79 protein-coding genes, 2 tRNA genes and 1 pseudogene (2 of these 82 running past the window's edge) are annotated in these 115,343 nt (G+C 34.1%); 38 read left to right on the top strand and 44 right to left on the bottom strand.

The window, feature by feature from the left end:
- The 3 genes from AC2DZ0_RS12350 to AC2DZ0_RS12340 all read left to right on the top strand — a co-directional run.
- Positions 1-3, top strand: the 3' end of a protein-coding gene (locus tag AC2DZ0_RS12350; RefSeq protein ID WP_484490362.1) for a response regulator. The gene continues 660 nt to the left of window position 1, outside the view; only the last 3 of its 663 coding nucleotides appear in the window; the start codon falls outside the window, past its left edge; the stop codon is at positions 1-3.
- Between the two features lie 202 nt (positions 4-205).
- Complete coding sequence (locus tag AC2DZ0_RS12345) at positions 206-3,736, top strand: molybdopterin-dependent oxidoreductase (RefSeq protein WP_484642099.1); 3,531 nt, start codon at positions 206-208, stop codon at positions 3,734-3,736.
- A gap of 20 nt (positions 3,737-3,756) precedes the next feature.
- Complete coding sequence (locus tag AC2DZ0_RS12340; protein ID WP_484490360.1) at positions 3,757-5,187, top strand: rubredoxin; 1,431 nt, start codon at positions 3,757-3,759, stop codon at positions 5,185-5,187.
- Between the two features lie 6 nt (positions 5,188-5,193).
- Here the strand turns inward: AC2DZ0_RS12340 and AC2DZ0_RS12335 are convergent, their stop codons facing one another.
- A complete protein-coding gene (locus AC2DZ0_RS12335; protein ID WP_484642097.1) occupies positions 5,194-6,225 on the bottom strand; it encodes a substrate-binding domain-containing protein in 1,032 nt (343 codons plus the stop codon).
- 96 nt (positions 6,226-6,321) lie between these two features.
- Positions 6,322-6,495 carry a hypothetical protein gene (locus tag AC2DZ0_RS12330; protein ID WP_484642096.1) on the bottom strand — a complete coding sequence of 58 codons (174 nt, stop codon included), beginning with the start codon at positions 6,493-6,495 and terminating at the stop codon, positions 6,322-6,324.
- On the opposite strand from AC2DZ0_RS12330, the gene AC2DZ0_RS12325 reads away from it, so the two are divergent.
- The 6 genes from AC2DZ0_RS12325 (at position 6,495) to AC2DZ0_RS12300 (ending at position 13,363) form a co-directional block, all read left to right on the top strand.
- Positions 6,495-7,979: a xylulokinase gene (locus tag AC2DZ0_RS12325; RefSeq protein ID WP_484642094.1), complete on the top strand. Its 1,485-nt coding sequence runs from the start codon at positions 6,495-6,497 to the stop codon at positions 7,977-7,979. The genes AC2DZ0_RS12330 and AC2DZ0_RS12325 overlap by 1 nt on opposite strands.
- 18 nt (positions 7,980-7,997) lie before the next feature.
- Positions 7,998-9,329 (top strand): xylose isomerase, encoded by a 1,332-nt coding sequence (gene xylA, locus AC2DZ0_RS12320; protein WP_484490356.1) that lies wholly within the window; start codon positions 7,998-8,000, stop codon positions 9,327-9,329.
- A 78-nt stretch (positions 9,330-9,407) separates the two neighbouring features.
- Complete coding sequence (gene xylE, locus AC2DZ0_RS12315) at positions 9,408-10,832, top strand: D-xylose transporter XylE (protein ID WP_484490355.1); 1,425 nt, start codon at positions 9,408-9,410, stop codon at positions 10,830-10,832.
- 49 nt (positions 10,833-10,881) lie between these two features.
- Complete coding sequence (gene fsa / locus AC2DZ0_RS12310) at positions 10,882-11,535, top strand: fructose-6-phosphate aldolase (protein ID WP_484642092.1); 654 nt, start codon at positions 10,882-10,884, stop codon at positions 11,533-11,535.
- A gap of 1 nt (position 11,536) precedes the next feature.
- Complete coding sequence (locus AC2DZ0_RS12305) at positions 11,537-12,382, top strand: transketolase (RefSeq protein WP_484642090.1); 846 nt, start codon at positions 11,537-11,539, stop codon at positions 12,380-12,382.
- A gap of 9 nt (positions 12,383-12,391) precedes the next feature.
- A complete protein-coding gene (locus AC2DZ0_RS12300) occupies positions 12,392-13,363 on the top strand; it encodes a transketolase family protein (protein WP_484642088.1) in 972 nt (323 codons plus the stop codon).
- Positions 13,364-13,465: 102 nt separating this feature from the next.
- On the opposite strand, the gene AC2DZ0_RS12295 is transcribed toward AC2DZ0_RS12300, so the two are convergent.
- Positions 13,466-14,500 (bottom strand): LacI family DNA-binding transcriptional regulator, encoded by a 1,035-nt coding sequence (locus AC2DZ0_RS12295; RefSeq protein WP_484642086.1) that lies wholly within the window; start codon positions 14,498-14,500, stop codon positions 13,466-13,468.
- A 207-nt stretch (positions 14,501-14,707) separates the two neighbouring features.
- On the opposite strand from AC2DZ0_RS12295, the gene AC2DZ0_RS12290 reads away from it, so the two are divergent.
- A complete protein-coding gene (locus AC2DZ0_RS12290; protein WP_484490350.1) occupies positions 14,708-16,246 on the top strand; it encodes a YifB family Mg chelatase-like AAA ATPase in 1,539 nt (512 codons plus the stop codon).
- Here the strand turns inward: AC2DZ0_RS12290 and AC2DZ0_RS12285 are convergent.
- The 8 genes from AC2DZ0_RS12285 to AC2DZ0_RS12250 all read right to left on the bottom strand — a co-directional run bounded on the left by AC2DZ0_RS12285 (position 16,243) and on the right by AC2DZ0_RS12250 (position 23,382).
- The gene (locus AC2DZ0_RS12285) at positions 16,243-17,085 is read right to left on the bottom strand and encodes a DMT family transporter (RefSeq protein ID WP_484642084.1); all 843 of its coding nucleotides are present in this window, start codon (positions 17,083-17,085) and stop codon (positions 16,243-16,245) included. The two genes, AC2DZ0_RS12290 and AC2DZ0_RS12285, sit on opposite strands and share 4 nt — an antisense overlap.
- A 109-nt stretch (positions 17,086-17,194) precedes the next feature.
- Positions 17,195-18,433 carry an FAD-dependent oxidoreductase gene (locus AC2DZ0_RS12280; RefSeq protein ID WP_484642082.1) on the bottom strand — a complete coding sequence of 413 codons (1,239 nt, stop codon included), beginning with the start codon at positions 18,431-18,433 and terminating at the stop codon, positions 17,195-17,197.
- A gap of 42 nt (positions 18,434-18,475) precedes the next feature.
- Positions 18,476-18,898: a hypothetical protein gene (locus tag AC2DZ0_RS12275; protein ID WP_484490347.1), complete on the bottom strand. Its 423-nt coding sequence runs from the start codon at positions 18,896-18,898 to the stop codon at positions 18,476-18,478.
- A gap of 6 nt (positions 18,899-18,904) precedes the next feature.
- The gene (locus AC2DZ0_RS12270; protein WP_484642080.1) at positions 18,905-20,389 is read right to left on the bottom strand and encodes a cryptochrome/photolyase family protein; all 1,485 of its coding nucleotides are present in this window, start codon (positions 20,387-20,389) and stop codon (positions 18,905-18,907) included.
- The gene (locus AC2DZ0_RS12265) at positions 20,386-20,520 is read right to left on the bottom strand and encodes a DUF2256 domain-containing protein (RefSeq protein ID WP_484490345.1); all 135 of its coding nucleotides are present in this window, start codon (positions 20,518-20,520) and stop codon (positions 20,386-20,388) included. The genes AC2DZ0_RS12270 and AC2DZ0_RS12265 overlap by 4 nt, the downstream gene beginning before the upstream one ends.
- A complete protein-coding gene (locus AC2DZ0_RS12260; protein ID WP_484642078.1) occupies positions 20,517-21,977 on the bottom strand; it encodes a cryptochrome/deoxyribodipyrimidine photo-lyase family protein in 1,461 nt (486 codons plus the stop codon). The genes AC2DZ0_RS12265 and AC2DZ0_RS12260 overlap by 4 nt, the downstream gene beginning before the upstream one ends.
- Positions 21,974-23,089 carry an FAD-binding domain-containing protein gene (locus AC2DZ0_RS12255; protein WP_484642077.1) on the bottom strand — a complete coding sequence of 372 codons (1,116 nt, stop codon included), beginning with the start codon at positions 23,087-23,089 and terminating at the stop codon, positions 21,974-21,976. The genes AC2DZ0_RS12260 and AC2DZ0_RS12255 overlap by 4 nt, the downstream gene beginning before the upstream one ends.
- The gene (locus tag AC2DZ0_RS12250) at positions 23,086-23,382 is read right to left on the bottom strand and encodes a TIGR03643 family protein (RefSeq protein WP_484642076.1); all 297 of its coding nucleotides are present in this window, start codon (positions 23,380-23,382) and stop codon (positions 23,086-23,088) included. The genes AC2DZ0_RS12255 and AC2DZ0_RS12250 overlap by 4 nt, the downstream gene beginning before the upstream one ends.
- Positions 23,383-23,595: 213 nt before the next feature.
- Here AC2DZ0_RS12250 and AC2DZ0_RS12245 point away from each other — a divergent pair, with 213 nt between their 5' ends.
- On the top strand, positions 23,596-23,862 hold the full coding sequence (locus tag AC2DZ0_RS12245) for a hypothetical protein (RefSeq protein ID WP_484642074.1): 267 nt from the start codon (positions 23,596-23,598) through the stop codon (positions 23,860-23,862).
- 56 nt (positions 23,863-23,918) lie between these two features.
- Here the strand turns inward: AC2DZ0_RS12245 and AC2DZ0_RS12240 are convergent, their stop codons facing one another.
- From AC2DZ0_RS12240 to ahcY, 4 genes are all read right to left on the bottom strand, one after another.
- Positions 23,919-25,709: an OmpA family protein gene (locus AC2DZ0_RS12240; RefSeq protein ID WP_484642073.1), complete on the bottom strand. Its 1,791-nt coding sequence runs from the start codon at positions 25,707-25,709 to the stop codon at positions 23,919-23,921.
- Positions 25,710-25,720: 11 nt separating this feature from the next.
- Positions 25,721-26,626, bottom strand: a complete 906-nt coding sequence (locus AC2DZ0_RS12235; RefSeq protein WP_484490339.1) for a PorP/SprF family type IX secretion system membrane protein — start codon at positions 26,624-26,626, stop codon at positions 25,721-25,723.
- A gap of 6 nt (positions 26,627-26,632) precedes the next feature.
- Complete coding sequence (locus AC2DZ0_RS12230) at positions 26,633-40,672, bottom strand: PKD domain-containing protein (protein WP_484642071.1); 14,040 nt, start codon at positions 40,670-40,672, stop codon at positions 26,633-26,635.
- A gap of 239 nt (positions 40,673-40,911) precedes the next feature.
- Entirely contained in the window at positions 40,912-42,228 is a 1,317-nt protein-coding gene (ahcY, locus tag AC2DZ0_RS12225) for an adenosylhomocysteinase (RefSeq protein WP_484642069.1), read from the bottom strand.
- Positions 42,229-42,284: 56 nt separating this feature from the next.
- Between ahcY and AC2DZ0_RS12220 the strand changes: the two genes are divergently transcribed.
- From AC2DZ0_RS12220 to arfB, 3 genes are read left to right on the top strand one after another with little or no spacing between them, the layout of a single operon-like run.
- The gene (locus tag AC2DZ0_RS12220; protein ID WP_484642068.1) at positions 42,285-42,908 is read left to right on the top strand and encodes a 4'-phosphopantetheinyl transferase family protein; all 624 of its coding nucleotides are present in this window, start codon (positions 42,285-42,287) and stop codon (positions 42,906-42,908) included.
- A 4-nt stretch (positions 42,909-42,912) separates the two neighbouring features.
- On the top strand, positions 42,913-43,641 hold the full coding sequence (locus AC2DZ0_RS12215) for a phosphoglycerol geranylgeranyltransferase (protein ID WP_484642067.1): 729 nt from the start codon (positions 42,913-42,915) through the stop codon (positions 43,639-43,641).
- A 1-nt stretch (position 43,642) separates the two neighbouring features.
- A complete protein-coding gene (gene arfB, locus AC2DZ0_RS12210) occupies positions 43,643-44,044 on the top strand; it encodes an alternative ribosome rescue aminoacyl-tRNA hydrolase ArfB (RefSeq protein ID WP_484642065.1) in 402 nt (133 codons plus the stop codon).
- On the opposite strand, the gene AC2DZ0_RS12205 is transcribed toward arfB, so the two are convergent.
- From AC2DZ0_RS12205 to AC2DZ0_RS12190, 4 genes and pseudogenes are all read right to left on the bottom strand, one after another.
- Positions 44,041-44,742 (bottom strand): DNA alkylation repair protein, encoded by a 702-nt coding sequence (locus AC2DZ0_RS12205; RefSeq protein ID WP_484642064.1) that lies wholly within the window; start codon positions 44,740-44,742, stop codon positions 44,041-44,043. The two genes, arfB and AC2DZ0_RS12205, sit on opposite strands and share 4 nt — an antisense overlap.
- Positions 44,743-44,744: 2 nt before the next feature.
- A complete protein-coding gene (gene cydB, locus AC2DZ0_RS12200; RefSeq protein ID WP_484642062.1) occupies positions 44,745-45,821 on the bottom strand; it encodes a cytochrome d ubiquinol oxidase subunit II in 1,077 nt (358 codons plus the stop codon).
- A gap of 3 nt (positions 45,822-45,824) precedes the next feature.
- Complete coding sequence (locus AC2DZ0_RS12195) at positions 45,825-47,156, bottom strand: cytochrome ubiquinol oxidase subunit I (RefSeq protein WP_484642061.1); 1,332 nt, start codon at positions 47,154-47,156, stop codon at positions 45,825-45,827.
- Between the two features lie 83 nt (positions 47,157-47,239).
- Positions 47,240-47,910: pseudogene (locus AC2DZ0_RS12190) on the bottom strand (SDR family NAD(P)-dependent oxidoreductase).
- A 200-nt stretch (positions 47,911-48,110) separates the two neighbouring features.
- On the opposite strand from AC2DZ0_RS12190, the gene AC2DZ0_RS12185 reads away from it, so the two are divergent.
- Positions 48,111-48,464, top strand: coding sequence for a winged helix-turn-helix transcriptional regulator (locus AC2DZ0_RS12185; protein ID WP_484642060.1), 354 nt, complete (start codon positions 48,111-48,113; stop codon positions 48,462-48,464).
- 10 nt (positions 48,465-48,474) lie between these two features.
- Here the strand turns inward: AC2DZ0_RS12185 and AC2DZ0_RS12180 are convergent, their stop codons facing one another.
- From AC2DZ0_RS12180 to AC2DZ0_RS12165, 4 genes are all read right to left on the bottom strand, one after another.
- The gene (locus AC2DZ0_RS12180; protein WP_484490328.1) at positions 48,475-49,029 is read right to left on the bottom strand and encodes an HNH endonuclease; all 555 of its coding nucleotides are present in this window, start codon (positions 49,027-49,029) and stop codon (positions 48,475-48,477) included.
- Positions 49,030-49,273: 244 nt separating this feature from the next.
- Positions 49,274-51,376, bottom strand: a complete 2,103-nt coding sequence (feoB, locus tag AC2DZ0_RS12175) for a ferrous iron transport protein B (RefSeq protein ID WP_484642058.1) — start codon at positions 51,374-51,376, stop codon at positions 49,274-49,276.
- A complete protein-coding gene (locus AC2DZ0_RS12170) occupies positions 51,366-51,608 on the bottom strand; it encodes a FeoA family protein (protein ID WP_484642057.1) in 243 nt (80 codons plus the stop codon). The genes feoB and AC2DZ0_RS12170 overlap by 11 nt, the downstream gene beginning before the upstream one ends.
- A 112-nt stretch (positions 51,609-51,720) precedes the next feature.
- Complete coding sequence (locus tag AC2DZ0_RS12165) at positions 51,721-52,389, bottom strand: SCO family protein (RefSeq protein WP_484642055.1); 669 nt, start codon at positions 52,387-52,389, stop codon at positions 51,721-51,723.
- A 171-nt stretch (positions 52,390-52,560) separates the two neighbouring features.
- Between AC2DZ0_RS12165 and rseP the strand changes: the two genes are divergently transcribed.
- A complete protein-coding gene (rseP, locus tag AC2DZ0_RS12160; protein ID WP_484490324.1) occupies positions 52,561-53,907 on the top strand; it encodes an RIP metalloprotease RseP in 1,347 nt (448 codons plus the stop codon).
- A 118-nt stretch (positions 53,908-54,025) separates the two neighbouring features.
- On the opposite strand, the gene bioB is transcribed toward rseP, so the two are convergent.
- The 5 genes from bioB to AC2DZ0_RS12135 all read right to left on the bottom strand — a co-directional run bounded on the left by bioB (position 54,026) and on the right by AC2DZ0_RS12135 (position 59,612).
- The gene (gene bioB, locus AC2DZ0_RS12155; RefSeq protein WP_484490323.1) at positions 54,026-55,132 is read right to left on the bottom strand and encodes a biotin synthase BioB; all 1,107 of its coding nucleotides are present in this window, start codon (positions 55,130-55,132) and stop codon (positions 54,026-54,028) included.
- Between the two features lie 82 nt (positions 55,133-55,214).
- Positions 55,215-56,378, bottom strand: coding sequence for a beta-ketoacyl synthase N-terminal-like domain-containing protein (locus tag AC2DZ0_RS12150; protein ID WP_484642054.1), 1,164 nt, complete (start codon positions 56,376-56,378; stop codon positions 55,215-55,217).
- Positions 56,379-56,408: 30 nt separating this feature from the next.
- Positions 56,409-57,383: a CorA family divalent cation transporter gene (locus AC2DZ0_RS12145; RefSeq protein WP_484642053.1), complete on the bottom strand. Its 975-nt coding sequence runs from the start codon at positions 57,381-57,383 to the stop codon at positions 56,409-56,411.
- Positions 57,384-57,452: 69 nt separating this feature from the next.
- A complete protein-coding gene (locus AC2DZ0_RS12140; protein WP_484642051.1) occupies positions 57,453-58,556 on the bottom strand; it encodes a glycoside hydrolase family 88/105 protein in 1,104 nt (367 codons plus the stop codon).
- A 207-nt stretch (positions 58,557-58,763) separates the two neighbouring features.
- Complete coding sequence (locus AC2DZ0_RS12135; protein ID WP_484642050.1) at positions 58,764-59,612, bottom strand: T9SS type A sorting domain-containing protein; 849 nt, start codon at positions 59,610-59,612, stop codon at positions 58,764-58,766.
- 205 nt (positions 59,613-59,817) lie between these two features.
- On the opposite strand from AC2DZ0_RS12135, the gene AC2DZ0_RS12130 reads away from it, so the two are divergent.
- The 3 genes from AC2DZ0_RS12130 to AC2DZ0_RS12120 all read left to right on the top strand — a co-directional run bounded on the left by AC2DZ0_RS12130 (position 59,818) and on the right by AC2DZ0_RS12120 (position 66,625).
- Positions 59,818-61,722 carry a right-handed parallel beta-helix repeat-containing protein gene (locus AC2DZ0_RS12130; RefSeq protein ID WP_484642048.1) on the top strand — a complete coding sequence of 635 codons (1,905 nt, stop codon included), beginning with the start codon at positions 59,818-59,820 and terminating at the stop codon, positions 61,720-61,722.
- Positions 61,723-61,834: 112 nt separating this feature from the next.
- A complete protein-coding gene (locus AC2DZ0_RS12125) occupies positions 61,835-65,917 on the top strand; it encodes a hybrid sensor histidine kinase/response regulator transcription factor (protein WP_484642046.1) in 4,083 nt (1,360 codons plus the stop codon).
- A gap of 123 nt (positions 65,918-66,040) precedes the next feature.
- A complete protein-coding gene (locus AC2DZ0_RS12120; protein ID WP_484642044.1) occupies positions 66,041-66,625 on the top strand; it encodes a hypothetical protein in 585 nt (194 codons plus the stop codon).
- Between the two features lie 75 nt (positions 66,626-66,700).
- Here the strand turns inward: AC2DZ0_RS12120 and AC2DZ0_RS12115 are convergent, their stop codons facing one another.
- Entirely contained in the window at positions 66,701-69,520 is a 2,820-nt protein-coding gene (locus AC2DZ0_RS12115; RefSeq protein ID WP_484642042.1) for a hypothetical protein, read from the bottom strand.
- A gap of 198 nt (positions 69,521-69,718) precedes the next feature.
- On the opposite strand from AC2DZ0_RS12115, the gene AC2DZ0_RS12110 reads away from it, so the two are divergent.
- Complete coding sequence (locus AC2DZ0_RS12110) at positions 69,719-72,706, top strand: T9SS type A sorting domain-containing protein (protein WP_484642041.1); 2,988 nt, start codon at positions 69,719-69,721, stop codon at positions 72,704-72,706.
- Between the two features lie 4 nt (positions 72,707-72,710).
- On the top strand, positions 72,711-75,248 hold the full coding sequence (locus AC2DZ0_RS12105) for a hypothetical protein (protein WP_484642039.1): 2,538 nt from the start codon (positions 72,711-72,713) through the stop codon (positions 75,246-75,248).
- Positions 75,249-75,349: 101 nt separating this feature from the next.
- Here the strand turns inward: AC2DZ0_RS12105 and AC2DZ0_RS12100 are convergent.
- Positions 75,350-75,423, bottom strand: a tRNA-Asn gene (locus AC2DZ0_RS12100).
- Between the two features lie 445 nt (positions 75,424-75,868).
- A tRNA-Asn gene (locus tag AC2DZ0_RS12095) sits at positions 75,869-75,942 on the bottom strand.
- A 255-nt stretch (positions 75,943-76,197) separates the two neighbouring features.
- Between AC2DZ0_RS12095 and AC2DZ0_RS12090 the strand changes: the two genes are divergently transcribed.
- The 5 genes from AC2DZ0_RS12090 (at position 76,198) to AC2DZ0_RS12070 (ending at position 84,526) form a co-directional block, all read left to right on the top strand.
- Complete coding sequence (locus tag AC2DZ0_RS12090; protein ID WP_484642037.1) at positions 76,198-78,450, top strand: DUF7133 domain-containing protein; 2,253 nt, start codon at positions 76,198-76,200, stop codon at positions 78,448-78,450.
- Positions 78,451-78,676: 226 nt separating this feature from the next.
- Positions 78,677-81,421: a 2-oxoglutarate dehydrogenase E1 component gene (locus AC2DZ0_RS12085; RefSeq protein WP_484642035.1), complete on the top strand. Its 2,745-nt coding sequence runs from the start codon at positions 78,677-78,679 to the stop codon at positions 81,419-81,421.
- Between the two features lie 150 nt (positions 81,422-81,571).
- On the top strand, positions 81,572-82,792 hold the full coding sequence (gene odhB, locus AC2DZ0_RS12080) for a 2-oxoglutarate dehydrogenase complex dihydrolipoyllysine-residue succinyltransferase (RefSeq protein ID WP_484642034.1): 1,221 nt from the start codon (positions 81,572-81,574) through the stop codon (positions 82,790-82,792).
- Positions 82,793-82,949: 157 nt separating this feature from the next.
- Complete coding sequence (locus AC2DZ0_RS12075; RefSeq protein ID WP_484642032.1) at positions 82,950-83,801, top strand: hypothetical protein; 852 nt, start codon at positions 82,950-82,952, stop codon at positions 83,799-83,801.
- Between the two features lie 86 nt (positions 83,802-83,887).
- On the top strand, positions 83,888-84,526 hold the full coding sequence (locus AC2DZ0_RS12070; RefSeq protein WP_484642030.1) for a peroxiredoxin: 639 nt from the start codon (positions 83,888-83,890) through the stop codon (positions 84,524-84,526).
- Between the two features lie 29 nt (positions 84,527-84,555).
- On the opposite strand, the gene AC2DZ0_RS12065 is transcribed toward AC2DZ0_RS12070, so the two are convergent.
- Entirely contained in the window at positions 84,556-84,924 is a 369-nt protein-coding gene (locus AC2DZ0_RS12065; protein WP_484642028.1) for a redoxin domain-containing protein, read from the bottom strand.
- Positions 84,905-85,159, bottom strand: coding sequence for a redoxin domain-containing protein (locus tag AC2DZ0_RS12060; protein ID WP_484642026.1), 255 nt, complete (start codon positions 85,157-85,159; stop codon positions 84,905-84,907). The genes AC2DZ0_RS12065 and AC2DZ0_RS12060 overlap by 20 nt, the downstream gene beginning before the upstream one ends.
- A gap of 268 nt (positions 85,160-85,427) precedes the next feature.
- On the opposite strand from AC2DZ0_RS12060, the gene AC2DZ0_RS12055 reads away from it, so the two are divergent.
- The gene (locus AC2DZ0_RS12055) at positions 85,428-86,705 is read left to right on the top strand and encodes a voltage-gated chloride channel family protein (protein WP_484490306.1); all 1,278 of its coding nucleotides are present in this window, start codon (positions 85,428-85,430) and stop codon (positions 86,703-86,705) included.
- Between the two features lie 2 nt (positions 86,706-86,707).
- On the opposite strand, the gene AC2DZ0_RS12050 is transcribed toward AC2DZ0_RS12055, so the two are convergent.
- Positions 86,708-87,148 (bottom strand): retropepsin-like aspartic protease, encoded by a 441-nt coding sequence (locus tag AC2DZ0_RS12050; protein ID WP_484642024.1) that lies wholly within the window; start codon positions 87,146-87,148, stop codon positions 86,708-86,710.
- 92 nt (positions 87,149-87,240) lie between these two features.
- Between AC2DZ0_RS12050 and AC2DZ0_RS12045 the strand changes: the two genes are divergently transcribed.
- Both AC2DZ0_RS12045 and AC2DZ0_RS12040 read left to right on the top strand, forming a co-directional pair.
- On the top strand, positions 87,241-88,008 hold the full coding sequence (locus tag AC2DZ0_RS12045) for a TatD family hydrolase (protein ID WP_484642022.1): 768 nt from the start codon (positions 87,241-87,243) through the stop codon (positions 88,006-88,008).
- 9 nt (positions 88,009-88,017) lie between these two features.
- Positions 88,018-88,497 carry a methylated-DNA--[protein]-cysteine S-methyltransferase gene (locus AC2DZ0_RS12040; RefSeq protein WP_484642020.1) on the top strand — a complete coding sequence of 160 codons (480 nt, stop codon included), beginning with the start codon at positions 88,018-88,020 and terminating at the stop codon, positions 88,495-88,497.
- Positions 88,498-88,556: 59 nt separating this feature from the next.
- On the opposite strand, the gene AC2DZ0_RS12035 is transcribed toward AC2DZ0_RS12040, so the two are convergent.
- On the bottom strand, positions 88,557-91,409 hold the full coding sequence (locus AC2DZ0_RS12035) for a polysaccharide lyase family 7 protein (protein ID WP_484642018.1): 2,853 nt from the start codon (positions 91,407-91,409) through the stop codon (positions 88,557-88,559).
- A 314-nt stretch (positions 91,410-91,723) separates the two neighbouring features.
- Between AC2DZ0_RS12035 and AC2DZ0_RS12030 the strand changes: the two genes are divergently transcribed.
- Positions 91,724-95,059 (top strand): hypothetical protein, encoded by a 3,336-nt coding sequence (locus tag AC2DZ0_RS12030; RefSeq protein ID WP_484642017.1) that lies wholly within the window; start codon positions 91,724-91,726, stop codon positions 95,057-95,059.
- A gap of 89 nt (positions 95,060-95,148) precedes the next feature.
- Positions 95,149-95,655 carry a DUF3575 domain-containing protein gene (locus AC2DZ0_RS12025; protein ID WP_484490301.1) on the top strand — a complete coding sequence of 169 codons (507 nt, stop codon included), beginning with the start codon at positions 95,149-95,151 and terminating at the stop codon, positions 95,653-95,655.
- Positions 95,656-95,721: 66 nt separating this feature from the next.
- Here the strand turns inward: AC2DZ0_RS12025 and AC2DZ0_RS12020 are convergent, their stop codons facing one another.
- Positions 95,722-96,135 (bottom strand): BrxA/BrxB family bacilliredoxin, encoded by a 414-nt coding sequence (locus AC2DZ0_RS12020; protein ID WP_484490300.1) that lies wholly within the window; start codon positions 96,133-96,135, stop codon positions 95,722-95,724.
- A gap of 206 nt (positions 96,136-96,341) precedes the next feature.
- Between AC2DZ0_RS12020 and AC2DZ0_RS12015 the strand changes: the two genes are divergently transcribed.
- The gene (locus AC2DZ0_RS12015) at positions 96,342-97,088 is read left to right on the top strand and encodes a TerB family tellurite resistance protein (protein WP_484642016.1); all 747 of its coding nucleotides are present in this window, start codon (positions 96,342-96,344) and stop codon (positions 97,086-97,088) included.
- Positions 97,089-97,153: 65 nt separating this feature from the next.
- On the opposite strand, the gene AC2DZ0_RS12010 is transcribed toward AC2DZ0_RS12015, so the two are convergent.
- Positions 97,154-100,675 carry a carbohydrate-binding protein gene (locus tag AC2DZ0_RS12010; RefSeq protein ID WP_484642014.1) on the bottom strand — a complete coding sequence of 1,174 codons (3,522 nt, stop codon included), beginning with the start codon at positions 100,673-100,675 and terminating at the stop codon, positions 97,154-97,156.
- A gap of 453 nt (positions 100,676-101,128) precedes the next feature.
- Here AC2DZ0_RS12010 and AC2DZ0_RS12005 point away from each other — a divergent pair, with 453 nt between their 5' ends.
- Positions 101,129-101,518, top strand: a complete 390-nt coding sequence (locus AC2DZ0_RS12005) for a hypothetical protein (protein WP_484490297.1) — start codon at positions 101,129-101,131, stop codon at positions 101,516-101,518.
- Positions 101,519-101,573: 55 nt separating this feature from the next.
- Here the strand turns inward: AC2DZ0_RS12005 and gdhA are convergent, their stop codons facing one another.
- Complete coding sequence (gdhA, locus tag AC2DZ0_RS12000; protein ID WP_484642013.1) at positions 101,574-102,917, bottom strand: NADP-specific glutamate dehydrogenase; 1,344 nt, start codon at positions 102,915-102,917, stop codon at positions 101,574-101,576.
- Between the two features lie 147 nt (positions 102,918-103,064).
- On the opposite strand from gdhA, the gene AC2DZ0_RS11995 reads away from it, so the two are divergent.
- The 4 genes from AC2DZ0_RS11995 to AC2DZ0_RS11980 all read left to right on the top strand — a co-directional run bounded on the left by AC2DZ0_RS11995 (position 103,065) and on the right by AC2DZ0_RS11980 (position 107,267).
- Complete coding sequence (locus AC2DZ0_RS11995; protein WP_484642012.1) at positions 103,065-104,603, top strand: glycosyltransferase family 39 protein; 1,539 nt, start codon at positions 103,065-103,067, stop codon at positions 104,601-104,603.
- A 47-nt stretch (positions 104,604-104,650) separates the two neighbouring features.
- A complete protein-coding gene (pheS, locus tag AC2DZ0_RS11990; protein ID WP_484642011.1) occupies positions 104,651-105,670 on the top strand; it encodes a phenylalanine--tRNA ligase subunit alpha in 1,020 nt (339 codons plus the stop codon).
- Positions 105,670-106,071 carry a hypothetical protein gene (locus tag AC2DZ0_RS11985; RefSeq protein ID WP_484642009.1) on the top strand — a complete coding sequence of 134 codons (402 nt, stop codon included), beginning with the start codon at positions 105,670-105,672 and terminating at the stop codon, positions 106,069-106,071. Before pheS ends, AC2DZ0_RS11985 begins: the two co-directional genes overlap by 1 nt.
- 101 nt (positions 106,072-106,172) lie before the next feature.
- A complete protein-coding gene (locus AC2DZ0_RS11980; RefSeq protein ID WP_484642008.1) occupies positions 106,173-107,267 on the top strand; it encodes a lactonase family protein in 1,095 nt (364 codons plus the stop codon).
- Here the strand turns inward: AC2DZ0_RS11980 and AC2DZ0_RS11975 are convergent, their stop codons facing one another.
- Positions 107,268-108,263 (bottom strand): NAD(P)H-dependent glycerol-3-phosphate dehydrogenase, encoded by a 996-nt coding sequence (locus AC2DZ0_RS11975; protein ID WP_484642007.1) that lies wholly within the window; start codon positions 108,261-108,263, stop codon positions 107,268-107,270.
- 131 nt (positions 108,264-108,394) lie between these two features.
- On the opposite strand from AC2DZ0_RS11975, the gene AC2DZ0_RS11970 reads away from it, so the two are divergent.
- Positions 108,395-109,843 carry an MATE family efflux transporter gene (locus AC2DZ0_RS11970; RefSeq protein ID WP_484642005.1) on the top strand — a complete coding sequence of 483 codons (1,449 nt, stop codon included), beginning with the start codon at positions 108,395-108,397 and terminating at the stop codon, positions 109,841-109,843.
- Between the two features lie 2 nt (positions 109,844-109,845).
- On the opposite strand, the gene AC2DZ0_RS11965 is transcribed toward AC2DZ0_RS11970, so the two are convergent.
- The 5 genes in view from AC2DZ0_RS11965 to AC2DZ0_RS11945 are tightly spaced (at most 22 nt apart) and all read right to left on the bottom strand, a layout consistent with a single transcriptional unit that may run on beyond the window.
- Entirely contained in the window at positions 109,846-110,838 is a 993-nt protein-coding gene (locus tag AC2DZ0_RS11965) for a DUF4837 family protein (protein WP_484642004.1), read from the bottom strand.
- A 22-nt stretch (positions 110,839-110,860) separates the two neighbouring features.
- A complete protein-coding gene (locus tag AC2DZ0_RS11960) occupies positions 110,861-112,405 on the bottom strand; it encodes a lytic transglycosylase domain-containing protein (protein WP_484642003.1) in 1,545 nt (514 codons plus the stop codon).
- Between the two features lie 19 nt (positions 112,406-112,424).
- The gene (locus AC2DZ0_RS11955) at positions 112,425-113,375 is read right to left on the bottom strand and encodes an OmpA family protein (RefSeq protein WP_484642002.1); all 951 of its coding nucleotides are present in this window, start codon (positions 113,373-113,375) and stop codon (positions 112,425-112,427) included.
- Positions 113,376-113,380: 5 nt separating this feature from the next.
- Entirely contained in the window at positions 113,381-114,142 is a 762-nt protein-coding gene (locus AC2DZ0_RS11950; protein WP_484490287.1) for an exodeoxyribonuclease III, read from the bottom strand.
- 1 nt (position 114,143) lies between these two features.
- A protein-coding gene (locus AC2DZ0_RS11945) for an AMP-binding protein (RefSeq protein WP_484642001.1) crosses the window boundary here: on the bottom strand, positions 114,144-115,343 show its 3' portion. It continues 609 nt past the right edge of the window; only the last 1,200 of its 1,809 coding nucleotides appear in the window; its start codon lies beyond the right edge, outside the window; its stop codon occupies positions 114,144-114,146.

The raw sequence follows: 115,343 nt of genomic DNA, 5'->3' as shown, positions 1-115,343 counted from the left end.
TAATAAACCTGCCAATTATCATAAAATTAGCAAGGATTTTATCAGATATTCCTATTTAGATAAAAATTACGTATTCAGCTACGTATTTCTACGTAATTTTGTAACTTTGCATAAGTAAGTATTTCAAAGCTTTTAAGACTTTAAACAATACTGATGCAAATTCTACTTTGGTAGAATGTTATAAACTGAGAAAAAACATATATATATGTCAATATCAAAATCCTATAAAACTACCTGTTCATATTGCGGTGTAAGCTGTGGTATAATTGTAGATAAAAACCATGATGGAACCTTAAAAGTTAAAGGAGATCCTGATCATCCTACAAACAAAGGAATGCTTTGTTCAAAAGGTATGAATTTACATTATGTTGCACAGGACATGTCTGACAGAATCAAATATCCTGAAATGAGATGGAGCAAGGACCATCCAATGAAAAAGGTTAGTTGGGATACAGGGCTTGATAGAGCTGCCTCTGTTTTCAAAAGCATCATAAAAAAACACGGACCTGATAGCGTTGGTTTTTATGTATCAGGCCAATGTTTAACTGAAGAATACTACCTCGTAAATAAACTTACCAAAGGATTTATTGGGACAAACAATATAGACACAAACTCACGTTTATGTATGAGTTCTGCTGTTGTTGGATATAAAAAGACAATCGGAGACGATAATGTGCCTATTGCCTATGATGATATTGAGATTGCTGATACTTTTTTAATTACCGGGGCTAACCCAGCTTGGTGTCATCCTATTCTTTTTAGAAGACTCGAAAAGCATAAAGAAGAAAACCCAAACACGAAAATAATAGTTGTAGATCCAAGAAAAACACAAACTTGTGCTATTGCAGATTTACATTTACAAATTTTACCAGGTACTGATGTTGTTTTAAATAATGCCATCGCAAAAAGGTTAATTGATAAAAAAAGAGTAGACTCTAAATTTATAAAAGAACATACAAACAACTATGAAGCTCTGAAAAAAGCAGTTTCAGAAACATCATTGGCAGATGCTGCCAAAATTTGCGGTATCTCTTTGTCTGATCTAAAATTAGCGGCTCAATATATTGGAAACGCTAAAGGATTCATTTCCATGTGGACCATGGGATTAAACCAAAGCGTTATTGGTGTTGATAAAAATGTATCGCTTTTAAACATCTCTCTTTTAACCGGGCATATCGGAAAACCAGGTTCTGGACCTTTCTCTTTAACTGGACAACCGAATGCAATGGGAGGTCGAGAAGTTGGAGGAATGGCAAACCTTTTGGCTGCTCATAAAAACCTAGCAAGTGCTAAGGACAGACAAGATGTAGCTGAGTTTTGGGGTTCAAAACCTATATCAGAAAAACCAGGTCTTACAGCAACCGAAATGTTCGATGCTCTTGATAGCGGAAAGCTTAAGGCTATTTGGATTATCTGTACAAATCCAGTAGTTAGTTTGCCTGATTCAAACAAAGTTGAACGCGCTTTGAAAAAAGCAAAATTTGTGGTAGTTCAAGATATATCTCACAACTCTGAAACCGCAGAATTTGCAGATCTTCTTCTACCAGCTGCTGGTTGGTTAGAAAAAGAAGGAACCATGACCAACTCAGAAAGACGTGTAAGCTATTTACCTAAAGGAATAGATGCACCAGGAGAAGCACTTCCCGATGCAGAAATACTTTGGAGATTCGCTCAAAAAATGGACTTCCCAGGTTTTAACTACAAAACAGTAAGTGAAGTTTATGATGAACATTGTCTTTTAACAAAAGGAACAAATATTGATGTATCTGGACTTTCTCATGCCAGGCTTATTGAAGAAGGAACCATGCAATGGCCTGTTCCGCATAGCACACATAAAGGAACTGCTAGATTGTATACAGACCATAAATTTGACACACCAACAGAAAGAGCTGCATTTAACATCCCTACAAATACGGAAAACAAATCAGAACAAACCAGTACTAATTACCCACTTATCCTAAACACCGGAAGAATTAGAGATCAGTGGCACACAAGAACCAAAACAGGTAAAGTACAACGTTTGTTGACACATATAGAAAAGCCTTATCTTGAGATGAATGGTGTGGATGCCCACAACAGAAACCTTAAGGAAGGAGATATTGTAGTTGTTAAAAACACCAGAGGTGAAGTTAGAGTTACCGTTCAAATCAACTATGATATCAGAACTGGTGTTGTGTTTATGCCAATGCATTTCGGTAAACTATTAAACAGTGACCACGGTAGAGCAAACAACCTAACCAATAATTTAATTGATCCTATATCTAAGGAACCTGACTTTAAATATTGTGCGGTTCAGGTATCTAAATACAAAAAAGAAAAACAGAAAATATGCGTTATTGGTGGTGGTGCGGCCGCGTATAGATTCGTTCAAACTTATAGAGAAAATAATGAAACTGATGATCTAGAAGTTTTCTCTATGGAACCAACTCCTTTTTACAACAGGGTACTTTTACCAGAGTATGTGAGTGAGGAAATGACCTGGGAAGAGCTTCAAAAAATCAAAAAAGGAGAACTTGACAAATTAAAAGTAAAATTACACGCCAGCACTTCAATTACTGCTATTGACAGAGAAAACAAAACCATTACTGATAGCAATGATAAGACCCACAACTATGACGTACTGATCATGGCTACTGGAAGTAGAGCCTTTGTACCTAAAGATGCACAATTGGATTTACCTGGTAGATTCACCATGCGTAACAAAGCAGACGCTGATGGTCTTAAAAACTACTTAGATCAAACAGGATTGCCTTTCAACCAACAACATGTTGTTATTGTTGGAGGTGGTTTATTAGGTCTTGAATTAGCTGCAGCCTTGAATAAAAGAGGTGTTAACATCACTATCGTTCAAAGAGCCTCAAGATTAATGGAACGTCAATTAGATAGAGTTGCCAGTAGACTACTAGCGCAAGACGTACAAGAAAGAGGTATTCAAACTTATTTTGATAACGAAGTAAACACGGTGTTTGAAGATGATGAAATCAACTCTTTATCAATCAATTTAAAAACAGGAAAAACGATTACTGCTAATGCTATAGTATATGCAATTGGTACAATTCCAAATATTGAATTAGCAAGATCATGTAAACTTACCTCTCAGAGAGGTGTTGTGGTAAATCAATATTTACAAACTAGCGACCCTAATATTTTTGCAATGGGAGAAATCGCACAATTCAACAACAATCTATTTGGAATTACGTCTGCCGCTGAGCAACAAGCCGACATCGCAGCCAAATTTATTTTAGGAGACCTAAATAGTACTTACAAAGGTTCCGTTTTAATGAATATTTTAAAATTTGAAGACCTTGATCTTTGTAGTATTGGAAATATTGAATATCCTGAAAACGACCCTAGCTATCAAGAAATATTATTGATGGATGTGAGTAAAAGTTTCTACAAAAGATGTATCGTTAAAGACGATAAATTGGTTGGAGCCGTAATGATGGGTGACAAAAGTGAATTTGCAGAATTCAAAAGTTTAATTGAAGATCGTACAGAATTATCTGACAAAAGAGAAGAGCTTTTAAGAGGACAAAGTAACTCGGTCCCTGTAATCGGAAAACTTATTTGTTCTTGTAGTCAAGTTGGTGAAGGAAACTTAGAAGAAGCTATTAAAGGTGGTTGCACTGAATTTACAGCTCTTTGCAAATCTACTGGAGCAGGACTAGGTTGTGGAAGCTGTAAACCTGAAGTTAGAGATATTTTAAAAGAAGTAACACAAACACAATTGGCATAAGCCACTTAAAAGATAAAATCATGACAAACGAATTACAACGTATTTTCATTAAAGGTGGTGTTTTATCACCTGGTGAACTGAAAAGAGTAATTGAACTTGCAGAAGCATTAGGTTTAGACGACATATCTTTTGGTTCACGTCAAGACATTAACTTTCCTGTAACGGAAACAAACAAGTCTATTTTAGATCAGTTTCCTGACCTGACTATGGCTTCTGTTACCGATGCACAAAATCAAAACATAGTTTGTTCTTATGTTTCTTCAGATATTTTTAAAAATACACCTTGGTTAAACGGGGTAAAGTATCTTTACATATTAGAGAATTTTCGATACAATCCAAAACTAAAAATCAATATTACAGACCCTAAACAACAGCTTGTTCCTTTGTTTAGCGGTGAATTGAATTTTATTGCTTCTGAACATGAGGACTATTGGTACCTAAATTTAAAATTACCGCACTGGGAAGAAGCTGTATTTTACCCAGTTCTCATTTTCACTTTTGACATACATAAAATCTCCAAAGAGATTGAAGAAATACACACAGATGCCGATGATGTTGAAGAATTATTTGATCTTGTAAATGCAAATCTCGAGACTAACAATAGAACCATAGAAAAGGATTTAGAAATTCCTTACGAACCATTTCCTTATTATGAAGGAATGAACAAAATGGGGATCAACAGATATTGGTTGGGTCTATATTGGAGAAATAATAAATATGATTTAAAATTCCTCAAGGACTTCTCTGATTTCTGTTTAGATCATAAAGTTGGAAAAATATGTATTACTTCATGGAAATCTTTTATTGTAAAGGGTATTTACAAAGAAGATAAACTAACACTTGAAAAATTTCTTGGGAAAAGAGGTATCAACGTTAGACACTCATCTTTGGAAATGAATTGGCATATCCCAGTTGCAGATGAAACTGCCCTTGATTTAAAAAAATTCATTGTAAAGAGTTTTGATCAAAATGACATTAGCACCTACGGGATGACCTTTGGTATAAGTAATTTTGGTGAGAACAAAGCCTACTTTACGACGGCAATGGTAGAAAAAAACAAAACACCGTCTATTGTAAAAAACTTCCAAGTTCGCCCAACGTTCAACGTCTTGTACTCAAAAAACTTTAATCCAAATACCCAAGACTATATTGTCTATGCTCAAGATGTAGATAAAATAGAACTTCCAGGGTTATTAATGGAGTTGAGTAAAATGTATTTTGACCAATTAGGAGACACGCCTCAAGAAAAAGAAGACAAAAAGGCAAAGAAAATTGTATCTCAAAAAACAGCAGTACACCAATGCCCAGATTGCATGACTATATATGATAGCAAACTTGGAGACACTAGTGTAAACATAACTCCTAACACAGCTTTCGAAGACCTACCAGACAGCTATGTTTGTAGTGTTTGCGAGACGGCTAAGGAAAAATTTGAAGTAGCCTACATCTAATAAATCTTATATATTCTCCTTGGTGATTATCTCTAAAGGAGAATATATTTTTTTTACAGGAATTTTATGCTGTAACAAAAAATCAGACATCACTGCTATAGCGTCATATCCCTGATTGAAAGACTTCTGAGAAATCAAGAACGAAACCTTGTCCTCATTTAATGCCGCTAAATTTTGTTCAGTAGTATCATGCCCAATTACAGAAAGTTGATTCAACTTTTCATTTGAAAAACAAGCTACCAAAGAAGCAATCTGACTAGAAGGCATATACACCCCTCTTATTTTGGAGTTCATTCTAAAAAATGCACCTATCTCCTTTGTCAACAATTCTCTATCCTCTAAAGAATTAAAAGTCAAACTATGAATCGTAGTCGTAGAGTTAATCTCTTTAAAATAACCTGAAAAACCTGAAATCCTTTCCGATATCGCTGTGTAATTATTGATGTTCTTTCTAACTTTTACTATTAAAAACTCATCTTCTTCTCGAGAACATAAATCCATTAATTTGGCCGCTAGCTTACCACTTTTGATTGAATTTTGCCCAATGTAACTCAAATTATTATGCCCCTCAATATCTATGTTTAAAAAAATATAAGGTATATCCTCCTTGTCCATTTTCGCAACTATTCTTTCCGTTTCGTTTTTAAAAATAGGTGCCACTATAACAGCATCTGGTTTACTTTCAATTAACGCATCAAATTGAGCTAAATAGGAAGCTGCGTCGAATTGATCGAACTGAAAATTTGAGGTCTGAATACCATAAAAACCTACCTCTTCTTTTCCCTTCAAGACCCCCATATAAGGTGATTTCCAAAAGGCATTTTGTGCATCAAATTTAGGCAGTAAAGTAGCTAATTGAAATTTTTTTCTGTTAGCCAATTTACTTGCAACATCATTTAATTTAAACTGATGCTCCTTCAATAAGCTTTTAATACGCTCTGCTGTTTTTTTTGACACACCTGGCCTATTATGAATAACCCTATCTACCGTTCCGGGCGAGACTTGGGCTAAAGCTGCTATTTCTTTAATTGTTATCATAGAACCATAAAAGTATTTAACGCAAATCTATTCATTTTTATCGACAATGCTATTTTACACAGTAAAGCCAATACCTTAGCACAACCATTATTCTACTTAAAGGTTTAAGTAAAACTCGAAACAACCTAAAACACCAATAAAAAAGAGGGTTATATACACATTAATATTTCTTACAGGAACATCACCAAACCTATCAATTCCAGCTTCTTTATTGAATAAAACTTCGGTATGCTCTAATTTTGACTCACTAACTTTTAAAAATAACAGCATTGTATTATATAGGATTTGACATAGGAAGTTCTTCTGTAAAAGTTGCGATTGTAAACGCTAATACCGGAGAAAATCTAGCAGCAGTTCACGAACCAAAAAGCGAAATGGAAATTAATGCTATTCATGCAGATTGGGCAGAACAAAACCCGGATACTTGGTGGAAGTATGCATGTATCGCTTCAAAAAGAGCAATTAAGGAATCTAAAATTGATGCTAGCAAAATAACTGGAATCGGTATTTCTTACCAAATGCATGGTTTAGTTGTTGTTGATAAAAACGGAGCTCCATTAAGAGACTCAATTATTTGGTGTGATAGTCGTGCCATAGAAATTGGGAATAAAGCTTTTGAAACAATCGGTGAAGATGTTTGTGCTACAAAACTATTGAACTCGCCTGGAAATTTCACCGCATCCAAATTAAAGTGGGTTCTTGACAACGAGAAAGAAACCTATGACAAGATCTACAAGTACATGTTACCTGGAGATTATATCGCCTACAAATTAACAGGAGTTTTTAATACTACAAAAAATGGTTTATCCGAAGGGATACTATGGGATTATGAAGCAGATTCGGTAGCTAATTTTCTTCTAGAAAACTATGGTATTGATCCATCATTAACGCCTGATATTGTTGAAAATTTTAGCAATCAAGGAGCTGTTAACCAAAAAGGAGCTGAGGAATCTGGTATACCTGTTGGCGCTACAGTAAATTATCGAGCAGGAGACCAACCTAACAATGCACTTTCATTAAATGTATTTAACCATGGAGAGGTAGCTGCAACAGGAGGTACTTCCGGAGTTATTTATGCGGTGACAAATTCTAAAAAATCGAAAGAATCTTCTAGAATAAACAATTTCGCACATGTAAATTACTCTAAAGACAATCAAATCTTAGGGAAACTAATGTGTATCAATGGTTCTGGAATACAATACCGCTGGATGAAAGATAACCTTGCGGCAGAAACGTATGAAGAAATGAACAATAAGGCAGGTGAAGTACCTGTTGGTTCTGAGGGACTTGTAGTAATACCTTTCGGAAATGGAGCTGAAAGAATTTTAAATAATAAAAATGTAGGTTCTCACTACTGCAACTTAAATTTCAATAAACATTCAGATGGTCATATGTATCGTGCAGCACTAGAAGGTATTGCATTCTCTTTTGTTTATGGTATGGATATATTGAAAAATGACAACGCAGTAATCAATGTTATTAGAGCTGGAAATGACAACCTTTTCCGTTCTGAAATATTCTCGAACACGGTAGCCACTCTAATAGGCCATGAAATTGAAATCTATAATACAACAGGATCTGTTGGAGCAGCAAGAGCGGCAGGATTGACAGATGGAGATTTCAAAAAATTTGGGGATAACATTACACAAAATGACCATGTTATGACTTACATGCCATTAAAAAACAAAACTCCATATGTAGAAGCCTACAATGCTTGGAAAGAAGAATTAGAAAATTTACTTAAAAAAAAATAACAAAATAAATTATATCATATGTCTAAGTTAACAATCGGAAGTAAAGAGTACTTCAAAGGAATTGGAGAAATTAAATTTGAAGGGAAAGATTCAAAAAACCCTTTAGCTTACAAATACTACAATCCAGACCAAATTATTGCTGGTAAAACAATGAGAGAACACTTTAAGTTTTCTATCGCATACTGGCATACTTTCTGCGGGCAAGGTTCTGATCCATTTGGACCTGGTACGCAAAGCTTTGAATGGGATCAAAATGCAGACCCTGTACAAGCAGCAAAAGACAAAGCAGATGCAGCTTTTGAGTTTATTACAAAGATGGGATTTGACTACTACTGTTTCCATGATTTTGATTTAATTCAAGAAGGGGCAACTTTTGAAGAGTCTGAAGCACGATTAAAAGAAATTGTTGCTTACTTAAAAGAAAAACAAGCAGCTTCTGGTGTTAAATTATTATGGGGAACTGCAAACTGTTTCTCTAACCCAAGATACATGAATGGTGCTTCTACAAATCCAAATTTTGATGTTGTAGCACGAGCAGGTGGTCAAATAAAATTAGCTTTAGACGCTACCATGGAATTAGGTGGTGAAAACTACGTATTCTGGGGTGGACGTGAAGGATATATGTCTTTATTAAATACGGACATGGGACGTGAATTAAACCATATGGGACAATTTTTAGGTTTGGCCAAAGATTATGCTAGAGGAAAAGGATTTAAAGGAAATTTCTTTATCGAACCTAAACCTATGGAACCTACAAAACACCAATATGATTTTGATGCTGCAACCGTAGTTGGATTCTTAAACAAGCACAACTTACAAGATGACTTTAAAATCAACTTAGAAGTAAACCATGCAACTTTAGCGAGCCATACAATGCAACACGAAATGGATGTAGCTGCTCAAGCAGGTATGTTAGGTAGTATTGATGCGAACAGAGGTGATTACCAAAATGGTTGGGATACAGATCAATTCCCAAACAACATTCAAGAAACTGCTGAGGCAATGTTGGTATTCTTACAAGCTGGTGGATTACAAGGAGGAGGAGTTAATTTTGATGCCAAAATCAGAAGAAACTCAACAGACTTAGAGGATGTTTTCTTAGCTCACATTGGTGGAGCAGACACTTTTGCTAGAGGATTAATTATTGCTGACAAAATCATGAGAGAATCGAAATACAATGATTTAAGAGAAAATCGTTACAGTTCATTCGACTCAGGAAAAGGAAAAGAATTCGAAGAAGGGAAATTATCTTTCGAAGATCTTTATTCAATAGCAAAAGAAAATGGTGAATTACCAAGCATCAGTGGTAAACAAGAACTATTTGAAAATATTGTAAACGAAAACATTTAACAACTATACAACAGGGTGTTCGAATTATCAAACACCCTGTTTTTTTATACTTTACTTATAACTTAAACTTCAAAACACATGGATAAAGCAAATTCTAGCTATCTTTTAAAACTAACATTAGTAGCCACTTTGGGTGGTCTTTTATTTGGTTATGACACGGGTGTAATCTCTGGAACGGTAGGTTCATTAGATCACTTTTTCGTAATCCCAAAAGGATTAAGTGAAACAGCCGCAAGTGCCTTTAAGGGATTTTTAGTTTCTAGTGCCTTAATTGGTTGCGTAATCGGTGGTGTTTTTGGTGGTGTTATCAGTAAAAAACTAGGAAGAAAAAAGGGATTGATCCTTGCTGCAGTTTTGTTTTTAATTTCTGCTTTAGGTTCTGCAATGCCAGAAATGTTAATCTCTCCTATTGGAGAAGGAGATCATACTTTGTCTACTGTTTTTATCATTTATAGAATTATTGGAGGAATTGGAGTAGGACTTGCCTCTATGCTTTCACCATTGTACATTGCAGAAATTGCACCTGCCGACAGTAGAGGTAAATTGGTTTCTTTTAACCAACTTGCTATCGTTGGAGGTTTTATGGTAGTATACTTTGTAAACTATTTCATATCTAGAGCAGGTGGTTCTGATGAGTGGTTGAATGCGATTGGTTGGAGATGGATGTTTGCTTCAGAGGTAATTCCAGCAGGTTTGTTTCTTGGATTTTTATTCTTAGTTCCGGATACCCCAAGATCTTTAATGCTACGCAACAAACCTGAAGAAGCTTTGGATGTACTAATTAAAGTTAATGGAGAAAAAGAAGGGAACTCAATTCTTGAAGAAATAAAAATCTCAATGAACGAAAAGACAAGCGGACATATATTGTCTTTCGGTTGGTTGGTTATTATTATTGGAGTTTTGATATCTGTTTTTCAACAATTTGTTGGAATCAATGTGGTTCTTTATTATGCACCAGAAATTTTTAAAACAATCTCATCAGGAACTGATAGTGCTTTGTTAATGACAATAATCGTAGGAATTGTTAATTTCTTATTTACAATTATTGCAGTAAAAACGGTTGACAAATACGGTAGAAAGCCTCTTATGATTATTGGAGCTGTAGGTATGGCAGTCGCAATGCTTTCTTTAGGATTTGTTTTCTTCGCTGAAGCATCTGGATACATTGCTCTTTTTTGCATGATGTTATATGTTGCAAGTTTTGCAGTAAGTTGGGGACCTGTTGCTTGGGTATTATTGGCAGAAATCTTCCCAAATAAAATTAGAGGTAGAGCTTTGGCTGTTGCCGTGGCGGCTCAATGGATTTCTAATTATTTAGTATCCTTAACCTTCCCTATGATGAATGATAATTCTTACCTAACAGAAAAATTCAATCATGGATTTGCCTACTGGATTTATGGAATTATGAGTGTTTTAGCAGCATTGTTCATTTTAAAATATGTACCAGAAACTAAAGGTAAAACTCTGGAAGAAATGGAAAGTCTTTGGGACAAAAAACAATAAATTAAATCATCGGTTTGAAAACAAACCAAAACAATTAAATAGAATTACAATGAAATTTTTTATCGATACAGCAAATCTTGAACAAATTAAAGAAGCACAAGATTTAGGAGTTTTAGACGGAGTAACTACAAATCCATCATTGATGGCTAAGGAAGGGATTACAGGTCAAGAAAACCAATTACAACACTATTTAGATATATGTGAAGCCGTAGACGGAGATGTTTCTGCTGAAGTTATTTCAACAGACTTTGAAGGTATGGTTAAAGAAGGAGAAGCACTTGCTGCCTTACACCCTCAGATTGTAGTTAAATTACCAATGATCAAAGACGGTGTAAAAGCTTGTAAATATTTTTCTTCAAAAGGAATAAGAACTAACGTTACTTTAGTTTTCTCTGCCGGACAAGCATTATTAGCGGCAAAAGCTGGAGCAACTTATGTATCTCCGTTTATCGGGAGATTAGATGATATCTCTACAGACGGAATGGGATTGATTGAAGAAATCAGACACATCTATGACAACTATGGTTTCCAAACAGAAATTTTAGCGGCTTCTGTAAGACATACAATGCACATTATGAATTGTGCAAAATTAGGAGCTGATGTTATGACGGGGCCTTTATCTGCAATTGAAGGATTATTAAAACACCCTTTAACAGATAGTGGGTTGGCAAAATTCTTAGAAGATTACGCCAAAGGAAACTAATATGGAAATTCAAGAATTAAACGATATTGTTTCTCAAACTCGTAGAGATATTTTGAGAATGGTTCATAAAGTAAATTCTGGACACCCAGGAGGATCTTTAGGATGTACAGAGTTTTTAGTTGCTTTGTACAACGAAATTATGGAACTAAAGGAAGGTGAATTCGACATGGATGGAATCAACGAAGATGTTTTTTTCTTATCTAATGGTCACATATCTCCTGTATTTTATAGTGTTCTCGCTCACAGAGGCTATTTTCCAGTTTCAGAATTGGCTACATTTAGACTATTAAACTCACGTCTTCAAGGGCATCCTACAACTCATGAAGGATTGCCTGGAGTGAGAATTGCATCTGGTTCATTAGGTCAAGGATTGTCAAATGCTCTTGGAGCTGCTCAAGCTAAAAAGGTAAACAATGACCCGCATTTAGTATATACCTTACATGGTGATGGAGAACTACAAGAAGGGCAAAACTGGGAAGCTATTATGTATGCAGCTGCTAAAAACGTTGATAATTTAATTGCAACTATCGATTTTAACGGTCAACAAATTGATGGATCTACCGATCATGTTTTAAACATGGGAGATTTAGGTGCAAAATTCACAGCATTTGGTTGGGATGTTTTACACGTAGAAAAAGGAAATGACGTCGCTGCAATTATAGAAGGTCTTAAAGACGCCAAGTCCAGAACAGGTAAAGGAAAACCAGTATGTATATTGCTGCATACCATTATGGGTAACGGAGTTGATTTTATGATGCATACGCATGCTTGGCATGGGAAAGCCCCAAATGATGAACAATTAGCTAATGGACTTTCTCAAAACCCTGAAACTTTAGGAGATTATTAATATTCGATTATGAAAAAATACACATATACAGAATCAAAAGACACTCGTTCTGGATTTGGAGCAGGATTAGCAGAATTAGGAAGAACGAATCCAAACGTGGTAGCCTTATGTGCTGATTTGATCGGTTCACTAAAAATGAATCAATTCATTGAAGAGAACCCTAACAGATTTTTCCAAATAGGAATTGCTGAAGCAAATATGATTGGTATTGCTGCAGGACTTACCATTGGAGGAAAAATTCCATTTACAGGTACTTTTGCAAACTTCTCTACTGGTAGAGTTTATGATCAAATTCGTCAATCTGTTGCTTACTCAGATAAAAATGTCAAAATATGTGCATCACATGCAGGATTGACCTTGGGTGAAGATGGTGCAACACACCAAATTTTAGAAGATATTGGTTTGATGAAAATGTTGCCAGGTATGACCGTTATCAATACCTGTGACTACAACCAAACGGAAGCAGCTACTATTGCAATTGCTGAACATGAAGGACCTGTTTATTTACGTTTTGGTCGTCCAGTTGTACCTATTTACATGCCTAAGTATACTGAAACCTCTCATGAAAATAAATTTGTGATTGGTAAGGCTATCAAGTTAACAGAAGGTGCAGATGTAACTATTGTTGCAACAGGTCATTTGGTTTGGGAGGCTTTACAAGCTTCTGAAAAACTGGAAGAATTAGGTATTTCTGCTGAAGTTTTAAACATGCACACGATTAAACCTTTAGATGCTAATGCAGTATTGGAATCTGTAGCAAAAACAGGTTGTATTGTTACCGCTGAAGAACACAATTACATTGGTGGTTTAGGAGAAAGCATATCTGGTGTTTTAGCTAAAAACAATCCAATTCCACAAGAATTTGTTGCTGTTAAGGATAGCTTTGGTGAATCTGGTACACCTGCACAATTGATGGAAAAATATGGCTTAAATGACAAAGCTATCGTAGAGGCTGTTCAAAAGGTTATAAAAAGAAAATAACATAGCCTTTATTTTTTACACAAAAGCATTAATCCTATGTAAATCACATAAGGTTAATGCTTTTTTATGCTTAAAACTTTAATAATGCCAAAGGCAATTATTTTAATCAATTCGCATGGTTGACTCCCTTTCCATAATATTCGTTTTTATGGTTTTAATTCTCGGATGTTTCACCTCATCATCATCTTCTTCTTTAGTCAATCTATCAATTAAAAAACGCATCGCTTGTTCTCCCATATATACACCATGCTGACTAACCGTGGTAACCCTAGGTGTAGCATGTTGTGCTAACTCCCCATTAGTGAACCCTACAATGGAAATATCTTTCGGAACTCCATAACCACTTTTCTTTAATATTTCCAAAGTGTCAATAGTTGCAGATTCCTCTAAGCACAATATGGCATCTACTTTTCTACTTCCAAGCACAATTTTTAAAAGCGTCTCTAAATCGTCATTTTTTCCAATTCTTAAAATCAAGTTCTCATCGACCAAAATATTTGCTTCTTTTAAAGCATCTTTATAGCCCTGAATTCTGAGTTTCCCAACACTGGTATGACTAATTATAGAGACAATAACTATATGTTTTCTTCCATTTTCAATAAAAAAAGAAGTAGCTTCATGGGCCGCTTTTAAATCATCCACAATTACTTTATCACATAAAATTTCATCTGTCACCCTATCCATCATAACCATGTCTACCCCATATTTTTTTGCTCCTTTAAAATGATCATATTGTTGTAATTTTTGAGTCTCTTCTGCAAGAGAAACAATAAAACCATCTACGGTACCTTTTAAAAAATAATTTGTGGCTTCAACCTCTTTAGCATAACTGTCATGTGAAATAGAAATAATTACATTATAACCATACTCATTTGCCACCCGTTCAACCCCACTAAACACTTTTGCAAAATATCTATTTAAAATATTAGGAAGAATGAGTCCAATAGTTTTAGTCTTTGACTTTTTTAATCCTAAAGCATAAATATTGGGCATATAGCCTTTTTCATTAGCGTATTCTTGAATTTTAATACGCATTGCAATACTAATGTCATGACTGTCTTTTAAGGCCTTTGACACCGTTGCAATGGAGACTTTGAATTCTTTGGCAATTTCTTTAAGAGTTATTCTCTTATTCATGAATATGCTTTTTGGGATAATTTAATTCTGTGGCTAAGTTAGTTTTTTATTACGATTTATGTTTTCTAAAAAACCTAATCCTTATGAGTAATTCTAATTTTCATTCTATTATTTGACTTAAAAATTCGCTATCTTTAATAGAAAAGGGCTTTTAAGTGATAAGTGTTATGCTACTTAAGAGCAAACAAAATTGCTAAATAATACACTATGCTAACAAAAGTTTTTGGCTCTGCCGTTTTCGGTATTGAAGCAACCACAATCACTGTAGAAGTAAATATTGACAAAGGAATTGGATACCATTTAGTAGGGCTCCCTGACAACGCGGTTAGAGAAAGTAGTTATCGGATATCTGCTGCTTTAAACAACATAGGCTACAAGTTGCCTGGCAAAAAAATAACCATTAATATGGCTCCAGCCGATTTGAGAAAAGAAGGTTCTTCATATGACTTAACGTTAGCTATTGGGATTTTAGCTGCCTCTAATCAAATTAGCTCAAATTTTTTAGAAGAATTTATCATCATGGGAGAACTTTCTCTTGATGGAAGCTTGCAACCGATTAAAGGGGCTTTGCCGATTGCGATTCAAGCACAAAAAGAAGGTTTCAAAGGCTTTATATTACCAAAACAAAATGCCAAAGAAGCAGCAATCGTTTCTGGACTTAAAGTTTATGGTATCGAAAATATAACAGAATTAATTTCATTTATTGATGGTAAGACAAACCTTAAAGAGACTAGCATAAATTTAGAAGAAGAAATAAACAAAACCTTAGACAATCCTGAGTTTGATTTTTCCGACGTAAAAGGACAAGAATCTATCAAAAGATGTATGGAAATAGCTGCTGCGGGAGGACATAATATTATTTTAATTGGTCCACCTGGATCAGGAAAGACAATGCTAGCAAAACGATTACCTAGCATACTACCACCTATGACTATGGAAGAGGCCCTTGAAACCACAAAAATTCATTCTGTAACAGGAAAAACAAAAGACAACTTTGGCTTGATGAACGAAAGGCCATTCCGTTCTCCTCATCACACCATTTCAGACGTCGCCTTAGTCGGTGGAGGTCAATATCCTCAACCTGGGGAAATTTCCCTATCCCATAATGGCGTTCTATTTTTAGATGAACTACCAGAGTTTAAAAGAACTGTTCTTGAAGTAATGAGACAGCCCTTAGAAGACCGAGAAGTTACCATTTCAAGAGCAAGATTTACCGTAACTTACCCAAGTAGCTTTATGTTAGTTGCGAGTATGAATCCGAGTCCAAGTGGATTTTTTAATGATCCAGATAGTCCAATGAGTTCCTCACCTCATGAGATGCAACGGTACCTTGGAAAAATATCTGGTCCTCTTTTAGACAGAATTGACATTCATGTAGAGGTTACACCTGTACCCTTTGAAAAACTAACAGAACTTAGAACTGGAGAACCTAGCATTACTATTAGAGAGCGAGTGATACGGGCAAGAATTACACAAACTAAAAGATTTGTAGAATTAAAGAATACTCATTACAATGCACAAATGTCTGTGAAGCAAATTCGAACATATTGTGCTCTAGATAACAAATCAAAAGAGCTTTTAAAAAACGCCATGGAAAAATTAAATTTATCAGCAAGAGCCTATGATAGAATCTTAAAAGTAAGTAGAACTATTGCAGATTTAGAAGGAGCAACCAATATCCAATCTCACCATATATCTGAAGCGATTCAATACCGAAGTTTAGATAGAGAAGGCTGGTTAAGTTAGGCCCTACTCTTTTTTAAATATACGTTATAGATTAGTCCGACCATAATCATTACAACCCCTAACAGAGTCCATAAATTATAAATTTCACCAAACCATAAAGCACCAATGGCGATCATAAACACAACTTCCAAATATTTTAATGGAGCAATCACACTGGTCTCATCAGACTGAAATGCTTTTGTTAAATACAACTGTCCAACATAACCAAACACACCTAAACTCAAAAGCATTACCCATTCCTGATAGGATGGACTTTTCCAGATATTTATAGACATTAGCCCTCCAAACGTAAAAGCCATTACCATAAAATAATTGATAATTACTAAAGGGTGTTCGGAATTTCCCATTTTTCTAATTAAAACAAAAATCAACCCAAGAGAAATAGCCGACATTAAAATAAACATTAGACCAATGGTATTAACATTGCCTCCAAAACCTTTGATCACCAAAACTCCAGAAAATGCAACCAAAAACAAAAACCATTGGATCGGTTTTATTTTCTCCTTTAAAAACAAAAAAGCAAAAATTGCTGCAAATATAGGCGACGTGTATCTTAAAGATACAGCAGTACCTAACGCTAAATAATTTAATGACTGAAAAAAACATGTGAGGGAAATCACACCTGCCAAACCTCTTGAGAGTAATAAAATTTTATGATTCCCTAAAATAGACACTTTTGATTTTAACAAAAGAGGAATTGTAAAAAAAAGAGTTCCAATAGATCTGAAAAAAAGTAATTGGTATGCACTAAAATCATTTAAATACTTTACTACTGTATTCATTAATGAAAATGCAATTACACTAAATATCATATATAGAATCGACTTTGTACTCTTCATCAAGGAAACTTTTGAAATTTAATTCTATCAAAAGTCAAAAATAGTACTAAAAACCGACGTATCTATCCTGAAAGTTAGATTATTAAAAAATCATCACATATAAATTATATTAACTTTTTTCAATTGCCTCTATAACTCCTAATGCAGCCTTTTCACCAGAGATAATAGCAGCATTTAATGAACCGTTTAACAATGTATCTCCCGCTAAAAACACATCTTTTGTCAGCCTAGTGTTTTCCGGCTTAATCGTGTATTTTATCCTCTTTAAATCGGGTAATGCATGTTCAATAAAATAATGTTTTAAAAATTTTAAAGAAGAAATATTACAATATTCATCAAGTTCCTTTTTTACTTTTTCGATTAATTCTGAAACTGATAAATTATGTTTTTTAACAATGGTAACAGATAATAATTCTTTTCCTCCAATGGCAGTTTGCAACTGACTCGTTGGATAAAATACATTATTCACCAAACAAGATTCTTCGGCCACCAAACCGATCAATGGTTTTTTAATGCTTCTCTTATCTGCTTCAAAATATAACGTATCGCAAGATTTCCATTTTTTGGGCTGTTTGTTCAGGCTTTGCATTATTCTACCTGGATCTGCTGCAATTATTGTATAATCCGTTTCAATTATTCCTCCATTTGAAAGTGTTATTTTACCTGAATCAATAGATGTAACCATTGTTTTGAATAAAAACTCTGTATCCTTCAACCTAGAGAACAACTGTTTAGGAATCGCTTCTATTCCCGACTTAGGCAACGCAGCATTTCCTTCTGCAAACATTTTATAGACAAACTCAAACATTCTACTAGAAGTATGTAATTCCGTTTCTAAAAAAATTCCACGAAAGAATGGTTTAAAAAAATCAAAAATAATTTGATCAGAAAACCCGAAATCCTTTAAATATTGTAAAGTTGTTTTTTCCTCTTTTAAAAAAATATCATTGATAGATATCTTTTTCAAAATGTTGTTTAATTTTAATATTTTCAATTTATCAGAAACAGAGCCAATCCCTGAAAAAAGAGTTGGTAGTAACAAGCTAAAATTCCTAAATGGATCTCCAATAATTTTTTTTGACTTGCCCTTAAAAATTGCGGAACCGGGAATAAAATGTTGTAAATCTAAATCATCATAATCCAAATATTTTTTTGCTGCGGGATAAGCTGTTAACAATACCTGAAATCCGCGATCTAATTGATAACCTTTGACTTTATCTGTTTTAATTCTTCCACCAGGACGATCACTAGACTCAATTAAAACAGGATGATATCCATGATTTTCTAAAACTAAGGCAGCAATAAGTCCACTTATTCCACCTCCAATAATGTGAATTTTCTTTTTCATAAGCATCAATAAGTTACAAAATTTCTCAACACACTAAAAAGATTACCCATAATATTCTAATTTCAGCGACAAAATTTTTAAGTTCATCATTTTAGAAATAAATTTTCTATTCGCTTTATAATTATTATTTTTTAAAAACTTTACAAAATTTCCATCGGCATGAATACTAAAATTACTTGTACTGTAAACAACTAATTTATAATAAGGAACTACCCAACTAAATCGCTCCAATTTTCTTGAATAATGCACAATAATTCCATTAGGACGTAATTCTATATTTCCATAATCTATTTCAGAGAATTGAAGTTTTCCTAAATCTAAATTTGAACTTAAAGAAGCTATCATAAATCTTGAAGAACCAATCCCTCCCATTTTTACTCTCTGTAAAAAGGAGAAAGGTTTGCCTACCAAACGCACGCTTTCCTCGTCAAATTCGTCATTTCTATAAGTTGTGTCAAAAACCATCTCTCTTTATTCTTTTAAGGTTCCTAAATATTCTCCTGCAATTTTTAAATGCTCATTTCTTTTCTCCTCAGGCATTTTATCAAACATCGCCACTAGCATCCGTAACCTTGGATTTTTAACAAAAAATGCTCGATGCGTATCCATAAACCTCCAAAAAAGTCCATCCCATATTTTTTGCCATGGTCCTTTTTTATAATTGCTCATTTTCATCAAATAGTTACTTCCACTTATATATGGCTTTGTAGACATTAAACCTCCATCAGCAAACTGACTCATCCCATATATATTTGGCACCATAACCCAGTCATAGCTATCAATAAATAATTCCATAAACCATTTATAAACTTCATCAGGATCAAATTCACACAAGAGCATAAAATTCCCCAAAACCATGAGCCGCTCAATATGATGACAATAGCCTGTTTTTAAAAGTTTTTTAATCGTTTGATCTACAGGTGGAATCCCGGTATTTCCACTATAAAACGAATCGGGAATTTTTTTATTAAAATTCCAAAAATTTCTCGTTCGTTCTTCAGTTCCTTTGGCAATATAAATTCCTCTAATGAACTCCCTCCATCCTATAATTTGTCTTACAAACCCCTCTATAGAATTAATTGGTATATCATTTTTTATCCCAAAAGAAACGCTTTGTTCAATAATTTTTTTGGGGCTCAACAAGCCTGTATTTAACATAGGGCTTAATACACTGTGATTTAAAATGGAATTATCTGAAACAATAGCATCTTCATAGGGGCCAAACTCTAAAAATCTGTTTTCCAAAAATTGCTGAAACCAGATCTCAGATTCCTTATAACTTGTAGGATAAGCTACATACTCTGTTAATTCGCCTAAGTTTGAAGAAAAATTATCTTCCACATAGTTAGTTGCCTCCTTATGAAAACGATTACTATCTGGATACATGACTATTGGAGGTGTTTTTTTTGCAGGGTATTTCTTTCTATTATCACTATCAAAAGTCCATTTACCACCCATTGGCTTTCCAATGGAATCCAATAAAATATTCATTTTCTTTCTTTGCTGTGTGTAAAAAGTAGTTTGGTGGAATTTTTTCTTATCTTTTTTAAAGAATAACTTCAATTCTTCATCTGTATTTATAAACAAAGGAGAATCATATACTTTACGTTCAATTTTATAATACTCACATTGATTAATCAATCTTTTTTGAAGCCAATCATCTGTAGGATCTATGTAGTTAATTAAAGAAATCCCTTCTTGCTTTATAGCCTCAATCAAATTTCGAACATCTGCATTTCTATCACTAGATTCTATATAGGTAACCTTACAGTTTTTTGATTTCAAAAACACCTGATATTGTTTCATTGAAGCTCTGTGAAATGCAATTTTTTGTTTGTGAAATGAGTACTGATTAAAAAACAAAAACTCTTCTACAAGGTAGAATTGAGCTTGATTATTTATCAAAACAGAATCTTCAAATAATTGATGCGGAAATACTAAATTTATTTCTTTCATTTCTTTTTATTTCGTTTACAACGCTCACTGCAATAAAGAACATCATCCCAGTGTTTTGACCATTTTTTTCTCCATGAGAAAGGACGATTACAAACCTTACATATCTTTGATGGCAAATGATGTTTTTTCATATTCTTTTATTCACATGAACCTCCAAAATCTTAACTCTCTCAGATTGAACCATTGGATGTTTTTTATGGTTCCATATTTTTTCTCTAGCAGCATTTGAACTTACTTTTAAGTCAACTATTGGCATCGGATAATCTGCTCCAATACGAACCTCACAAAACATTTGTTCCATCATGCTCATATTCCATGGTTCATGAATATAGGCCTCTGGGATATTTTTTAATTCTGGCACCCACTTTTTTATAAAAACACCTTTAGGATCTAGCTCTTTGGAGTTTTTTACCGGATTATACAGCCTAACCGTGTTAACACCTGTGGTTCCCGCTTGCATCTGAAATTGAGGGTAATGAATACCAGGCTCGTAATCTAAAAACAATCTCGCCAAATAATAAACACCTAACCTCCAATCTTGGTCTAAATTCATAGTCAAAAAAGAAACCACCATGGCTCGCATCCTAAAATTTATCCAACCCGTTTTTTTTAATGCTCGCATACAAGCATCTACTAATGGATATCCTGTCGTTCCATCTTCCCATGATTTTACATAAAAATCATTTTTTTTATGTTCTAATAATTCATAGCCAATATTTATGCAATGTGTTTCATAAAAACAAGCAACTTCAAATTTTTGCATAAAATGACAATGCCAATGCAACCTGGTTAACATACCTGAGAAAGCCCTGTCATTTGCGGTTCCATTTGGATGTGTCCCTACAAATTGAAAAACTTGTTTTACACTTATATTACCCCATGCTAAATAGGGAGATAGTCTGCTGCAAGAGACTCTACTTTCTGTTGGTTTAGATATATTTTTATGATAATCAAACCCTCGTTTGGCAACAAAAGAATAAAGATACTTCCATGCAAAATCTTCTCCAGCTGGTTGCAAATCCTTTGAATAATTTTTCAATTCAGAAAGTAACTTTGGTGATAAAGGAAAAGGATGCTCAAGCAATTTCAATACCGAAATTGAATATTTATTCACCTTTATGGGAGCGTGCATGGTAGCATGCCATTTCTCTGTCCATTGATTTCTGTTTTTTATTCCCCTAATAATTCCATCTCGCTGAAACTCCTTCCATAAAATATGTTGAATATCACAAAAAACTTTCACATTCTTATCTCTATTCCAAGTAAACTGAGTACCACTTTCTTGGTAACTAAAAATTTGATGAATAGCATACTTAGAATTTAAAAATTCAAATACTTGCAACGCCTCTGCTTCAAACACCTCAACTCTCCTTCCATACTCTTTAAACTTATCATTTAAGGTTAAAATAGAATGATACTGAAATTGTAGATGTCTAAGACTTGTATCTTGCTGTCTCATACAACTCGGTTCAAAAACAAAAATTACCAAATAAGGGATCTTTTGTTCTTCCGCCGCATACAACGCATCATGATCTTGATGTCTAAGATCCCGCTTTAACCATACTATATTTATCTTTTGCTTTTTCAATAGCTTAATTCCTTTTTACATTTTTTCCAAAAAGCAAAAAATGATGGATAATAGCCTTTCACAGAAAACATCCAATCTCTTTCTTCTTTGATTCCTTTATAATGTTTATTTAGAGGATGTTCTTTAAATCTTATTTTTTCCAAATTATATTCTGTTACAAGAGCATCAAACTCTCCTACATAAATTTGTATTCCAGAAATATTCTGAGCTAAAGACAACACAAAATCTAAAGTTTTCTGAGATATTGGGTATTTTTTAAACACTGATGGTTCTAGGAGTAAAATCCTATTTAAGGTCAATTCTTTTTTCCAAAGAGGATCTAAATTGTAAAAATTATAGATCAGAGTTGGCAACTTAGGATTTAAAACAATTTTTTTATTTTCTGGTAAGGGAGTCCTTAACCTTAAAATAGTACTTGTAAGTAACACTTCAGGTATTGATAAGTTGTCAAAATCTTCATAGGATACATCTAAAAAACTTTGTTTTTGATCATCAAAGCAAAAAGTATTAATATTCTCCTGATTCGCAAAATATTTCTTTTTACTATTCGAACCTGCCACCCATTGCCAACTTAAAGCATTACTTGCCCAATCCGCGTCTAATAAATGATAATACATCCATTGTGCCGGTTTTTTCCAATAATTTTTTCCAACATTACAAGCAATCGATGCAATATACATACGTACATGATTATGCAAATATCCCGTTTTATATAAATCTGAAATAGCCTTATCAATCACATTTATACCCGTTTTAGCTGTATGTAGTGCCGATGAAATACCATATGAAACTACATCTGTTTGTGGAGTCTTCATATCATAGTTGATACCATCTTCTTTATCTTTCCAAACCTGTTGCCAATAATCTCTCCACGCCAATTCTTGGATAAATTTCATAACCCTTTCAACCGGAAGTTCACGCTTCAACAACTCTTGATAAACAAATTTCGTTGAAATTACTCCTCGAGAAATATACGGTGAAATATAACTAACTGCTCCGTTTACATAGTTTCGCGTTTCACCATAGGAAATAGGATCGATCGCTTCTACTCTATCTAAAATAGACTTAAAATCGGTAGGGAAAATTATTTTTTTTACGCCACTTTTTTTCATGATCGCTTGGATATTTTATTACTCGAAATAAAACGTTGTCTTGAACATTTAAACCGCTTCATTTCTGAAGACCTTTTCTTTAAATGTTTACTACTAACACCACTATGCACTCTCTTTCTCCATCTTTTAAAACTGCTTTCTTTTAAATAAGAACGCATTATTTTAACAACCTCTTTTTCTTGAAGTTTGAACTGAAAATAAATAGCTTCAAAAGGAGTTCTATCCTCCCATGCCATTTCTATAATTCTATCAAATTCTCTGTCGCTCAATTTATGTTCATCTTGTAAATTCATATCTCTCTTGAATTATATTATAAAGATAAATATTTTTGTTTAATTAAATAACATTTTTGATAAACAAAAAAACAGCTGTTATTAATTTATAAAAAGACAGGAACCTCAGAAGAACAAAAAAAAGTAACACTTGTAATTTTTAATCAAAAATCTTAACTTAGAACAGTTGCAGAATTGTAACAAATAGTATGAACCTCTTAAATTTATTTGCTTATGTTACCATATAGATCAGAAATCAGAAATTCTCCCAAAGAACAAACTATAAAAATATATTTAAGTGATATTTCTCTTGACGCGCAACTTAAAACCTTATTAGAAAAAATAAAAGGAGTACGGATTGTAGAAGTTCAAGAAAGTATGAGTAGAAATCGAGTTAAAGAAAATTTAACCATCTTTAGGGATGAAGATATCTCTATCAATATCTTAAAAGAAAAGGTTGACGACTTTTTAGAAAGTTATTTTGAACGTGTAGATATTTAATCACAAAAAAACTCCTAGATTTCTCTAGGAGTTTTTTATTTATACTAAATAACTTGTTATTTCTCTTTGCTTACTTCAATATCTAAATTCTTAGAATCTTCTAGCATCATTTCTTCAACGGTTTGCTTTTCATGCTCATCCGGATTTGTAATTACAAATTCGATTCGTCTATTTTGTTGATGTTCTTCCTCGGTACATTTTACTCCATCAGAACAGGCATTGATTGGCTGAGTTTCTCCATACCCTTTAGAACTAATTCTACTTGCATCAATTCCACTTTGAATAATACCAACTCTTAAAACAGCTGCTCTTCTCTCAGACAAACTTAAATTATATTCTGCACGTCCTCTACTATCAGTATGCGCTTTAATATGTACTTTTATATGAGGGTACTTACGCATCAATAACACTACGCGTTTCGCAGCATTAAAAGACTCTGCTCGTATATTTGTTTTATCAAAATCATAATAAATAGGATCAACTCTCAGCATCATCTCACCCCTAGTCAAAATTATATCGGAAGGCGTTAAAAATAAATCAGCTGTTATCGTATCTAAATTATTTTCTGTTGTCTTCACAGATAACTCTGTACCTTCATACTGATCTTTTTCTGCTACTAACCTATAATTTGTGCTGCAATCCACGGCAAACTGAAATTCACCTTTCGCATTCGTTACTACACTATCTAATTTAAAATTATTCTCGTCCAACAAAAACACTCTTGCACTATCTAAAACAACACTAGATATTTGAGATTTATAAATACTATCTTTTTCCTTCCCTACTACAAGAGTACTATCCAAAGAAGCCTCATCTCCCTTACTATAAACAATCGTTTCATCTAGCTGTTTATTATCTTTTGTGAATAACCTAACCGTTGTAATAGTATCAACTTCGGTTTCAAATTCATGTGCAATACCTTTAATAATCTGACTGCAAGCAAATTTAAAAGTATATATATCATCATCCCCTTTACCACCTGGTCTATTAGAAGAAAAATAACCTTTGTTCTTGGTTTTATTAAAAGCAATGCCAAAATCATCACTATAACTATTCAAGGGTCTGGCAAGATTAACAACTGATTTTGTTGGCAGATGATCAACAAGATCAACCATAAAAACATCTAAACCTCCTTGTCCAATTTGATAACCATCGCTTGAAAAATACAATTCATTTTTCCACACATAAGGAAACATTTCTTTTCCTTCGGTATTCACATTTGGTCCTAAATTTTTCGGAATGCCATAACTTCCATCAGGGTTTATATCTACAACATATAAATCTGTTTTCCCATAACCTCCTGGCATATCAGAAACAAAATATAATTTTGTCTCATCATCACTAAGGGATGGGTGTCCCGTTTGATAATTTCTATTGTTAAATGGCATTTCAAAAATCTCCCACTCTCCTACCGAATCCTTTTCAGCACGATACAGTTCGATTAAATTTCTTCCTAAAGTATCCGTAACATATTTCTTTTTGTAGTAATTACTTCGAGAAAAATAAATTGTATTTTCATCCTTTGTAAATACCAAATCAGCATCATGATATTTGGTATTTACCTTTTCCGAAAATCTAGCAACAGAATCAAACGTTCCATCTTTTGTTAATTTTGCTTTATACAACTCAAGATAAGGCTGATGGTTTCCACTCCATTTTCTTTGCTTAATCGACCTGTCTCTTCTCGAGGAAGAAAACAACACTAAAGAATCTGAAAAATGAATCATACCAAAATCCTGATTTTTGGAATTGATATTAATATTTTTCACCACACATTCCTGTTCCTGTCCAAAAGAAGTAACAGAAACCAAGATGATCAATAAAAAGAATATATTTTTTTTAAACATAAATATCAGTATTAAAAGAATCTAGGACTTTTCATGTTACGTCGGCTAAAGCTATAAGTCAATATCAATTCATGTGATCCCGAATTATAGACACCAAAACTACTTGTTGAGTAATCATAAGCATACCCTAATCTCAATTTTTCAGAAGCCTGAATTCCTATCATGGCAGAAATAGAATCATCTATTCTATATGACAATCCTAACTCTAACACAGATTGAACCATCGCGTTTATTGACAGATCAACAGAGATTGGTGCACCAGACGTTCCTTTAATCATAGTAGATGGTTTTAACTTAAACTCATCCGTTACATCAAATACATATCCTGAAGTTAAAAATATTGGCATTTTTTCAGAAGCAACACTAGCCACTCCACTATCGTCTCCTAAATGTTTCGTTTCTAAAAAATTTGGTGCAGACAAACCGGCATAAAACTTATCTGTGTAATAATAAATTCCTGCCCCAAAATTTGGTGAAATTTGATTTACAGGAACATTCAAAGGATCGCCAGGAGTTACGGTTGATAATAAACCAATATCTAAAAATGTTGCACCCGCTTTTATACCAAAAGCCAACCTTCCTTCTTCTCCTGTAAACACAGTAAAAGAAAAATCACCATATACATTATTTTCTTTCACAGGCCCGATCTCATCATGAATCACTGAAAAACCTAGTCCTACTGCCCTTCCAACTGGCGCATCTAATGATAAGGTGGCAGTTCTAGCTCCGCCTTTTACACCTACCCACTGTGTACGCCCTAATAAAGTAAGTACCGGAATACCTCTAGATCCAGCATATGCAGGATTCACCACAGTCATATTATACATATACTGGGTATAATGAGGATCTTGCTGCGCTATAGAATCTAGAGCACTTAATAGCAGAACACTTATGATTAAAATTCTAAACTTTCCCATATATGATTATCTTCTTAAATACACCCATCCTGTTTGTGGTGCTCTATCATTATTATTAAATTCAATCGTGTAGAAATATGTTCCATCTGGTACATCTCCAGAGCCTAAGTTTACTCCACCATCAGAATAACCATTCCAACACTTAGCCTCAGCATTTGGATCTCCAGAATGCTCATAAGCAAATACTTTGTTACCCCAACGATTAACAATTACTATCTTAAAGTTTGGATATAATACAGACAAATTGGTAATTTCAAAAGTATCGTTTAACCCATCTCCATTTGGAGTAAACTCTTCTGGGATAAAGAAATCAATATCTACATCAACTTCCACAGTATCCTGATCGTCTTCATCAGGATTGTCATTTCCTGGTGTTGAGTCAACATCTTGTTCGTTACAAGTTTCTACCTGAGCTGTATTATCCCATGTTCCGGTAGATTTAACTTTAACCATAATTGTCAAATCTTCTTCTACTGAAACTTGAAGTGTACCTACATTCCAAATACCCGCAGATGCATCGTAAGTTCCTAGAGATGCACTTGACGATATATATTCATAACCAGTTGGTAATACATCCTCTACAGTAACACCTGTTGCAATGCTTGGTCCTTTATTAATCAATCGGACTAAAAACTCAATTTCATCTCCTGCTGTCGGTTTGTTATCACTTACCTGTTTTACCAATTCTAGATCTACCAAAGAAACTGGAGTAACGGTGATACAACTCACATCATCTGCCGGATTAGTGTCAATATTAGACGACCCAATAATCGTAGCGCAGTTTTCATAATCACCTACTGCGTTTACTGTTGCAGCTACTGTTAAGATTTCGCTACTACCTTTAGACAATGTATTGATCGTCCAAACCCCTGTACCAGCATCATACACACCTGTAGAAGACTTGTATGCCAAGTACGTAAATCCTGAAGGTAAAACATCCATTAACTGAACTGTTAGAGCATCTAATTGACCATAATTGTTTATCTGAATTTTAAATGTAACCTCATCTCCAACAAAAGGTGTCAGATTATTATTTAACACTGTTTTTTCCACTCCTAAGTTCAATGAAGTGATATAAGATATATCTACACAAGAATAATCGTCTTCAGATGGATCTCCATTCCCAGGAGTAGAATCTAAATCCGTTTCATTCATAGCTGTTATTTCAGCACAGTTTTCATGATCACCTGTACCCAAAATTAAAACATCCATCGTCAAAATAACAGTAGCACCTGGTAATACTTGTCCAACATCCCAAATTCCTGAATTATAATCGTAAACACCCGTTGTAGAGTTATACCTGATAAATTTATACCCAGAAGGTAAAATATCCGTCACTTGAACACCCGTTGCAATCGACTTCCCTTCATTTGTTACATGAATTTCAAAAGTTTTTTGATTTCCAACAGACGCTACGTCCGTACCATTACTAAAAGATTTTGTTAGTTTTAGATCCACATCCCTCACTGGAACTACCGTTACACTACCAATATTATTTGAAGCATTTAGATCATTCTGATCTGCTGTCAAATTACTTGTTGTGTTAACAATAACATTCCCAACAGTATTTATTCTCACGATAGCGGAAATAACCAACGTTTTTGTTTCACCATTTGCTAGGGTTCCTATTGACCATAAACCAGAACCGCTATTATACATCCCAGAACTATCATCCGATAGGTATCTTAAATCCGCAGGAATAACGTCCGTTATACTAACTCCTGTCGCATCATTAGGTCCATCATTTGTAACAGAAATTGTGTAGTTAATAGTACTTAATTCTACTGGGCTTGCATTATCTACCGTTTTAGAAACTCTTAAATCGGATGCTGTAACAACAATAGTTTCTTCCAAATCATCAGGAGTATTGTTATTATCTAACTGATCTTGAGTATTTGAAATTGTATTTGTAAAACTATTTCCTGATGCACCTGGCTCAACCAATACTCTAAGCAATAAAGTATAGGTATCTCCGGCTGCTAAATTTCCTACAAACCAATTTGGAGCTGTCCATATTCCTTCAGTTGGAATTCCAGACACGTAAGAAAGACCTGCAGGCAATACATCTTCAATTACTAAATTAGTTGCATCAATAGTACCATTGTTAGTAACCCTGATCGTATAAATAACATGCTCTCCCTCATTTGGTGTAGCATTATTAACAACCTTTGAAAGTACAATATCGGTTTCATTATCAACGTAAATCGCAGACTCTAAAATATCACCAGTACTCGTAGGATCCGCCTGATCACCATTCGCAGCAGTTGTTTTATTTAAAATAGTAGAACCAGCAGTACCAACATCAACTGTAGCTGCTATACTAAGAGTCTTTGTCTCTCCATTTAACACATCCCCTATCATCCAAACACCTGACCCAGCATTATAATCTCCTCCTCCAGTATCACTTGAGTAAGTAACCCCATTCGGAAGATTATCTACCAGCATAACACCAGTAGCATCGCTCACTCCATTATTCGTTACAGCAATAGTATAATTCACTGTATCCCCCTCATCAGGAGTAGAATTATCCACAGTTTTTACAGTAACCAAATCTGTTGAAGAAACAGTTACGGAAACAGATGGCTGATCTGGTGTTGCATTGGTATCAAACTGATCTTGTGTGTTGCTGACCGTGTTTGTGATCGTTTGGCCAGCAGTACCAGATCCAACATTAACCTGCAGTATTAAGGTTTCTGTAGCTCCTGCATCCAATTCGTTAATTGACCAATTAGGATAATTCCAATTACCTGCAGAAGCTGTACCTGCAACATAGATTAAACCGGTAGGCAACATATCTGTAACAACCATATTTGTAGCACGTACTGTTCCGTTATTTGATACTTTCACACTGTACAAAATGGTATCACCTTCGTCCGGAGAAACGTTATCTACATTTTTCTCTAAAACTATGTCAGTCTCATTATCCACATGAATAACCGCTTGCAATTGATCGCCAACCGTGGTAACATCCGTTTGGTCTCCTATAGCCGCCGTTGTGGTATTGATAATAGTTGTACCGGCAGATCCTATTGAAACTACCGCTTCAATATTCAAACTAACGGACGCTCCATTTGCAATGGAACCTATGTTCCATATTCCAGATCCAAAGTTAAAGCTACCTCCGCTATCATCAGAATGATAAACAACTCCTTGAGGTAAATGATCTATCAAACTTACCCCAGTTGCATCACTTAAACCATTATTGGTAACATTTATGGTATAGGTAATAACCTCTCCTTCATCTGGTGAAGGGTTATCAACCGATTTAACGGTAACAAGATCCGCAGAAGCTACAATCACTGTTTCATCTAAATCATCTGGACTTGCATTAATATCTAATTGATCTTGGGTATTAGAAATTGTATTTGTCAATGATTGACCTGCAGTTCCTTGCCCAACATTTGCTTTTAGAGATAAATACTCTATCGCACCTGGTGCTAATGCAGTTAAGGTCCATGTTGGAGAATTCCAGCTTCCCGCCGTTGGAGTACCCGAAACATAATTTAAACCTGTCGGTAAAACATCCGTTATCTCAACATTTGTAGCTGTGATCGAGCCTTTATTTTCAACGATAATAGTATACACGACATCTTCACCTTCATTTGGCGTACTGTTATTGACAGATTTACTTAATACAATGTCAGTTTCATTGTCAACATAAACTGCGGCCTCTAAGATATCTCCATTAGAAGATGGGTCTGCCTGATCCGCTTTGGCTGCAGAAGTCGTATTAATAATGGTCGTTCCTGCAGTTCCTGTTTGAACTATAGCCTGTATCAATAATGTGGTCGTATCACCATTTGCTAATGCTCCAATATCCCATACTCCAGTTGCATTATTATATTGACCACTACTATTATCTCCTGAATAAGTAACCGTATTTGGTAATACATCTATAAGACTAACCCCTGTTGCATCACTAGTTCCGTTATTCGTTACCGAAATAGAATATGTGATCGTTTCTCCTTCTGCTGGAGTTGTATTATCAACAGATTTCACTGTGATCAAATCAGCAGCGGTTACAACAATCGTTTCTTCTAAATCATCTAAACTTGCATTATTATCTAATTGATCTTGAGTATTGCTTACAGAGTTTGTCAAAATCTGACCCGCTGTTCCTGGATCAACTGTTACCGTTATAAATAATCTTTCGGAACCACCGGCTATCAATTTATTTATAGTCCAAAAGGAAGCATTCCAGTTTCCTGATGTAGGAACTGCAGAAACATAAGTCAATCCAGAAGGAAGGATGTCCCTAATAACAAGATTAGTAGCATCAATAAGTCCCTTATTTTCAACTTCAATTGTATAAATGACGGTATCTCCTTCATTTGGTGTTAAATTATTGGCAATTTTAGTCAATAAAATATCTGTTTCATTCTCAATAAAAATAGAAACCTCCAAAGAGTCGCCTGTAGTTATAGGATCTGCTTGATCTGCAAGTGCTTTTGTTGTGCTATTCGTGATCGTTTTACCAGCAGTACCAACATCTACAGTAGTTTGAATATTTAATACCTTAACCTCTCCATTTATTATGTTACCGATATTCCAAATCCCAGATACTGCATCAAAGGTTCCGTTACTATCGTCACTGACAAAAGTTACCCCATTTGGTAAATGATCAACAATTGAAACATTCGTTGCATTTGATGGACCATTGTTTGAAACACTTATCGTGTAAGTAACGGTATCACCAACATCTGGTGTAGGATTATCCACAGTTTTAACAGTTACCAAGTCAGAATAAGCAACAATAATCTCTTCTTCTAAATCATCTAGCGTTGCATTGGTATCTAACTGGTCCTGAGTATTACTAATCGTATTTAAAATACTTTGACCAGCAGTCCCGGCATCAACTTTAACAGATAAGAAAAGTGTTTCTGTTTCTCCTGGATCTAATGAATTTAAATTCCAAGAAGGGTTGTTCCAAATACCAGAGGTTGGTGTTCCTGTAATATAAGTTACTCCTACAGGTAAAATATCTTCCACTACTAAATTCGTTGCTTTAATAGTACCATTATTAGAAACTTTAATCGTATAAATTATTGTATCCCCCTCATTTGGAGTAGAATTATTAACAACCTTACTCAGCGCAATATCTGTTTTATTCTCAATAAAAATTGTTGCAGATAATACATCCCCCACGTTTGTAGGGTCTGCTTGATCTCCTTTAGCAGCAGTAGTATTATTTTCAATAGAAGTTCCTGCCGTACCAGCATTAACTGTCGCAACTATATTCAAACTTGCAGAACTTCCAAAAGGAATATCACCTATAAACCAAACACTGGTTGCATCTGAATAAGATCCTCCTCCATCATCACTAACATAAGTCACCCCAAAAGGTAGATGATCTACCAAACTTACACCTGTAGCATCACTCAACCCATTATTAGTTACCGTCAAATTGTAGGTAATCGTATCTCCTTCATCTGGAGCTGCGTTGTCTACAGTTTTAACAGTTACCAAATCCGATGCTCCAATGATTATGGTTTCGTCCAAATCATCTGGTGTAACGTTTGTATCCAATTGATCCTGTGTATTGCTAATTGTATTTGTTAAATTTTGTCCAGCTGTACCTTGATCTACTTTGGCATCGATAATTAATACTTCCGAAGCTCCAGCAGGCAAAGAATTAACTGTCCATATAGGAGAATTCCAAATTCCTGTTGAAGGAATTCCAGAAAGATAAGTCAATCCAGCTGGCAAAATATCGGTAACAGATACATTCGTTGCAGTAATGAGCCCGTTGTTAGAAATGGTAATACTATATCTTATCGTTTCTCCTTCATTCGGAGTACTGTTATTCACAACTTTTGTAAGTGCTATATCTGTTTCATTATCCACAAAAATAGAAGCTTCAAGTACATCTCCTGTTGTTGATAAATCAGCTTGATCTGCAGAAGCCGCAGTTGTAAAATTAATGATGGTACTTCCTGCCGTACCAGGATCTACCGTTGCTTGGATATTTAAGTCCACCGACATTCCATTCCCTAAAGCACCAATATTCCATATACCTGAACCAGAATTATAATCCCCTCCTGAATCATCTGCTACATACGACACTCCGTTTGGTAAAAGATCTACTAAATTCACATTCGTAGCATCGAAAGGACCGTTGTTCGCAACATTGATCGTATAGGTAACAGTATCTCCTTCTCCTGGTGATGGGTTATCCACCATTTTAGTAGTAACTAAATCTGAAGAAGCAATAACGATAGACTCTTCTAAATCATCTGGAGTCGCATTTGTGTCCAATTGATTTTGAGTATTTTTCACAAAATTTGTAATAACACTACCTGCCGTACCTTGGTTTACTTTGGCGGTTAAAAGCATTGTTGCAGAGGCTCCATTTGCTAAAGTTCCAATATTCCAAATCGGACTATTCCAAACCCCTTCATTTGGAACTCCCGATATCAATGTAAGTCCTCTAGGAATAATATCTGTCAACTTTAAGCCAGTAACTTCAATTGGTCCATTATTTTGAACTTCAATTGTAAATACAACTAGATCCCCTTCATTCGGATTCGCATTATTAACCACTTTGCTCACAGCAATATCTGCTTCATTATTTACATAAATCACAGCATTCAGTCTATCCCCAATAGTTGAAGAGCTTGTTTGATCACCTACTGCAGCAGTGGTAGTATTCGTTATAGTTGTTCCACCCGTGCCCGCATTAACGGTAGCTTTAATGTTTAATGTTTCAATAGCACCATTGCCAATTGAAGAAACAGTCCAAATACCCGTATTAGCATCATAAGCTCCAGCCGCATCATCACTTACATAAGTAACTCCTAAAGGCAAATGATCAATCAAACTCACATTCGTTGCTGCATCTGGTCCTATATTCCTAATTGTTATGGTATAATTTACCTCATCTCCAACTTCTGGTGTGGCATTATCAACAGTCTTTTGTGTTACCAAATCTGCTGAGGCAACCACAATAGTCTCATCTAAATCATCTATGGTATTATTGTTATCAAACTGATCTTGAGAATTACTGATAGTGTTAGTCAACACTTGTCCATCTGCAGTATCACTAACCAAAACCTCTAGATTTAAGGTCTCCTGCTCTCCTACAGATAAAGTACTTATCCTCCAATCTGGGTTGTTATAAACACCTGAACTTGGTGTACTTGAAATCATAGTTAAACCAGTAGGTAATAAATCAGTAATAACAACATTGGTTGCTTCAATTGGACCTTTGTTCTCAACTACAATTGTGTAATTAATTTTATCACCACCATTTGGATTTGCATTATCTACTACTTTAGACAATACTAAATCCGTCTCATTATCAACATAGATAACTGCTTTTAATTGATCGCCTACATTACTTGTATCTGTTTGGTCTGCAATAGCAGCGATAGCAATATTTTCAATTGAACTTCCGGCTGTTCCTGAATCTACAGTAGCACTAATATTTAAAGTTGTAGTAGCTCCATTTGCTAAATCTCCGATAAACCATACCCCTGTAGATGGATCATAAAACGCACCTCTATCATCACTAATATATGTCAATCCATTTGGTAACTTATCAACAACAGTAACATTGGTTGCATCACTTGGTCCATTGTTGGTGACTACTAAAGAATAGGTCACAACATCACCTTCCTGTGGTGTTGCAGTATTTACTGTTTTCACAGTTACAAGATCCGCTGCAGTCACCAAAATTGATTCAGAATCATCATCTAAAGTTGCATTATTATCCAATTGATCTTGTGTGTTACTTATAGTATTCGTCAATGTTTGTCCTGATGTACCTGAAGCAACAATTACTTGTACCAATAGTGTCTCTGTCACACCGGCACCTAAAGTATTTAATGTCCAAGTTGGAAAATTCCAAACCCCCTCAGAAGCAACTCCGGACACATAAACAAGTCCCGGATCTAACACATCTGTAATCACCAAGTTTGTTGCATCTATAATTCCATTATTTGTAACCTCTATGTTATAAATAATTGCATCTCCTTCATTTGGATTTGAATTATTTACAACTTTAGACAATACAATATCCGTTGCGTTATCAACATGGATATCCGCAGAAAGAATATCTCCAACATTTGTTGGATCTGTTTGATCTCCAATAGCCGCTGTTGTAGTATTTGTTACTACCGAACCTGCAGTACCAACATTTACCGAAGCCTTAATATTTAAAGTACTTGAAGTACCATTTGTCAAATTCCCAAGATTCCAAATACCAGAACCACTATTATACGCTCCACTAGAATCATCTGAAATGTAAGTAACTCCAGATGGCAAATTGTCTACTAAACCTACTCCAGTGGCGTCACTCCCTCCATTATTGGTAACTTTGATAGAAAAAGTAACAACATCTCCTTCACTTGGAGCATTATTGTCTACGGTTTTTACTGTAACTAGATCGGATGAAGTTACCACTACGGTTTCCTCCATATCATCAGGAGTAACGTTAGAATCGAATTGATCTTGAACATTTGTAACTGTGTTTGTTAACGATTGTCCAGCAGTACTTGCTCCAACTTGAACTTGTAACGTTAACTCTTCTGTTCCACCCGGAACAATTTCTGCCATAGACCATTCTGGAGTAATCCATGTCCCCTCTGAAGGGTTCCCTGAAATATGCGTCAATCCGTTTGGTAAGAAATCCGTTACTACAATATTTGTCACTTTTACAAGCCCTTTATTTTCCGCTCTAATTGTATATGTAATAATATCCCCTTCATTTGGCGTTGCATTATCAACCGTTTTGGTAATAACAACATCTGTTTCACTATCTACAATTATTTCAGCTTCTAAATCATCTCCATCAGTAGATGGATCCGCTTGATCACCTGTTGCAGCGGTGGTAAAATTGGTTATTTTCTGACCTTGTGTTCCTGCATCAACTTTTACAAATATTTTTAACTCTGCAGACTTTCCATTTTCTATATCACCTATTGTCCAGAGTCCATTACCAGCATTATAAAAACCACCTGAATTATCACTCAAATAAGTTACACCAGCAGGAAGAACATCAACCAATGATACATTTGTCGCCAAATCGGGTCCTTTGTTCTCAACGTTTACAGTATACCAGATAGTTTCTCCTTCAACTACCAAAGTTTTATTTACGTTCTTTTTGGTTACTAAATCTGAACTAGATACAATGATCGTTGCAGAATCGTCATCCAAAGTAATATTTTGATCCACCTGATCTTGCGTATTACTAATCGTATTTGTAAGTGTTTGACCTGAAGTTCCTGCATCAACTTGTACTTCTAAAATCAATTCTTCCGTTGCTCCTGGTAACATCGTTCCAATATCCCATGTTGGTGGAGTCCATACAGAAACGGTTCCTATTCCATTTATATAAGTCAAACCAGTAGGTAAATTATCTGTTACCACTACATTGGTAATCTCACTGATAGAATTATTTGTTATTTTAATAGTATAGAATATAATATCCCCTTCATTAGGATTTGCATTTGAAACCTCTTTCGACAAAACAACATCCGCTATTACAGAAGGAGTAATTGTAACAGAATCTATATTATTACTTGGATCTGCATCAATTTCATTAAGACTCTCAAGACTGGCGGTATTTTTATATTCATCTACAGATCCATTAGGATTGTTTACAATACCTTTATAATTCAATACTAAGGTCTTTCCTGGGTCTAACAACAGGTTGCTCCATAAAATAGAATTACCACCAGAGTTAAACACCCCTCCGTTATCGACAGAACCTGGAACCAAACTCACTCCTGATGGGAGTAAATCTTTTATTTCTATTCCGGTTGCAGTATTAATCCCTTTATTCGTTAAAGTAATAGCATAAGAAACTGTAGATCCCACTACTGGACTAGGAATATCAACAGTTTTATCCACTGCAACATCCGTAACCCCCACAACTGTTATTAAAACAGCATCTTCTTTTTGAGGACAAATACCCAATCGTACAGTCCAATTAAACTCATATACCCCAGGAACCACTCCTGTAATTTGAGTTTTCGGGTCATTTACATCAATGATAATAGGTGTTGAAGGACCACTTTTAAATTGCCACTCTCCTACTGCTGGAGACACATCATTGGCATCCATAAATATATTATCAAATTGAGGAACAATTTGATCAGGACCTGCATCTAATACTCCAACAACCGTATCATCATAAATAATAATTTCTACAGTGTCTGTAGTACTACAACCTCCACTTGTTATTGTCCATCTGAACACATACGTTCCAGCTATCAATCCAGAAACCCCTGTTTCAGAACTAAATTGATTGGCTATTACTGCTGTATTCGGACCTGAATCTTGAGTCCATTGTCCAGTACCAAAACTAATAGAATTTCCGAATAAAGTTGTCGCATTTACATCACATAATTCTTGATCAGAACCTGCATTTGCATCCGTTGCAGGCGGTGCAGTAAACTCAAGAGTCACTTGATCCGAAATATCTGTACAAACAGGATTTCCGTTTGAAACAGTCCAGGTAAATACATAATTCCCAATCGGTAAATTAAAGGGATCATTAATTGTTAAGGTAGATTTTGGGTCATTTGGACTATCGATAATGATACCAGTTCCCAAAGAAGGATCCGTTGTCAGTGTCCAAGTACCAATACCATTAGTCGGATTTTCGGCATCTAATTGAGGTAATACTTGACAAGCTGCGGTACCACCCGTTTGATCCGGCCCAGCATCAGCTCCTAAAGGAGGATCATATACATTGATACGCACAACATCTTTCAATTCTAAACATGGTGTACTACCCACGTTCCATTCATAAATATACAAACCTTCAATTAAATTAGAGATCACTGCATCCTTATCTGTAGTACTTGAAATAGTTGGTGTATTCGGTCCACTTACCAAGATCCACTCTCCAGGTTCTCCAGTTGCTGCCATGGTAACCGTTGTTCCCATATCCGTACAAATACTTTGATCAGGACCTGCATTTGGAGCATCTGGTAGCTTGGTGTTTTTTATTTCTAATTCATCAGAACTTGTACAGCTTACTCCAGAAGCATTGGCTGTAAAAGTAAACACATAAGTATCTGTTATATTTGGGTCTAACTCAGCAATCGCAGTTTGGTCCGAAGTAGTATTTAAGGAAATTACCGGTGTATTTATTGGAGCAGTTTGTGTCCATACTCCTTGAGCACCAGGATTCGCCTCCAGCAATACTGTTGTTGCGGCACATAAATCTTGATCCTTTCCATCTAAATTCACCTCTTTTGCAACCGTAAAACTTGTAGTTGCTTCAGAATTCGGACAATTAATACCATTACTACTTGTCCATTTAAAAGTATATGCTCCTGATATTAAATTTGAAACTGCAGAAACTGGATCGTTTATATCTGCAATATTTGGGTTATTTGGACCGGATACTACTGACCATGTACCAACTCCCTCTGTAATCACATTCCCTGTTAAGGTAGTTGAAGTTCCATTACAAATATCAGCAATTGGACCAGCAGTTGCTACTGTAGGCCCTGTACTAATGGAGAATTTCATTTCATCATCCGCAGTTTCACAAGTTCCTTTAGACACCACCCAATTAAAAGCATAGTTACCATCTACAAAATTGGTAAATATTGCTGTTGGACTTGTAATATCATCTACTGTCCAGCCAGCATTTCCAGAGGTTTGTTCCCATTTCCCTGTAAGACCAGTTGCTGGAGTATTTGCCGCCATTACCACCTGATCACCGCATATTGTTTGATCAGGGCCAGCATCGATATTTAAACTAGCATCAGGTGCAACCGTAATTATTGAAGTATCTGAAGTTTCAGCTGAACAAATCAATGTACTTACCGTCCATTTAAATTCATAATCGCCATCTTGTGTCATTCCTGTTACATTCGCCGTAAAATCCCCCGTAGAAGTAATGACAGGCGTAGTCGGTCCAGAAACAAAAGTCCACACCCCTGTTCCACTAAAAGGTGTCTCCGTTTCAATTGCTGTTAGAACACCTGATGTACTTCCAGATGACAAACATTGGTCTACTCCAGCATCCGCGACAGAAGGAGAGTTTAACACATCGGTTGTAAGTACTACATCATCAGAATCGTCACCACACTTCAATGTAGAAATTGTCCAAGTGAAAGTATACGTTTCATTCTTTGCCAAACCGGTAACAATAGCCTCAGGAATTGTATCATCAATTATAGTTACGCCTGCACTAGGAGTGACTGTCCATTTTCCTGTTTGCCCAGACTCTAAAGCATTCCCTTGAAGAACATGTGTCCCAGCACAAATGGATTCATCAACACCTGCATTTGCTACTGGTGGAATTGCATAGGTTACATTGGTATCAGAAAAAGAATCTTGAGAGTTTGGCCCTCCGGTAACTAAATACCTAAATACGTATTCTCCAGGGATCAACCCCGTTACTTCTGGATTAGGGATATTAACATCTGAAAAAACAGCTGTATTTGGTCCACTAACCTGCGACCAAGTTGCCGTCCCAACTGTTATCGGATTCCCTGCCAATGTTGTTGAGGTCTGTCCACAGTTCAATACCGAATCAGAACCAGCATTTCCATCGGTCGGTGTTAACGAAACAACGATATTAATTTGATCTGAAGCAACATTACAATCCGTTAAAACTTCCCCTGAAGAATCTCTAACCAATCTTAAGGTATATACTCCTTCTCCTGCCAGTAAATCAAGCGTTAAAGGAGAACTCCCAGCACCTTTTAACGATACCAAACCAGACGGATCTGGAGCTGCAATAATTTCGTATCGTGTCCTATTTCCTCCTGATTGCGTAAAAGGGACTACCGCTCTAGTTTGATCCATGGAAAGTACCATATCACTACCACCATTTACCTCAATAGAAACATCAGGTGCATTAAAATGTATTTTACCTTCCGCTTCCGAACTACAATTAGGGTTTACAGGGCCACCCATTATTTTGTATTCAAATGTATATGTTTTTCTTAGCGAACCATCTAAATTAATCACTTCGGTAGTTGGGCTATTTGGACTAACAATTGAGCCGGCAGGTAAGGTAGGTCCTCCTACTTGTGTCCACTGCACAGTTTCCCCTGCGTAGGAAGGTTGCTCACCTCTCAAAACAGCACTTGTAATATTTGGATCACAAAAACGCTGATTTCCATTCAAAACTTTTGCATCCGTTATGTCTTGTGTAGCTGCAGGAACTATGATTGTAACTTCATCTTTACCTGTCGCACAAGGACCTATTACACTCCAACGAAAAACATAAGTTCCTTCTATCAAACCAGAAACATGAGTTTTTGCATCATTTTCATCAGCTATATTTGGGACATTAGGTCCAGAAACAAAGGACCATACACCAATTTGAGATCCCGTACCATCTCCTCCTATCGATCCATCTAAATTAGTTCCAGTGCTCGTTGTGTAACACTGAGATAAAGTTTTATCATTTCCAGCAATAGCAATAGGCTCACCACCAAAGTTTGTTACTTGAATATCGTCAAATGTACTACAAAGAGTAGTGGTATTTTCAACTGTCCACCTTAATACAGTAGTACCAATAGAAGTATTGGACAAGGTTATTTGTGACGTTGCTGAAGAAGCATCTGTCAAAGTGATCCCAGCATTATTGGCACCTTCAATTGTCCATTTCCCAGACACATCAACAATATTAGGATCTGTTGGTGTAGCATTTAAAGTATAGGTTCCTGGACAACCTTCCACGTCTGTACCAGCAACCGCATCTTGAATTGCATTTACTGTAATCGTAACAGATTGTGGATTCGCATCAACCGTATCTCCACAAACTGCAGTAAGCATAAAAGTATAGACATTCCCTCCTAAAGTTCCGATTACATCCGTAACCTCATTCGTAGGGTTTTCAATAATCACGGAAGGACCCCCTGTTTGAACCCATAAAGAGGAGTCAATAGCTCCCCCAAGAACTCCCTCTAAGGTAAGAGTTTCTGTTTCACAAATTGTTTTATCGATACCCGCATTCACAGTACAATTCTGCCCATAAACACCTGAATAAAAACTAGTTGATATAAAAAATATAAAGAAAAACAAAAACGTCAGTCCCTTGACATTTTTGAAATGGTGTTCGGAAACTCCTTCCATAAAACTCTTTTAGTTGATCAATTTTAAAACGAAGATAGGGGTTTCAATAAAAATTAACAAGTTATTAACAATTTTACCTCCATTTTACTAGGAATCACAACTATTTGGTAACATTTGTTAAAAAAAATAAAATCCATAACACAATAAACAAAAATAAAATAAAAAAACGCTCTGAGGATATACCCCAGAGCGTTTAAAACTTTTTAGAAGAAACTTCTTAATCTAAGAAATCTAATCTATTAATACCTATAATATTCAGGCTTGAAAGGCCCTTCAACTTTTACATCAATATAATCAGCTTGCTCTTGGCTTAACTCATCCAATTCAACACCAATTTTAGATAAATGCAAACGCGCCACTTTTTCATCTAAATGCTTTGGCAACATATAAACATCATTCTTATAGCTTTCACCATTCAACCACAACTCTAACTGAGCTAATGTTTGATTTGTAAATGAATTACTCATTACAAAACTAGGATGTCCTGTTGCACAACCTAAATTCACTAAACGACCTTCCGCCAAGACTAAGAACTCTTTACCATCAATAGTATATTGATCTACCTGAGGTTTGATTTCTACTTTTGAAGCTCCATGATTACCGTTTAACCACGCCATATCAATTTCATTATCAAAATGTCCAATATTACAAACGATTGCCTTGTCTTTTAATGCCTCAAAATGACGACCAACAATAATATCTTTATTACCTGTAGTAGTAATTACAATATCTGCACGAGAAATAGCATTATCCATTTTACGCACTTCAAACCCGTCCATTGCTGCTTGTAAAGCACATATTGGATCAATTTCAGTTACGATAACTCTTGCTCCTGCTCCTGCTAACGAAGCTGCAGTACCTTTACCTACATCTCCATATCCTGCAACAACAGCAACTTTTCCTGCCATCATTACATCAGTTGCTCTACGAATTGCATCCACTGCAGATTCTTTACAACCATATTTATTATCAAATTTAGACTTAGTTACCGAGTCATTAACATTAATAGCAGGCATAGGCAATGTTCCAGCCTTTACTCTATCATATAATCTATGAACTCCTGTTGTAGTTTCTTCTGATAATCCTTTGATTCCAGGAACTAACTCAGGATAACGATCTAAAACCATGTTTGTTAAATCCCCACCATCATCTAAAATTAAATTCAAAGGTTTTTTATCTTCACCAAAGAACAATGTTTGTTCGATACACCAATCAAACTCTTCTTCTGACAATCCTTTCCATGCATATACAGAAATTCCTGCAGCAGCGATTGCAGCAGCAGCTTGATCTTGTGTAGAAAAGATATTACAAGAACTCCAAGTTACCTCAGCCCCTAAATCAACTAATGTTTCAATTAACACAGCTGTTTGAATAGTCATATGCAAACATCCAGCGATACGAGCACCCGCCAAAGGTTTTTGACCTTTATATTCTTCTCTTAAACTCATCAAACCAGGCATCTCTGCTTCCGCTAAATGAATCTCTTTACGACCCCAGTCTGCTAGACTAATGTCTTTTACCTTAAATTTTGTGTATGTTGACGTTTCTGAACTCATAGTTCTTATATTTGTGAATTAGGATGCAAAATTACGAAATACCTCTGACAATATAAATGCCTTTAGTAAAAACAATTACAGTTGACGAAAATACCACGGTTTTAGTCTGGAAAATTACCGAGACCTTACAAGAACTGCAAACTATTTTTTTAGCGGAAGAAAGTATCGATCGCATAAATAACATGAGATCAGAAATGCATCAAAAAGGCTTCCTAAGCGTGCGACATCTTCTAAAAACAGCGGGTTTTTCTGATGATGATCTTTTTTATTCTGAAAATGGGAAACCCAATTTAAAAAACGGTCAACATATCTCCATAAGTCATTCTTTTATTTATGCAACCATCATAATCAGCAATCAGTCTGTTGGAATTGATATTGAAAAAAACAGAGATAAAATCAAACGTATTTCACATAAGTTTGTAGGAACTGAAACTAGTTTCCTAACAGAAAAGAACATCATTGAACAATTGACAGTACTGTGGGGAGCCAAAGAAAGTCTATTTAAAATCCATCCTAAAGGTGGTTTACTTTTTAAAGAACATTTACCTATCGATGCTTTTGATATAAAAGACGGAAAGACAACAGGCTGGATCAAAAAAGAACCTTGGAACAAGCAGTATACTATCAAGTTTGATTTTATTGATGGATTCACTTTGGTTTTTGCAACTCCTTTAAATTAATCCCATGGAAAGTCCAATCATCAATGACATCCTTACAGCAAAACAAAACAAGAAAAAACTAATTACTGTTTTATTGGATCCAGATAAGCTAGATTTTAAAACTCTTGATAACACAATTCAAAATATAGATATCGCCAAAGTTGACTATATTTTTGTTGGAGGAAGCATGGTAGCACCGAACCTTACAGATCTATTTGTGCAACAAATAAAGGAATCCACCAACATTCCAATCGTGCTTTTTCCTGGAGATCACAAGCAACTTACGAACAAAGCAGACGCAGTTCTATTTTTATCATTGCTCTCTGGAAGAAACCCTGAATATCTGATTGAACAACAGATTAGGTCGGTCCCATTCTTCAAGAAAAACGTTATTGAAATCATACCAACAGGATATATTTTGATTGATGGTAATACCCAAACGAGTACACAAAAAGTTAGCAAAACAGAACCTATTTGTCAAACAGCTGTTCAACTCATCACAGATACTTCCTTAGCAGCAGAATATCTAGGTAAACAACTAATTTATTTAGAAGCTGGAAGTGGAGCAAAAACTCCTGTTAGCGAAGAAATTATTCAATCGGTTTCAGAAAACTCTAAGCTTCCTATAATTGTGGGTGGCGGATTACGCACAAAAGAGTCTATTCAAAAAGCTTTTAAGAACGGAGCTGATATGGTAGTTATTGGAACTGCTTTTGAAGAAAATCAAGATATTTTAAACTCTTTATTTTCTTAAAATGAACAGCAAACTCATACTTTCGGAAATAAAACTAAAAGGCATACGTAGTAGTGGCCCAGGAGGACAGAATGTTAATAAAGTTGCTACCAAAGTTGAACTAATTTTTGACCTAAATGCCTCCAACGCTCTTTCAGATTCAGAAAAAAGTAGACTTGAAACTTCTATCAAACATCGACTCACAAAGGAAAAAATCCTTTTACTTCAATGTGAAGAAAGTAGAAGTCAGTTTAAAAACAAGAGTATTATAATTAAAAGATTTTTTGAGATTCTTTTAGAAGGACTGAAAAAGGAAAAAGTTAGAAAAGCATCAAAACCAACAAGGGCTTCTATCGCCAAACGATTAAACAATAAAAAAAATCACAGTCAAAAAAAAGCAAATAGACGTAAACCCGATTATTAAGGCCTATAAATTGCCCTTGGATAATCCAATACATTTAACTTTTCTCCCTTTAATTCTTTCAACGCATCTTTGGCAATCCATTGCGCTGAAGGATTTTCTATTAGGGCAATTTCTTCTGCTAGTGCGATTGCAGATTTTCTTAAATCTTGATTTCTTTTTCCTATTTGCCGAACAGCCCAATTCACAGCTTTTTTTACAAAATTTCTAGGATCGCTAGCTTCTCTTAACAACACCGGATAAAAAGATGCAAAAACACTATTATCAGCATTTTTATCAGCAAAACCATATACTGCCATTAACACCAACCCCGCCCTTTTGATAAATTCTTCTTCTCTTTTACTCCATTCAAAAGCTTTCGTAATAGCCAACTTATGATATTTAATCAATTCCATACAGAAGGAATCGCAAATCTCCCAAGTATCAAATTCTTGAACCCACGACTCTAACAATTCCTCAGAAACCTCCGAGGGTTTGCATATTTTACTGCATAGAATCCTAGCTTCATAAATTCCCGTATCGAATAAAGTAACTCCAAGTTTGGTGTTTTTTCCAATCTCTTTAGCTAATAATTTTAAATCCTTCTGATAAATACCTAAACATTTGGTAGCACTTTGAACTCCAAATTTTTTAGCTTTGAAAGCAACTTTTTCCGGATTCCCAAGAACCTCAAGTCTATGTAACACTTCTTCTTTTGTCATCTCTAATGATCTCCATAATCAATTGCATCCATCTTTCCCTTAAAAACGCGATGCTGCAAAATAAAATAAAGCACCACTAAGATAATCCCGATAAGAAACCAATTCAATCCTACAGACAAACCGTACCCTTCGGTTATCGTATTGAAGACAGTAAGCGAATTATTTGTGTCATTTGTAGAGGGCAATAAAACTGGATACATAGCAGCCGCTGTTGTTGTAAAACCACCAAATAAAAATAAGGTAGAGCTTACGAATCCAGAAATTTCATGTTTGAATTTTTCAATTCTGAAAAGACCTACAACACCAAGTATCGTAAGGATTGGAAACACCCACAATACAGGATACTCCAAATAGTTATCAAAAATATTTGGCTGAACGATGTCCAAGGTAGAAACTGATAGTATCAAAAATACCACTAAAACAAAATTCAATCGGAAAATCATTTTTTTCAAACGAGTATTCAAAGATGAATTTGTTTTTAAGATTACCCAATTGGCACCATGGATGGTTAAAGAAATTACTGCAATCACCCCTAACAACAAGGTAAACCAATCAATTACTCCTAAGCGTTCTGCAAGAGGATCCAAACTATTGTTCCACAAAGGCAGAAAAAAATAGGATGCTTCATAAGTTGAAACCCCATTTTCTACACCTCCTAAATTCACACCTCTTACTACGTTCCCCAATGCTAAACCGAAAAACAACGCCAACAACAAGCTAGAAACACCAAAGGCTTTGTCCCATATTACATACCACATAGGGTGCTCTATTTGTCCTCTCAACTCCAAGCCAATAGCCCTAAATATCAACAACCAAAGAATCATCATCAAAGGCAAATAAAACCCGCTAAAAGCAGATGCATATAATAACGGAAATGCAAAAAACAACAAACCGCCTGCAGCTATTAACCAAACTTCATTGGCATCCCAAAAAGGCCCAATTGATTTGGTGATTAATTTTTTATCCTCTTCCTTTTTTGCAAAAAACAAATGAACAATTCCAGCTCCAAAATCATAGCCATCAAAGACCACATAAACAGCCAACATTCCAATTAGTACACTATACCAAAATAATTCCATAAACTAAGATTTAGCAGTTTCAGGTCCTTTATACACCAATTTTCCGATCAAAATTAAAAACAGCAAGCCTAACAAAAGATACAACCCAACAAAACCAAGTAACGTGAACAATGTGTTCCCTGAGGAAACCGTTGGAGAAGCACCGGAAGCAGTTCGCATTAAATCATATACCAACCATGGTTGCCTTCCTAGTTCAGCAGTATACCAACCCGTAATATTTGCTATATATGGAAACGGAACCGCAAACAACAAAGCCCATAGAACCCATTTTGTTTTGACCAGCAACCCTCTCCATGATAAAAACAGTGCTAATGCCATTAACCCAATAAACAAAGTTCCCAATCCTACCATTATATGATAAGAATAATACAAGCCAGGAACATTTGTAGGCCAATCATTTTTATCAAACTCATTCAATCCTTTCACCTCAGCATTCCAATCTTGATATGTCAAAAAGCTTAACACATTTGGTACTGCAAATTTATTATCCAAACGTTCTTCCTTCATATTAGGCTGCCCTATCAGAACAATTTCAGCACCACCTTCTTCTGTATGAAAGATACCTTCCATTGCCGCAAAAGAGGCAGGTTGGTATTTTGCCACATTTTTAGCATTCATATCCCCCGTAGGAAAAGCAACAATAAAAGAGGAAAGCAGACCAAACACAACCCCTGTTTTCAAAAACAAAGGACCAAATGTTTTATGCTTATTACTTAAAACATAAAACGCTCCAATACTTGCCACAACAAATGAAGCCGTAACTAGTGAAGCTGCTTGATTATGCAAATAGGCTGGCAACAACCATGGATTGGTGAAAAGTTCTGAGAAATGAGTCAATACAAATTTTCCGTTCTCAAGAACCTCATACCCTACTGGGTGCTGCATCCATGCGTTGGTTGCTAAAATAAACCAACCACTCATCCAAGAACCTAGAAACACTAAAAATCCCGTTAAAAAATGCAATTTATGCCCGAGTAATTTTTCTCCAAATAAAAAAAGCCCTAAAAAAGAGGACTCTAAGAAAAAGGAAAACATTCCTTCCATTGCTAAGGTTTGACCGACAACACTACCTGTCAATTCAGAAAATTTAGCCCAATTGGTTCCAAACTGAAATTCCATTGGTATCCCTGTAACCACTCCCATGGAAAAGTTAATAGCAAAAATTTTCATCCAAAATTTTGCTGAATCATTGTACCTGATATCTTTAGACCGGAGAAACTGCCACTTGAAGTAAACAATAATCAGGGAAAGCCCCATGGTTAATTGCGGAAATAAATAATGGAAAGTAATTGTAAATGCGAATTGCATTCTATCATAAAAAAGCATGTCTTCCATACCCGATAAGTTTTACTCAAAGATACGAAAAACAGCTTTTTTTCACCCGCAATTAAATAGGAACTTTTTAGTTTTAAAAAAAATTAAAAACCTCCTGATACAGCTATATGTTGTCCGGTAATCCAAGCTGCATTACCCGACGCTAAAAACACAGCAACTTTGGCAACGTCCAAGGGCTCCCCTGTTCTTCCCAATGGGGTGTTTGCAATCATATATTTTTCTGCATCACTCCCGATAACTCCTAATTCTTGCGTTCCTTCAGTATTTATCAAACCAGGCATAATTGAATTTACCGAATATTTTTCTCTCCTAACTCTTTAGCTAAAACCGAAGTAACTCCATTCAACGCAGCTTTCGTTGCAGTATAAATGGCAGCTCCAACAGTTGGCTTTACCGCCGCTACCGAGCTAATATTAACAATAGCCCCACCATTTTTATCAAAATATTTAACAACTTCTTGACAAGACATTATCGGTCCTAGAACGTTAATTTTCATTTGTTCATTAAAACTTGTTTCACTCAATACATCCAACGGCTCAAAATTATAAACACCTGCATTATTTACGAGAACATCTACACTTCCAAACGCTTGATTTGACAAATCAAATAATCTTGTAATATCTGATTGAACTGAAACATCGCCCTTAATCGAAATTGCAATTCCACCATTCTCTCTAATTTCTTTAACCAATAATTCAGCTTTATTTTCACTTTGAAAATAATTTACTACAACGTTGGCGCCCTTTCTAGCCATCTCCCTTGCAATCTCTTTACCAATTCCTTTAGATGCTCCAGTAACAACAACTTTTTTTCCCGATAATTCATTCATAATTCATTTTTTTAGATTCATTTTATACGAACAAAACTATATCTTTGGTATCTACATGTCAAGTATGTACTTTAAAGTACCCTACACACTAAAAAGATTGTATTACTGATTATCAATAAGATAAAATGAACAAAAAAGAAGAAAAATATTTCTGCGCCATAGATTACGCATTTAAAAGAATAGGAGGGAAATATAAAGCAAGGATTTTATGGCAACTCCACAGTAAAGAAATCATGCGTTATGGAGTTCTTAAAAGAGCCATTCCAGACTGTACTACCAAAATGCTTACACAAACTTTAAAGGATTTAGAAAACGACGGATTTATCAACAGAAAAGTATACTTGGAGGTACCTCCGAAGGTTGAATATTCATTGACCAACGAAGGTAAATTATTAATTCCATTTATTCAAAGTATCGGTACCTGGGGACAAGGACAATTAGAAAAATATAAGATCAAAACAATTTCATGCGATTCTTAAAGTCAAAACCCTAATAATCTGTAACGTGACCCCAATTTTCTCCGGATTTAATTCGATACAATTGCATCTCTGATACACCAAATTGTTTGGCTATCATTTTCATTCTGGTTTTTCTATTTGGGTCATTAATTTTTCTCTTTATCAAACGCACTCTGGCTTCTGTAAGTTTTGCAGAATGAAGTCTTGGTTTTCTATTGATATGAGTAGGTCCACTAAATTGATGTAATTCTTTCTCTCTTTTTGTGGCCCATTTCAAATTTTCAACACGATTGTCCAACTTATCATAATTCAAATGAATTACAAAAACCTCATCTTCTTTTCTTTCTAAAAAGTGTTGCGCAACCAATTTATGAACATACCTACCAGATTTTTTTCCATTGGATTTCTGATATGAGTTCAACATTGGATACCCATTTGTGGGTGTTGTTTTTAGAAGCTGAGTTTTACCATCCTCATCTATAGAGATTACTCTCCCAAGGCTAGATATTCTATTCTTTTTTTTGGTATACAAACCCTCTTCCAACTGAAGATCTTTCCATTCTTCGTTTACGTCTTTTCTAATCATGATCTGTTTTTTTTTAGTGGTTATAAAACACATCTTAATCAATAGCAATATAAATAGATCGCTTTCTCGGGGTTCAGAAAGGATTTTTCAAGTATTTTTTCGAATGGCAAGATATAAATTTTAATGACATCCGCAATTAGAATCACAATCTCCATCATTCTTTCTTTTAAAAATAAACTTTTTTAAAAGAAAAACCATGGCCAATCCTAAAAAAATATACACTAATACCTCTTGCATCATTGAATTATTTTAAAATAGCAAAGGTTATTAAGGCCGAAACATAAGCCAAAAGTCCCATTCCTACTAATTGAAAAACTGGCCACTTCCATGACTTTGTTTCTCTTTTAACAATTGCCAAGGTACCCATACATTGCATAGCAAAAGCATAAAATACTAAAAGAGACATCCCAGCAGGAAAATTAAATCTTTTCTCACCAGTCTCTGGATTTACTTCTGCAGCCATACGTTGTTTAATGGTACCTTCATCATCAGAACCTACACTATAAATTGTCGATAAAGTTCCAACAAATACTTCTCTTGCGGCAAAAGAACTAATAAGTGCAATTCCAATTTTCCAATCATATCCTAAAGGAGAAATTGCTGGTTCAATTATTTTCCCCATCACACCTATATAAGAGTTTTCTAACTTAAATGAGGCTATTTCACTTTCAAGATCTTCTTGACTTATAGTTTTCCCAACCGATTTTTCTGTTACTATTTTTTCAGCGTTTTTAAAATCATCTGTCCCATTAGACGCCAAAAACCATAAAACTATCGAAATTGCTAATATTATTTTTCCTGCTCCTAAAACAAATGCTTTTGTTTTCTCCAACACATCAAAAAAGATGTTTTTCAAAGAAGGTAATTTGTAGTTCGGCATTTCAACAATAAAAAAGTTTTTACTGTCAACTTTCAATACTTTATTTAAAATATAAGCAGACACTATTGCAGAGACAAACCCTAAAGCATACAAAGCCATCAACACTAAACCTTGAATACTAAATATCCCAAGAATCCTGCCTTCTGGTATAATCAAAGCAATAATAATGGCATACACCGGCAAACGCGCAGAACATGTTGTAAATGGAGTTACCAAAATAGTAATCAACCTATCTTTCCACCCCCCAATATTTCTGGTCGCCATAATCGCTGGAATTGCACAAGCAGTTCCAGAAATCAAAGGAATTACACTTTTCCCACTCATTCCAAAGCGACGCATAATTTTATCCATTAGAAACACTACACGACTCATATACCCAGTCTCTTCTAACACCGCTACAAATAGAAATAAAATAGCAATTTGAGGAATAAATATTACAATACCTCCAATACCTGGAATAATACCTTCTGAAATCAAATCATACAAAACACCTTCAGGCAAATGTTCTTTTGACCAACCACTCAGATCAGAAAAGAAAACATCAATATAATCCATTGGAACTGAAGCCCAATCAAACACTGATTGAAACATTAACAATAAGATACTCGTAAAAATTACATACCCAAATATTTTATGAGTAAGCACCTTATCTAATTTACTACGCAAGTCCGTCCCCTTGGTTCTATCGACACTATAGGTCTTTTTTAAAATCTCATTTATATATTGGTATCTATAAATGGTTTCTTTATGTTGATATTTTTTTAATTTCTCACCATCTACTTTAAACTTATCAATGATATGTTTAGATGCTTCAGAAATAAAAGAAACATGATTTTTTTGTGTGATTAACAGCCAGGATTTATACAAAGAAAAACCTCGCAAACTTGATTTCACTTCTTTAAAATACTCTTGATCTATTTTCTCTGAAATTGAAAAAAGCGGATTAACATCAAACTCTTGATAATTAGAAATCGCTTGTTTTATGGTATCAATCCCTTCTTTCTTTCTTGCACTTGTGAGTACAATTTTAGTTTTTAATACGGACTCTAATTCGGCTACATCCAAAGAAATTCCCTTACGCTCCATTTGATCCACCATGTTGATCACTAAAATGGTAGGAATCTTTAGGTCTTTTACCTGGGTAAACAACAATAAATTCCTTTTCAAGTTCTCAACTTCAGCAACTACAATTACCAAATCCGGATATTCTTTGCTTTCATTATTCAACAAAGTTTCCAAAACTATACTTTCATCTAAGGAAGTTGGATTGATACTATAAGTACCTGGTAGATCCGTAATAATTGCTGAACTACCATCTAACAAATTACAAGTACCTTGTTTTTTATCTACTGTTATCCCAGGATAGTTACCTACTTTTTGCGTCAAACCAGTTAACTGATTGAATAAAGAAGTTTTTCCTGTATTTGGATTCCCTACTAAGGCTACATTTAATTTTTTAGAGCTCATCACACAAACGTTTTACAAGAATTATACGTTCTGCTGTCTCTCTTCTTATTGCAAAATGACTTCCGTTCACATGAATGTATAGAGGATCCATCAAGGGAGAAAACTGAATTAGGGTTACTTCCTTTCCAGGAATACACCCCATCTCCATTAACGCTAACGGTATTTCATCAAAAGACAACTCTTCAATAATGCCTTTTTCTCCTCTTTGTAAGTTTGCAACGGTATGTATCAATTCTTTGCTATTTTATAAAACAACACTGTTTTAAGTAGTGTGCAAAGATATTAAATTAGAATCGTTCTAAAATAAGTTTTCTGTTGTTTTTATTGTGATACGAATGAAGGCTTTATTCTCTTTTTAGAATTTCAATATCATCAATAATTCTTTGGATCTCTTTCGCATCAGTCCCATCATAATACCCTCGAATTCTCTTTTTTTTATCAACTAAAATAAATTGTTCTGTATGTATAAAATCCTGGGCACCACCATCACCTTCATCTAGAACCGCAAAATAACTTTTTCTTGCCAAATTATAAATTTGCTTTTTTTCACCTGTCACTAAATGCCATTTTGAATCAACCACCCCCTTGTATGTTGCGTATTCCTTTAAAACAGCAACACTATCCATCACAGGCGTTACAGAATGTGACAACAACAAAACCTCAGGATCGTTTAAAAAGGCATTTTGAATCTCAACCATATTCGTGGTCATTATGGGACATATAGTTCCGCATCGCGTAAAGAAAAAATCCGCTACATAGATTTTATTAGAAAAGGTTTCTTGAGTAATATTCTCTTCATTTTGATTCACTAAACTGAAATCAGCAATTTTATGATTTTTTTTCACATGCTGCAGTGAAGCATCCACCAATCGTGGATTGACATCAATAGGACTGTATATCGGTAATCGTTTTTCTGGTGTTAATAATTTGTAAAAGACATACACTCCTACAATACTAAAAACCAACATTACTAAAAGTGTTGGAATTGATTTTTTAAAATATTTGATATCCATACGTGCTGTCAAAATTACGATTCTCCTTGGAAGTAATTTATTTTTTATTTGATAAAACAGCCTCTTTAACACAATTTAACTTAACTGAAGGCAATTCTTTCTACAAATCAATTTAAAGCCTTTATTTAAAATTGTACATTTGCTTTCGATTTTTATACCTAAAAAAGCATAATGGAAGTTTTTATCAAAGCATCACAATTCTTATTAAGTCTATCATTATTAATTGTACTGCATGAGCTTGGACATTTTATTCCAGCCAAATTATTCAAAACGAGAGTAGAGAAATTCTACTTATTTTTCGATTACAAGTTCTCTATTTTTAAGAAAAAAATTGGTGATACAGTTTACGGAATCGGATGGATTCCTTTAGGAGGATACGTGAAAATCTCAGGAATGATTGATGAAAGCATGGACACGGAACAAATGGCACTACCTCCACAACCTTGGGAATTTAGATCTAAACCGGCTTGGCAACGTTTGATTATCATGTTGGGTGGAGTGATTGTAAACTTTATTCTTGGGTTTGCCATTTACATCTTAATATTATTTACTTGGGGAGAAAGTTATTTGCCTAATGACAATGTAAAAGATGGTATTTGGGTTACCGACTCTTTAGGGATTGAGCTAGGTTTAAAAACAGGAGATAAAATAAAAACCGTTGACGGAAATAAAATAAAAGCATTCTCTAGTTTACCAGGTGAATTTATCAATGGAACTTCTTTCGTTATTGAACGAGATGGAGAAACTATTGAAAAACAAGTCCCTGTAGATTTTATTTCAAAATTAATTGAAAAAGGTAAAGGTGTTAGACCGTTTATTTCTCCAAGAATACCTTTTGTCATAGGAGGATTTGGACCAGAATCAAAAAATTCTGCGAGTGGGTTACTTCCTAAAGATTTAATCTTAGCAATAAATGGAACTCCAATCAAATATTTTGATGAAGCTAGCGATCTCTTAACTGCATTCAAAAATCAAACAGTAACACTAGATGTTAAAAGAAAAAAAGAAGACATTACATTATCTGTAGACTTAGATGAAAACGGAAAAATTGGAGTTAGCCTTGGAAGTCTTCCAGAAGCGGACATGGAAAGGTTAGGATATTACTCTCTAGAGACAAAAGAATACAGTTTGGCGGAAGCAATTCCTGCAGGAACAGCAAAAGGAGTTAAAACTTTAACTGACTATATCAAGCAACTTAAAAAAGTTTTCAACCCAGAAACTGGTGCATATAAAGGTTTAGGTGGATTTATTTCTATCGGAAGTATTTTCCCATCTACTTGGAGCTGGCAATCATTTTGGGGCATTACCGCTTTTTTATCAATTATGTTAGGTTTTATGAATCTATTACCGATTCCTGCATTGGATGGAGGACATGTAGTATTTACACTGTATGAGATGATTACAGGTAGAAAACCTTCTGATAAATTTTTAGAATACGCTCAAATAACAGGATTTGTAGTATTAATGGCCTTGTTATTATTTGCAAACGCTAATGATGTAATTAAGCTATTTCATTAAAAAACATCAAACAAAAAAATTCTTTTTATCCAAAATAAGAAGGATTTTTTTGCGATCACTCCATAAAAAAAGCCCAACAAAATAATTTGTTGGGCTTTTATATTCTTTAAAAGAATTCTTATTTCAATTCAGCTCTAATAACCTTTGCTTTAGCTTTAGCTTCTTCGTTTCTTTCAATTTTATGTTCAGGACGTGTCCATTTAGGATTTTCTCCTTTGGCTTGTAATTGAGAATCTTCTGCTTCTACTGATTTTGGTTGAACCTTTTTAGTAAAAGGCTTCATAGGATTTAAGCCTAATTTCGCAAACAACTTCATATCTTCATCAACATCCGGGTTTGGAGTTGTCAATAATTTATCACCAGCAAAAATTGAATTAGCACCAGCAAAAAAGCACATTGCTTGTCCTTCTTGACTCATTTGAGTTCTACCAGCAGACAATCTCACTTGTGTCTCAGGCATCACAATTCTAGTAGTCGCTACCATACGAATCATCTCCCAAATCTCAACTGGTTTTTGCTCCTCTAACGGAGTTCCTTCAACTGCCACCAATGCATTAATTGGAGTAGATTCTGGTTGAGGATTTAAAGTTGACAAAGCAACTAACATTCCTGCTCTATCTTCAATTGTTTCACCCATTCCAATAATACCACCTGAACAAACAGTAACATTTGTTTTACGAACATTATCAATAGTATCTAACCTATCTTGATAACCTCTTGTTGAGATCACCTCTTTATAATACTCTTCTGAAGAATCTAAGTTATGGTTGTATGCATACAAACCAGCTTCAGCTAAACGCTTTGCCTGATTTTCCGTAACCATACCTAAAGTACAGCAAACTTCCATATCTAATTTATTAATGGTACGCACCATTTCTAACACCTCATCAAATTCAGGTCCGTCTTTAACATTTCTCCAAGACGCTCCCATACAAACTCTTGATGAACCACCCGCTTTTGCTCTCAAAGCCTGTGCTTTTACCTGCTGTACTGGCATTAATTCATTTCCATCAATATCCGTATGATACCTTGCTGCTTGCGGACAATACCCACAATCTTCTGAGCAGCCTCCTGTTTTAATCGATAACAAAGTTGACACCTGTACCGCATTAGGATCATGATGTAATCTATGTACCTGAGCTGCCTCGTACAACAACTCCATTAATGGTTTATTATATATGTCAAGAATTTCTTCTTTCGTCCAATTATGTCTTACTTCACTCATAATTTTTCTTAATTTAAAGGTTCAAAAGTACGTAATAAAATTGTCTTTATTATGACTTGAATCATAATAAGCAGGAAAAGTATTATTTAGAACTTAACAAAATACTCACCGCATTTCCACCAAAGCCTACAGAATTTACAAGTATGGTTTCTAGCTTCTTTGGTGCTTTTGACATCTCACTAAAAGGCACTGCTATAAATTTTTGATTTTTCAACATCAAAATAGCCAACTCCATACTTAAAACACCAGATGTACCAAGCGTATGTCCTATTTTCCATTTGTTTGTTGTTAGAGAAGGCATCTCTTTTCCAAAAACCTTTTTTATAGCATTGTATTCAGAACTATCCCCTTTGAGAGTTCCTGGTGCATGCATCACAACTGCATCTACTGTTGTTAAACCAGCTTCAGTCAATGCCATTTTCATAGATTTTTGAAAGCAGTCCGCATTTGCTGAGATGGAAATATTATGTTTTAACTCTTCTGTGGCATATCCTATTCCCTCTATTACAGCCAAGGTTTTTTCAGAAACGCCTTTTTCCAAACACATTGCAACAGCTCCCTCTCCAACAACCATTGTATTCATGGATTTATTAAAATCTAAGGCTTTACAAGGATACTGTTCCTCTCCAATTATTGGAGCATAAATTTTTAAAGCTCGCATTTGTGCGATTGTAAATGCTGTATTTGCTGCTTCGCTACCACCTACTAAAAAATTTTTTGACATTCCTGATCGAATCCAAGCAATTCCATTCAAAACCGAATGCAAAGCGGTGGAACAAGTAATTGAATGACTTATATCAGGACCCGATGTTTGTAAATCTTGGGCAACCCATGAAGCAATATTCCCTAAAGTTGTAGTTGGGGAAGTTAGCGTAGCTGTTTTACCAAATTCATTCTCAATAAAACTATCGTAATAATTTTCAAACAATTCGGTAGCCCCTCTAGAAGATCCTATATTTACACCAAAATCTTCACCCCATGCCACCTGTGACAATGCCTTTCTTGAAGTATAGATTGCAAATAAAACTGTTTTATCTAAACCTTTGTACTTAGCATCAGAATTTCTTAATTCCTCTATTTCCTTTTCCAAAGAACGAGGTAGTTCACCAACATAGGATTGAAATTTTTGAAAATCTTTGACACTTAAAAAGGAGGTGTTTTTTAAGTAGTTAGCCCAAATTTCTTCAGGATTCGTTCCTAAACTAGAAACCGATGCCAATCCGGTAATAGAAATTTTATCGTTCATGTATACTTAATTAGGCCGCAAATATACATATTAAAACCATTTTTTTCTTTTAAAAAAGACCACACTTATAAGAGACACAACCAACATTACACCTAACAAAATAAAATATCCATTCTCACTTTTAAGCTCTGGCATATTTTCAAAATTCATTCCATATATCCCAGCAATAAATGTCAATGGAATAAAAACTACTGAAAAAATAGTCAGTGTTTTCATAACCTCATTAAGACGATGTCCTTGAATGCTAAAAATTAAATTTATTTTACTTTCTAGTTCTTGTATTTCAAAATCAATCTCGCCTATTAAATTATTTGTCTGCTCTTTTAACTCACTAAAATATTTAGTTTCATACTCTTCTAATGTAGACTTCTCTAGTTTAATTATAATATCTCGTAAGCTAATTGTTGCCTTTTTAAACTTAAATAAAACCTGCTTTCTTCGCTCTACACTTACTGTAAATTCCGGGGTTGGTTTTACATTAGAAAAATTAATATCTTTTAATTCCGATCTATCTTCATAAGCATCATGGTAATTATCCACAATAGACTCCAAAATCAAATACAAAAGATAATCTGCATTTTTTTTACGAGCCATTCCTTTATTCGATTCTAAACGTTGCCGAATCCACCCAAAGTGGTCTCCAGGTTTCTCTTGAATAGACCAAATATATTTATGAGCTGCAATGAACACCATTTGCTCTGCGTCAAATGAATCTTCATCCGTTTTTAAGACTCTAATGGTAATCAAGGATAAATCATCTAACTCAATGACTTTATTCGGATGAATATCTTCTGTTAAAAGTTTAGTAAGAAAATCATCTAAGTTATTGTTTTTTACGACCCTTATAAAATCTTGTTTAAAATCAAAACCATAAGTGTTCAACCACTGTATCTTGTCATTTTCTGCAGGCAATTTTATGGCATCTACATCCAATACTTGAGTTTTCACATACGAATTGGCATCATAATTTATAAGGGTACTTCGACTATTAAAATCTTGATTCATTTTTCTAAATTCAAAAATATTATTAAAAATAACGCTTCGAATTGAAAAATCCTTGTTTTCTAATCGATATTAACGAAACAACTTATAAACCTCAGAACCTGCACTCAAAAAAGCACCCGTACCATACACCTCTGTTTTATCTGGCCAAGCCTGACCCGGGGCTGCTCCGATTGGCTGTACATATCCCAGCATCCCATCTTCTGTGATGTGACTAACCAAAGAAAACCAAGCATTTTTAACGATAGGTGTATATTGTTCTGCATCTAAAATTCTATTATTAATTCCCCACGCAAGGCCATATGTAAAAAAGGCTGTTCCACTGGTTTCTGGGGTTGGATAAAATTCTTGCCCCAACAAACTCATAGCCCAATGACCATCTTTTGTTTGAATCTGAGCTAAACTTTTTGCCATTTTCTTATAGATTTTCAGAAAATACTTGTACTCTTTTTGAGAGGTATCCAATTCATTCAAAATATTTACAAGACCAGCAAAAACCCAACCATTTCCACGAGCCCAAAACACTTTAGTACCATGATCTTCCTTAGTCTTAAACCTTTCATCTCTGTAATACAAACCTTCTTTCTTATCAAACAAGAACTCTGTAGTAGCCTTATATTCAGACATCATAAAATCTAAATATTTTTGCTCACCTGTTATTTTATACAACTGCGCCCAAACAGGAGGCGACATAAACAAAGCATCACACCAATTCCATCTATCTTGATGAAACGGAGTGCTCCAATTTAATTTACTTTGTGATGGATGGTATCTAATAAACTCAAATTGCTTTATAGTTGGCTCGATCATCTTTTTATCTTCGTACTTTTTATAAAGATTGCAATAAAGCTGTCCAATTGTGTGATCATCTGCATGATATTTTCGATGATGCAACTTCCATTCCTGCTCTTCAGCAACTCCCATTAACCAGTCAAAATAAATAGAGTCACCAGATAACTCAGCCCATTTATACATCCCTACATACAATGCTCCATTTGTCCAATCTGCAATATGATGTGCCTTTTTTCTATCACTATAGATATCCTTAAAATGTTCCATTTGCCAATTGGCGACTTTTTGCATATCGGATTTTACAGAATAAGAATTAATCTCCTGACTCGACATAGAAGAAATAATAAAAAAAATAAAGAAACTTATTGAATATAGGTTTTTCATACAATGGTTCATTTGTTAGTTGATTTACCAAATGTACCTCAAATAGAAATACATACCGAAAACAACATACATTTAACTGTTCTTTTAACCGTATAAAACCCACTTAAAAAAGGCACCATCCTGAGTAAACATAAAAACACCTGTCTAGTCAAATAAAAAAAGAGCTACACATCTGTGTAACTCTTTTAAAGCGAAAGTGAATTCAAATTATTGAATAATAATTTTTTGAGTTTTAGTTATTCCATCCAAACTCATTCTTACGAAATACACTCCGTTAGACATATCCGCTATATCAATTTGTGAATTATCTGATTTAGAATTAAATATCTTAACAACTTCACCTAAACAATTATAAATTTGAATATCTGCATTTTGCAACCCAACAACCTGCAAGCTTTGTGAAACTCTATCCTGAAATATTTTTACATTATCTAGCAACGTATTCTCAGTGGAAAGCGCAGAAGTAAGTACCACTGAAATGTCATCAACATAAATTTTGGCTTTACTCGTTGGCAGCGCTGTAAAATTCACATCACTCCAATATCCAGCTTTTGGATCATTTTGATCAAATGCAACACTAAACGGAGTCCATGTATTTGGTGTTATTGAAGACAAATCAATCGCCAGTGAATTATATTGTCCACCATTTTGCTGAACTGCAATTCTCATTGCACCATCTGTCAATTCAGCATCTATATATACATAAGCTTTTAAAGTATAATTCGCCACTGACTGAAATTCATACTTACCTTCTCCTCCTGTATTAGACCTCCATGTTTGTAATTTAGGACTTGTGGCTGGAATTGTTTCTGAAAAATCAGCTAACAAGCTATACGTACCAGAATTTTTTTGGTCACTTGACTGTTCAAAACCATCATCTTGAGTCCAAGCATCTACAATATTTCCTGGGGAAGTAGCACCGTTATGGTTTCCATTACTCGTCCATGCAACATTCGTCAACTCAAACCCAAAAGCATCATTATTAAATCCATCAACTTGTGAGAAGCTTTTTACACTCACAAGAACCGTTAAAAAAAGTAATTGTAATTTCATCATATTTAATTATAAGTTAAGTGGCAAATTTAAATTTAGAGCTCACCACTAATGTTTGAAACTATAAATCTTTTGTACGAATCCATAAAAACCCAAAGCCCAGAAAAAATCCAGATACGAATTAACCGCTTGATACAAAACATGTACATTTTCGTACAATTAAAAAACACAAACTCCTCATTTTTACATGTTTTAAAAAAACATCTTTATGATTCGTAAAATTCTACTTCGAAACCTTTTGGCTATTGTAATTATCCCCTATTCTCTTTTCCAGCTAACATGCTGCCAATCAAAACCAAAGTCAAAAACAATCACTTTTACCACTGAAATATCAGAAGATGCTACGCTTTCAGTTTCTCAAAAAATACTAGATTTAAAGGACCAACCGGATTCAAAAATAATATTTGAAAAAGGAGAATATCATTTTTATCCGAACAAGGGAATTGAAAATTTTCTATACATCTCCAACCATTGTGATTTAATGGTGAACACTGCTTTTCCTGTAGATGGTTTTAAAGGACTAACCATAGATGGACAAGGGTCTACTTTTATTTTTCACGGAGTAATGATTCCCTTTCTAATAAACAAGAGCAGTAATATCGAAGTAAAAAACCTAACTATAGACTGGAACGATAGCTTTCATAGTGAAGCGAAAATTGTTGCAACTAATAAAAAAGACAGAACTTTTGATATGAAAATTTCGAAAGATTTCCCATACGAAATACGGAATGAACAAATTTACTTTATAAAGCCCTACTATGAACATACTCTCGGTCAATCTATATTATATGATACATTAAGAAATGCTATCGCTTTTAACACAGAAACTTATACCGATATTACCTCAATTGGAAAAACAAAACATCATTTTAAGCTAAATAACATTCAATATAAATACGATCATGACAAAAGAGCGCCCGAGTACAAAGACATTGGACATGAGTATAAATTAAAAGTAGTACAATTAAAACCAGGACTTGTAAGAGTCTACAATCACAAAAAAGGTCTCCCTCCAGTTGGTACAATTCTAACTATGAAGGGGGAACAAGGTGTCAACAGAGTTTCACCAGCCTTTAGAGTTGCACATTGTACAAATTTTAGCGCATCAAATGTAAACATACACCATGCAGGTGGAATGGGTATCATTGCTGAAAACTCTTCAAATTTAACCCTAGACAATTTTAACATCACTCCTTCAAAAGGACGAATGGTATCTACTACTGCAGATGCCACTCATTTCGTTGGTTGTAGTGGTAAAGTGACTCTTAAAAACTGTACTTTCCAGAACCAACTCGATGATGCTTTAAACGTGCATGGTACTTACCAAAAGATAGTTGACATCCTTGGAGACTATCAAATCGGAGTTAGAATGATGCATCATCAACAAAAGGGGTTTGTCATAGGAAAACCAAATGAAAAGATTGGATTTGTACGACTTGAGGATTCTTTTTTCCCAAATAAAAAAAATAAAATCAAGGATATTAAATACGTTAATAGTCGCTATCAAATTATAACTCTAGAATCAAAAATACCTACAAACCTGAAGGTCGGTGATCTTGTAGAAAATTTAGATGGTTACCCAGAACTACTAATCCAAAACTGCAATATTAGCAACAACAGAGCTCGCGGTTTACTCATCTCTAATCCTGTAAAAACGACAATAGAAAATAATTATTTTAGTACCGAAATGGAAGCCTTGCTTATCCCAGTAGAAAGCGGTTATTGGTATGAATCAGGAAATGCTGCTAACGTAATTATCCGAAATAATACGTTTCAAGATTGTCAACACAGCGGATTTAACCGCGGAGTAATTCGCTTTGTTACCGATAATGACAACGAAAATATCGCTTTCAAAAACATTGAAATTACAGGCAACAAATTCAACCATTTTGACAATCTAATTTTAGAAATAGCAAATACAGACGGCCTACTCTTTCAAAACAACACCATAACAAACTCAAACACGTTTACTCAATTACATCCCGAAAACCCAGTTATTAGAGTTAAATCATCTAAAAACATTGTCTTTAAAAACAATAACTACCAAGGAAATATTCCTCAGAAGAAAATTATAGATGCAAAAGAAAACGACACACAAATGAGCTTTGAATAATACAAATATCAAAAGGAAATAGATTCAAATTTCTGACAAAAAATAAAATAGATTATATTACAGAGCATAATTCTACATAAAAATTATTTAAAAATATTATTGTCACAAGATCTTGAATACTTTAAAAAATATCGTCACTTTCCTTTTGATATGGGCAATTTCCTTCTCATTATCCGCTCAAAAAAACACCATTCAGAATGTGCAAAAACTAACGATTTCTGATGGTTTAGCACACAATGGTGTGACATGTATTCTTGAAGACTCGAGAGGTTATATCTGGTTTGGCACCTACGAAGGACTAAGCCTATATGATGGTTACGAATTTAAAACCTTTAAAAACACAGTTGACCTCAACATACTAACTAGCAACCGAATAAGATCCCTTTCTGAAGATTTTAAAGGCAATATTTGGATTGGAACAGATGAAGGAATAACCCTCTACGACAATAACACCAACTCCTTTAAAAAAATCTATTCCAATCAAAACAGTAGCGGACCTATTGTAAGAAACTTTTTCTTTAACAAAAACACGAATGAAACTATTTGTGGTACTGAAAAAAATGGTATTCTTATATTCGACTACAACTATTCTTTTATTAAGAAAAAAGATACTAAATCAATTCATCCGACACGAAAAATTTCATTTTTTGGCGGTATAACTCTTAATAAAGAAGAATATCTTTTTGCTACAAACAATGGAGTTCTCTTATATAATTCTAAAAAAAACAGTTTAGAAAAAATATTGAAAAACATCAACTATGCAAGAACACTTCTTAAAATAAATGATGAAAAATTTTTAGTTGCAAAGCTAAAAGGTTTAGAAACGATAGATTATAATATTTCTCAAAACTCATATACAGCAATCAACAATCCTACCCTTTCCAACTCTCAAATCAATACGCTATGTTTGGATATTCATAAAAACTTATGGCTAGGACTACTCAATAATGGATTAATCAAAATTCCTTCACCAAACTTCACTCAACCTTTAAAAAGCAAAAATCTATTAAAATTCAAAGACAAAAGTAACACACTAAGATCCAGTTCATTAATTATATCTAGTCAAAACCATTGTTGGTATGGATCATTTAACAAAGGTGTCTATAAATTTGACTTAAAGCAAAATGGATTCCATCATTATACTGCTGAAAACAACAAAAAACACGGCATTAAATCCAACTTAATTTCTTTCCTCACAAATTATGATCAAGATAGAATACTATTGACCGAAAATACAGGAGGTATTTCAACTTTCAATACGAAAACGCATCAATTTGAAACACTCCCTTTTGACTTAAACCAGAGGTTACAAAAAAATGTGAGAAGCATATTTAGAGACTCTAAACAGAATATTTGGTACAGTTTCTTAGGAGACACCCAACTATACTTAAGAAGAAAAGGAAAAACTATATCAGAAAAAATAATTCTAAACCCTCAGGAAAACGTACAAATAAGAAGTTTTACAGAGGATCAATTTGGGAACCTCTGGATTTCAACAATTTGGGATGAAATCTATAAAATATCCATTGACACAAAAAACAATATAAAAAACATTGAAAAGCTAAGTGACAATTCTTTTTTCGACACACATAAACTCGGCCTTATACGTTGCATTTACTCAGACCCCGTATCAGACATTATATGGATTGGTTCAGAATCGGAAGGTCTTTTTCGACTACAAAACACGATGAATTCTAAATTAGAAGACATAGAAATCGATCAGTTTTTATTTGACCCAAACAAAAATTCCATCTCTAGTAACTTTATTACTTCAGTAATACGAATACCAAACAATGATTTATGGATTGGAACTGAAGGGGGTGGATTTTGCAAAATGAATAACAGTATCGGTATTCCTAATTTCAACCCTATAACTGAAAAGAATGGCCTTGCTAACAATGTGGTTAAAAACATCCTTTACGAAGGAAAAGGTGTTCTATGGATCCCTACAAACATTGGATTAAGCAAATACAGCATACATGATGGCAAATTCAGGAATTTCCATAGTTCAGACGGCCTACCTTTTGAAGATTTTTGGTACACAGTTTCTATATTAAAAAACGGAACATTTATGTTGTCTGGAGTGAATGGCCTGTGTTATTTTAAACCTTCTGAAATATCAAACCACGAAACTTTGCCGAAACTTCAATTCGATAATTTTAAAATACACCAACAAAACTACCAAAACAACGACTCTCTTTCTAAAACTGATTTCTTCATCAAGAAAATCACAACTTCAAAAAAAATTGAACTGAATTATGATGAAAATATTTTTTCTTTGGATGTAACAAGCTTGCATTTTTCAAATGTAAAAAGCCATAAAATTAGATATAAACTACATCCGTTAAACAACAACTACATAGAAGTTTCATCATTAAAAAAAACTATTAATTACAATGGACTCTTGCCTGGTATATACCAATTAACAGCACAGGCATCAAACTCCCTCAACCAATGGACGGAGCCAAAAACTATTACAATAATAATTTCGCCTCCATTTTGGAAAACGAAGAGCGCGTATTTATTCTATGTTATATTCTCTCTACTCATCCTTGTAATTATTCTAAAAGTTATTTTAAAAATTCAATCTCTCCGTCATAAAGTAGAAATAGAACAACTTGAAACTAAAAAAATTCAAGAAATAAACAGAGCAAAACTTTCTTTCTTTTCAAATGTATCGCATGAAATAAAAACGCCAATAACGCTCATTTCTGAGCCTTTAAAATTGGTAATATCAAAACTTAAAGGCAACAGAGAGCTCGAAACGAAACTTGAATTAATTCAGCGTCAGACAAAAAAAATCCTAAGACTTATTGATCAAGTCCATGATTTTCAAAAAGGTGATGCTAGAGCTTTAAAACTGCACTATACAAGATTTGATTTCAATCCTTTTATTGAAGAGGTTACACAAGATTTTAAACAACTTGCTTTAAATCAACAAAAAAACTTTGTAGTAGCAAGTTCAATTAAAAAAATCATTGTCTCGGCCGACAAAGACAAGCTAGAAAAGATATTTGACAATTTATTAAACAATGCATTCAAATTTACTAATGTAGGTGACACTATTCAACTTGACTATTCTTATAACGAAAAAGACCTCATCATCTCAATCACGGATACTGGAATTGGAATAGACAAAAAAGATTTGCCTCATATTTTTGAAAGATTTTATAGATCACAACAAAACATCGAAGGATCAGGAATTGGTTTAGCTTTCACCAAACAATTAACAGAAATGCACTATGGATATCTTGAAGCGTTTAGCAATAAAAATAATGGGACAGAAATCAAATTAAAACTCCCCATAGTAAAAGAAATTCTTGATAAAGATAATATTATCATACCCCAATTGCCACAAGAAGAAAAAGTTACCTATCCAAAAGATTTTTTCACTAACAATACTACAACTAACCCCATAAATACGTCAGGTGAATACAGCAATTCGGTACTATTCTATGTTGAAGATGATTATGAACTGCGTTCCTATTGTACAGATTTGCTAGCCACATATTTTAGAGTAAAATCCTTTGAAAACGGAGAAGAATGCCTCAAAGCAATGGAAGACGAATGGCCTGATATTATTATAAGTGATATTCAAATGCCAAAAATGAACGGTTTAGAACTCTGTATCCAGGTAAAATCTGATTTAAAAACGAGCCATATCCCTGTCATCCTTCTTACAGCGTTAAGTAAAATTGAAGATCACATTCAAGGAATCAAAGACGGTGCGGATGCTTACATCAGAAAACCTTTTGATGCACAACACCTTATTGCAAATATAGAGGCACTATTAGCAAACCGAAAACAACTTAGGGAAAGGTACCAAGTAGGTATACCATTAACCAAAGAAAACAATCAAAACAACAGAAACGACAATGCTTTTTTAGAGAAACTATACAATTTGATTGAAAAAAACATAGACAATCAAAATTTCGACCTAAACACTCTAGCAAAGGAACTTTATTTAAACAGGACTCATTTTTACCAAAAAGTAAAAGTACTAACAAACCAAACTCCTTTAGAACTAGTGAGAATGTATAGGTTAAAAAAAGCTGCTGATTTATTACTCCACGAAAAACTTTCAGTTAACGAAGTGTTTTTAATGACTGGATTCAAAAGCAGACCGCATTTCTCAAAAATATTTAGAGAAAAGTATGGTGTTCCTCCCGGAAAATATATTAAATCTTTAGAATAATTTTTTTGTTTTTGGCCTAGATATGTACAACTCAATACATATTATTTATATTTTCGTACAATCTCTAGCACACAGGTATATAGATTTGTTTAAAATTTAATTACAAACAAATCTATTTTTATTATGAAAACTAAATTATTTCGTATCTCAATGTTATTAATAATCATTGGGAGTTTTTCAACCTCTGCGCAAATTAAATACAATGAAAAGGCTTGGAGCTTTGAAATTAGTGAAGGCGTAACGTATAGAAATGGCAAAGCTGATATCGTTACAGCATGGACTCAAGATCCTGGATTTATTTTATCTTCAGAACACAAACACTCTGGTAATTATAGTTGTAAAATGGACTTTACCAAACAACCTAAATCAGGAAAATTTCAAACATGGAGATCAAATCGTGGCAACGAAGGTGACTTTGAAGTATTATCAGACGAAGCTTACTCAGTTTCAGCATGGTTTTATATCCCATCTGGAAAACCATCAGGAAGACTCGCTGTAACCTTACAACAATCTAACGGAAAAGAAGTTGTGGCAAGCTTTAATTTATCAAAAGTAAAAGTTGGACAATGGACAAAGCTAACTACCAACTTTAAAGGAAATCCTGCCGTTGGAAATGAACTTTGGAGTAGCGTGAGTTACATCCCAAGACCAAAAACTGATTTAGTTATTTACTTAGATGATGTCTCATTTTTCCAACAAAAGAAATAACGATTCTCATCCTCCAAAAGCTCATTGAAACCAAGGTTTTAATGAGCTTTTTTTATTCTACAAAGAGTTTTTAAATCACAACGCATCTTCTAATTCCACATCAATAAACTTAAACATCCCTGCAGGAATTTTTATTTCTAAAGTTGATTTTTTTGCATTTAAATTAAAATTTTCTCCTGATAAAATATCTTTTACCGCTAACGGCTTAATTGTATGAAACTGAACCTTAGCTACGCTTTCTTTTGGATTCAAATATCCATTATCGATTAAAGTTAATCTTAAATGCTTGTCAGATGTTTGAGCCACTACCCAAGCCACATCACCCGTAACCGTTATCGGTAACAGTTTAGCACTTTTTTTAATATCATTATCAATAATATTATAATACTCAGAGGCTGACATAGTTTTTGTTCCGTCTGCAGATAAATAATCTTTTCCATTCGTAATATACTCTCTTAGTATGTTTTTATACATCGGATGTAAATTATCTTCCAATCTTTCACGCTTGGCTTTTTCTTGTTTATAAACTCCATTTTGAACCGGTGTAATCAAAACCATCCCATTAGAATACGGGGCTAAAAAATTCAATCTTCTATCTTTTACTCCAGCAGCATAACTTGAAAAATCCCACGAGGTAACTTGACCTCCTGTCCAATCACTACTCAATCGACTGAAAACATAATTATCTTTTTCTTTCGAATACCTTAAAGTTGTTGAAGAACTATTACCCTCTCGCAAATAAGTTTCATCTGGGTTAACCATACTCAAATGAACAGGAGAAAAACTAAGGATTTCGTTCCGTTTGGGAACATACAATGCACCTTTACCTATCAACTCCCACAATACAGTTAAGTACTCTGAATACTCAGAATCAATATTAAAATTATTAATATATGATGCACCATAAGAAGCATGAAAAATTGCATTTCGTAAAAAATGATTTGGTAAATTTTGATGTGAGAACTGCCTTGATCTCATAAAACTTGGATTATCTCTAGCACATCGTGTACCCCAACTATTTGCTACCCCACTGGACCATAACCCCAATCGACTAGCCAAGCTTAATTCCATGGCTACATCTTGAGTTTCTTCCATTGATGGAATCAATACATCTGCAAATTCACCAGATAAAAAACGTGACCACTCTGGTTTATAAATAATCGATTGCCAAAAAATATGTTTACTTCGAATAAACTGTTTTGCATTATGTGTTTTACTATAATCAGCCAGAGGGTAAATTAAATCGTCCAAGGCATATTTAAAATCTTTTTTATGCAAAATTGTCAACTCTGGCCAAACCCAAACAGTTGGCTTACCATTACCTGCATCAATCACCTTTTTTATAGTTTCTTTACCATAATAATAAGGATCTACACCATGACCTCCCCAAGTACACAAACCATTTTCATTATATTTTGAAATTAAATTTTGGGCAACTTTATCAGCACTATTATTATACCTCTTACGGCCATCTCTAATATCTCTAAACGAAGAAATTTCAATATGAGACCTATCCCAAGTACCTACATCTTTGAGAAATGCATACCCCATAAAAGAAAGATTTTTATAACGATCTTTTATTCGTTGCATTTCAGGGGTAAACTTGTTCTTGGTAGGAGGAGACATTATAGTTACCTTTAGGGACTGTCTCTCATACTCTGACCTAGAATACTTTTTCAGATTCTTTTTCACAACATCTGTTTCTTTCAAAATCGATGCAATATTACCTCCTGGCATTAATTCTTCATATGCTTTTTTCCATGTTTTTTGTGTATAATCAACAATATGAACTTGATTTCCTCCACTTTGCGCACTTGCCAAGATTAATTTTTGATTCAACTTATCATGATGAATATCGTTATACGAAAAAGTAGATTTTAAAACCTCAATTTCCTTAAAATCAGCTGTAGGTTTTGCAATAAATATAAACTCCCCTTTTAGGGAAACATATTCAAAAGTATCCTTACCGGGAATTACTTCCGTTTGGGTAACTCTATAACCAAAACCTAACTTTTGCTTAGAATTTACACTAAAATTTATTTTCTGTATTTCATTATTACTTGGCTTCAAAATCCCCAAATCATGTTTTTCCATAATGCCCGATGTTCCTAATAACACTTCTAACTCCTTAGATAGTGGATTTTCAAATACCGTGATATCTCCAACCGGACCATGAAAAATCTTTTTAGACTTAAATGGCTTTTTTGCTTTTGGTTTGAAATAATAATACATATTTAATTTATCTGCATGCGACAATATTGCATCTAACAATAAAATATCAGAACCATCTGGTTGCGGCAAGGGTCTTAAAAAATTAACCGTATGTACATTATAGGGAAGGGTTCCATCATCTTGCCATTTTTTATTCGGCTTATACAAAGTTGGATATGAACTTGATGGAATTTCAGTTAACAACTCACCCTTGTTTGAGATATAGTAGATATTAAGATCATTTCCTCCACAAGCAATATATGGAGCCAAACCTTCTTTAGGATGTACTACACAAGCAGAAATCATAGGTGAATCATTTTGCTTAAAACTCCAAATCAAATCTCCCTTATAATTTATACAAAAGATGCTTCCATCGGCATTCGCTGTTATCACCTCTTCATTTCCATCTCCATCGATATCATCCACCCATAAATCATGATTCATCAAACCTGATAAGGGTTGTTCCCAAATTAAGTCTCCTTTAAAATTTATTGCCGAAACAACACCATCATAACTACTCGTTATAATATGAGTTTTATTTTTAAAAACAGCAGTTTTTACTTTGAGAACAGTGTGTTCTGTTGTAATACTAACAATAGGATTTTTCTTAGAAAAAACAGTATTTGAACATAAAAAAAGCGCAAAAACAAAAATATTAACAACTAAAGTACATACAACTTTCATCTTTATAAAATTAAGGTTTATTTGATAATTCAGCATCCTAAGAACACCTATTACAAAAATATTAGTAAGACACAAACAAGCCTAATTGAAAAGATTATAAATGACTTAATCGTACAAAAAATAGATAGATTCGTACAAAAATGACCTACCCAAAAATTAAATTTGATATGAAATTAAAACTCGTTTAGAAACAACCAAATGAAAACACCTACTCCTAATCATATTTTTAAAAGAAGTTTTGTCCACTTTTTAGTGGTGATACTTTCTTTGTTCACCCAACAAAGTATTATTGGGCAAACTGAAAATGAAATACTCGCAAAAATTACAGAACTAGAAACCTTAATTGCCCATGCTGAAAACAATGAACTTGATGCTACCAAAGAAAAAATGACCATTAGTGTTGCCCAAGTTTTTTTAAAATACGCCAATTGGGATGAAAATAATATCGATACGAATCAAACTTTATTTGCATCCTTACCTTATTTTGAAGATGATGCCGTGCAACTGGCTCAAGACTTGCCAGATCTTGAAAGATCAAATATTTTAATTATTCTTGAGGAAGCAATTGTCGTTTTGCAAAAAATCATTAGTGGTGACATTAAAAGAAAAGACATCCCAGAAATAGACTGGTCCAACCTGACTATTTCAGACAACAAAATTTTACAAAATGGCAAACCCGTATTCTTAATTGATTATACATGGAAACCCTATATTCCAGAATTAACAAAATATTTTGGAGCAAGAGACGGTTTTTATTTAAGTCCAACTTTTGCAGATGACGAAAACGGAACCATCAAATCTTACGTAACTAATAATTTAAACACTAAACCTTCTGGTACTTTTGGTAATATTTTTATCAACCATAAATCTACTCCAGATTGGACAGAACAGCAATATGGACCTGATTTTAGAATGAGAGAAGACACCTTTGTGGCTTACGATATTGACAATCCTGGCGCAAAAACACTTTTTAGCTCCCTTTTCCAAAATACAATACCCAAAATTGCTGGAAAAAATTACGCTCAGTTAGGTTATATGTTAGCAAACGAGCCTCATTTTATCACCACAAAAGAACCCAATAAAAATGTTTGGGCTTCGGGTCCTGTGTCAGATTACACCCATGAAAAATTTAAATTGTGGTTGACACAAAAACATCAAACTATTAATAAACTAAACACAGAATGGGAAACTAATTTTGTAGACTTTTCTAGTGTAACTATTGATATCCCCATATTTAGAAGCTTACAAGGTACACCAATGTGGTATGACTGGCAAAGATTCAATATGGATAGGGTAAACGATTGGTTCCAATTTTTACAAAACGAAATTAAAAAACATGATGCATCAGCAAAAACTCACATAAAGTTAATCCCTCATTTTTGGGTACAAAATCAAGGTGATCACGGATTAGATATCGAAACATTAACACGTCAAAGTGACATTCTCGGAAATGATGCTCAATCTTACAACAGCCATATGTGGGGACCCAAAGAAGACTGGGAAGATCGATATAATTTTGAATGGAAAGACATCGCATTAACCTATGATTTTTTTAGTAGCATTAGTCCTAACAAAATAATATTCAATTCTGAAACTCACTTTCTCTCTACTACTAAATTTAGAGACCTCTATCTAAAACCAAGTTACGCAAGAATGACTTATTGGTTAGCCTATCTACATGGTTTAAATGTAGATCAGTGTTGGTTTTGGTCAAGACGAGAAGACGGTTCTCCAAGAGAAAATATGGTCTCCAAAGACTACCCCGGTACTATAAACCAACAACCCCAAATAATCAATGAAGTGACATCTACCATGATGGATCTAAATTCTTATTCTGAAGAAATTACACAAATTCAAAACTTACCCAAACCTATTAGAATTTTCAATACTCAAACCTCTGCAATAAACGAGGGAGAGTTATATATGAAAAACACCTTTAAACTCTACGAATCACTATATTTTGAAGGACTTCAATTAGGGTTTGCGACTAAAGACATCATAAACCTACAAGACAACAAGCTCTGGGAGGTAATTTTAATTGCAAATACAGAATTTGTAACCGAAGATGAATTAGACGCACTACAAAATTACCTCAATCAAGGAGGACATATTATTGTTGATGCCATCAGCCTGAAAAAAAACGAATATGGTAAATTACACACAAAAAAGCTAGAACAGGGCTCAGGCATCCTTCAAAGCACTTCAAGTTACGAAGAAATGAAAGCTCTAGCATTAGAAGTCGTCAACACTCAAAACATGCTCCCTTTATTAACAGTAGAAGAAACCAACAATTTGGGTTTAAAAGGGTGTCATTGGAGGTCCATTGTTACTCCAGAAGGGAAAAACGTGATTAGCTTGGTGAACATTGGTAAAACTCAAGCATCTATAACTTTAGGAATTAAAGACAATGATTCTCCTGTAATTTGCACCAATCTTTTAAACGGAAATAATTTAACTGGAATTTTTTTAATGGAACCTGAACAAGTTCTATTTTTAGAAGTTACTGCTGAAAACGATCATATTTTATCAATATTTCCAGAAACATGTCCAGATGCTAAAAACGGAAAGCTTAAAATAAAAGCGACCCAAGTTGGCAACTACAAACTAAAATTCAACAATACAGAAACTATTTTCACTAAAGAACTAACATTAGAAGACTTAGCTCCAGATAATTACAAGGTAAGCATCATAAACAGAGACAATCAACAACATAAAGAATATAGTTTTATTGTAAAAAAAAGCAACAAATTAGAGGCTGCTATTTCAAATAAAAACAATAAAACAAAATTTGATATTATTGAAGGTACTGCTCCCTACCATGTATTTGTTAACCAGCAAAAAGTTTTCTCTACCAACCAAAAACACTTCTCAATAGAAACAGAATCAATAGACAAATTAGAGCTTACAACCAACCAACCCTGTGAGGGAAAAATAACCAATATTGCAAAACCCCCAATCTCAATCTTTCCAAACCCTACATCTGGCTTGTTCCAAATCAACAATATTACGGATGAACATATGCTACAAATAACTGTTTACAACATACAAGGAAGTGTAGTTTCAAACCAAAAGTTAAATGTTATAAATTCATCAGCCACATTTGATATTTCAGATTTAGCTGCAGGCGTTTATTTTATTAAAATTCCATCAACGAATAACATATTAAAATTAATTAAAAAACAATAATCATATGAATATAAATCACCACCCGCATAAATTACCACTCATGGTTGTAAAACACCTTAAAACAAAATTCTATTATATACTAATTCTTTTTTCAAGCATCTTGCAATCTCAAGATCTTAGAGAACAAGTTGTAGATAACATCAACGAATTAAAAAAAATAATTTCAAAAGCAGAACAGACTGGCCTTAATATAGAAAAAGAAAAAATGACACTGCGTACTGCAGAAATATTCTTAAGTTATTCGGATTGGGACGAAAATAATGTTGATTTAAACGCTAAACAATTCAAACTTGTTAGAACTTATTGGAAAAACAAAAAAGATAAAAAAGGAAGAGATGCGCATGCTGCTGCCGCCTATTTACCACAACAACACAGAGAGCAGATTTTAAAAATTACAAGACAAGCTATTTCTGATATTTCTTCATTGACAAATGGCACGTTAAAACGACCAAATTACAGGACAGTAAATTTCGAGAACATCAGAATCAAAAAAACAGATAACGAAGATATAATTGTAGAGAAAGTAAACGGTGAAGACATTCCGACTTTCTTTCATACATATACCTTTAAACCTGAATACGTTTTAGCCGACATAAACAACCAAAAATCAACCAAACTAAAAACAACTGATTATCATGGTTCCATTAAAGACTTATTTTTAACAGGAAGATATGTAACAAAAGACGGATCGCTTAACGGTGGTTACACAAATAACCTCAACAAAAAGATTAAAAAAAATAAAAACATCACTAGAGTCTTTCTCGACCATAGAGGAATTCCGAATTATATACGTGACGAAAACCTAAACAAAAAAGACGATACGAAATCAATATATGCAGGAGCAAGACTTTTTACTACTTACGACATTAATAATCCACAATCCAAAGAATTAGTAAGCAATCTTCTAGAAAACTCCATCCCCAAATATAAAAAGACTGCGACAAGAAATTTTGCTTATATGATGGCTAACGAGCCTCATTGGGCATCCATAGAAAAAAATTATTTTACACCAAACACTACAGGAAATCAGCAAAAACAATGCAACAAAAGTAACACTTGTAACAACAATTTAGTTTCTTTCTATACCATGAAAGAGTTTGAAAAACATTTAAAAACAATTTATGGAACTGGTAAAAAAGGATTGAAAAGACTAAATAAAAACTGGTATGGCACAAACACTGTTAAATATTTAACAGGTTACGCTGATATTGCAGGTACTTATTCCCCAAATGAACCAGGAAATTACGCAATTGAGTTTCCTATTAAAAACAGTGAAGTTGGGACACCATATGCATATGACTGGTTCAAATTCAACAACACTCGTGTAACCGAATGGTTTAAGTTTATTCATACAACCATCAAAGAAAACGATCCAGACGCAAGGACTCACATTAAATTAATACCACTGTTTTTTAGTTCGAGACAAACACGAGACGCAGGTTTAGATTTTGAAGCACTGCAAGAACTTCAAGAAATCATTGGTAACGATGCAGATATGAATCAAGAATTGATGAGTGGTGTTTCTGAACGTTGGATGGAGCGCTATAATTTTAATTGGGCGGAAATGGCTTTAACGTTTGACTTCTTAAGCTCTGTAAAACCAAATTCAATCAATTACAACTCTGAAAACCATTATGTTTCAACCTCTGGGTTTAGAGACTTGTACCTACAGCCAGAATATGTAAAATCAGCCTTTTGGTTAGCGTACCTGTTAGGCGAAAATGCAAGTCAAATTTGGTATTGGCCAAGAGAAACAGATGGTTCTATCAGAAAAGCAAGTCAAGGTAAAGATAACGGTTATGGTGCGAGCCTAATACACCAACCTGCAATAGTAAACGAAATTGGGAATGTATTTTATGATATGAATGCATATGCTCATGACATTTATAAAATTCAAAACAGCCGAAAACCAATTAGAATTTTCCATTCTGAAACTACTGCAATCAACGTTCTCGACCATATGGAGCATACTTTGGATTTATATGAGAGTCTATTCTTCGATGGACTACCAATTGGCTTTGCTACAGAAAACATCATCAACAAACAAGATAACAACAATTGGGATGTCACATTAATCTACAAAACCCCTTTTGTAACGGATTCAGAATTTAAGACATTACAAAGCTACTTAAATGCGGGAGGAACCATAATAGTAGACCAAGAGAGTCTATTAAAAAATGAATATGGACACAAAAGAACAAAACCTTTAAACGTCAAAAAAGGCGGGAAATTAATCTACAAGAACACTACAAGTGAAATAAGATCTACGGCACTAAAATCGATTGGAAACAAAAACAAGTTAAAACTCACCGAAAAGAAAGAACTTGACAAAAGAGGCTGTTTTTGGAGAACATTAAAAAAAGAAAACAACAAATATGTGGTCTGCCTTGTTAACACCGGAAAATCAAGTACGGAAATTTCACTATCAATAGACGGGTTTAATGAAATTAAAATAACAGACTTACTTGATGGAGAAAAGTTAAATTCAACAATCTCATTAAAATTAAATGATGTACGCTATTTAGAAGTGCAAGCTCAATAATAAGATATCAAAACATTAAACCAAAAAACCTCTCATTTATGGTGAGGTTTTTTTATAAATAAAAAAAGAGCTACACTTTCGTGTAACTCTTTTGTTTTTTGCTCCTCCTCTTGGGCTCGAACCAAGGACCCTCTGATTAACAGTCAGATGCTCTAACCAACTGAGCTAAGGAGGAGTTTCATATAGAATGCAACCCATTTCTGTTTTGCGAGTGCAAATATAACTATTATTTTAAATTCTGCAACAAGAAAATAAAAAAATATAAAATCAACATATGTTTAGGTAGGGTGTTTTAATTTCAAAGTGTTTCTATAACAAACCCTATTACCATGAAAAAATGTCCAAAATGCAATTCTTCCTATAGAATGCGAATCAAACGAAATCGAGTTTTAAAAACAATTCCTTTTATAAAAGCATACCGTTGTGAAAAATGTTTTACCAAATATTTTATCACTCCATTGACTAAAAAAACATTCCCTTTTGAAAAACATAAATTTTCAAAAATTTAATCGTTCTGTATAAATATTTTTACCTCAAAACTTTAAAATGCATATAAGAGATATTTTAAATTGAGAACACAAAAAAAGAGCTACATTTTCATGTAGCTCTTTTAACTTTTGCTCCTCCTCTTGGGCTCGAACCAAGGACCCTCTGATTAACAGTCAGATGCTCTAACCAACTGAGCTAAGGAGGAGTTTCATATAGAAGGCAAACCATTTCTGTTTTGCGTTTGCAAATATAGATTATATTTTAATTTCTACAAGAAAAAAAACTAAAAAATCTATATTTTTTATCGAAAAAACATCGATTAAAAAACAAGAACAAATATTCAACGCATCGTTACAATCTATTCGGCATAATTATTGTTAATTCAATCATCTAAAAAACAACAAGCTAAGCTAAGCTAACATTGAAATTACCTATCTTTGTTGCAAACTGAAACACCTCCATGATTTTTATTAGAATTTCAAAAAAACTACCAAAATCCGTATTTTTTCTCTTTATTACAATTGCCTTTTATAGCTGCTCACCTAAAGATTATGATGAACCAAAAGTTTCTTTAGACTCATACAAAATCGAGGAGAACTTTGAATTAAAGTCTATCTGTTCAGAACCTTTTATTGAAGCTCCTATTGCCATGGATTTCGACAACAAAGGCCGAATTTGGGTTGTTGAAATGCGTGGATACATGCAAAACCTTGAAGGTACTGGAGAAGAAATGCCAAATGGAAGAATTACCATTTTAGAGGACTATGACAACGATGGTGTAACAGACCATACCAAAGTTTTTATTGACAACTTAGTTTTGCCAAGAGCCATTGCACATGTTTATGGAGGTCTATTATACGCAGAACCACCTAATTTGTGGTTCGTTGATATACTAGATGACAAACCCGTTAATAAGGTTTTAGTAGATGCTCATTATACACACGGTGGTAATGTAGAGCATCAACCCAACGGTTTGATGATGAATATTGATAACTGGATTTACAACGCTAAATCAAGTGCAAGATACCAAAGAAAAAATGGTAAATGGATCAAAGAACATACTCGTTTTAGAGGACAATGGGGAATAACACATGATAATTTTGGAAGAATTTATTACAACAATAATTCTACACAATTAATTGGCGATTACGTACTGCCAAACACAACTTCAAAAAACAAACACCAACTACTATCAGCATCACTTGGTCAAAGAACTATAAACAACAATAGAGTATTTCCGTTGCATTCGACTGCTGTTAACAGAGGCTACATTCCCGGAAGATTAGACAAAGACAGTATACTTATTAATATCACTGCAGCATGTGGACCCATGATATATAGAGGTGATCAGTTTCCTGCCTCTTACAATCAGAATGCTTTTGTGTGCGCACCAGAAGCAAACCTAATCAAAAGAAACATCCTTGACTTTAACAAAATTAAAATAACAGGAAAACAAGCAATACCTAAAAAAGAATTTCTTGCCTCAACTGACGAAGGATTTAGACCTGTCAATCTTTTCAACGGACCAAACGGAAATCTTTATATAGTGGACATGCATAGAGGAATTATTCAAGACAAAGCATTCCTTACACCTTACCTTAAAAACCTATACGCTAAGCGACAACTCGATACAGTAATAGGAATGGGTCGAATTTTAAAAGTCTCACCAAAAAACAGCGACCAAAAACAGATTCCTAATTTAGATAGGTTAACTGTTCCGGATTGGGTTTCGCTTTTAAAACACTCCAATGGTTGGTTAAGAGATCGCGCTCAACAAATATTAATTTACCGTTTTGAAGAAGTTGCCATACCTGCTTTAAAGAAAATGGTATTTGAAAAACATCCCTACGCACAAACGCACGCACTTCAAACCTTGGAAGGATTACATGCTATCGACTTTAAATTCTTAGCCAAAGTATTAGAAAATGTTAACAACATAGAAACCTTAAATCATGCTATCGTTCTTGCTGAGAACTATGCTTCAAACAAAAACCTTAACGAATTTATTGAATGTCTTTCCCGATTGACTTCTATAAACAATCCCTCATTAGACATCTATATCGCAAACTCTATGGGAAATTGGATTTCACATTCGAAAGAAAAAACATTCCCAATTTTAGAAAACATTCATAAAAAACACCCTAAAAATAGTATTTATGACGAGGCCATTATTGCTAGTTTAAGAAACCATGAAGAAGCCTTTCTAAATTACATGAAGAAAGAAAAAAAATCAGAAGGCCAACTAAACTACTTAATTAAAGAAACCATTGCCGAAAAGAAAGACATAAAACACCAAAGAGCAAAAAACAGGAAAAACTCAGCGTCGTTAAAAGCTGGTGAAAAAATATTTAAAAACATCTGCTCCACTTGTCATGGAACAAAAGGACAAGGAATCAACAGCCTAGCTCCTCCTCTTAAAAACTCAGAATTTGTATCTGGACCTTCTGAAAGACTAGGGTTGATCATTTTACATGGACTTTCTGGCCCCATACATGTGAATGGTAAACTATACAATCTAAGCGCAACTATGCCAGGGTTGGTTAACAATGTAACTTATAATGATTATGACATTGCCAACCTTATCAATTACCTACAACAAAACTTTGCTGGCAAAAAAGCAACAACGAGCAAACAAAGTATCAAAAAACTCAGATTGATAAAACCCAAAAACGGTGTCTACACCGAAAAAGAACTATTAAACAAGACCTTTTAAAGGATAATTAGAAAGATCTACAACTGGAAAACCATAGTAATTTATTCATAGCTCAGATTTAAATATGGTCAAATCGCATATTTTTAATATGTAAATTAACAGAAAAAATAAAATCTGTTATATTTATTTACATTATTAACAAATCGATAACCGATACACGGTTTTTTGGCCAAAACGTTGTACTTTTGCTAAGGTTTTTAATAAAATACCGAGTATTCTATAAAATATGGACAAATTTTCGTTCTTAAACGCAGCACATTCCGGCTTCATTGCCGATTTATACGATCAGTATCAAGTAAATCCTGATTCCGTAGAACCAAGTTGGAAAAGTTTTTTCCAAGGTTACGACCTTGCTAATGAAGACTATTCTTTAACAGGTGAAGAAAACACTAACATTGACATTCCAGAACATGTAAACAAAGAGTTTCGTGTAATAGAATTGATAAATGGATATAGATCTCGTGGGCATTTGTTCACTAAGACAAATCCTGTTCGTGAAAGACGCCAATACAAACCAACCTTGGCGATCGAGAACTTTGGTTTGACCAAGGAAGATTTAGATATTGTTTTTAGCGCAAGTGAAATTCTTGGGTTAAAACCAACAAAACTTTCTGAAATCATTTCTAATCTAGAGCAAATGTATTGTGATTCTATTGGTGTAGAATACATGTACATTCGTAATCCAGAAGAAATTCAATGGTGGCAAGATCGTTTGAATAAAAACAACAACCACCCTAGTTATAATATAGATTCTAAAAAATACATTCTTTCAAAACTAAATCAAGCAGTTGGTTTTGAAGATTTTTTACAAACTAAATATGTTGGTCAAAAACGTTTTTCTCTTGAAGGAGGAGAGGCATTAATACCAGCTATTTCTGTTGCCTTGAGAGATGCTGCAGAAAAATTTGGTGTAAAAGAATGTGTACTTGGAATGGCACATAGAGGTCGTTTAAGTACCTTAACAAATATTTTCAAAAAACCTGTTCGTGATTTATTTTCTGAATTCGAAGGAAAAGATTTCGATGATGAACATATTGATGGAGATGTAAAATACCATATGGGACTTACTCGTAGTAAGACTTTCCAAAATGGTGAAGTGATGAAAATGAACTTGGTTCCTAATCCATCTCACTTAGAAACTGTAGCTCCTGTTGCTGAAGGTATTGCTAGAGCAAAAATCGACAGAAAATACAACGGTGATGATTCTAAAATCTTACCTATTATAGTACATGGTGATGCTGCCATTGCAGGTCAAGGAATTGTATACGAGGTTACTCAAATGAGTAAACTAAATGGTTACAAAACCGGAGGTACTTTACACTTAGTAGTTAACAACCAAGTTGGATTTACCACTAACTATCTAGATGCTCGATCTAGTACTTACTGTACTGATGTTGCAAAAGTTACTTTATCTCCTGTATTACACGTTAATGCGGATGATGTAGAAGCTGTTTGTCATGCTGTAGAATTAGCACTTGAATTTAGAATGAAATTCAAGAGAGACATTTTTATTGATTTATTAGGATATCGTAAATATGGTCATAACGAAGGAGATGAACCTAGATTTACACAACCAAATCTTTATAAAACAATATCAAAACACAAGAATCCAAAAGATATATATGTTGAAAAATTGATCAACGAAGGATCAATTGATGCAGCATATGCCAAGCAAATAAAGGATGAATTCAAGGGTATGTTGGAAGAACAATTCCAAAAAGCGAAAGGAGATTCTACTTCTAAAGTAGTTCCTTTTATGCAACATACTTGGAAAGAATTTGTTAGAGAGAACCTTGAAGCAATGCTTTCTCCTATTGATACAACGTATCCGGTTGAAAACCTGCAAGGGATAGCAAAAGTAGTATCTACTGTACCAGAAGGTGTGAAGTTTGTTCGAAAAGCAGAGCGTATTGTAAAAGGTCGTGAAAAAATGGTATTCGAAAACAATCTTCTTGATTGGGGTATGGGTGAAACACTTGCCTATGGATCGCTTCTTGAAGAAGGATATAATGTTAGAATTTCTGGTCAAGATGTAGAACGTGGAACATTTAGCCACCGTCATGCAATTTTACGTGATGAAAATACTGAAGACAGAATCAACCTAATAAATACAAATCCAAAAAACAAAGGTGAGATGTATATTTACAACTCATTATTATCAGAATATGGAGTTTTAGGATTTGATTACGGGTACGCCATGGCAAACCCAAATACTTTAACCATATGGGAAGCTCAGTTTGGAGATTTCAACAATGGTGCACAAATTATGTTTGACCAATACATTTCTGCTGCTGAGCATAAATGGAAATTACAAAATGGTATTGTAGTATTATTACCACATGGTTATGAAGGACAAGGTTCTGAGCATTCATCTGCTAGAATTGAAAGATTCTTACAATTATGTGCTGAAGATAATATGACTGTTGCTGATTGTACTACACCAGCCAACATGTACCACTTGTTGCGTCGTCATATGAAACGCAAGCATAGAAAACCTTTAATTGTCTTTACACCTAAAAGTTTATTGCGTCATCCTAAAGCTGTAAATCCTATTGAGGACTTTGCTAATGGAGGTTTCCAAGAAGTTATCGATGATACAATTGCACCAGAAAAAGTAACAAAAGTTGTTTTCTGTACTGGTAAATTCTATTATGAATTATTGGAAGAGAGAGAAACTACTGAACGTGATGATGTTGCTTTGGTAAGAATTGAACAACTTTTCCCTTTGCATGAAGAAAAACTAAAAGAGGCTATCGACAGATATCCAAACGCAAAAGAATACGTTTGGGCACAAGAAGAGCCTAGAAACATGGGAGCATGGAGTTATATGTTACAACGCTTTACACAAGTAAAATTAACAGTGGCTTCAAGAAAATTCTATTCAGTGCCAGCTGCGGGTTCTTCTGCGAGATTTAAAAGAAGACAAAGAGCTGTGATTGATATGGTTTTCAATCCAGAAAAAAACAAATAATATTCGAAAGACCTATTAGTCTTCGATTCAAATAAAACGCTTCGACAAGCTCAGCGTACATAAATAAAAACCCAGAGCTTGTCAAAGGGTAACAAAATTAACAAACAATATTGTTCTTGATTAAAGGACAAAAATTTAAAATTAGTAACAATGATTTTAGAAATGAAAGTTCCTTCTCCGGGGGAATCAATTACAGAAGTAGAAATTGCATCTTGGTTAGTTGAAGATGGTGATTACGTAGAAAAAGATCAGCCTATTGCTGAAGTAGATTCAGACAAAGCTACCTTAGAATTACCTGCAGAAGAAAGTGGAATTATCACTTTAAAAGCTGAAGAAGGTGACGCTGTAGAAGTTGGTGCTGTTGTTTGTTTAATTGACATGGATGCTGCTAAACCTGAAGGTGGATCAGAAGCTCCAGCCGCTGCTCCAACTAAGGAAGAGGCTCCAGCTGTGACTCCAGTAGCAGAAGCTCCTAAATCTGCAGAACCTGCAACCTATGCTACGGGAACTGCTGCTCCAGCTGCCCAAAAAATTCTTGATGAGAAAGGAATTTCTAACGCTGCAGTATCTGGATCAGGAAAAGATGGAAGAATCACCAAAGAAGATGCATTGAATGCAACACCTGCTATGGGTACTTCTAACGGAAGTAGAGGATCAGAGCGCAAGAAAATGTCTATGCTACGTAGAAAAGTTGCGCAGCGTTTAGTATCTGTAAAAAATGAAACTGCTATGTTAACTACTTTTAACGAAGTAAACATGCAGCCTATTTTTGACTTACGTAATCAATACAAAGAAGAATTCAAAGCAAAACATGGTGTAGGATTAGGATTTATGTCTTTCTTTACTTTGGCTGTAACAAGAGCTTTAGAATTGTATCCAGATGTAAACTCTATGATTGATGGAGATTTCCAAATCAAAAATGATTTTGCTGATATTTCTATTGCTGTATCAGGACCTAAAGGATTGATGGTACCTGTAATTAGAAATGCTGAAAACTTATCATTTAGAGGTGTTGAAAGTGAAGTTAAACGTTTGGCTTTAAGAGCACGTGACGGACAAATCACTGTAGATGAAATGACGGGTGGTACTTTTACAATCACAAACGGTGGTGTATTTGGTTCTATGTTATCTACACCTATTATCAACCCTCCTCAATCTGCAATTTTAGGAATGCACAACATTGTTGAGCGTCCAATGGCTGTAAACGGACAAGTGGTGATTCAACCAATTATGTACGTAGCTTTATCTTACGACCATAGAATTGTTGATGGTAGAGAATCAGTTGGTTTCTTAGTAGCAATCAAAGAAGCAATTGAAAACCCAATTGAATTGTTAATGAACAACAATCCTAAAAAAGCATTGGAATTATAAAATTCTAAGTTTTTATATAAAAAATCCCATATCGAATGATATGGGATTTTTTTTTGCTTTTATTTGAAGTTACTTAATACAAATTCAAGCTTGCACGTATTTATTTGACCTGACAGAATAGTTCATATTCTTCAATTTTCATATTTTTAGAGAAAAAATGAAAAACAAATTTCTATCCCTTTCTTGTGTCTTTTTATTTCTGATATCCTCGTGTTCATCGGTAAAGCTTAAAAAATTATCAGAAAACTATGAAATGATGGATGATATTTATGTTTTTGTTGGTAATCACATAAACTTTAATCCAACCACCAACTATGATAAAATCAATATTTATTCTAAAAACAAACACATAAAAATAAAACCTATTGAACATAATTCATTTGAAATCTCAAGTAAAATAGAAGTTTCAGACACAATAAATCTAGAAATGATTTCTAACAAAAAGAAAACATATAAGAAGATCAACGTTCATTTTTTTGAACACGGCACAAAGAATTTTGAAACTATAGAAGGTATCAAACTTGGTGACAATGCAACTATTCTAAAAAAAATATACAATTCAAAACCTAATGTATATCGATATTCAAATACCTACGAAGCTTGGAGATTTGATGAAGGAAGAATAAGTTTTGAAATACTCACAAAAACGAATAAAATAAATCGTATTAATATTTTTGGATTCCAACGAACACACTTTAAAGGAACCAATAAAGAAATTGTTTACAACAAATACAAGTACAATATTTCTGGTTTAGGTAACTTCACAAACAATGATGGAATACTAATGGACTCTGTCGTGAAAAAATATGGCAAACCAGATATTAAAAAACTCAATGATCATAAAGTTGATTGGTATATCTATTTTCTAGAAAACAAAAAATTAATTTTCCATTTTGAAACTGATGATATTGATGATTATTCTGGTAAAAGAATAACTTTTATTGCTTCCCAAATTTTAAATAAAAAAGACAAGGAAAAGAAATTAGAATCTCAAATTGCACCCTTGTAATTTATGACTTAGAACCTTTTCTATTTTTTAACACAATTGTTCGCTATATATCTTAAATTAGCCATTCAATTAAAAAAATTACAACTATGGCAACGTTAAGATTAGGAGATGTCGCTCCAGATTTCACGGCAGAAACTTCGGAAGGAACAATCAATTTTCATGAATGGTTAGGAGAAGGATGGGGATTATTATTCTCACACCCTGCTGATTATACTCCTGTATGTACTACAGAATTAGGTACAGTAGCTAAATACACAGATCAATTCAACCAAAGAAATGTAAAAGTAGCTGCTTTAAGTGTTGATGGTGTTGCATCTCACCAAGGATGGATCAAAGACATCAATGAAACACAAAACACTACGGTAAACTTCCCTATCATTGCTGATGAGGACAAAAAAGTAGCTAACTTATATGACATGATTCACCCAAATGCAGACAACAACTTAACGGTTCGTTCTGTATTTATCATTGCTCCAGATAAAACAATTAGGTTGATCATAACTTATCCTGCTTCTACTGGTAGAAATTTTGATGAATTGATTCGTGTTATTGACTCTTTACAATTAACAGCTTACCATAAAGTAGCTACACCTGCTAACTGGCAAGATGGAGACGACTGTGTGGTAGTACCTGCAATTAAAACTGAAGATATTGATGCCATTTTCCCGAAAGGATATACGGAGGTGAAACCTTATTTAAGAATGACTCCTCAACCAAACAAATAAAAAGCTTAATTTCCTTAAAATTCAAAGGCCTAATAGAATATTTCTGTTAGGCTTTTTTTATGTGCTTTAATTATTTTTTTAACCTCATTACTATCCGTTCCCGCTTTTACAGCGTTGTTCTTATAAATCAAAACCCCATGGGTATCAAATACAAATGTCCATCTAGCAGTAGTTGTGCTCCTTTTTAAAAATACTTCTATGCCATCTAAGTCCCTCTTTAAACTTTTCTCGCCATCTTTTGTGGGAACTCCAAAAGATTTTGCCACAGAACCTGAATTATCAGACAACAATGGAAAGTTAAGGTTATAAGAGTGCTTAAAATATTGTAAGTTCTTTACCTCATCCCCACTTATGCCAACAACTTTAACATTCAAGGCATCAAAATTCTCTTTTATCATCTCTATAGGCACAAGCTTGTTTTGTGCATCCACCTGTCATCGCCGCAGGATAAAAATAAACCACTAAGAATTGCCCTTCTGATTGTTTTTTTGAATTCCAACTTTTTCCAGTGTCATCTGAAATTGAAAATTCTGGCAATTCATCACCTAAATTTAATCCTGCTGTTTGTGAATTACCCTTTACCAGTGTTATCATGACTAATAATAACATTGACAATCCCTTTAAATTTGTCATTTGAATAATTTTTACTGACGAAATTAACAAAACAATATTAAAGATTAAATTCTAAAAAAATTATTAATGTAAAGTCCATGTATAGTTTTATTAACCCTGTTCGATCGAATTATTCATTAACTTTAGTATGATTAGAAAACACATAAAATGTGAGTTTAAGTTAGGTTTCGAAAGTCTGGGTGTGGTTTACTCAGACTTTTTATTTTTTCTATATAAAAACAACTAATTCTGATTGGCTATATTTGCCACAAAGTTGAACACCTGACCTATGGAATTATTTCAAAAGAACACACTGTTAAAAATCTACTTCAACATCACAGAAAACTTATTAAAGTGGTTATTGATAGCTATTGTATCAGGTATATTTGTAGGTTCTGCATCTGCTCTATTACTAGAATCCTTATACTTTGTTACGGATTATAGAGAAGCAAATCAATGGATCATTGCTTTATTACCGTTAGCAGGGCTTGTTATTGGCTTGATGTATCATTATTGGGGTAAAAGTGTTGTAAAAGGGAACAATCAATTAATTGACGAAATACATAGTCCTGAAAAGATCATTCCATTAAAAATGGCTCCGTTAGTTTATATAGGAACCGTTCTTACGCATCTTTTTGGAGGATCAGCGGGTCGAGAAGGAACTGCCATTCAAATGGGTGGGGCCTTGGTTGATCAAATTTCTAAAATATTTAAATTCAGTCACGAAAACAGAAAAATTGTTATCGTAATTGGTATCTCCGCGGGTTTTGCTTCTGTATTTGGAACCCCCTTAGCAGGCGCAATATTTGCTTTAGAAGTATTGATTGTTGGACGCATGCGCTATGAAGCCATAGTACCAAGTTTTTTAGCAGCCGTTGTTGCAGATTATGTTTGTTTAGCTTGGGGTGTACACCACTCTCATTATGTAATAGATTTGGTGCCAGAAATAGATACTATCAGTTTTTTAGTTGCGATTTTTGCAGGAATAATTTTTGGAATCGCAGGGAGAACCTTCTCCAAGGGAATTCCATTTTTTCAAGGTTTTGCCAATAAGATAAAGTATCCTCCACTTAGGCCTTTTGCAGGTGGAATTATCATTGCGTTGAGTGTTTTTTTAATGGGAACCACGAAATATATCGGATTAGGAGTACCCACTATTGAAGAAGCCTTTGTAAATCCTTTGCCTTTCTACGACTTCGCATTGAAAATATTACTTACCACTTTTACTATTGGTGTAGGGTTTAAAGGAGGAGAAGTGACACCGCTATTTTTTATAGGGGCAACCCTAGGAAATGCCTTAGCTTTATTTTTGCCATTACCGATGGCATTATTAGCCGGAATGGGATTTGTTGCTGTGTTTTCTGGAGCCACAAATACGCCAATTGCCTGTACCATGATGGGAATTGAACTATTTGGAATAGAAGCAGGTGTATTTATTGGGATTGCTTGTGTTGTCGCGTATTTATATTCTGGACATTCTGGGATTTATTCCTCACAAATTATCGGTAGCTCTAAAAGCGATCACTTTGATCATCAAAAGGGGAAAAGATTGAAAGAGGTTTCTTAAGTTTATTTTTTCAGATAAAAACAAGAGTTCTTGTAATCGACAAGAGCCTGTCCAGAGATTAAAACATCTGCTCCAATAATTCCATCTATTCGTTTTGCATTGTGCTCTTCAAGGGCTTGGTTTACATGAGACATATCAAAAACCACCAAATTGAATTTCTTGGTATTCCATTTCCCCATTTTCAATCGATTTTTTTCCGACTGTAAAGTTTCCATACCTGTAGCTCCCGCTCCCGCAGCTTTAATATCGGATGCAATTGTTTTCACTCCGTATTTTTCCACATCGTCAACTCCTATGCAAGAATTTGATGCACCTGTATCTAATATAAACCTACCTTTCACACCATTTAGCTTTGCCTTTACAATCATATGATTGGTTTTAGTGATTTTTAATGGAATATGGATGTATCCTTTTTTGGAAATGCTTTTTTTTAGGCTTGACATTTTAGAGTATTTTTACCAAAGATATTAATGACTTTGAGAACTACTACCAGAAATTAACAAAATTTCTGCAAAACAACAAGATTCTGACTAAAATGATAATTACCGATACACATACACACCTCTATAGCGAACAATTTGACGAAGACAGAGCAACAGTTATTCAACGTGCTATTGATGCAGGGGTAAGTCGATTTTTTATTCCAGCAATTGACAGTGACTATACACAAGCAATGCTTAATCTTGAAGCTCAATTTCCTGAAAATATATTTTTAATGATGGGACTGCATCCAACACATGTAAAAGAAAATGTAGCGGAAGAGTTAGCCTTGATAAAAGAATGGATTGATAAAAGAAAGTTTTTTGCCATAGGTGAAATTGGAATTGACTTGTATTGGGACAAAACATACCTAAAACAACAACAACTTGCATTTAGAACACAAATACAATGGGCAAAAGAGAGAAAGATGCCAATTAACATTCATTGTAGGAATGCTTTTGACGAAGTTTTTGAAATTTTAGAGGAAGAAAAAAGTGATGACTTATTTGGAATTTTCCATTGTTTTACTGGAGATTTAGAACAAGCCAAACAAGCGGTTTCCTTAAACATGAAATTAGGTATCGGTGGTGTTGTTACTTTTAAAAATGGAAAAATAGACAAATTTTTAAATGAAATTCCTCTTTCTGAAATTGTTTTAGAAACAGATGCTCCCTACTTAGCTCCAACTCCATACAGAGGTAAAAGAAACGAAAGTAGTTATCTAACAAATGTGATTGATAAATTGGTAGACATCTATGGTTTATCATTTGAAGAAATTGCAAACATTACCACACAAAACTCCAAAGATATTTTTGGTATTTAATATTTGGCTATGAAATTAGAAAAAATAAAAATCAACACTCCTTTAGGAATTGTAAAAATCAATGGAAATGCAGAAGGAATTCATTCAGTAATTTTTTCAAATAAAAAATCGCCTGTTACAAAAGAAATTCCAAAAGTATTAGAAGAATGTGTCCAACAATTGAATGAATATTTTAATGGAACAAGAACTGATTTCACTTTAAAATTAAATCCACAAGGAACAGAATTCCAAAGAAAGGCATGGAAAAGCCTACAGGGAATACCTTATGGAAAAACAATGAGTTATTCTGAACAAAGTAAAATTTTAAACAAACCTAAAGCTATTAGAGCCGTTGCTAATGCCAATGGAAAAAATTTATTAGCCATTTTAATTCCATGTCATAGAATCATCGGTTCAGATGGTTCCTTAACTGGGTATGCCTGGGGATTAGAAAGAAAAGAATGGTTGCTAAATCATGAAAACAAACTCAAACAACAAGCCTTGTTTTAACCTAAAAATAAAAAAACAGGTGTCCATACAAACACCTGCTTTTTCTTTTCATGGCTACCTTAAATTTTTACAATTCGCTTTAAAATTGTTTCTGTATCGCTCACTAAAATAACAGTGTATGTTCCTGTTGCTAATTGAGAAATATCTATTGTTTCTGAAGCAATTGCTTTGTCAACAATTATCGATCCTAATTGATTATAAATTCGTATCGTATGTAAATTTTCATAACCAGAAATATGAATAGAATTTTGCGCCGGATTAGGCCAAATTAAAACTTCATCCTTTGCTTCTTCCTCCTTCAGTACCAAATTTTGGTCTGCTTCTTTTGAACTCAATGTTGAATACCCCATTACTCTAAGCTCTTCCAAGCTAACCCAGCTTCCTGAATATTTATCTGCACCCGTAACTGAAATCCTAACATATCTTGCATTTGTATTAGAGAATGCATCAGAAATAGGGTTGTCATTTGAACCTGACGTTGTATTGTTACTTCTATCGACAATTAAGCTATAATTATTATTATCGGTAGAAGCTTCAATTATAAATTGATATGATCTATCACTAAAACAAATTACCTCTGTACCGCTGATGGTATAAAACCCACCCAAATCTACCACTACAGACTGAGGAAAATACTGGGCAGACCATCTAGAATCAGCATCGCCATCCAATAAATTTGACGCAGGATTTTCAGATTGTTGCTCGGAGGCAACTGCCGACTTATTCAAGGCTACATTCAATTTTACTGGCTCAACAATAACAGGTGAAACTGTCTCTGAAAGCTCATTAAAATACACCAATGCCTCACCAGGGTCTTGAAGATATGCCCCGTTTTTCCAGTAACTAGGGAAAGACCAATAAGAAATATCTCTGTTTACAAATTCACTACCATTTACAGAAACTAGCAGTCTCTCATCTTCTAATGAAATATCACAATCAAAATATCCGTTAGGTAAGGATCCCATAGGAATATGCGTGGTTGCAACCCCTTCAGAATCTGTTTTTACCGCTGCAAATAAACTACCGTTTAGGCTATAAACTCTTAACAAAGGTTTGTTAGGACCATTCCCTGCATTTGCATCATCATGAATTTGCAATAATGTCAATTGCTCACATGTTTGAATTTTTACATCTAAATTAGCATGAAGACTTCTATTTTGATTCTCTACCAACCAATTATTTTCATACCTCAATTCTGATCTTACTTTTGTAGCATTTGCATCTCGTGTTTGACTAAAGGCAATTTTATCCGAATCAGCAACAAAAAAAGACGCTGATGAATAACCATTTATAATAAAGGATGTTGTCGCTTCAGTATTACTTAACGGAGACTGTAGTTTGCATAGTTCCAAATAAGTTTGGAATTTAGGAATATCATAAGGCGCGGCAACCTCCACAGGTGGCTCTTGGTCGCTTTCTGAAAAAATCTTAAAATCTAATAAACTTACCCAAGTACCTTGATAACTTGCCGCTCCAGTAACACGTATTTTTACAAACCTTGTTGAAACAGAAGAAAACACATCTTTAATTGGGCTCGTTTCAGTTCCCGGTGTGCTATTGGAAGATCTATCGACAATTGTAGTATAATTACCATTCTGAGTATCCGAAATAGAAATTTCATATTGATATGCTCTATCTGAATAACAAACCAATTCTGTACTTCCGATGGTGAAATTCGCTCCTAAATCAACGATAGCTTCTTGAGGAAAGCCAGACACTGACCATCTTGTAGAAAGGTCGCCATCAACTAAATTGGAATCAATATTTGATCCATCTGCAGAGCCTGTAGAATAGACCAATTTATTCAATGCAACATCATCGCCAGCAGTAGGTGCATTTACTAGAATACTAATGGAATCTGCAAATCCTCCTTCTTGAGTTGTTCCCGTAATGATGGTAGTTCCCTCTGAAAGTGCTGTTACTACTCCACTAGAATTAACTAAAGCGACAGATGTATCTGACGAGGTATAAATTATGTTCTTATTTGTAGCATTTGACGGACTAATTGCAGGGGATAATTGTTCGCTACTACCCAAAACAATATCCATGGAATTCGTACCGAATACCAAACCGGTTACGGCAATATTCTCAGGGACAGCATCTCCATGCTGCACAGTAAAATCATAAACTAAAACCTCACCGTAGTTGTCAGGATCATCTGTAGAGTCTCCTTCCCTCTCCGGATTACTTTGTGTATAATTCCCAACCTTAAAATAAGTTTGGTCATAATTTAAATCCATAACATAATCGTTTCCATCAGCTTTCACTAAATAAGCATCAGCCGTACCATTATTAAAAGACTCCAAAAGATTCCCATCTTCTGAGTAATAACAGTAGTGTTTTCCATCCAATACATGAAAAATAACTTCATGTTTATCTCCTAAGTTATAATCTGTTTTAATGGTAACATCATCTCTTAACTTACCTCCATTAAAAGAAATAAAAAGATGAGAATCTTCCAGACGCATCACCATGGAGTCATCTATTCCATCTGCCTTATTCCCATGAATTTGAGTAGCTACCAAATGAGATTTTTCAATTGGTAAATGCGTAATAGCTTGTTCAACATAGAGCATATGAGAACCTTCTGTAGTCCAATAAATATCTGAAGAACCATCTTCTTCTCTTTCTCTCAATTCTGATCTTATATAATCTGAATTTGGAGTTGTTCCGTTGTCATTTCGAATGGGAGCTCTGAAAACAATAGCATCGTTAGAATCGTTTACAAAAAAGAATTCATTGTTAGATTCTCCACAAAGCGTCTTGTCTTCTTCCCCTGTTGGGTAGGTAATTTTCCAACCATTACAATTCCTCATCAAGTCTGAAGGATTTTGTCCTATCATAGAAAGAGAAAATAGGATCATCAAACTTAGCGTGATACTACGCAGTTCATTTTGTTTAATTTTTTTCATTTTATTAAGTTTAGTTTTTGGTTAACTAGTTTGGTTTACCAGTTTTTTAGTTTCGCCAAATATATATTATTTTTTTAATTCATAAAACAAAAAACCAACATTACATACTGATTTTAAGACACTTAAAACCGTACCTTATACATTTATTTTCACCTTACAACATTGCAGTCCTCAATATTTTTAGAAAATATTTTTTTCCAAATTTCAAATTATTCCTTACTGTAATTGACTTCAAATTTTAAACTAAATTTGTTATCTGAGCGTTATCATATTCCATGCATAAATTTGGTCCCTTACTTTTTTTATTTCTTTGTTTGACAGTGTCTGCTCAAACCAAATTTTCAAATGCAAAATCGAAAGAATTAATTCTTCAAACCGATAGTATTTATATTTCTGAAGTAAGTATCAGTCCCGTAAATTTCAAACTGATTTCGAATGGAACCACTATTCCTTCCGCTGACTATGAAATAAATTTCGAAACTGCTCTTTTGGTTATAGATGCTAAGCGCTATTCCAACATTAAAATTGAATACACAGCCTATCCTGACTTTTTAACTGAAACCTATGCCCCCATGAGTCAGCAGGTAATTGTTCCGAGTTCTAGCAACAATGAAAACCTTTATCGTTATACACCCGAAAAAGATGAAGGAAAAGCTCCCTTTGAAGGTCTATATACCCAAGGAAGTTTAGCACGTGGTTTAACTGTAGGAAACAATCAAGATGCGGTAACAAACTCTAGCCTGGATTTACAAATCTCCGGTAAACTCTCTAAAGATGTTACCATCAAAGCCTCTATTTCTGACAGTAATATCCCTATTCAAAAGAACGGATACTCACAACAAATAGAAGAGTTTGATAGGATTTTTATAGAATTATTCACCAATCAATGGAGTTTGAAAGCAGGAGACATTAACTTAAACAATAACGAAACTAATTTTTTAAAATTTGATAAAAAAGTTGCGGGACTTTCTGTTGATATTACTCCTACCCATAAAGATTCTGAAAACCATTTTAAAGCATCTGGTGCTTTGGTAAGAGGTAGATTTACAAGACATCAATTTGTAGGGGTAGATGGAAACCAAGGCCCCTATAAATTACTCGGTCCTAATGGAGAAACTTTTATTGTTATTCTATCTGGGAGTGAAACAATTTATGTTAACGGCCGTCCTTTAAAAAGAGGAGATCAAAACGATTATACCATAGATTACAACACTGCAGAAATAATTTTTACCACTACCTTCCCCGTTACTTCTAACATGAGAATAACAGCAGAATTTCAATATTCCGATAGAAATTACACCCGTTTTGTAAGCTACAACAAAGCCTCACATAAGAGTGAGAAATTAGAAATTGGCGGATATTTTTACACAGAAAGCGATGCAAAAAACCAACCATTGCAACAGAACCTGACGGAAGACCAAAAAAAAATATTAGCAGAGGCAGGGAACGACACTACTAAAATGATTTCTGAAAGTGGTTTTGAAACGGAATACGATGAAAATAAAATCCTTTATAAAAAAACGATACAAAATGAAATAGAAATCTATGAGTTTTCTCAAAATCCCGAAGACACATTATATTCGGTTACCTTTAGTTATATAGGAGAAAACCAAGGAAGTTATCAACTTGAAAACACCACTGCCGTGGGAAGAATATTTTCATACGCAGGAACAAACATGGGAAATTATGCGCCCGTCATTCAACTCGTTGCCCCTACCAAACTTCAAGTAGCGGTAGCCAAAGCAAACTACAGTCCTACCAGCAAAACTATCTTAAAATCTGAAATTGCTTTGAGCGATAATAATCAGAATTTATTTTCCGATTTAGACAACGAAAATAATAAAGGAATTGCAGCCAAAGCAGGTTGGACACAAGTTTATACTGATAAAAAATGGCTTGTAAAAAGTAACATCGACTTTGATTATCTTCAACAAAATTTCACAAGTATTCAAAGGATATATAATGTAGAATTTAATCGAGATTGGAATTTAGTAAATCCAACAGGCACTCAAGAATTCCTGAGATCAGAAATTCTAGTTTCTAACAAAAATAACAGCGAATTTTCCTACAATTTTGAATCCCTAAAATTTCAAAATTCATTTACAGGATACAAACATAAATTCAAAGGGGGAATCAATTCTAAAAATACAACGATAAATGCCAAGGCAAGTTTGTTGCATAATGAAAGTACCAATCAAAAGGGAAGTTTTTTAAAAGCTGCCGCAACATTTAAAAGATATTTCAAAACAACATGGATTGGCGGAATCTTAGATACTGAAAATAATAAGCAAACAGACATTAGTACAAATAAACTGGACTTAAATAGTCAGAAATATTTTAGCTATGGAGCTTTTTTAGGAATTGGTGATAGCACCAAGGTATACGCAAAAATCGGTGTAGACTTTAGAGAGAATGATAGTGTTCAAAACGAAGTCCTTACCCGTGTTAACAACTCTAAAAGTTATTATATAAATGCTACTTTGGTACAACAAAAAAATGCCCAAGTAGGAGCTTATATCAACTACAGAACCGTTGACAATATTTTTCAAGATGATACCAATATGTTAAACTCAAGGCTTAACTATTCTCAACGTCTTTTTAAGAATTTTATCAGTTGGAATACTATCTATGAAACCTCATCGGGTACTTCCCCGCAACAACAATTTGCCTATATCAAAACGGAACCAGGCCAAGGGTTTTATACATGGATAGATTACAATGGGAATGGAATACAAGAATTTGAAGAATTTGAAATAGCAAAATTTGCAGATCAAGCAGATTACCTACGTGTCACGCTACCAACAGTAACTTATATACGTGTGAATCAAACTAAATTTAGTCAATCCTTTAACATTACCCCGAATCAATGGAAAAACAAAGAAGATTTCAGAAAAACCCTTTCTCAGTTTTCCAACCAATCCTTTGTTTTGATAGACACAAAAAAACAACGCAACGGAAACGGCTTTGACTTAAATCCCTTTGACACCAACAATCCTTCAGTTATAGGCTTATTGCAAACAATTAAAAATAGCTTTTTCTTTAGAAGGGGGCTACAAAACTACAGCACCACCTATATTTATTCAAACACTAGAACTAAAACAAATCTAGGAATAGGGTTTCAAGAAAATAACCAATTGTTAAGACAACTAAATTTTCAACACAGACTAGGGGCATTTTGGTTACTTGATGCCAAATTAAGTCATAAATCTACTGAAAGTAAGAGCGAAAATTATAATGAAAGAAACTACAAAATAAAAAGTCAAGAAATAACACCAATCATCACTTACTCCTTCTCTATTAATAGCAATTTTTCTTTTTCATATGAATATAAAGACAAGGATGAACCTACTAGCATCTCCACTTTAGAGTTACATAAAATAGGAACTAGTTATCAATATGCCCACCCAACAAAAGGGGCAATCATTGCAGATTTCAACCTTTATAAAAACAATTTTAATGGTATTGAAAACAGCCCTATTGCTTATGAAATGCTAGAAGGACTGCAACCAGGGGATAATTTTGTATGGAACCTTATTGCACAAAAAAAACTGACCAGTTACTTACACTTAAATATAAACTATAATGGTAGAAAAAGTGAAACCGCGAATACAATTCATACCGGAAGTATTCAATTAAGAGCTGTTTTTTAAGAATCTAAACCTAAGGAAAGTTATTTTTTTTCCATTTTTATATAGTACATTTGTCAGATAAAAATTGACTATCAACCTAATTGAAATTAATGAAAAAAACGATCGCTCTATTACTTTTTGCTTTGGTCTTTAAAATGTCTTCTGCACAAACAAACGAGATTAAAGTAGATGTATTTGATATTTTGGCTTTACTGGCCCTAGACGTTACTTTTGAGCATAATTTAAATACAGAATCTTCCATAGGGATTGCTGCTATGTTCAATTTTGCTAGTGAATCCTCTAGTTTTAGATACGAGCAAGAATTTACCTTGACTCCATATTACAGACAAACATTTTTTAGCAAGGGGAATTTTGATTATTTCGGAGAATTTTTTGGTTGCCTAAATAGAGGTGACAAAGACCCTGCTAAATTGGAAATAGGTGATTCACCTAGCTATACGGATTTTGCTTTAGGACTTTCTTTTGGAGGAAAATATGTAACTGCCAGCGGGTTTGTTGCAGATATACATGCAGGTATTGGTAGAAATTTATTTAATACAGACTATTCTGCTAGTATCGTTCCAAGAGTTGGTATCTCCGTGGGGAAACAGTTCTAAACATAAAAATGACATAAAAAAAGGGGATTGATATGATCAATCCCCTTTTTTATTTCCTTCAAATTCTTATTTGCAGTAAGCAGTATAAGCCTCTTTTAAATGATCAGCAATCATTTCAGCAGATCTACCTTCAATATGATGGCGCTCTAACATATGAACTAATTTTCCGTCTTTAAATAAAGCTACAGCTGGCGAAGAAGGAGGAAAAGGAACCATAAACTCTCTTGCCTTTCCAACAGCCTCACCATCAACTCCTGCGAAAACAGTCACTAAATTGTTTGGCTTAACCTCACCTTCAATAGAAGCAATTACTCCTGGTCTAGCTGTACCTGCAGCACAACCACATACAGAATTTACAACTACCAATGTAGATCCTTCTAATTTCAATGTATTTTCTACGTCTTCAGGAGTTTTCAATGCTGAAAAACCTGCTTGTACCAATTGCGCTTCCATTGGCGCAGTTAATTCTTGTGGATACATATATTATATTTTTTTGAATATTAAACTTTAATGCGACAAAGATAAGGATTGCATCCCAATCGATCACCTCTGTATCATAGATTTCGTTTATGTTAGAAAAAGGTTTTTGTATAATAGATTTCACTACTTCTTTAAGACTATCTTAACTTAAATTAAAATAGCTACTACAACAATAAAAGTATCTTTGTGTCTTAAAATTTAATAAAATGGCAAGTTTTACAAAATGGCTCGGTGCCGGATTGGGATGGTCTTTTGGAGGTCCTATAGGTGCTTTGCTAGGATTTATAGTAGGGAATGCAATAGATGGTTTTACCAAATCTGACATTCAAGATTTTAGACGACAAGCAGCAAACCACGACAACAATACTCATTCAGGTGATTTTGAAGTAAGTTTACTAATACTTTCATCTTTTGTAATAAAAGCAGATGGAAAAATAGACCAACGTGAATTAGATTTTGTTAGAGCGTACTTTGTAAAAATGTATGGAAAAGACAGAGCTAATCATGCATTCCGATTATTCAAAGGAATCATTAAAAATAATGATGTATCAGTACGTCAAATATCTTTACAAATCAGGCAACAAATGCAACATGCGTCTCGATTACAATTGATGCATTATTTATTTGCTTTAGCAAAGGCGGATGAAATAGTAACACCCGATGAATTGGATATGCTACATAAAATCGCAGGATATTTAAGTATCAATCCACATGATTTTGAATCTATCAAAGCCATGTTCTATAATGATTCTGAAAGTGCTTATAAGATTCTAGAAATTGCAAAATCAGCAACAGACAAAGAGATAAAAGCCGCGTATAGAAAAATGGTCAAAAAACATCATCCTGACAAAGTCAAACATTTAGGAGATGAACACGTGAAAGGAGCACAAGATAAATTCTTAAAAATTCAAGAAGCTTACGAACAAATAAAAAAAGAAAGAGGACTATCATAGTCCTCTTTTATTTTTCAAAAAAAAGGTCAGTGAAAAATCACCGACCCTTTTTAAAAACACCCTAATTATTTACTTGTAATCTTTATAATCTTTTGATCCTCATTTCCTGCGAGTTTTAAGTAATACATACCAGCAACTAAACTATAGTTCTGGGTATTTATTTCTAAACTATTTTTCCCTTCGACAGATTCAACCATTATTACACGCCCATGAATATCAATCAATGACACCATTTTATATGGATGCCCGTTTTCTAAAGAAACATGTAGTTTATCTGTAAATGGATTTGGAAATACTTTCGTTTCTCTCAACTCAGAGGCTACTGCTTCTGAAACAATTTGTTTTGCACCTTCTTTAGCCGATGAAGCGACGGATACTCCATTTTGAGTACAAGCATCTATATTTGAGGTCCAGTTTGTTCCAACAGGTCTGATACTTGCTTTCCATAAATAATTATTAGCAACTATTGGTGCCGAATTCACATTTACATTTATGGTTGCTACCCCTGTTCCCGAAGTAACCGTTGTGGAACCATATCCTAGCCATCCTGAATTCCAAAGTTCAACCACAACATCTCTAGTCTGTGTAGCTGAGTACGGAAGATCCACTGAATAAGAAGTACCAGAACTTATAACACTTGGCATATTCCCACATAATACTGCATCTGTATTTCCTTCAATAACAGCAATATTTGATATACTATTATCAGAAGCTATTGCCGTAGTCCAATCTCCACCCACAGGCCTTATGCTTGATTTCCATCTATACCCTGTTCCAACAACTGGCACGGCGTTTAACGGAACGGTAATGTTCGTTGTTCCACTACCTGCCTGTACTGTTTTAGTTGCTTGACCAAGCCAACCAGAGTCCCAAAACTCAACAACAAGATCCCTAGATTGAGACGCCTGATATGTTACCGCAACAGTATACGTATTTGCAGGATTAATGGCTAATGAGGCATCTAAACTAATCGTGTTTACAGTTGGAGCAGCAGCTACTGAAACTCCAGTAATACTATTATCCGTAGCCAAACTTGTAGTCCAATCTCCACCCACAGGTCTTATACTTGATTTCCAACTATATCCAGATCCGATTGTAGTTGGTGTAGTTAAATTTAAGGTAACATCTGTTGTTCCAGAACCTTGAGGAACCGTAACAGTAGCCTGTCCCAACCACCCTGAATTCCATAGCTCTACAACAACATCTCTAGATTGAGAAGCTTCATATGCCACACTTACGGTATAGGTACTACCAGGCGCTATTGTTGTTGGGGCTGTTAAATTTATGGTGTTTACAGCAGCCGCTTGAAGTGTTAAGTTCAGACTTGCTAAATTTATTCCCGCCGACTCTGTATTAACACGAATAACCTGTTCTCCAGCAACAAGAGAAACAGACTTTGTTATATTGGAATAAGTAGTCCAATTTCCTGTGGCAGGCAACGCCAAACTACCTGTTTTATTGACTCCATCAAAAGCAACATTAACGCTTCCGCCATTATTTGGAGCTGAATATCTTAAATCTAATAAATAATCTCCCTCGGTAGCAACATTTACGGTATATTCCTGCCATTCACCAGCTACGGTCCACCCCACAACAGCATCTCCATCACCAGATCCTAAATCTACCTTTTCATTTGTACGATACAAACCTCCAGAATTCCCATTAGTAGTATCATGATATGCAACACCCTCTCCTCCATTGTCGTAATTTTTCAATGCAATTGTTCCAGGAACCGAATGAGCAACCCCATTTGGATAAGCAGATTGGCCAGTTGACACAGGAGTATCATATTTTTCTACTTGCAAAATCAATGAAGAAACGTGACCTCCATTATCTGAAAAAGTAATGGCTACATTATTATTTGACTGAATCAAACTCATCGGAACAGGAATTTCTATCGTACCGAAAAAATCATCTCTATTTGCTTGATCATAACCTTTCCAATTATTTGGTACTGCTATGGTAGTCCCGTTTACCTTAACTACAGGAGCTTTTGAAACATTATGTTTCCTTCCTATAGACATTCGCAAAACAGCTTTACCCGTTCCTGTAGTAACATTATTAAACGCAAAATTCATCTGATTGCCACTTGCAATCGGTTGCAAATATTTTGATGTGTAATATTTTTTACTTCTAATAGCATTATCAAATACAATATTATTTGAAAAAGTATATTCTAAAGTAACCGTTTCTCCTCCAATTAAAGTTAAACTACTTGGAGCAGAAGTTTGCAAATTATTAGAAAAAACAGGAGCTTGGTTTGCGTAAACTTTCATTTTCTTTACTCTCACATTTTGAAAACCTGCAAAAGCGTCTTGAAAATTTAAACTTACCGTTTTATTTGAATTATCCAGATTATTTAGAGCTACATACATTTTTTTTCCATCCACAAAGGCTTGTGCCTGAATATCAGGATTATCAGTATTTACTGAAATTCTATTCCCTTTAAACTCTTTCCATAAATCGTAAAAATAAACTTTAGGAGTATAGGTCCATCCTGAAGGAGTTGCGCTACCTAAATTTGTGGGCCTCAACAAAACCGCCCCATAAGGTTGATAATTATTTGCAGCTGTTAAATGCCATGTAGATTTATCTGTAGCAAATGGAATAGAAATAGCTAAATTATCCTGTCTCTCTAATAAATTAAAAATAATGTGATTAAATGACTTTACTGTCTGAGCGCTTGTAATATCAGAATAATCAGCACTATAACCACTCGCAATTCCTCCATATTCTGTAATGGCATGTTCTTTAACATTTCCCCATTTTATATAACTATATGCATCAATCATATCCAATATTGCTTCAGAATTACTACCTGATCTTAGATTGTCTTGTCCGGTAACATTTACACCATCATATAAATGCGTAGAGAAGCCATCCATATTAGCACCAGCCGTATCCATAAACATTTTCATATTATCATTCCAGTGACCAAAATCACTTATTTCTAGGGATGGCCAAGCCGATGAATATCCCAATACCTTCATATTTGCAAGTTCTGGAGCCGCATGAATTTTTGCACCGATTGCACTATACACTTGTGCCATTTGCAATTTTATTCTAGCTTCTTCTGCTAAATTCCAATTCCCTGAATAATAATCTGAAGCATGTACAAAAGGCTCATTCATCGCTTCAAAATATTCCGGTCTTCCGGCATCATCCGTAAAATTTTTCCAATACTCTGCAGCCCAATTTCCAGCAGCATTAGCATCCATACCGTCCACAAAAATATTTCCAGGATGCTCAGTTGAAATAAATCGAGAAACATTTCTTACTTGTGTACCTCCTCCTTTGTAAGCAGGATAATTCGCGACACTCCCCGTTTGACCTTTAGCATAGGAAAACGGTCCCCAGAAACCTCGACCTCTAGATACGTTATAATCGGCATAAAACTGATTCATTTCCGCATCGGAAGTTGTAGCAGAATGAATTGTAAAATACTTGGTTCGGTCTAATTCTGAAGTACCTCCAAGAAATCGTTGTACACTTTGGTCAATAGTTACTGTTTGCGAAAAAATTGAAAATGGCAAAATACCCATCATCACAAAAAACAATAGTTTTTTGGTTAGTTTAAATTTGTTCATTTAGTTTGGTTTTGGTTTATGTATTCTAGGTTAAAAAAATACTTTTCCAATGTAGCAATCATCTCCATTACGCTACCAAAACAAATGTCTTATGAAGGGAATCATATGATTTTCAGTAAATTAAACCATATGTGTTGTTTTATTTACATGATGATTTTTCTCAATAAAACAGGCTGATCATATCCTTAGCAGAAACTAAACAACAATAAATCAAAAAAATAAAATCGCAATAATTTAAATTAAAACTCCATAAAAAGAAGGAGATTTTCATAATTAAAATGATTTTTATTTTTTCGTAAAAAAATAATTTTTCACTATTCCTAGGAAGTAAATTAACTTGGTTTCTTTAGAAAACTACTTTAGTTTTCTAATTTTTTTTCAAATAGCTTAACAAAGGTCTATCACACAGCTAATTTAGATTGATTACATTGCATTGATCTAAAAAATTTAATCATGAAAATATCAAAATTATTATTCGTTGCTTTTTTATTAACTGGCCTTTCGAATCTTTCTGCTCAGAATTTATCTGGATTATCGAAAAACATTTCTAGTTCAACAAATCAAGCTCAAATGGAAGCCTTATTTAACCAGCCGGAAACTCAAAAGCAAATAGCGGCTAAATTGGATGAAAGTCCTGAATTAACAAATGAAGCTATCAATTATTTAAAAAACAATGAGGGAACAAAGAAAGAAATTTCTCAGGTTATTGCTAAAAATCCAACTTCAAAAAAGAAAGTAATGGATTATATAACTTCAAATCCTAAACTACTATCTACTGTAATGGGATATTTTAAAAGCAAACCAGAACTCATGGAAAAAGCCCTAAAACTTGTAGGGATGTAAAAATAAAAAAGGCTACTGAATTCAGTAGCCTTTTTTTAGTTTCATAAATTAATAATTACACAACTCCTTGAGCTAGCATAGCATCTGCAACTTTAACAAAACCGGCAATATTAGCACCTTTAACATAGTCAACATAACCATTTTCATCTTTACCATACTTTACGCAAGACTCATGAATATCTTGCATTATTTCTTTCAATTTCTGATCAACTTCTTCTCTGGACCATTTAAAACGTAAAGAATTCTGGGTCATTTCTAAACCAGAAGTTGCTACTCCACCTGCATTGGATGCCTTACCTGGAGCAAATAAAATTTTCGCTTTGTGAAATGCATGAATTGCCTCTGGTGTTGAAGGCATATTTGCTCCTTCACTAACACAAATGCATCCATTTTTTATTAAAGTTTTCGCATTTTCTCCGTCCAATTCATTTTGAGTGGCACACGGCAAAGCAATATCACAAACAATACTCCAAGGTTTCTCTCCTTCCATAAAAATCGCAGAAGGATATTTTTTTACATATTCAGATATGCGCCCCCTTTTAACATTTTTCAACTCCATGACAAAAGCAAGTTTCTCCTCACTTATCCCATCAGGATCATGTATACTTCCAGAAGAATCAGATAAAGACAAGACCGTTGCTCCCAATTGAATCGCTTTTTCCGCTGCAAATTGGGCAACATTCCCTGAACCTGATACTACTACTTTTTTACCTTCAAAAGAATCTTGTTGTTCTCGCAACATATCTTGAGCAAAATAAACGTTTCCATAACCTGTAGCCTCTGGACGAATTAAGGATCCACCCCAACTAAGTCCTTTTCCAGTTAGAACACCGGTAAATTCATTTTTCAATTTTTTATAAGCGCCAAACAAAAAACCTATCTCTCTTGCTCCTACACCAATATCACCGGCAGGTATATCCGTATTCGGACCAATATGCCTAGACAATTCACTCATAAAAGCATGACAAAAACGCATTATTTCTTTGTCTGATTTTCCTTTTGGGTCAAAATCAGATCCCCCTTTTCCTCCTCCCATGGGAAGTGTTGTTAGGGCATTTTTAAATACCTGTTCAAATGCTAAAAATTTTAGAATACTCATGTTTACAGATTTATGAAAACGCAAACCTCCTTTGTAAGGCCCAATTGCCGAATTCATTTGCACTCGATACCCCCTATTTACATGAATAATTCCATTGTCATCTACCCAAGACACACGAAAGGTTATCACACGTTCAGGCTCTACCATTCGCATTAAAATATGTTGCCCTCTATATATATCTTGACTTTTGATATAAGGTATAACAGTATCGGCTACTTCTTGTACTGCCTGCAAAAATTCTGGTTGATTCCCATCTCTTTGCCTTACCAAATCCATAAATTCGTCAATTATTTCTTGCATAATGTTTAGTTCTTTAAAATTCCGTTACCCAAAGTACAGAAAATATTTTTTAGAAAAATAAGGTTGAAACAATTTGTTGAAAATTTAACTAGTTCCTTAGAAAATTTTTAGGACTTCTTTCATTTATTTTTGAGCTATTTTTACAGCATGCAGAAAAAAGAAAATAGTACCATTATTATAATTCTACTAATAACTTCCTTTATTTTATATTTTGGTAAGATTAATACTCCTGTTAAAGATAGACATGCTTGGGCACTAGCAGATCATTTCGCGATTAGTCTTGGATTTATAGATAATGGATTCGATTTTTTTCATCCAACTACCTATTGCCTAAACCCTCAATTTGCCGCAAATAAATTAAACAGTACTGAAGATTTTTGGACGAAAACAATAGAAAAGCCATCAGGTATTACAGCAATTGACTTTCCTATTCATCATTATTTAGTTGCAGTTTTAATGAAGATCTTGAATACTAGGGATACATTTATTTTTAGAATTTATATGCTTTTGTTTAGTTTATTAGGTCTCTATTACTTATTCAAATCCTCAATAATAATCACCAAATCATTTTATTTTAGTCTTTCCATCACTTTATTTACTTTTTTATCTCCTGCCTTTAGTTATTATGCTATTCAATTTCTACCTTCCCAAATAGGTTTATCTCTACTTTTTATTGCTCTTTATACTTTTTTACGCTTTCATGAAACTAATAAACCTCGGTATTTTTTAACGTTCCTAGGACTACTCACACTGGCATCTTTAACTAGATTTCCTTTTTTAATTTACCTTATTGGACTCACTTGCTTTTATATATTTCTAGCCTTTATTGGTAAAAAAATTCAATGGAAAAAAATCATCTTAAGTATCCTTTCTATAGTAGTTGTAATTTTTTATTTTATTTATAATAAATATTACTTATTCGAATTATTCGGTTCAAATTTTCTTAACTATCCACTTCCGGCACAAAATATCCAACAATTATTTGACTCCTTAATTGGTACTTTCTACCATCAAAGTTGGAGGTATTTTACATTAGTTCATTATATCATTCTTCTACTCATTTTAATATCGATTTATAAAAACAAACCTCAACTTAAAAAAAAGATTTTAACACAAGACAATTTAATCTATCTCTCTATTTGTAGCATAGGAGTATTTATCTATATATTTTTAATGATTCAACAGTTTGTTGCACATGAATACTATATGTTCGACACCTTTTTTCCTATTTTAATTTTTTGGATTTTAGCTTCTTCAAATTATATCGAATTCAATTTAACGAAAGAGAAAATTACTATAGTTTTCATTTCAATGTTAATATTGAATAGAATAGTGTATCATTTCGGATATGCTGAAAGAATTGTTGACCCCTTAGAAACAACACGTAAAAACTTTTCTAACAGTGAATACATATTAGACAGTTTAAAAATCCACCAAACATCTAAAATTTTACTTATTGATTCCTATAGTCCGAATCTGGCTTTTATCAATATGAATAGAAAAGGATATTGCGTTATGAAACCCACCTACACAAATATTGAAAATTCATTAAAGTGGGATTTCGACTATATCATAACACAAAATTTTAGTTTCAAGAAAAACGTTTTAGAGAAATATCCTAATTTTAAGGAAGAAACTAAAATTTTCTATTCCAATAACAACTTTACTATTCACACAAAAAAATAGTACAGGTCTTTTTCTTTTTTTAAATTTGCAGCCTAATTTCAGATACAATGTTAGATAAAGTAAAAGAGCTGATTGGTGATGTAAAAGCATTTAATGCTTCTACCAAAGAAGAGGTAGAACAATTCAGAATCCAATACCTTGGAAGTAAAGGAGTTTTAAAAGATCTTTTTAACGACTTTAAAGATGTTGAAAATCATCTTAAAAAAGATATTGGTCAAGCTTTAAATCAATTGAGAGGAGCTGCTACGGATAAAGTAAACGAACTTAAAAACTCATTTGAGAACACAACGGAATCAAAAAGTTTTTATGGCGACTTAACACGTCCATCTGAACCGATTAATTTAGGTGCTAGACACCCAATATCTATTGTTAGAAATCAAATTGTTGAAGTATTTGACAGAATTGGTTTTACTGTTTCTGAAGGTCCTGAAATTGAAGATGATTGGCACAACTTTACGGCATTAAACTTACCAGAATATCACCCTGCAAGAGATATGCAGGATACTTTTTTTATTGAAAAAGATCCAGATTTATTGTTAAGAACACATACCTCATCAGTACAAACTAGGTATATGGAAAACAACACTCCTCCTATTAGAACTTTATCTCCGGGTAGGGTTTTTAGAAACGAGGACATCTCTGCAAGAGCTCATTGTATTTTCCATCAAATTGAAGGACTATATATTGATACAGATGTCTCTTTTGCCGATTTAAAACAAACGTTGTTATATTTCACTAAAGAAATGTTTGGTAAATCAAAAATAAGACTGAGACCTTCATACTTTCCTTTTACTGAGCCTAGTGCTGAAGTAGATATTTATTGGGGATTAGAAACTGAAACTGATTATAAAATTACCAAAGGAACTGGTTGGTTAGAAATTATGGGATGCGGAATGGTAGATCCTAATGTTTTGAAAAACGCCAACATTGACCCTACAAAATATAGTGGTTATGCTTTTGGAATGGGAATTGAAAGAATTGCTATGTTATTATACCAAATTCCAGATATCAGAATGTTTTACGAAAACGACGTACGTTTCTTAGAACAATTTAAATCTGTTCTTTAATGAAAAAAGATATCATTATTCCTGAAGTGAAAGATGTATTTATGGCCATTGTAAAAGAATACAATGAGGATTTTAAATGCGATGATTGGAATGCCTATATCATAAACAATAAAGAAGTAGATCTAGAAATGTTTTTGATAGTTTCTAAAGGTGATGAAGAAACTACCAAACTAAAAACCTCAGTTCTTAGAAAAAAAATAGACAAATTACCTGCAAAATCCTACGCAAAAGTAGAATATATAAATCCTGCAGTGCTGCGTCTAAACAATATTTTTGATGTAACTTTTTTCGAAGGATCAAAAATGTATGACAAAACATTCACTTTTAAAAAAGGAACCGTTAAAGAGGGTACACTTAGAATGATTCCTTTGTTAAAAAAAGTGGGTGTAGTTGTTAAATAAAATCACCATTGGTTTATTTTAACTCAATGTTTACAGGTTTCTTAGGCAATCTTAATGAGATTACCTATCTTTATTTTTTATAACCCACTTTAAACTAAAGAATGAGACTTATCGCTACAAAATTATTTTTAAGTACACTTTTTGTTTGCTCTTCACTTTTAACGTTTGCTCAAAACACAACAACACTATATGTGGGTGGGTACACAAATGGAGATTCAAAAGGTGAAGGTATTTATACTTTTGAATTCAATAGTGAAACCGGAGCCTTAAAAAATGGTAAACTCGTTACAAAAGCAACAAGTCCATCTTATTTAGCCATTAGTTCAGATAAAAAAACAGTCTATTCTGTTAGTGAGTCAAAAAACTACCTTAATTCCAATAGTGGAGCCATAGCCTCTTTTAAAGTTTTGGGTGATGGAATGCTTGAAAAAAACGCTGAAATAAGTTCTTATGGGGCAAACCCTTGTCATCTAAGTTTAAACTCCAAAGGGGATAAATTAGTAGTTTCAAATTATACGGGAGGGACCTTTAGTTTATTTTCTATCTTAAATGATGGTAGAATCGATACTATTCAACAAGTAGTCAATCTTAACAACGATAGCATAAAAGCACACACCCATTCTGCGCAATTTTACAAAAACGATCTATTTATCGCGGATTTAGGAATCAACACCCTAGAACGCTATTCTTTTTCCGATTCTATTTATACTCCTAAACAAACCATCACAATGGCAGATAAAAGCGGACCAAGACATTTTGCTATGACAAAGAATGCCGATTTTATTTATGTAATTAATGAATATGGAGCGACTATCAGTACCTTAAAAAACAACGGAACTGACTATAAAAAAATCAATGATACTTCTACCTTAGGAGAAAATTATAAAGGAAAAAATTCTTGTGCGGACATTCACCTTTCTAACGATGAAAAATTCTTGTATGGGTCTAATCGTGGAGAAAACACAATTGTAGTTTTTGAAAGAAATAAAAAGGATGGCTCTTTAAGAAAAATACAATCTATTAGCTGTCATGGAGACTGGCCAAGAAACTTCACACTAGGACCAAAAGGAAATTTTTTACTGGTTGCAAACAAAAAATCTAGCAATATTGCCATTTTCTTAATTGACAAAGCCAGTGGAGAATTAACTTATATCTATGATGTTAAATCACCAAACCCTTCTTGTTTACAGTTTTAATTAGTCTAAGAAATCCGTTAAAAGTTTAAACTGTCTTTTCGGACTTCTTTTAAGATATACTACATTATACACAGCATCAATGATAGGAGTACTTGCTTTATAAGTTTCATTTAACTCAAAGGCACTTTTTACAGCATAATACCCTTCTGCAACCATACTCATTTCCATCATTGCAGCTTTTACAGTGTATCCCTTACCAAGCATATTCCCAAACATTCTGTTTCTACTAAAGGTAGAATATCCGGTAACCAATAAATCTCCTAGATAGGCTGAGTTATTAATGTTACGCTTCATTTTATGAACTTTTTTAATATAGCCTTTCATTTCTCTAATAGCATTAGACATTAGAACCGCTTGAAAGTTATCTCCATATCCCAAACCATGGGCAATACCAGCCGCAATTGCGTAAATATTTTTTAACATTGCAGCATATTCTGTTCCAATAATATCATCAGAGATTTTACATTTAATGTAATCCCCTGAAATCACTTCACTTAAAACACTTGCTTTCTCTTCATCTTGGCAGGCAATTGTCAAATAAGAAAGTCGTTCCATGGCAACTTCTTCAGCATGACAAGGTCCAGTAATTACACCTATATTTTCAAAAGGAATTTGATGTTGAATATGTAAATGTTCTCCTACAATTAAACCGGTTTCAGGAACAATTCCCTTAATCGCTGAAAATATTATTTTATCAGTCAAATCAACGGTTACCTTAGAAAGTTCAGACATTAAAAACGCTGAAGGAATCGCAAAAATCAACACATCTGCATAACCCGCCATTTCATTGATATCATCAGACAAAAACAGCTGACTTACGTTAAATTCTGCCGAAGATAAATAATTAGGATTGTGCTTGTTTTCTTTAATATAATCAATAGAAGACTCAGAACGCATGTACCAGCCCACCGTTGAAAGATTCTCACTTAGCATTTTTACAATTGCAGTGGCCCAACTTCCACCACCAAATACTGCTACTTTTAAAGACTCACTCATATATTAATTCAATTAATGCAAAGACCAAAAGTAAGAATTTTAATGCAACAAATCATAGCATTATTAGGATTCCTTACCCTAAACTCTGCATTAAATATCACTATATTTGAACCGAATTCAAACAGTTACAATTGAGTACTTTTAAGCGTTTTTTTAAAGACACTATCATCTATGGTATTGCCGCAGTTTTACCCAAAGCCATCAACGTATTACTTGTAAGACTACATACTAGTTCACTAACACCAAGTGAATATAGTGTAAACACAAGTTTTTATGTTTGGGCAGCCTACTTTAACATCATATTGACCTATGGTATGGAAACGGCATTTTTTCGCTTTTTTAACTCAGAAAAAGAAAAAGGCAAAGTAATTTCTACCGCTTTTTGTTCTATTTTATGCACTAGCATTATGGCGCTAATTGCATTGTTATTATTTAAAGATAATATTTCAAATGCCTTAGGTTTTTCTAACCCCATCTATTTTTCATTATTAGTTTGGATTTCCATTTTAGACACCCTTATTGTAATTCCATTTGCCTACTTAAGAGTTAGTGGATTATCGAAAAAATACACCTTATTCAGACTCTTAAATATTGGTGTTTATACAATTTTCAATCTTTTATTTTTGTGGTATCTACCTAAAAAGGGATCAAACAACATCTTATTTCTAGAAAATTCTTTTGACCCAAATTTTAAGGAGGGCTATATCTTTATCGCAAATTTAATTGCAAGTAGTGTAACTTTTATTTGTGTACTACCGTTAATATTTAAATTCAAATTTTCTTTTGACAAAAATATTTTAGCAAAAATGCTGAGCTATTCTTGGCCTATTTTGATTGCTGGATTAGCCTATACCACAAACGAAAACCTAGACAAATTGATCCTAGAAGACTGGTTAGGAAAAGAGGTTATGGGTGCCTATGCAGGCGCTTACAAAATTGGCGTAATCATGTCTTTGTTCATCATGGCATTTAGACTAGGTGCAGAACCCTTTTTTTTCAATCAAGCAAATAAAGAAAATGCTCCTAAAACTTATGCTATTATATTAAAATGGTTTGTAATCATAGGTGCCTTGTTTGTATTAACAATTATTTCTTATGTTGATTTTATCGCGGCAATTTTCTTAGGTAAAAAAGAATATTACCAAGCAATTTCTATAGTGCCTCTGATCCTAATTGCAAACTTATTTTTAGGAATTTACAACAACCTATCTATTTGGTATAAACTGACTGATAAAACTCGTTATGGAATGTATATTTCTGTTTTTGGAGCAGCAATAACCATTTCAATGTTATATCTATTAATTCCAAAAATCGGCTTTATGGGAGCCGCTTGGGCAACGGTTACCGCTTATGGTAGCATGCTTTTTATCTCTTATATAATCGGACAAAAACACTACCCTGTACCTTATGATATTACTAGAATTTCTATATACCTAACAACAACCATTGCCCTTTCCACCCTATCCTTTAATTACTTCAAGGGAAATTATTTTGTCAATAGTTGTTTTCTATTAATCTTCCTTTCAATCATTTATCTACTTGAGCAAAAGGAATTAAGAAGTTTGCTTAAACTGAATTAATGCTATTTGATGTCAATCGATTTCAAAACCGCCTCTAACTCAAACATATAATCTCTTTTATTCACAGAAGGTGCATAAACGAATCCTTCTATAACAACCCACCTATTATTCGCAGTATCTTCGATGGCATAATTTAAAAATGGACCTGCCATAAAATCATTTAAAACCTCCCATTTCCCATAGGTTGCATAACAAGGAAATTCTCCCATCTTTGTTTGAAAAACTCTTGGTGTGTATAGTTTTTCTGTAACCATAAACATATTTTCTTTTCTTCCAGGAATATACTTTTTCCCTATGGTATCCCTCATGTTAGAGATTCTCTGAACTAGACCTTTTTTAGAAGCAGGCATAGGAACGCTATATACTAAAATATTAGAAGTCCCGTCTCCTTTTGCTATACCACCGGATAAATGTTGACGTAACCACAAAAACTCCCCTGTATCATCTACTTTTTTAAAAAATTTTGGAATTGTCATTTCTAAACCCAAATCGTTCAATGTTTTAAAGGATGTTTTTCCATACGATTTATTCCTATGAGTTTTTTGCACATTCTCAATATCAAAATTCTTAAAGGACGTTATCATTTGTTCCTGATACAATTCCAACATTTCTATCAATGCCGTATCCGTTGGTGCTGTTATTTTTACTATTTGTTGTGGTTTCGCATAAACATTTTGCATCGTTTGAAAATCACTTATAGAATCTATATCAACAATTAACACATTTCTACTTGCTTTAAACATCTTTCCAAAAGAGGACTCCGCAACATGAGACACATCAAACTGATTTTCTTGCTGAGGCATCCCTAACACAGGGGTCATTATAATTTCTTTTAATTTAATCCCTACGTCACCGTTCCACTTGCTATTATCCATAACAATTAAAACATGATTCATTCTACCATTGGAATCTAAAAAAACTCTTTTTTCTTCTTTTTTCGATTCGCAAGCAATCAATACTGTTACTAGACTTAATGCTAAAAATATATTTTTCATAGTTTACATAGATTGGTATTCATTAGATTTTATAGAGAATAATTTTTTTTCCGGGACTGATACTATTCCCATCCCAAATTCCATTCCATTCTTTAATCTGCTGAACGGTAATTTTCTCATACTTTTTAGAAATACTCCATAAAGAATCTCCTTTTTGCACAATATACTCCATTCTTTTCCCATTTGCCGGAACCTTTTTTTCAATTTTTTTTGAAGATGTTGATGCAGCTTTAGAAACCGTAAAATTTAATTTTTTAGGATAAATAGTCAATCTTTGTCCCACTTTTAAATTTGTTGTACGCATGCCGTTCCATTTTTTTATATCTGAAACACGCACTCCATACTTATTTGCAATTTTCCCTAAATAATCACCACTTTTAACAGTATACCTGATCCTTTGATTCATCTCAAAATACTGTGGCAATGGTTTTTCTCTTTCTGCAGCTTCTTTGGTCGCGAGTGCATAAATTTCTTTTTCCATTGCAACAAAATCTCCCGCCTTTTGCATTGGCAATCGTATCGCATAATTCTTCCCTTTTACATAAGGAACGATATCCAACTTATACTCAGGATTTAGAAACTGCAACATTTCATTACTAACGTTTAAAGTTTCGTTCAATTGATCAAAGGTCAAGGTTGCTTTTACCCGTATGGTATCCGTTGCAAAATGATGTACCATAGGTGTTGTTGGTGCTATTTTATGCTCTTTAGCATACTCAAAAATATACATATTCGCATAAAAGACAGGCAAATACCCTGCTGTTTCTCGAGGTAAAAAAGGTCTGATATTCCAATAATTTCGATGTCCTCCTGATCTTCTAATTGCTTTGGAAACATTTCCAGGACCAGAATTATATGCAGCAAGCGCCAAATCCCAATCATTAAAAGTTTTATACAACACCTCAAGATATTTACATGCTGCTTCAGCTGATTTTACGGGATCTTGTCTTTCGTCTACATAGGAGCTTATATTTAAATCAAACTGCTTTCCCGTTTGATACATAAACTGCCACATTCCTGTAGCTCCCACCCATGATTTAGCTCTTGGATTCAAACCAGACTCTACTACAGCTAGGTATTTTATTTCCAAGGGAATATCATATTTATCCAAATACGACTCAAACATTGGAAAATAATACAAGGCTCTTGCCATCATTTTTGGATAGTACTTAGAACGAGTTTTCAAATAATATTTAATCAAACGTTCCAACTCTGGATTGTACTCTAAATTAAATGGCGTTTGCTCATTTAAGTGCTCTAAGCGTTCCTTTAACAACTCGGTAGTTAGCTCTACATCATTTATGGAAACTTTAGAATTTTCCCCATCAAAGGTAACTGGCAAAGCTTCATATAATGGTGAACTGTACATTAGCTCTAACCACAAGCTATCAATCACAACTGGGTGATTGACTGCTAATTCCTTGACAATAGTATCTTGTACTGCAGTAACTTCAACCTGTATAGAATCTTGAACAACTGTAACCGAGTCTACTTCTTTTTCTTGTCCATAAGACAAATTGATACAAGCAATCGCAAGGAAAGCTGTAATTACTCTAATAGGTTTCATGTTTGGTATTTAATATAAACTACTCAGTAAGTAATTTGGCAATTTCATCTAGGTTAGGAGATAAAATAATTTCAATTCTTCTGTTTTTTGCTTTTCCTTCTTTTGAGTTATTACTCGCAACAGGAACAAATTCTCCTCTACCAGCTGCAGTAATCTGCTTTTCGCTTACATTGGCATCCTCAAGAATCCTAACGATGGCAGTTGCTCTTTTTACAGATAAATCCCAGTTATCTTTGATAACAGGTCCGTTGAAAGGATCGTTATCTGTGTGCCCTTCAATTAAAACACTAATATCTGGATTGTCTGACAATACTTTTGCTAATTTTCTAACAGCTTGTTTTCCGTTTTCTCCAACGGCCCAACTTCCTGAATTGAACAATAATTTATTCTCCATAGAAACATAGACTTTCCCGTTTTTATTTACAATTGACAATCCTTTCCCTTCAAATCCTTTTAAAGCATTGGCAACTGTATTCTTCAAGTCTTGCATCGCAGCTTCCTTTTCAGCAATCAATTTCTCCAGTTCATCAATTCTACTAGAACGAGCAGAAAGTTCACCTTCTAATTTTCTCAAACGAGCTCCTTCCTCCATTAATTTCGTTTCTTTTTCATCTAACTGAGAAAGCAACTTTCTGTTTTCAACAGCATTTTGCTCCAAAGCTGTAGAACTTTTTGAAGCCAACATATCATACGTTTTTTTCAACTCAATATAAGAGTTCCTTAAAGCATCCGCTTCTCTTTGTGAAGCTTTATTTTTTTGCAATAAATCTGTTTGTTTTGCCTCTAATTTTTTAATGTAATCGTTGTTTTTGTTTTTGTTCAACTGTAATTCATCATTCTGAACTAACAACTCCTTTTTTTCATCTTTTAACTGATTGTATTTATCTTCTAAATCAACAAAAACCTTTTTAGAGACACAAGATACTGCCAATGCAGCAGTTAAAATACTTAGGGTGATTTTTTTAAACATTTTATTTATTTTTTTAATTCTACAACAATTGGACAATGGTCAGAATGTTTTGCTTCTGGCAAAATATAAGCTCTTTCTAATCTATCTTTAAGAGTTTCTGTCACCAAATGATAATCAATTCTCCAACCTTTATTATTATTTCTAGCATTCGCTCTATAACTCCACCAACTATAATGATCTGGTTCTTTATTAAAGAATCTAAAACTATCTATAAAACCAGTATTGATAAAAGTATCTAACCAGGCTCTCTCTTCAGGTAAAAAACCAGAAACGCCTTTCATTTTTGGGTTATGGATATCTATTTCTTCATGACAAATATTATAATCCCCACAAATAATCAAATTCGGAACTTCTTTTCTAAGCTCTGTAACATACTCTTGAAATTCATCCATAAACTTAAATTTAAATTCAAGTCTCGCTGAATTAGTTCCAGAAGGCAAATACAAACTCATGATAGAAACTGTATCAAAATCTACTCGTAAATTTCTCCCTTCAAAATCCATGGATTCAATCCCAGTTCCAAAAACAACGTTGTTCGGTTTTTCTTTACATAAAATAGCAACTCCACTGTAACCTTTCTTTTGAGCGGAATACCAATAATTATATTTGTAACCAGCCTCTTCAAAAACACTTAAATCCAATTGATCTTCCTGTGCCTTAATTTCTTGCAAACATAAAACATCAGGATTTGCTGCTGTCAACCAATCCATAAACCCTTTTTTAAGAGCTGCTCTAATTCCGTTTACATTGTATGATATTACCTTCATGTTAGTTGTCTAAATTCTGATATGTATTTCTTAATTCTTTTCGCTTTACCTTTTTTGAAGCAGTGCGCGGCAAGTTATCAATTTTCACTAAATCTATCACTTTGAACAAAGGATTTAATTTTATTTTGATACAGTTTTGTACTTTTTTTAACGCTTCTTTTCTCTCAATAGTATCTTGAGCTACAAAATATACAACCAAGGCACTAGGTCCACCATTTTTGGGAGAAACAGCCACAGCTGCACACTCTTTAATAAAGCTTAAGGTATTTAAAACAGATTCAATCTGAACGGAACTCACCTTTATACCCCCTAAATTCATAGCATCATCTGTACGTCCATTGGCTTTGTAATAACCATTTTGAAGTTTACGCAGGGAATCTCCATGCCTTCTTAGTGTTTTACCTTGATATTTTGGCACGTCTTTAAAATAAACCTCATGATGGTTTCTATTTAGCAATTGGGTAGACAACCCTAATATTGGAGGCACAAGAAAAACTTCTCCTTCTTCGCTTTCCATTCCCTTCTCATCCAACAAAACAAACTCCCCTCCTAAAGCTTGACTAGAAAACTGACTTGGTATATTGTTTTGAACGATGCTACTCGCGATATAACCTCCCCCAATTTCCGTACCTCCACAATACTCTATTACAGGTTTCCCTCCCGCTAAGCCCATCAAATATTCCATCTCTTCCGGATTAGAAACTTCCCCCGTAGAACTAAAACACTGTATAGATTTCCAATCATACGCTTCCATAGAGATATTCAATTTCCATGATTTGACAATGCTCGGCACCAAACCTAACATGCTCACTTTAGCATCTTGTACAAACGCTCCAAAATTCTTTTCTAAAGGACTACCAGAGTACAAAGCTATTGCTCCTTTATTTATCAATGCTGCAAATACCAACCAGGGTCCCATCATCCATCCTAAATTAGTAGGCCAACATACCACATCGTTTTTTTGAATATTATGATGATAAAAACCATCACTAGCAGATTTTATAGGTGTCGTATGATCCCATGGAATTGCCTTTGGCTCACCAGTTGTACCTGAAGAAAATAGAATTGTTGAAATGGTATCTGGTTTTACTTTCATAGAAATAAATTCTTTTTCAGAACTTAAAAAATCAGCATACTCAATATCTTGGCTATTTAATCTTACTGGCTCTCCCAAACAATTTACTACAACACACCTAACCAA

This window comes from Flavicella sp. IMCC45668 (assembly GCF_057219105.1).
The sequence above is the reverse complement of the archived record's forward strand: the minus strand, read 5'-3'. Positions and strand labels throughout refer to the sequence as shown.

Coding starts and splice junctions, on each gene's coding strand:
- AC2DZ0_RS12280 (WP_484642082.1), bottom strand. CDS start 18,433: ATGAAAAAGAAAATTCACATTATTGGAGGTGGAATAAGTGGACTTATT.
- AC2DZ0_RS12340 (WP_484490360.1), top strand. CDS start 3,757: ATGACAAACGAATTACAACGTATTTTCATTAAAGGTGGTGTTTTATCA.
- AC2DZ0_RS12085 (WP_484642035.1), top strand. CDS start 78,677: ATGGACAAATTTTCGTTCTTAAACGCAGCACATTCCGGCTTCATTGCC.
- AC2DZ0_RS12050 (WP_484642024.1), bottom strand. CDS start 87,148: ATGTCAAGCCTAAAAAAAAGCATTTCCAAAAAAGGATACATCCATATT.
- AC2DZ0_RS12145 (WP_484642053.1), bottom strand. CDS start 57,383: ATGAATCAAGATTTTAATAGTCGAAGTACCCTTATAAATTATGATGCC.
- AC2DZ0_RS12290 (WP_484490350.1), top strand. CDS start 14,708: ATGCTAACAAAAGTTTTTGGCTCTGCCGTTTTCGGTATTGAAGCAACC.
- rseP (WP_484490324.1), top strand. CDS start 52,561: ATGGAAGTTTTTATCAAAGCATCACAATTCTTATTAAGTCTATCATTA.
- AC2DZ0_RS12235 (WP_484490339.1), bottom strand. CDS start 26,626: ATGGGAAAGTTTAGAATTTTAATCATAAGTGTTCTGCTATTAAGTGCT.
- AC2DZ0_RS12240 (WP_484642073.1), bottom strand. CDS start 25,709: ATGTTTAAAAAAAATATATTCTTTTTATTGATCATCTTGGTTTCTGTT.
- AC2DZ0_RS12300 (WP_484642088.1), top strand. CDS start 12,392: ATGAAAAAATACACATATACAGAATCAAAAGACACTCGTTCTGGATTT.
- AC2DZ0_RS11995 (WP_484642012.1), top strand. CDS start 103,065: ATGCAGAAAAAAGAAAATAGTACCATTATTATAATTCTACTAATAACT.
- AC2DZ0_RS12245 (WP_484642074.1), top strand. CDS start 23,596: ATGTTACCATATAGATCAGAAATCAGAAATTCTCCCAAAGAACAAACT.
- AC2DZ0_RS11950 (WP_484490287.1), bottom strand. CDS start 114,142: ATGAAGGTAATATCATACAATGTAAACGGAATTAGAGCAGCTCTTAAA.
- AC2DZ0_RS12055 (WP_484490306.1), top strand. CDS start 85,428: ATGGAATTATTTCAAAAGAACACACTGTTAAAAATCTACTTCAACATC.
- AC2DZ0_RS12120 (WP_484642044.1), top strand. CDS start 66,041: ATGAAAACTAAATTATTTCGTATCTCAATGTTATTAATAATCATTGGG.
- AC2DZ0_RS12165 (WP_484642055.1), bottom strand. CDS start 52,389: ATGGATATCAAATATTTTAAAAAATCAATTCCAACACTTTTAGTAATG.
- AC2DZ0_RS12295 (WP_484642086.1), bottom strand. CDS start 14,500: ATGAATAAGAGAATAACTCTTAAAGAAATTGCCAAAGAATTCAAAGTC.
- AC2DZ0_RS12275 (WP_484490347.1), bottom strand. CDS start 18,898: ATGGTTTTTGACACAACTTATAGAAATGACGAATTTGACGAGGAAAGC.
- bioB (WP_484490323.1), bottom strand. CDS start 55,132: ATGAGTGAAGTAAGACATAATTGGACGAAAGAAGAAATTCTTGACATA.
- AC2DZ0_RS11965 (WP_484642004.1), bottom strand. CDS start 110,838: ATGAAAAATATATTTTTAGCATTAAGTCTAGTAACAGTATTGATTGCT.
- AC2DZ0_RS11955 (WP_484642002.1), bottom strand. CDS start 113,375: ATGTTTAAAAAAATCACCCTAAGTATTTTAACTGCTGCATTGGCAGTA.
- AC2DZ0_RS12250 (WP_484642076.1), bottom strand. CDS start 23,382: ATGAATTTACAAGATGAACATAAATTGAGCGACAGAGAATTTGATAGA.
- AC2DZ0_RS12255 (WP_484642077.1), bottom strand. CDS start 23,089: ATGAAAAAAAGTGGCGTAAAAAAAATAATTTTCCCTACCGATTTTAAG.
- AC2DZ0_RS12330 (WP_484642096.1), bottom strand. CDS start 6,495: ATGCTGTTATTTTTAAAAGTTAGTGAGTCAAAATTAGAGCATACCGAA.
- AC2DZ0_RS12130 (WP_484642048.1), top strand. CDS start 59,818: ATGATTCGTAAAATTCTACTTCGAAACCTTTTGGCTATTGTAATTATC.
- AC2DZ0_RS12025 (WP_484490301.1), top strand. CDS start 95,149: ATGAAAAAAACGATCGCTCTATTACTTTTTGCTTTGGTCTTTAAAATG.
- AC2DZ0_RS12115 (WP_484642042.1), bottom strand. CDS start 69,520: ATGAAAGTTGTATGTACTTTAGTTGTTAATATTTTTGTTTTTGCGCTT.
- AC2DZ0_RS12305 (WP_484642090.1), top strand. CDS start 11,537: ATGGAAATTCAAGAATTAAACGATATTGTTTCTCAAACTCGTAGAGAT.
- gdhA (WP_484642013.1), bottom strand. CDS start 102,917: ATGCAAGAAATAATTGACGAATTTATGGATTTGGTAAGGCAAAGAGAT.
- AC2DZ0_RS11985 (WP_484642009.1), top strand. CDS start 105,670: ATGAAAAAAGATATCATTATTCCTGAAGTGAAAGATGTATTTATGGCC.
- AC2DZ0_RS12180 (WP_484490328.1), bottom strand. CDS start 49,029: ATGATTAGAAAAGACGTAAACGAAGAATGGAAAGATCTTCAGTTGGAA.
- AC2DZ0_RS12345 (WP_484642099.1), top strand. CDS start 206: ATGTCAATATCAAAATCCTATAAAACTACCTGTTCATATTGCGGTGTA.
- AC2DZ0_RS12135 (WP_484642050.1), bottom strand. CDS start 59,612: ATGATGAAATTACAATTACTTTTTTTAACGGTTCTTGTGAGTGTAAAA.
- xylA (WP_484490356.1), top strand. CDS start 7,998: ATGTCTAAGTTAACAATCGGAAGTAAAGAGTACTTCAAAGGAATTGGA.
- AC2DZ0_RS12185 (WP_484642060.1), top strand. CDS start 48,111: ATGAACAAAAAAGAAGAAAAATATTTCTGCGCCATAGATTACGCATTT.
- AC2DZ0_RS11960 (WP_484642003.1), bottom strand. CDS start 112,405: ATGAAACCTATTAGAGTAATTACAGCTTTCCTTGCGATTGCTTGTATC.
- AC2DZ0_RS12090 (WP_484642037.1), top strand. CDS start 76,198: ATGATTTTTATTAGAATTTCAAAAAAACTACCAAAATCCGTATTTTTT.
- AC2DZ0_RS12105 (WP_484642039.1), top strand. CDS start 72,711: ATGAATATAAATCACCACCCGCATAAATTACCACTCATGGTTGTAAAA.
- AC2DZ0_RS12150 (WP_484642054.1), bottom strand. CDS start 56,378: ATGAACGATAAAATTTCTATTACCGGATTGGCATCGGTTTCTAGTTTA.
- fsa (WP_484642092.1), top strand. CDS start 10,882: ATGAAATTTTTTATCGATACAGCAAATCTTGAACAAATTAAAGAAGCA.
- AC2DZ0_RS12010 (WP_484642014.1), bottom strand. CDS start 100,675: ATGAACAAATTTAAACTAACCAAAAAACTATTGTTTTTTGTGATGATG.
- AC2DZ0_RS12035 (WP_484642018.1), bottom strand. CDS start 91,409: ATGAAAAAAATTAAACAAAATGAACTGCGTAGTATCACGCTAAGTTTG.
- AC2DZ0_RS12205 (WP_484642064.1), bottom strand. CDS start 44,742: ATGACAAAAGAAGAAGTGTTACATAGACTTGAGGTTCTTGGGAATCCG.
- AC2DZ0_RS12335 (WP_484642097.1), bottom strand. CDS start 6,225: ATGATAACAATTAAAGAAATAGCAGCTTTAGCCCAAGTCTCGCCCGGA.
- AC2DZ0_RS12215 (WP_484642067.1), top strand. CDS start 42,913: ATGGAAAGTCCAATCATCAATGACATCCTTACAGCAAAACAAAACAAG.
- AC2DZ0_RS12285 (WP_484642084.1), bottom strand. CDS start 17,085: ATGAAGAGTACAAAGTCGATTCTATATATGATATTTAGTGTAATTGCA.
- AC2DZ0_RS12270 (WP_484642080.1), bottom strand. CDS start 20,389: ATGAAAGAAATAAATTTAGTATTTCCGCATCAATTATTTGAAGATTCT.
- arfB (WP_484642065.1), top strand. CDS start 43,643: ATGAACAGCAAACTCATACTTTCGGAAATAAAACTAAAAGGCATACGT.
- AC2DZ0_RS12040 (WP_484642020.1), top strand. CDS start 88,018: ATGAAATTAGAAAAAATAAAAATCAACACTCCTTTAGGAATTGTAAAA.
- pheS (WP_484642011.1), top strand. CDS start 104,651: ATGTTAGATAAAGTAAAAGAGCTGATTGGTGATGTAAAAGCATTTAAT.
- AC2DZ0_RS12070 (WP_484642030.1), top strand. CDS start 83,888: ATGGCAACGTTAAGATTAGGAGATGTCGCTCCAGATTTCACGGCAGAA.
- cydB (WP_484642062.1), bottom strand. CDS start 45,821: ATGGAATTATTTTGGTATAGTGTACTAATTGGAATGTTGGCTGTTTAT.
- AC2DZ0_RS12110 (WP_484642041.1), top strand. CDS start 69,719: ATGAAAACACCTACTCCTAATCATATTTTTAAAAGAAGTTTTGTCCAC.
- AC2DZ0_RS12140 (WP_484642051.1), bottom strand. CDS start 58,556: ATGAAAAACCTATATTCAATAAGTTTCTTTATTTTTTTTATTATTTCT.
- AC2DZ0_RS12265 (WP_484490345.1), bottom strand. CDS start 20,520: ATGAAAAAACATCATTTGCCATCAAAGATATGTAAGGTTTGTAATCGT.
- AC2DZ0_RS12065 (WP_484642028.1), bottom strand. CDS start 84,924: ATGATAAAAGAGAATTTTGATGCCTTGAATGTTAAAGTTGTTGGCATA.
- xylE (WP_484490355.1), top strand. CDS start 9,408: ATGGATAAAGCAAATTCTAGCTATCTTTTAAAACTAACATTAGTAGCC.
- AC2DZ0_RS12005 (WP_484490297.1), top strand. CDS start 101,129: ATGAAAATATCAAAATTATTATTCGTTGCTTTTTTATTAACTGGCCTT.
- AC2DZ0_RS12075 (WP_484642032.1), top strand. CDS start 82,950: ATGAAAAACAAATTTCTATCCCTTTCTTGTGTCTTTTTATTTCTGATA.
- AC2DZ0_RS12060 (WP_484642026.1), bottom strand. CDS start 85,159: ATGACAAATTTAAAGGGATTGTCAATGTTATTATTAGTCATGATAACA.
- AC2DZ0_RS11980 (WP_484642008.1), top strand. CDS start 106,173: ATGAGACTTATCGCTACAAAATTATTTTTAAGTACACTTTTTGTTTGC.
- AC2DZ0_RS12045 (WP_484642022.1), top strand. CDS start 87,241: ATGATAATTACCGATACACATACACACCTCTATAGCGAACAATTTGAC.
- ahcY (WP_484642069.1), bottom strand. CDS start 42,228: ATGAGTTCAGAAACGTCAACATACACAAAATTTAAGGTAAAAGACATT.
- AC2DZ0_RS12020 (WP_484490300.1), bottom strand. CDS start 96,135: ATGTATCCACAAGAATTAACTGCGCCAATGGAAGCGCAATTGGTACAA.
- AC2DZ0_RS11975 (WP_484642007.1), bottom strand. CDS start 108,263: ATGAGTGAGTCTTTAAAAGTAGCAGTATTTGGTGGTGGAAGTTGGGCC.
- feoB (WP_484642058.1), bottom strand. CDS start 51,376: ATGAGCTCTAAAAAATTAAATGTAGCCTTAGTAGGGAATCCAAATACA.
- AC2DZ0_RS12015 (WP_484642016.1), top strand. CDS start 96,342: ATGGCAAGTTTTACAAAATGGCTCGGTGCCGGATTGGGATGGTCTTTT.
- AC2DZ0_RS12220 (WP_484642068.1), top strand. CDS start 42,285: ATGCCTTTAGTAAAAACAATTACAGTTGACGAAAATACCACGGTTTTA.
- odhB (WP_484642034.1), top strand. CDS start 81,572: ATGATTTTAGAAATGAAAGTTCCTTCTCCGGGGGAATCAATTACAGAA.
- AC2DZ0_RS12195 (WP_484642061.1), bottom strand. CDS start 47,156: ATGGAAGACATGCTTTTTTATGATAGAATGCAATTCGCATTTACAATT.
- AC2DZ0_RS12230 (WP_484642071.1), bottom strand. CDS start 40,672: ATGGAAGGAGTTTCCGAACACCATTTCAAAAATGTCAAGGGACTGACG.